Raw genomic sequence first — 114,567 nt, forward strand, 5'->3', positions numbered from 1 at the left:
GCACCTGCTGGTTCGCGAGGTTGCCGACGCGCACCGGACGCGAACCCGCGTAGCCCGGCAGCGTGTCGATCACGGCCTCGGCGCCGAGCTGCGTGCCGTGCAACGTGTACAGCGGGTGCAGGCGCTCCGGGCCGGGGATGGTCTCCAGCACGCCGTGCAGCCACGCCAGGAAGCCGTCGGCCTCCGCGAAGGAGCCCACCGACACCAGTGCCGCCGCGGTCATCGCGCCGTCACGCAGCCAGCAGTAGCGGTAGTCCCAGTTGCGGACACCGCCCAGCTCCTCCGGCAGCGACGTGGTGGCCGCCGCCATGATCGAACCGGACTCCTTGTGCACCAGGCCGCGCAGCGTCAGCGCCGAGCGCAGCACCAGGTCCGTCTGCACGGGCGGGAGCTTGAGCCCTGCCGCCCAGTCCGACCAGTAGCCGGCCGCACGGTCACGCCGGACGGCTTCCGGCAACGCGTGCTCGGAGAGGTCGTCGGTGCCGCAACGCAGTTCCAGCAACACCGGCGCACCCTCGCGCGGCCGCACGACCGCACGTGCGGTCTCCTGCACGCCGTCGGAGGTGATCTCCCAGTCGACGCCCGGCGAACGCAGCACCATCGGGTCCGAGGTGCCGACCACGCGCAGACCGTCGCGTTCGCGCAGGAACCGCACCGGCACCTGGCCGAACTCGGGCCGCGGCGCGAACGTGATCACCGCGTTGGTCGAGCCGGAGATCCGGCGGATCAGGTCGGTGCGGTGCGAGGCGAGGTCGTGCTCCAGGTAGTCCGTCACCAGGAGTCGCGACCAGCGGGTCTCCACGATCATCGTGCCCGGCAGGTAGCGCTGGCCCAGTGGCAGCGACCCGTGCTCCGGCTTGATCGAGAAGTGGCCGGCCGCCGGTCCGCCCAGCAGGTCCGCGAAGATCGCGGCCGAGTCGGGCTCCGGGTGGCACAGCCAGTTGACCTTCGCGTCCGGCGTGACCAGCGCGACCGAACGCTCGTTGGCGAGCATGGTCAGCCGCTCGATTGGCACGGCCTGGTCGCCGTGCAGCCACGCCCGGCGCTCCTCCAGCAGGAACGCGAGCACCGTCGCGACGTCGGAGGGGTCGTTCACGTAATGCTGGGCGAGCGACTCACCGGCGCCGACCCGGATGCCCAGGTCGGGGCCGTGCAGGCGCGCGAAGGCCTTCTCGTCCGTCACGTCGTCGCCCAGGAAGATCGCCGCGGTGGCGCCGACCTGGTGACGAAGGATGTCGAGGGCGTGGCCCTTGTCGGTCTCGACGACCGCGAGCTCGATCACGGCCTTGCCCTCGGTGACCTGCACACCTTCCCAGGTGCACGGGCCGGAGCGGACGGCGTCCAGCACGGACTCGCCGACCGACGCTTCCGCGCGCCGCACGTGCACGGCGACGGAGGCGGGCTTGACCTCGAGGTGCACGCCCTCGTGGCCGTCGACGATCTCTTCGAGGTCGGCTTCGATGCGGCGCAGCAACGCCTTGGCGTTCGCGTCCAGCGCGTGGACGAAGCCGACGTCGAACTCGGAGCCGTGCGAGCCGACCAGGTGAACCTCTCCCGGCAGGCGGGAGAGTGTGGCGAGGTCGCGCAGCGCGCGACCGGAGATCACTGCTGAAGTGGTCTCGTGCAGGCTCGCGAGAGAACGCAGCGCGTTCACCGACTCCGGGAGCGGGCGGGCCTGCTCCGGGTCGCTCACGATCGGCGCGAGTGTTCCGTCGTAGTCGCTGGCGACCAGCAGTCGCGGGGTGCGGGCGAGCTGACAGATCGCTCGCCGCAGGTCGGCGGGGAGGGCCTCGGCGGTCAACGCCCCTCCTGGAGCACTCGATGGGTCATGGGATCTGAAAGGATTCAGACCGAGGTCTGCGTGCCCAACGCCTCCAGGAACGACCTTGCCCAGCGGTCAACGTCGTGGGTGAGGACTTGGCGGCGCAGCGCGCGCATCCTACGGCGGCCTTCAGCGGGATCGATGTCGAGGGCGGCCTGCAGTGCGTTCTTGACACCGTCCAGATCATGGGGGTTCACCAGGAACGCACTGGTCAGTTCTGCGGCAGCGCCGGCGAACTCGCTGAGCACCAGAGCTCCACCAAGATCATATCGGCAGGCCACGTACTCCTTGCACACGAGGTTCATACCGTCACGAACCGGCGTGACGACCATGACGTCCGCCGCGCTCATGAACGCGACGAGCTCCTCGCGGTTGACCGACTGGTGGAGGTAGTGCACGACGGGTTTGCCGACCCGTCCGAACTCGCCGTTGATCCGGCCGACCGACTGCTCGATGTCCTGGCGCATCGTCTTGTAGTGGTCGACCCGTTCCCTGCTCGGCGTCGCGAGCTGGACCATCGTGACGTCCTCCGGGTCCACGCGTCCGTCCGCGATCAGCTCGTACAGAGCGCGGATCCGGACGTCGATGCCCTTCGTGTAGTCGAGACGGTCCACACCGAGCAGGATGCGCTTGGGGTTGCCGAGATCCTCTCGAATCTGCCTCGCGCGGGCCTGCGTCTCCTTGCGCCGCGCCACCGCGTCGAGACCAGCGCTGTCGATCGAGATCGGGAACGCGCCGACGCGCACCGTGCGGTCGCCGACCTGCACGACACCTGGCCGGGTCCTGACACCGACGGTGCCGCGGCTGGGCTCCAGGCCGACGAGGCGGCGGGCCAGCCAGAGGAAGTTCTGCGCGCCGCCGGGCCGGTGGAAGCCCACGAGGTCGGCGCCGAGCAGGCCGCGGATGATCTCCGTGCGCCACGGGAGCTGCATGAACAGCTCGACCGGCGGGAACGGGATGTGCAGGAAGAAACCGATCTTCAGGTCGGGTCGCTGCTCGCGCAGCATCGCCGGGACGAGCTGCAGCTGGTAGTCCTGCACCCACACGGTCGCGCCCTGCGCGGCGATCTTCGCGGTCGCGTCGGCGAACCGCTGGTTGACCTGCCGGTAGGCGTTCCACCAGTGCCGGTGGAACGCGGGCTGCGCGACGACGTCGTGGTAGAGCGGCCAGAGCGTGCCGTTGGAGAAACCCTCGTAGTAGTCCTCGACGTCCTTCGCGGACAGCTGGACGGGGTGCAGCAGCAGGCCGTCGTCCTCGAACGGCGCCACGTCCGCGTCGGCCACACCGGGCCAGCCGACCCAGGCGCCGCTGTGTGAGCGGAGAAATGGTTCAAGCGCACTCACCAACCCGCCAGGGCTGTGCTTCCACCGTTCTGTCCCGTCGGGCAAGCGCTCCAGGTCAACCGGGAGCCGGTTGGCCACGACTACGAATTCCGCCCCGTTCTCGCCAATGTCCATGCTCACATTTCTGAGGCTAGTGCGGACACGTGTCCGAGGCGTGTCGTGTAACCCCCGTCACAGCCACGTTCACTCCAACCGACGCTTGGTGGGTTTGAGAGGCCCGGACATGCGCGGACCAGCGAACTTGCGCTCCAAACGGCCGAGTCCGGTGCGCACCGGTTGAGCCAGGTACTCGCCGAACACCACCCCTCCGGCCAGGGCGAGAGCAATACCACTCGCGAACACCAGCGTGCTCAGACCGGCCGGATCACCCTCCGCGGTGAGCTGGAACAACCCCCGGTAGGTGGTCCAGCCGGGCAGCAGCGGAACGACTCCCGCCTGCACGACGACGAGCGTCGGGATGCGGAGCCGGCGGGTCATCGTCGCGCCGCCGAACCCGGTGATCGCAGCGGCCACCGCGGACCCGAGCAGCACGTCGAGGCCGAAGCTCGTGACGAGGCCGTAGGAGGCGGTGCCGATCGCGCCGGAGATGGCGGCGGCGACGAGCGCGCGGGGCCGGGCGTAGCAGGCGAGTGCGAAGAACGCACTTGTCGCCGCGCCGGCCGCGAACTGCATCGGCACCGCGGAGATCAGCGGCGGCAACGGGTCGGTGAGCCGGATTTCCAGTCCGAAGTGGACGGCCGTGCGGATCGCGATCGCGACGCCCGCGATGAGGCCGGCGCTGAGCAGCACGGTCTCGACCGTGCGGCCGGCGGCGGTGACGTTGTAGCCGGAGATCGCGTCCTGGACGGTGCTCACCAGTGCGAGCCCGGACAGCAGGACGACGATCCCGACGGCGACGAGCAGGCTGGGCCGGACGTCGGGCAGCAGCTTCGTCGCGAAGACGGTCAGCGCAGCACCCGTGGCGAGTGCACCGCCGACGAGTTGCTGGAAGAAGAACGGCAGCGCACGGCGGTTGAGGATCCGGCCGACCCGGTCGATCAGGGCGGTGACGATCGCGGCGGTGAGCGCGAGCTGCAGCCCGCCGCCGACGAGGAACGCGACGGCCGCGGCCATGCCGGCCCAGGCGGCGGTGGCGACCCAGCGCGGGTACGGGTGCTTGGCGTTGGTGATGTCCTCGAGCTGCGCGTGCGCGTCCTCGATCGGCCCGAGATTGCGCACGAGGTGCTCGACGGCGGCCAGTCGCGTGTAGTCGAGACTGCGTTGCCGGACGACCCGTACCGCAGTGATCGGTGGAGCGTCAGTTCCGCGATGACAAGACACGCTGATTGAGGTGTAGATCACGTCGACTTCGGTGTGCGGAAGTCCATAGCTCTCGGTGACCGAGAGAATCGTCGCAGTTACGTCTGCCGCACCCGCTCCACTGGCCATTTGCACCTCGCCGATCTTCAGGGCGAGATCGAGTACCAGGTGAACAGTGGTGTCGTCGGGAAGCGAGGGGCCGTGCAGGTTGTTCGTGGAAATCTCGTGCACCTCCGTCGTGTGATCGTGCGGAGTCCTTCGACTGTTGCTGTGGCGTCTGCCACCTCCGATCGGGCGACCCGAAAAGGAGGACATGATCACTGTCCGTTGGTTACCCTCCTGACCTGGTCAAGGCGGCCCCTCCGGCGCTTTGATCCACTCAGTTGGTTGGCCTGACTCCGACCGGAGCAATCCGATCACACTGAGAGCAGACCGTTCGCCGCAGGTAGCAACCGCAACGGACGCTTACCATGTTCGCGAACACGAGCCAGGCCGGCGTAGCTCAATTGGCAGAGCACTCGCCTTGTAAGCGAAAGGTTAGGGGTTCGATTCCCCTCGCCGGCTCTTGTCCAACGAGGGTTCGCCCAGGTGGGCGGGCCCTCGTCTCATTCAGACGTGACAGTTCGTCAGCTTTTGCGGACGAGTCCGGTAAAGCCCGCGACACTCAGCGTGGCGAACGACCACCCCAGGATCTGCACCACCCACCCTGCTCCGGTCGCCCACTGCCCGGCTGGTCCGTTCGCCAGTTCGCACCTCGGTGAGCCGCCGAACTTGACGAGCGGGATCGCGAGATCCGCCGCAAGACTGATTCTGTTCACCGGTGAACAGGCGTCAGCTGGGCGATCTTTGGCCGGTGACAAGCCGTTGTGGGCGCCCGCTGTCCACACGAGACAGAGCGCGAGCAGGAACGTGGCGAGCAGTCCGGCGACCGCTCTGGAGGGTTTGTAGCCGTAGCCGAGCGTGACGCCGAGGAACCAGTGCCAGAGCTTGTTGCCGGGGTCGCCGCGGTGCCGCAGGTCCTTCTGTTGCGCGATCAGGACCTTGCGGGCGGTGTGTTCGTGTCCGGCGGCGCGGTGGACGGCGGCGAGCTGCTGGTACGGCTGGGCTTCGTACTGAAGCGTGTGCTCGCGCAGCATCGTGAGCCACACGTCGGTGTCCACCGGTGGGTTCGGATAGGTCAGCCCGTCCAGCGTCACGGTGAAGATCTCGGCCTTCATGAGCTTCGACTCGTAGATGAGGAGCGTGTTGGCCACCTTCGTGCCGGAGAGCTCGAGCTCGTCGCCGGTGCCGTGGTTGGTCAGCTTCTTGGGGCGGAAGAAGAACTCGCCGTGCACCACCGCGTCGGTGAGATCCACGGCGGCGCGCTGGTTGGTCGTCTCAATCTCGGCGTCGGTGATCGTGATGCTCGCACCGACCGCGGTCCGGTGCAGCACCAGGGCCTTGCCGTGGTCGGCGCGGGCCGAACCGCTGAGGATGAGCCCGGCACCGATGCGCGTGTCGACCATGCGAACCGCATCGCCGTCACCTCTCGCCCGAGCGTCGAAGCCGTCTTTGAGCTGCACCTCCTGCGTGAAGTGCGCGCCGTCGAGGCAGAGGGCCGAGCTCGTGGCGCTACGCAGCACCGCTCCGTTCATCTGCAGGCCGCGACCGGTGGCGTCGGTCAGCACCACCGCCCCGCCGTCGGCCTTGACGACGGCTCTGTTGAGCAGGAGGTCGCCACCGACCTTCGCGTTGGTGGCGATGAAGGCCATGCCCGACTCGGCCACGACGGCCGCCTCGGTCAGGTCCACGTGGCCGCCGACGTCGCACCCGTCGAGCCAGACGCGGCTGGCGAACAACCGGTCGGCCTCGACGTTGCCCCTCACGTGCAGACCGGAACCGAACAGCGGCATCGCGGTGGCGCCGGCTAGCAGCAGCGAGCCGTCGATGCGGGCGTTCTCCAGATCGAGGATCCCGGTGCAGCGGGCGTCTTCCAGCATGAGGTAGCGGGTGCGGAGGTTCTCGGCGTTCAGCTCCGGAAACGTGGACCCGTGGAGTGACAGGGCGGGAAGTTCGGTGTCGTGCATGGAGAGTGGTTCATCGAACACGCAATCGGCCAGTTGCAAGGGCGTCGAGGTGCTGATGAAGTTGAGGTTGAACGAGCCGGTGACGCGTGCGCCGACCACCAGGAGCCCGCGCGGATCGACGGTGCCCGAGCGCAACAGGTCACGGATCGACTTCGCGCTCAGCGTGTTGTCACCGCGCCGCGAGAGGTCGAAGACTTCGCCCGCCTCGGCGGCCCGTTTCATGTCCTGCTCTGTCTCACTAGGACGTGACATTGTGGGCACCATGTCCTACCTCGCGGATAGCGCGCGCTACGACCAGATGACGTACCGGCGGACGGGCCGCAGCGGTCTCAAGCTGCCTGCCATCTCGCTCGGTCTGTGGCACAACTTCGGCGGTGACCGGCCGTACGAGCTGGGCCGCGGCATCGCGCGGCGGGCGTTCGACCTCGGTGTCACGCACTTCGACCTCGCCAACAACTACGGCCCGCCGTACGGTTCGGCGGAGATCACGTTCGGGCAGATCCTGAAGGATGATCTCAGGCCGTACCGCGACGAGCTCGTCATTTCGACCAAGGCCGGCTACGACATGTGGCCGGGGCCGTACGGGGAGTGGGGCAGCCGCAAGTACCTGCTGAGCTCGCTCGACCAGTCGCTGACCCGGATGGGCCTCGACTACGTGGACATCTTCTACTCGCACCGGTTCGACCCGGAGACGCCGCTCGAGGAGACGATGGGTGCGCTCGTGTCCGCGGTGCAGCAGGGCAAGGCGCTCTACGTGGGCATCTCGTCCTACTCGCCGACCAAGACGCGTGAGGCGGCCGAGCTGCTGCGGAGCGCCGGTGTGCCGTTGCTGATCCACCAGCCGTCGTACTCGATGCTCAACCGCTGGATCGAGCCGGAGCTGCTGGACGCGCTGGAGGAGGTCGGCGCGGGCTGCATCGCGTTCTCGCCGCTCGCGCAGGGCATGCTGACGGACCGCTACCTCGACGGCGTGCCGGCGGGCTCCCGTGCGGCGCAGGGCAAGTCGCTGTCGACGAGCCTGCTGACCGAGGAGAACCTCAGCCGCATCCGTGCGCTGAACGACATCGCGAAGTCGCGTGGCCAGTCGCTGGCCCAGCTCGCGCTGACGTGGACGATCCGCGACCCGCGCGTCACGTCGGCGTTGATCGGCGCCTCGTCGGTCGGGCAGCTGGAGCAGAACCTCGCGGCACTGCAGGCGCCGCCGCTGACCGACGACGAGCTCGCCGAGATCGACAAGTACGCCGTCGAGTCCGGGATCGACCTCTGGGCGACGAGCTCGCAGGCGGAGTGACTACAGCCGCCGGGGGAGACGGATCGTGAACACCGTCGACCCCGGCCTGCTGGTCAGCTCGATCGTGCCTCCGTGGGCCTGCACCAGCGACTGCACCACGGCGAGACCGAGGCCGCTGCCACCGCGCTGGCGGGTTCGCGAGTCGTCCACGCGGTAGAACCTGTCGAAGATCCGCTCCTGGTCGGCGTCCGCGATGCCGGGCCCGGTGTCGCTCACCTTCACCACCGCCCAGCCGTCCGATGCCGTGACCTGCAACGACACCGACGTCCCGGCAGGCGTGTGCACCGCGGCGTTGGTCAGCAGGTTGTCGAGGACCTGCCGCAGCCGGGTTGCGTCCGCGCGCATGGTCACCGTGTCGGCGTCGACCTCCAACGAGTGCGATGGACGGGCCGCGCGGAACGCGTCTGCCGCGGCCTCGGCGATCACCGCCAGGTCCAGCTCCTCCGGACGCAGCGGCGGTTCGGACTCCGCGGAGTCCAGGCGTGCCAGCAACAGCAGGTCGTCGAGCAGCACGCTCATCCGCGCCGCCTCCGAGCGCAGCTTCTCCAGGTGCTTCTCGCGTTCGCCCGGCTCGTTGGCCGCCGCGTACCGGAAGAGGTCCGCGTAGCCGCGCAACGACGTCAACGGCGTGCGCAGCTCGTGCGACGCGTCGGCGATGAACCGCCGCAGCCGTTGCTCTGCCACCGTGCGTGCGGCCAGAGAGGTGTCGATGTGCGCGAGCATCTTGTTGAACGCCTCTCGCAGCTCGTCGACCTCGACGCCGCCGCCGTTGCTGTCCGCGCGCACCGCCAGGCGGGAAGAGTCGGTCAGGTCGTGCGAGGCGATGTCGTGCGCGGTGTTCGCCATGTCCGACAACGGGCGCAGGCCCTTGCGCAGCAGTGCCTTGCCGCCGACGACGAGGCCGACCAACGCGAGCACGAATGCGATCACGCAGACCGTGACGAGCTGCCGGAACGTGTTGTCGAGGTCCTGCATCGGGGCGGCGCTGACCAGCACGATCTCGTTGTTGACGATCGGGCACGCGCGCAGCCTGAACTTCCCCTCGTCGCGCAGGTAGTCGGTGCTCATCACCTCGGTGGTGAGCGCCTTCTTGGCCAGGTCGTCCATCTCCTCGCGGTCCTTCGGCGCTTCACCGCCCTTCGGCCGGAGCTCGCCGTTCTCGACCTTGTAGACGACCGAGTACCAGCCTTGCGGGATCTTGGTGACGTCCTCGTGGTACCGCACCTCGTCGGCGGCGTTCGTCTGGCTGATCTGCATCTGCTTGTCGAGCTGGGTGTCCAGGAACGACTGCATCGAGACGACCAGGATCGTGCCGACGACGAGGAACACCGCGAGGGCCAGTGCACCGAGACCGAGGGCGAGACGCGTACCCAGGCGCCATTGGCTGAGGGGCTTCATTCGGCTGCTCGGCGGAGCACGTACCCCACACCGCGCACGGTGTGGATCAACGGCTCGCGGCCGTCGTCGAGCTTGCGGCGCAGGTGGGAGATCACGAGCTCGACCACGTTCGAGCGGCCGCCGAAGTCGTACTCCCACACGTGGTCGAGGATCTGGGCCTTGGTCAGCACGGCCGGTGAGCGGCGCATCAGGTACCTGAGCAGCTCGTACTCCGTCGGCGTCAGCGTCACGAGCTTGCCGCCACGACGGACCTCTCGCGTGTCCTCGTCCATCACGAGGTCGGACACCTTCAACACGGAACGCTTCCACGACGGACCCGTCGAGCGGCGCAGCACGGCACGGAGCCGGGCCATCAGCTCCTCGACCGAGAACGGCTTCACGAGGTAGTCGTCGCCGCCGCGAGTGAGACCCGCCACACGGTCCGCGGTGCCGTCACGAGCCGTCAAAAACACCACCGGGACCATCGCGCCGGCCGCCCGCATCCGATCGAGAACGGTGAATCCGTCCAGGTCAGGCAGCATGAGGTCGAGCACGACGATGTCCGGCTGGAACTCGGCTGCCTCTCTGAGCGCGTCCTCGCCGTTGAGCGCTGTCGCGGCCTGCCAGCCCTCGTACCGGGCGACCGTCGCGACCAGGTCAGCGATGTGCGGCTCATCGTCCACGACGAGCAATCGAACCGAGTTCCCCTTGTCCACGTGCTCATGGTGCGTCACCTGATGGCCCCCTCGCTCGATCGACAGGAAGTCGACAGCCCGTGCAAAGCGGGTGCACAGCTCGGGAGCCAAGGATCGAGAACGACCGACCCGACCGCCTGACCGAGGAGCTCGCCGTGACGACCACCCTGCAGCAACCCGTGCGACCGGCCGCGGCCGGTCGTGCGACGCCGCACAAGGTGCTGGCCAAAGCCGGCCTCTACGTGTTCCTCCTGGCCAACGCGGCGTTCGTGACCTACCTGTTCAACGCTGCGGGTGTCGGGTCGAACAAGCTGGTCAACTTCGGCAGGCTGACCGGTCTCTACGGCGCGCTCGCGATGGCGTTCCAGCTGCTGCTCGTCGCGAGGCTGCCCTGGCTCGACCGCCGGCTGGGCATGGACAAGCTCACCTCGTGGCACCGCTGGGTCGGCTTCACGATCTTCTGGATGCTCGTCGGCCACCTGACCTTCATCGCGTTCGGCAACGCCGGCGCCGACGGGCCGGTCGCCGAGATCGTCCGCCAGGCCACCGAGCTGGAGGGCATCCTCCGCGCGCTGGTGGCGTGGGCGATCATCATGGTCGTCGGCGTGGTCTCCGCCCGGTTCGCGCGGCGCAAGCTGGCCTACGAGACCTGGCACTTCATCCACCTGTACACCTACATCGCGATCTTCCTCGCGTTCACGCACCAGATCGCGGTCGGCAGCACGTTCCGCAAGTCCGCGCTCGCCACCGGCTACTGGTGGGGTCTCTGGGCGTTCGCCATCGGGGCAGTCGTGATCGGACGGCTGGTGCTCCCGTTCTGGCGCAACTGGCGCCACCAGTTCCGGGTCGCCGCGGTCGTGCCGGAGGCGCACAACGTGGTCTCGGTCTACATCGAGGGCAGGGACCTCGACCGGCTGGGTGCCAAGGCCGGGCAGTTCTTCCTGTGGCGCTTCCTCACCAAGGACCGCTGGTGGCAGGCCAACCCGTTCTCGCTGTCCGCGGCACCGAACGGCAAGTACCTGCGGCTCACCGCGAAGGCTCTGGGCGAAGGCAGCGCGGACATCCGCAACATCGCGGTCGGCACCCGCGTGTTCGCCGAGGGTCCGTACGGCGCCTTCACGACCATGCACCAGATTAAGCCCAACGCGCTCCTCGTCGCGGGCGGTGTCGGCATCACGCCGATCCGCGCGCTGCTGGAGGAGATCAAGGGCCACGTCGTGGTGCTGTACCGGGTGACCGACCCGCGTGAAGCCGTGCTGCTGCACGAGATCGAAGGCCTCGCCAGGGCCAAGGGCGCGGTGCTGCGCCTGGTCACCGGCTCCTCGAAGACCATCACGGCGAACGGCCCGTTGCTCGGTCCGGACAACATCGTCGCGCTGGTGCCGGACGTGGAGGAGCGCGACGTCTTCATCTGCGGCCCGAACGGCATGACCAACGCCGTGGTGCAGAGCCTTTCCGAACTGGGAGTGCCCAGCAACCAGGTCCACGCCGAGCGCTTCGCGCTGGCCAACTGAGAGGGTTCGACGACGTGAAGAGGGCAATTCCCGTTCTGGCGCTGAGCGTGGCCGGCCTGGTGCCGGTGTGGCTGTACTCGCCGGGTGCCGCGCACGAGGGCGAGCTCACCGAGGTCGCCGCGCCGGAAACCCCGCAGCAGACCCAGGCCGCGCCCAAGACCACCGGTTCCGCGCCGAAGACGACAGGTTCCGCCCCCAAGGCGACCGGATCCGCGCCGGCCACCCAGCCGCAGCAACAGCAGCAGGTCCAGGCCAGGACCGTGTCCGGTCCGGCGGTGAACACCTCAGAAGGCACCGTGCAGGTCCAGGTCACGTTCCAGGGCACCAAGATCACCGACGTCAAGGCGTTGCGGGCACCGAACAGCAACCCGACCAGGATGGCGCTGCCGTTGCTGCGCGAGTCGGCGCTCAAGGCGCAGAGCGCGGACATCGACACGGTGTCCGGCGCGACCGCGACCTCCGAGGGCTACAAGCAGTCGCTGCAGGCCGCCATCGACGGGGCTCAGTAGATGTCCGCGCGGCGCGTCGAGCACGTCATGGGCCTGCCGATCTCGGTGGACCTGCGTGACGGGGACGCCGCACTGGCCGAGCGGGCGTTCGCGTGGTTGAGGGAGGCGGACGCCCAGTTCTCACCGTTCAAGCCGGACAGTGAAGTGTCCAGACTGGACCGGGGTGAGCTCACCAGGGATGAGCTCACCCCGGACCTGGTCGAGGTGCTCTCGCTGTGCGACTGGTACGAGGAGTCGACGGGCGGCGCGTTCACGGCCAACGTGCCGGGACGCGGCCTCGACCCGTGCGCGGTGGTGAAGGGCTGGGCCGTGCAGCGCGCCGCCGACATCCTGCGCGAGGGCGGCGCGTCGACGTACTGCGTGAACGCGGGCGGCGACGTCGTCACGGCCGGTGAGCCGGAACCGGGAAAGCCTTGGCGTGTGGGCGTTCGCCATCCCGACATCGCCGACCAGCTCTGCGTCGTGCTCGGTGTGCGGGACGGAGCCGTTGCCACGTCAGCGTTGTACGAACGCGGTCAGCACATCCTGGACGGCCGTACCGGTCAGCCCGTCACCGGAATTCTGTCGGTCACGGTTTTCGCCGAGGATCTCGCGATCGCCGATACCACTGCCACAGCAGCGTTTGCGCTGGGCAGGGACGGGATCGAGTGGGCGGCCGCACAGGAGGACTGCGAGGTCTTCATCGTCGATGAAGATCGTCGAGTGTTCTCCAGTCCTGGACTTCCGGTACACATCTGTTAACATGCCCGCCCAACGGAGCCTTGACTCCGGGGCACGGATTTCGTTGATCAAGAGCTGGATCGGAGCTCGCGCTCGGGGCAAGACCCGGCTTGCTGTCGACCAACTACTCGTGCGGAACAGCCCGCGGACGAGCGAATTCGGGAGCGCTCCCCGTGGGCTGTTCCTGTTCTCCCGCAACGGTGATCAGCGGCAGCGTGCTCATACGTACTTGCTCTCGTCGAACTCGAGGTTGACCGCGGACCGGCCGAGGTCGCGGCCCATCTCGTCGAGGACGTCCACCAGCTCGAGGCCGCTCAGCCAGTCGCGGGGCAGCGCTTCCGTGCCGTGCAGCGCGCCGAGCACGTTGCCCGTCAACGCCGCCGTCGCGTCGCTGCCACCGGAGTGGTTGGCAGCAGCCCGCATCGCGTCCACGAACTGCACCGGCTTCGGATGCGTCAGCACGGTGTAGACCGCTATCGCCAGCGCCTCCGGACCGGTCCAGCCGCTGCCGAGCCGATCGACGCGCACGGACGACTGGCCGTCGTGCTCCTCCGCCAGCACCACGGCGCGAGTGAGCACCGTGGCCGTGTACGTGTCGTCGCGCAGCACCCGGCCGATGACCTGGTCGATCGCCTCGCGCAACGGCCTGCCCTTCACCGCGAGCAGGTGGATCAGCAACGCCAGCGCACCGCCGGACACCCAGCCACCGGTGCCGCCGTGGGTGATCGCCGCGAACCGGCAGCCCAGGTCGTACGCGATCGCTGCGGACGGCGCGAAGCCGGCGGGCGCGGTGCGGGTGACACCGTTGCAGCCGGACGACTCGTTGTGCGGGTTCTGCGGTGTCGACATGGTTTCCGAGGCGAGTGCGCGCAGGCACGTCAAACCCGGCGAACGGCTCTCGTACAGCCGTTCGTCTGCGAGCAGTCCCACCGCGCCCCGCTCGGGGGCCGGTTGCTGCTGGGTGATCAACCAGCGCCGGTAGCTGTGCCACACCATCTCCGACGGCTCCCACTGGCCGGTGTGCTTCCCGCGCACCCAGGCGCGCAGGTAGCCGTCGGCGGTGAAGAGCGTCAGCTGGGTGTCGTCGGTGAAGAGCGCGGGCTTCGGTGGTGCGAGCACACCTTCGGCGCCGTGTTCGCGCTGGATGTCGGCCCAGCCGAGGTACTGCACCGGCGCGCCGAGCGCATCACCGAGAGCGCCGCCGAGGAGGCACCCGGCGCCGCGGTCAACCACGGAGTCACGATCTCGCGGCACGGATGAACAGTAGCGTCCCGCGAACTTGAACCGCACTTGTATCTGAGACCCCGGCTCGCACACCTGTTGAAGTGACGAGGTCAGCGGGCGTGAGGGAGGGGCATGCGGAGCAAAACCGGACTCGAGTTCGGCGTGCTCGGTCCACTCCAGGTGCTCGCGGACGGCCGGCTGATCCAGCTGGGCCGCCGCGGCATGCGCGGACTGCTGGCCATGCTGGTCGTCGAGGCGAACCGACCCGTCTCGATCGACCAGATCGTCGACGCGCTGTGGACGGACTCGCCGCCGGCCACAGCGCGAACGATCGTGCACGGTTACGTCTCGCGGTTGCGCAAGCTGCTGGAAGAGGCCGACCCGACGGGTTCGGCCGTCATCCGCACCACGCCGACCGGGTACCAGCTGACCGTGGACCCGTGGCGTCTCGACCTGCACCGCGCCCGGCAGCTCGTGGCGTCCTCCCGCGGCAAGCCCGCCGCCATCCGTGCGGGTCTGCTGCGCGAGGCGTTGGGTCTGTGGCGCGGGCCGGTGCTCGCTGACGTACCGGGTGACCCGATGACCTCAGATCTCGAAGAGCTGCGGCTGTCGGCGTTGGAGGAACGCATCGACGCCGAGCTCGAACTGGGCCGCCACCTGGAGCTCGTGGGGGAGCTGCGAGGGCTGTGCACCGAGTACCCGTACCGGGAACGCCTGGTCGCGCACAGCATGCGCGCGCTGTACCGGTCCGGGCAGCGTGCCGATGCTCTGGAGGTGTACCAACGGTTCCAGCGTCGTGCGAGCGAGGAGCTCGGCATCGACCCCGGCCCGCAGCTGAGGTTGCTGCAGGAGCAGGTGCTGCGCGACGACCCGGCGCTGAGCCTGATCGGAGCGGTCGAGTCACGTCCCGTCGCACCCCGTGCGGGGATCGTGGCGCCGGCACTTCTGCCCGCCGCAGCTTCGCGGTTGTTCGGCCGTGACGACGACAAGGCGTGGCTGGACAACGTCTGCGCGTCCAGGAACCTGCTGGGCACGACCGTGGCCGTGCTGACCGGCGCCCCCGGTGTCGGCAAGAGCGCGCTCGCGATCACGTGGGGTCACGAGAACTCCGAGCTGTTCCAGCACGGCGTGCTGTTCGCGTCGCTCGGCGACACCGAACCCGGCGAGGTGCTGACCAGGTTCCTGGTGGCGCTGGGCGTACCGGCGGACGGCGTGCCGGTCGCGGTGGAGGACCGCGTCGGGCTCTACCGGTCGCTGCTGAACCGCCGCCGCGTGCTGGTGGTGCTGGACGACGCGACGGGCTTCGAGCAGGTGCAGCCGTTGCTGCCGCCGGGGTCGGGCTCGGTGGTGCTGGTGACGTCGCGCCGCAAGATGGAACGGCTGGTCGTCACGAACAGCGCCCGCGTCCGCAAGCTCGGCCCGCTGGACGACGAGGCCGCGCGCGAGCTGGTGGACGACGTGCTGGGCAAGCCGTTGTCGTCGGAGGACCCGGCGGCGTCCCGCAAGCTCGCGGAGCTGTGCGGAGGGCTGCCGCTGGCGTTGCGGGTGGCCGCGGCCAAGCTCGTGATCAGTCCGGAGTGGACGATCGACGAGCTGGTGGGGGAGCTGGCCGACGACGGGCACCGGTTGCGTGGGTTGGACCTACCTGAGGCAGGCGTGGGGGTGTCGCGGGCGCTCGACCTGTCGACCCGCGTCCTGCCGTCCGAGCTCGGCGAGGTGTTCAAGTCCGTCGGCATGGCGCCCGGCCGCTGGATGTCCTCGCACGCCGTGGCCGCGCTGACCAGGACGCACGTCGACTCGGCCCGCGACCGGCTGACCCAGCTGGTCGGGGTGAACCTGCTGGCCGAGCCGTGGCCGGACGGCTTCACGATGCACGAGCTGGTGCGCCTGTACGTGCAGGAAGGGAGCCGCCCGGACCTGGACTCGTTGCGGCGCCTGGTGAACTACTACCTCGTCGCGTGCGACCACGTCCGCCGCGCCATCCGGCCTGCCAGGGACGGCCTGGACTTCGCGTTGGGGGACAACGGTTCCACCGCGCTGCCGGCGTTCGGCGACCCGATCGACTGGTTCGACCAGGAGTGGCCCAACATCGTGGCGGTCGTGCACGCGGCCGCCGAATCGGGCCTGCACGACCAGGTGTGGCAGCTGGTGAGGCTGTTGCACCACTACGCGACCGCGCGCGCACTCACGGGGGAGTGGGCCGCCCTGGTCGGGTTCGGCCTGGCCGCGGCCGAGGTGACGGGGAGCCGCCTCGGCCAGATCCTGATGCTGGACACGACCTACACGACGAACGCGAGACTGGGACGCCCTGTCCTGCTGCCCGACGCCCGCCGCGCGCACCGGCTCGCGACCGAGCTCGGTGAGCGCCAGTACCTGGTGCTGACACTCGCCCAGCTCGCGGACATCCTGTTCCGGCTCCAGCACCACGACGAGGCGTTGCTGCACTTCTGGGAGTCGGTGCAGCTCGCGCAGCAGTCCGGTGACGTCGTCGGCGAGGGCCACGGCCTGAACAACGTGGCGCAGGTCGAACAGGCCCGCGGACGTCTCGACGTGGCGCTGCAGCACCAGGCTCACGCCGTCGAGGTCTACCGGCGCTCCGGCGACCAGGTCGCGTTGATCCGCGGCCTGGCGAACCTGGCCGAGCTGCACCTGGAAGCCGGTTCACTGGACGAGGCGGAGTCGTTGGCACGCCAGGTCGTCGACCAGGCCGCCGTCGCCGAAGTGACCTACCTGGAGGGTTTCGGCCGGCAGGTGCTCGGCGGCGTGCTGCTCCGGCGGGCGGAATGGGTTGCTGCGGCAGCGGAATTGACCGAGGCACTGCGGCTGTACTCGCAGGTCAACTCGGCCCGCGCGGTCGAGGTGCGGGCCGCTTTGGACTCGCTGTCGTCCGAGGTTTAGCGGGTGTTTAGTCGTCTGGTCCCAAAACATGGGATGTTGGATGTGCAGGCCGCCGAGTGGGGGATTACCGAGGGGGTAAGGCGCCTGCGGTGAGAGGGCCCGACCGGCATTCGGGGGAGAGTGCCGGTCGGGCCGCTCTTGTCATTGGTAGTTCTCTTCGGTGCACCGCGCCAGCGGCAACAGCTCCGGCCGCTTCGGCGCCAGTCCGTCGCCCATCGACTCGCCCCGCAGCTGCCTGCCGATCCACGGCACCACGTGCTCGCGCGCCCATTTGAGGTCCGCCTTGCGCTGGGTGACCCAGTCCGCCTGCTCCAGCGTTGGCCACGGCTCGTTCCACGCGTCGTCGTCCGCCAGCCCGAGCACCTCGGCGGCCTTGAGCGCGACCCGCTGGTGGCCTTCCGGCGAGAGGTGCAGCCTGTCCTCGCTCCATGCGCGACGGTCGTGCAGCACGTGCATCGACCAGAGGTCGACCATGCGGCAGTGGTAGCGCTCGGCGATCGACCACAGGTGCGTGTTGTAGATGGCGACCTTGCCCCTGAGGCTCCTGAGGAGCGGCGTGGCCCGGGTGTCGAAGCCGGTGAAGATCACGACGTCGCAGCCCGCCGCCCTGAGATCGGCCACGGCCACCTCGTAGACCTCGGCCAGTGCGTCCGGGTCGCTGTTCGGGACCAGGATGTCGTTGCCGCCCCCGCAGAACGTCACCAGGTCCGGTTCGAGCGAGATCGCGAGCGGCACCTGCTCGTCGACGATCTCCTGCAGCATCTTGCCTCTGATCGCGAAGTTGGCGTACCTGAACTCCGGTGCCGTCTCGGCCATCATCGCGGCCAGGCGGTCTGCCCAGCCGACGTAGGTGTCTCCTGGGCCTGGATCGTCCATGCCCTCGGTGAAGCTGTCCCCCAGGGACACGAGACTGTTCCATCGCAGCAGCACAACATCCCCTCACCTAACGCGACTTCCCCTGCTTTGTCTGGCTCTGGCTCGGCCTGCCGGGGCCCTGCGCTGGTCTTGCCTGACTGGCTTCCGCTGCCTGCCTGGCTCGGCCTGGCGTCGGCCCCTGTGCTGGCCCGTGCCTGCCCTGCGTCGGCCCCTGTGCCGCCCTGCCTTGCCCTGGTTGCTTGCTTCGTCTGCGACTCCCGTTCGCAGGCGACTGGTTAGCATGCACAACCAACCGCTGGTTACGCCACCGCCGGTTACGGCATCGTAGGATTTGTTTGCTCTCGGTGACGATGCTTTTACCACTCGTTAGAGGGAAGCTTGAGGGCTATCGAGTGGCGCTGCAGGCGGATTCAGGGGATTCGTCTTGTTTGGTCGCTACCTTCTGGCGGGTGCGTTCTGGTTTGCCGCTTCCCTCCGTTTCGGTGGGTGTCGCGTTTGTCACAGTTGGGGTTCTTGCTGGGCTGGCGATGTCCACCGGGGTTGTGACGGTTCCTGGGCCGTCTGATGCTGCTCCGGTTGAGCCTGAGCTGGCTCAGATCGGTGGGGATCAGCCGCCCATGGAGTTCACCCCTGTGCCTTCCGCCGTTCGGGTGGCGCCGTCGGGGCGGCCGTCTGGGCGGCCTGTGGTTACTTCGCCGCCGCATTCGAATCCTGTTGTCACGCCGGAGGTTGAGCGGGAGGAACCTCGGGTGAGTGTGGTGGGGACGACTGTGGTGCCTTCGGTTTCGTTGCCTTCGTTGTCGTCTTCGGCTGTGTCTGGTTCGCCTTCGTCGTCTGTTGTGGTTGAGCCCTGATCTTGGGGGCCGCCGTTCCGGCGTTTGCGCGCCGGTTGGGTGGGTCGTCCCCCGGTTGCGTTGTCGGTTCCGGACCCCGCCAATCTGACCGCGCCCAACGCAACAGGCGTGCCATGCTCGGCTTCGCCTTCGCTTGAGCTCGCCTTCGGCCTCGCGGTCGGCTCGCCTTCGCGAGATGTGGCGCGTGCCGCGCGAGGACTTGTGTACCCCAAAGGAAAACCCCCGCAGCGACGTCGGCGCGTGACGTCGCTGCGGGGGCCGTGGGACCTTTCCGAAGGGGAGCGCCGCCGCCGATCAGCTCCCCCTCGGAAAGGGGTTGGGCCACTGCTCGGGACGCCGCCGCCTGTCTGCCCCGAGCAGTGGGGTTGGGACCGTCTCAGGGGGCGCCGCCGCCGATCTACCCCCTGAGACGGGGTCTGTCACCCGCTGGCCGCCACGTCCAGGGTGGACGTTGTGGCCGGCAGGTGGTCGTCGTAGGCCGAGCGCAGCCTCAGCTCTGCGCCCGGCGAGGCACCGATGGTGTCCAGGCCCAGCAGTGCGGCGCCTACCACTGGGGGGAGGTCGACCACCCGGACCTGGGCCAGAGGGGCCACGTCCAGGATTTGCCTGCGGACCGGGGCCAGGACTGTTTCGCCCGTGCCGGTCATCACGCCGCCGCCCAGTACGACGTCCACGGCCTCGTCCACCAGGTCGAGCTTGCGCAGTGACACCGTTGACAGGAGAACGATTTCCTCGATCAGGCGGTCGACGATGGACTGGGCCACCGGGTCGCCGTGGCCGGCGACCTTGAAGAGGATCGGGCAGAGGGCGTGCGGGTCGAACTTCACTTCTTCGAAGTGGAGTTTTTCGACCACGTCGGCGATTGAGGTCTCGCCGTAGTGTTCCAGGAGGGCTGGGAGGAGCTCGGTTGGCTTGCCTCGGCCGTCTTCGGCTCGGACTGCCAGCCAGAGGGCTTGTTCGCCCAGGTGGCCGCCGCCGCCCCAGTCGCCGGAGATCGGGCCCAGGGCCGGGAAGCGGTGGGTGCGGCCGTCTGCTGCCACGCCGACTGCGTTGATGCCCGCGCCGCACACCACGGCCACGCCTACACCGGAGGCTGTGCCGGAGCGGAGGAGGGCGAAGGTGTCGTTGCCGACCACTACGGAAGGGGACCAGCCTCGTTCGGAGATCGCTCGCGTCAGGTCCTCCTCCTCGCGGGGCAGGTCGGCCCCGGCCAGGTAGGCGGCTGTGTGCGTGGCGATCGGCTCGTCGGGGGACAGGCCCGCTTGTGCTGCGGCTTCGCGTGCCAGGCTTTCGAACACGTCCAGTCCGCGCTTCATGCCCACGGTCTGCGGCGGGGCGCCGGGGCCGCGCACCTGCGCCAGCACCCTGCCGTCCGCGTCGACCAGCAGCACAGCGGTTTTGCTGTTCCCGCCGTCGATGGCTAGCACCCGGTCGGTCATCGGTTTCAGGCTCCCTTCACCCACGGAAGCAGATCGCGGTTCTGCGCGATCAGCTCGTCGGCCAGCTGGTCCGCGATGGCGTGCTGGCCGATCAGCGGGTGGGCGAGCAGCGCGTTCGCCACTCGGTCGCGGCCGCCGTGGAGTGCCGCCTCCAGTGCCAGGTACTCGTACGCGGTCACGTGCGAGATCAGGCCGGAGATGGACGGTTCCACGGGGCGGACCGGTAGCGGTGCGCCACCAGAAGAATCCACAGTGGACGAAACTTCGATCACGGCGTCGTCGGGCAGGAACGGGAGGGTGCCGTTGTTCTGCACGTTCACCACATGCTTTTCGGCGCCGGCGCCGCCTGTCAGCGCGTGCACCAGTTGTACGGCCGCCTCGGAGTAGTAGGCGCCGCCGCGCTGGCCGAGCTGTTCCGGCTTCGTCACGACCGACGGGTCGCCGTAGATGTCCAGCAGCTCCTTTTCGACCGCTGCCACGACTTCGGCGCGCGGTGGTTCGGTCTGCTGCTTCTTCACGACGGCGTCGTGGTTGTAGAAGTAGTTCAGGTAGTACGAGGGCACCATGTTCAGGCGTCGCATCAGCGCGCCGTCGATGCCGATGTGCTCGGCCAGTCCCTCGACGTGGTCGGAGAGGAGTTCGGGCAGGCGGTCGACGCCGTCGACGTAGACGCCGCGCTCCCACGTGAGGTGGTTCAGGCCGACGTGCTCCAGCTCCACTGTGGACGGATCGACGCCCAGCAGGGCGGAGGTCCAGCGCTGGAACGTGATCGCCACGTTGCACAGGCCGATCGCCTTGTGGCCGTGTTGCAGCAGCGCCCGCGTCACGATGCCGACCGGGTTCGTGAAGTTCACGATCCACGTGTCCTCGCCGGCCAGCCGGCGCACCTTGTCCGCGATGTCCAGGACCACCGGCACGGTGCGCAGGGCCTTGGCGAGGCCTCCGGCACCGGTGGTCTCCTGGCCGACGCAACCGCAGGTCAGCGGGAACGTCTCGTCCGAAGCGCGGGCCTTCTGGCCGCCCACGCGCAGCTGCAGCAGCACCGCGGACGCGCCCTCGACGCCATCCTCGAGCGACGTGGTGGTGCGCACCTTCGCCGGGTGACCCGCGTGCTCCAGCAGGCGCTGGCTGAACGGGCCGACGACGGAGAGGCGGTGCTCGTCCGGGTCGACCAGGACGATCTCGTCCACCGCCAGGCTGGTGCGGCGGCCGGCGATGCCGTCGATCAGCTCAGGTGTGTAGGTGGACCCGCCACCGACGACGGTGAGTTTCATCCCTTGACTCCCGTGAACGTGATTCCCTTGACGAACGACTTCTGGGCGAAGACGAAGAGGACGACGGCCGGGATCATCGTCAGGAACGTCACCGCCATCGACGAGTTCCACTGGACGATGTGCATGCCCTTGAACGTCGCCAGTGCCAGCGACAACGTCCACTGGTCCTTCACTTCGCCGGTGTAGAGCAACGGGCCGAAGTAGTCGTTCCAGGTGAAGAGGAAGCAGAACAGCGCGGTGGCAGCGATGCCGGGCTTCGCCATCGGCACGATGACCCGGACCAACGCCTGGAACTCCGAGCAGCCGTCCACCCTCGCCGCGTCCACATAGGACTGCGGGATGGTGAGCATGAACTGGCGCAGCAGGAAGATGCTGAACGCGTCGAACAAGAAGTAAGGAACGATCAACGGCCACAGCGTGCCCGTCAGGCCGAGTGAGGACCACGTGTCGTACAGGGGCACCGCCACGACCTGCGGCGGCAGCATCATCGCGCCGATGACCAGCAGGAAGGCCAGGTTCCGGCCGCGCCACTGGAGTTTCGCGAGCGCGTAGGCCGCGGGGATCGACGAGATCAGCATGCCGGCGGTCGCGAGCAGCGAGTACGTGAGGCTGTTGATCAGGTACTGGAACAGCGGGGCCTTGTCGAAGACCTCGACGAAGTTCTCCCAGTGCCACTCGCGCGGCCACAGGTCCGCAGTGAACGCCTGGTCGTCGGACATCACCGCGGTGAGGAAGACGAACACGACGGGGGTGGCGAACATCAGGCCGAGCGCGAGGCCGATCGCGTGCGTGGCGACCCAGTTCAGGAAGCCGCCGACGTCGCGCTTCCTGCGCGGCTGCTCCGGATCCGCGGGGACGTCGACCGGTGGTTTGGTCAGCGTGGCGGTCATGCTCCCGGACCCCCTTCCTCGGCGGTGGAGTTCTTGCGCATCCGCTGAACCAGCACGATGGTCACGGCGAACGAGATGATGAACAGGAGCGTGGCCATCGCGGCCGCGTAGCCCATGTCGAAGTAGCGGAAGCCCTGCGTGTACAGGTAAACCGGGAACGTCAGCGTCGAGTTGTCCGGGAAACCGAGATATTTGGTCGATCCCGTCGCGTCCGCGGCTCCCGAGCCGGCCGACCCCGCGACGACCGCCTGTGTGAAGAGCTGCAACGCGAGGATCACCGAGTTCACGATGCCGAAGAGCAGCACCGGCGAGATCGTCGGCAGCGTGACGTGCCACCAGCGCCGGATCGGGCCGGCGCCGTCGAGCTCCGCCGCCTCGTACTGCTCCTGCGGCACGTCGAGGATCGCCGCCAGGATGATGATCATCAGGTCGCCGGAGATCCACAGCATGATCGCGGTGATGCCGGGCTTGGCCCACGCCGGGTCGGAGAACCACAGCGGCGAGTCGATCCCGAAGACACCGAGCAGGTTGTCGACCGGACCACCGTTGGGGCGCAACACCATGAAGAACACGAGTGTCGCGGCCACCGGCGGTGCCAGCGAGGGCAGGTAGCAGAGCGTGCGGATCAACCCGACGCCCGACTTGAGACGAGCGATGACCGACGCCACACCCAGCGCGAACACCGTCCGCGCGATCGTGAGCACCAGGACGAACCACAGCGTGTTCGTGATCGCCTTGATCAGCAGGGGATCCTTGAACATGAACGTGTAGTTGTCGAGGCCGTTGAACTCCGGCGCGTTGATCAGGTCGTACTTCGTGAACGAGAAGACGACCGTGGCGACCAGCGGATAGCCGAAGAACAGGACGAAGCCGATGATTGCCGGGGCCATGAACCCGAGCACGGCGAGACGGTGGCGGGCACGTGCCCGCCCCCTGCCGGGGGCGGGCCGAGCGCCGAGCGTGGCGGTCATCGTGCGAATCCCTTACTTGCCGCTCTTGGCGATCTGGTCGTCGATGTTCTTGTCGACTTCCTTCAGACCGGCTGCGAGGTCCGGCACCTTGCCGGAGGTGTAGGACACCGCGAAGTCCGTGACGGCCTTGATGTGCGCGTCACCGATCGGGGTGACCGGGTTGCCCTTGAGCTTGTCGCTCCTGGCCAGGTCGATGAACGTCTTGAACTGCTCGTCCACCTGGAGCTTCGGGCTCTCCATCGCGGCCTTGGTGCTCGGCACGTTCTTGATGGCGTTGGAGAGGTCGACGATCGTGTCGGTGTCGAACGACAGGTGCTTGATCAGCTCCCACGCGGCGCCGGGGTTCTTGGCGCCCTTGGGAATGCCCATGATCGTGCCGGTGGTGAAGGCGGTGCCGTAGTCGGCGGGCTTCCAGGTCGGGAACGGAGCCGTGCCGAACTTGATCTGCGGCGCCTGGGCCTTGAGGAAGGCGGTGCGGTACTCGCCGTCCATCATGATCGCGATCTTGCCCTGGTGGAACGCGTGGTCGGCCGAGTACTCCTGGCCGAGACCCGCGCGGAAGCGCTCCAGCGCGTCGAAGCCGTAGAAGTCAACGAGCTTCTTCTGGAACGTCATCATCTCGGCGAAACCGGGCGAGGAGGCGAGCGCCGACTTGCCGTCCTTCTCCCACTCGGCACCGAACGACGGAGCCATGATGGTCGGGCGGTTGGCGTAGAAGCCCATCGTGGGCAGGTAACCCGCGACCAGGATGTCGCCGTTCGGCGCCTTCGTGGTCAGCTTCTTCGCCGCTTCGAACAGCTCGTCCAGCGTCTTCGGCGGGGCCGCGACACCGGCCTCCGCCATCATGCCGGTGTTGTAGTACATGGCGTAGACGTCGGTGAGCATGGGCATCGCGCAGCGGTTGCCCTTGTACTCGGTGTACTCGCGGACCGCGGGCGAGATCTGGTTCAGATCGACCTTGTCGCGCTCGATGTAGGACTTCAGCGGCTGGAACGCGCCGGAGGAGCAGAACTGGCCGATGTTGTCCGTGGTGAACGACATCGCGACGTCAGGCGTGTTGCCGGACCGGATGCCCGCGGTGATCTTGTCGTCGTCCTGCGAGCCCTCGTGCTTGATCTCGATGTTCGGGAACTTCTTGTTGAACGTCTTGAGGGCCTTGGTGACCTCTTCGTACTCGCGGTCGGAGTAGTTGCTCCAGACCGTGAGGGTGAGCTTGTCGTCCTTGCCAGGAGCAGCGGCGGCGTCGGAACTGGCGCCGCCACCCTTGCCCGCCGCACATGCGGTGAGGGTCAGCGCTGCGGCGACACAGAGCAAGGCAGCACGGGTGTGCTTGCGCATGTGCACTCCTTCTCGATCAACGTGGGGACCCGGCGACCACAGGGCCGCGGAATGGAGCCGTGGTGGCTGCCGGCAGGCCGAAGACCTGCTCGCGCGCGACGGCCAGTGCCGAGTGCAGTGCGCCGCTGCGCACCGGCTTCCCGGTCACCAGGGCCAGCTGGACCGGAGTCCTCGGCACCACCAGTTGCCGCAGTTCCGCGGCAACGAGATCGTTCAGCGTGGCTCCCCCTGCCTGGGCGATGTCGCCGGACAGGAGGATGAGTTCCGGGTCGAGCACCGCGACGACGCTGGCCACACCCGTGGCGATGCGCCTGGCGAGATCGACCATGAACTCCCTGCCCGCCGGCCCCGCGGCCAACGCCTTGCGCACGGCACCGTGGCCGTTGCGCGCGGCGAGCCCGTGAGCCCTGGCGAGCTTGCAGATCGATGCGTTGCTGAGCAGCTCACCGAACGTGCCGCCGGAGCGGTCGGTGTCGGTGTCGGCCGATGCGCGGTCGGGGATCATCAGCCCGTCGATCTCGCCCGCGCCACCGGAAGCGCCGCGCAGCAGCACCCCGTTGATCACGACAGCGGCACCGACGAGGTCCGCGGGCCAGATGACGACGAAGTCGCGCACCTTCGTGGCCCGTCCGGCGACCATCTCCTCCAGCGCGACGAGGTTGACGTCGTTCTCGACGCTCACCGATGTCGCGAGCTGCTCCCGCAACCGGCCGGGCATGTCGAAACCGCTCCAGCCGGGCAGATGTGGCGCGTAGGCGAGCTCGCCGTTCGCGGGGTTCACCGCGCCAGGGCAGCCCACCACGACGTGCAGCAACTGGTCGGGCGCGAGACCTGCCTGCCCGCACGCCTTGCCGACCGCGCTCACGAACGCCTCGAGCACACCGTGCTTCACGGGCATCGGCGCCTTGTGCTCGGTGAGCACGGCACCGGAGATGTCCGCGATCGCGATGTCGACCGTCTCGGGGGTGAGGTCGATTGCCGCGATGTGCGCGAGGGCCCCGTTGACCGACCACAGCTGGGCACGCGGCCCGCGTCCACCACCGCGCAGTCCGTTGCGGACCACGGTGTCGGCGGTTTCCAGCCGGGTGAGCAGCTGTGCGGTCGCCGGCTTGGAGAGGCCGATCAGGCCCTCCAACTCCGACCTGGTCAGCGGCCCGTTGCGCAGCAGAGCCTCGATGGCTGCGCGGTCGTTGATCTCCCGCAGCAGTCGTGGGCTTCCGGCACGCATTAGGTCCGCTCCTGTCTGTTAACTTTCCAGACGATTTCCGCAGACGGTAGTGACCTGGTTCACCGGGGTCAATCCCCGATATGGGTCCGTTACCTGACTTAGGTTCACCTAAGGCAGTCTGGAACCATGACCGACGTGCGCCAGGAGTCGCTCGCATCACTGCTCGGAGGCCGAGGCGGCGCCCTCGACGCCTCCCTGCCGCCTCTGGCGTTCGTCGCGGGCTGGCTGATCTGGGGCCACTCGATCGGCGCGGGCGCGGTGACGGCCGTGCTGTGCGGCGTCGTGATCGGCATCGTGCGCTTCGCACGCGGCGAGAAGCCCCGAGCGGTGATCCTCTCGGTGCTGCTGGTCGTGGCTGCCGCGCTGATCGCCCTCTACACGGGGCGCGTCGAGGACTTCTTCCTCATCCAGCTGCTGTCCAACGTGGCCTCGGCCCTCGCGTGGGCGGGTTCGATCGCGGTGCGCTGGCCGTTGCTGGGCGTCGTCGTCGGGACGCTGCTGGGACAGAAGGCGCGGTGGCGGCGGGATCCTGCCCTTTTGCGCGCTTACTCGGTCGCCTCATGGGCTTGGGTCGGGCAGTACGTCCTGCGGGTCGCGGTGTTCACGCCGTTGTGGCTCGACGCTCAGGTGTTCTGGCTGGCGACCTTGCGTGCGGCGTTGTCGTGGCCGTTGCAGATCGTGTGCATCTTGGCGTCGGGGTGGCTGCTTCGACGCGCGTTGCCCGCCGGGCATCCCGGGTTCCGGCACCCGCAGGTGCCGGAGCAGGCTTAGCCCTTCAGCTTTCCGACGACGAGCCCGGCGAGCTTCTCGCTGATGTCGCCTGCGATCAGGTACTCGGGGTTGCCGGAGAACACGCTGCCCATGCTCACCACAACGGCGTCCTGGCTCGTGACGCCGACCGTGGTGGTGCAGGTTCCTTCGCCATCCCCGAAATCGCTGGTGACGGCGGGACGTCTTGAGACGCTTCGTCTCCCAGATGCAGGTCGGTTCGTCGTACGGTTCCGGGGCTTTGAAGACGTCCTGAGTGTTGAGCTGGTGGGGTTCACAGGTCCCGTGGACGAGGGCGGCAGGGCAGCGGTTCCGTTGTCAGGCGAAACAGCTCAGCGGCCGGTCGTGAGCCTCAGAAAGGCCGACCACGCGTCCGCCGACACGGGGATGTGGGTGGCCGGCGCCTTGCTGTCCCTGATGCCGACGCTCCGGCCCACCTCCACGCAGTTGTCGCCGCTGCCGCTGTAGCTGCTCTTGCGCCAGGTGGTCATGAGAGGCCCTCCAGGATGTTGTCGATAACCTCCCGGGATTCTGCCTCGGTCAACGCGACGGCCGCGAGGGCCGTCAGGATGTCCTCGTGGACCTTGATGGTCTCCGCGTCGTCGAAGAACAAGCAGTAGTTGACGCTCTCGACGTAGACGACCGGCGGGTACTTCGGGAACTTCATCATCCGGAAGTCGCCGGACGTGCCCGAGTGCATGCCTGCTGAGCGAGGAACGATCCGGAAGCTGATGTACTTCCGCACCGACATCCTGAGCAGGTGGGCCAGCTGTTCCCGCCAGACCTCGACACCGCCAACCGGGAGCTCAAGCGCCTGTTCGTGCACGAGGAAGACGAACTTCCGGCCGGGCTGGAGGATGTTCGCCCTCGCAGCCCTCGTAGCGGCAACCGCAGGGACCTTCTCGGCCTCGATCACCTTTGAGTGCTCGGTGACGACGTAGCAGTATTCGGGTGTCTGCAACAGGCCAGGCACGAGGATCATCGACCAGCAGATGATCTCTTCGGCGTCCTGCTCGTGGTCGATCAACGTGCGCACCTGGTCAGGCACGCCGTCCTCGGGAATCTGGAGCCAGGCCTTGCCCGACTCCCGGAACAGCGCCAGCAGATGCTCACGTTCCTCGACCGTTGCCTGGCAGTAGGCGAGCAGCAGCAGAACGTCCGACTCGGTCACGCCGCCCTTGCCGAGCGTCAGGTCGGAGATCTTGGCTTCCTGCCAGCCGAGCAGTTCGGCGAGGCGGCGGTGGGTCAACCCGGTCCTGGCGATGATGGCGCGAACGCCGTTGCCGAACTCCCGTCCGACCACACTGGACGATCTTTTGGGCATGACGGGAAACGTAGGCCTGGTCCGGCTTCCCGCTCCATCGTTTCCGGTCAAATCTGCCTGAAGGTGGGAGCCATGGAGCAGCTCCATGTTTCACGATCTTGCTTCGAACCTATGGTTTCACATTCGCCACCACTGACGCCGCGACCATCTCGGCGACGTCGCAGTAGTCCGTGTTCTCAGCGGCCTTGGTGAACTCGCCGATGACGTTCACGACTATCGCGTCCTTGTGCGAAGAGTCCACAACGGTGTTGCACATGCCCTTGCCGTCGCCCGCGTCGTAGCTGAACGCCGGATATCCGGAGACCACCGTCTCGCGGTACTTCGTGGCGTCCTTGAACTTCTCCCTCAGTGACTCCATGGTCTGTCCTTTGGTCGCCAACGTGACGCTGTAGGCGGGCTTGGTGACTTTCTGCGGATCCCACCGGCATTGCGGCCCGAGTGGCGCCTGCCTGGGTTCCGGGGTCTTGAGGGTGCCGAGCCCGGCGACCTGGGCGGGCGTGAGCAGGGCGCACGGCTCGTTGGTGAACTTGCTGAGGTCGAGGTCTGGCAACGCTGTCGCAGTGCCCCGCACTTCGGTCGAGCATCCTGCGGCAACGGTTGTGAGGGCCACGGCAACCAGCAGGATCTGTGCGGCGGACGTCAACGGCGCTTTGTGGATCACCACCGCACCTTGACACATCCGAGCGGCTGCCGGTGGCAGAACGTCACAACTCGTGTGCCTTCCGCTGTGATGTGCCGATCGGTGCTTCTTCCGCTTCTCGCCGGAGCCAGGCACCGTGCCGACCCTCCATGAACTCGGCGAAGGGCAGCACAGGGATCCGGTTACCGAGCAATCCAGTTGACGTCAGCGAGATTTCGCCTTGAACGCGGCGGTGCGGGCCGCTTTCGCGATCTTCTTGTCCGGGTGTTCGTCGCCGATCATCGTGAGCACCTCACCAGCCTCGGGGTGCGGCAGCCGCCACATCGCGTCGAAGATCTCCTGCACCCTGTCGTGCGATGCCCCTGGCGGGAACGCTTCCTCGATGTCGCCCGTCGCCGCCACCACGTCCGTGAGGATCCACGCCAGGTCATTGACGTCCGGTTCCTCACCCATGACTTCTGTCTTCGCGTAGGGCCGCACTTCGGGCAGTTCAATGCCGACCGCCACAGCGCCTCGGTGCCCAGTTCGTTCGACCTGATCAGCTGGATGGCGAACATCCGCCCGGTGGCGTCACCGTCCGCCGCGGCGGACAGCAGTTCCTCGCCTGCTTGTTCGGTACCGCGCAACGCAAGCCAGGCCACGGACTCGGCGGCGAGTTCTTCCTCGCCGAGGCCGGGTGCGGCGGCGATCAACTGTGCCGCGGTCATCTGTTCGACGGGTGGCAGCACGGGAATGCTGACGCCCAGCACGGCATACCGTTCGCGCATGCCCCACAGCGCGAGCGGGGTCAGTGCGACGATGTCGTCCTCGATCTTCAGCGCGCCCAGCTCGTGCAGGCGCTTCAGCAGTGCCGGCGAGGGGTCGTCGATGTCCTGGCAGGGGTCGTCGTCGGACTCCTCGGTGAGCCCGGCCCGGACCATCTCACCCAGCTCGTCGGCCGGCAGGCCGTGTCCGCCCGCCAGGAAGAGAGCGAACATCATGGCGGGACCCGCCGGTCCGAGATCGGGATCGGTCTCGGGATCGCCGTCGTACCACACGGACTCGGTCAGCACGAACTCGAATGCGACGTCCCACAGTTCGACCGCGGCCTCGTCGGACCCGTCCGGCCAGTCACCGAGCCCTTCACCCGGCCGGGCGTCGTCGTCGGACAACTCGACGAACTCGACGTTCTCGGCGAGTTCCCACAGCAGCTCGAACTCGCTCTCCGAGCAACCGAGCGCGTCCGTCGCCGCGGCGACATCGGCGCTGAGCTCGTAGTCGTCGACCGCCACCTCGCGGCCATCGAGCCAGGTCGCCACCTCGCGTGCCCTGGTGAGGAGTGCGCTGGTGCGGGCCTGTTCCGCCAACGTCGAGAGGGCGGGCAGCCGGACTGGAGGCAGCTCGTCCGGCAGTCCGAGCTCGGCGGGATCCGGTCCGATCAGGAACTCGTCGTCCACCCTCCGCAACCTACCCGGGAGTGGCTGTTACGTTCGTCCGCATGCCTGCGACCAGTGTCCAGCTCGATGTGGGGGACGTCGAGGACGCCCTTGGCATGACGACCTTCGACCGAGGTGCCGCCTACGCGCGGCAGGGCCGTGTGAAGCGGATCGAGTGGGACGGTGAAGAGCCCGCACTGCACGCGAGCGTGATCGGGCGCGGAGACGTGTACGAGACGTCGGTGTACTTCGACTTCGTTGGCGGCAACGTCATTCAGTTCGCGCAGGGCGAGTGCAGCTGTCCGATGGGTTTCAACTGCAAGCACGTCGCAGCGGTGGTGGTCGCGGCCACGCAGACCGAGCAACCGCGCAAGAAGACCCCGAAGGTGACGTGGGACCAGTCGCTGGAGGCGTTGCTCGACGGCGGGCACGCGGTCGACGCGGACGTGCCGCTGGCGCTCGAGCTGACGTTGAATCAGGCGAACTCCCGTACGGGGCCGGGCTGTTCGCTGTCGGCGCGCATCGTGCGGCAGGGCAAGAACGGCGGCTGGGTCGGCAGCAACCTCAACTGGAACCAGCTGGGCTACTACACCCGTGACTACCGGCACGAGCATGTGCGGCTGTTGCGCGAGATGTACGCGATCTACCAGTCGAACAGCACCGGCTACGGGTACTACGCCGAGAAGACGATCAACCTGCAGTCGTACGAGTCGGACAAGCTGTGGGCGTTGCTCGACGAGGCACGGGAGATCGGCCTCGGTCTGGTCCACGCTCGCAAAGGTCTGGGTGACGTGGCTCGACCGGGTGTCGCGCGGGTGTGCCTGGACGTCACCAGCGCCGGAACGAAGCAGGTGGTCAGCCCGGTGATCACCGTCGACGGTGTCGCGGAGGAGATCGAACCGCTCGGTTTCATCGGCTCGCACGGGCACGGGCTGGTGTACGTCGATCGGGCTCAGGTTCAGGCGGACAGCGACTGCCGCCTCTGGCAGTTCCGGCTGGCGAGGTTCGCCAAACCGGTGCCGCCCCAGCTGCAACGGCTGATGCTGGAGAAGAAGCGGCTCGAGATTCCCAGGGCCGGGCGGACGCGGTTCCGCGAGGAGTTCTACCCGCGGCTACGCCATCTCGCACCGGTGATCTCGTCGGACGGCGCCTTCACACCGCCGGAGATCTCCGGTCCCACTCTGGTTCTGCGCGCGGCACACCGTGCCGAGCACAGGATGGACGTGGACTGGGAATGGACGTATCAGGTCGGCGGCTCCACGGTACGAGTGCCGCTGGACGGCCCGGATCACGACGGCTACCGCGATCCCGACGCCGAACGCGCCGTGCTGGCGTCGGTCGCGCAGTACGTGTCGAGGCCCGAACGCACGAACCTCACCGGCACCGACACGATGCGGTTCGTCACCGAGGTGCTGCCGCTGCTGGCCGGGCTCGACCAGGTGGAGGTCGAGAGCAGTGGCGAGCAGGTCGCCTACCGCGAGGTCAGCGACACGGTGTCGATCGGTGTGTCCACCGGTGAACTGACGGGGGAGACCGACTGGTTCGACCTCGGGATCACCATCAGCGCGGACGGCAGGACGGTCCCCTTCACCGACGTGTTCCTCGCCCTGAACAGAGGCGAGACGCACCTGCTGCTCGCCGACGGCGCGTACTTCTCGCTGGAGAAAGCGGAACTGCGGTCGTTGGCCGCGCTGATCGAGGAAGCGCGGGCACTGCAGGAGAGCTCTTCCGGCGACTCGATGCGGATCAGCCGCTTCCAGGCAGGGTTGTGGGAGGAACTCGCCTCGCTCGGTGTCGTGCAGAGCCAGGCGGAGGCCTGGCAGCGGCAGGTCGAGGGACTGCTGTCGGTCGAAGGCATCCGTGACGCCGAGGTGCCCGCGACGCTCGACGCCCGGCTCCGTCCGTACCAAATGGACGGTTTCGGCTGGCTTTCCTTCCTGTGGGAGGCTCAGCTCGGCGGCATCCTCGCCGACGACATGGGACTGGGCAAGACGGTGCAGTCGCTGGCGCTGATCTGTCACGCGAAGCAGACCGCGCCTGATTCCGCGCCGTTTCTCATCGTCGCGCCTACCAGCGTCGTGTCGAACTGGGCGACCGAGTCCCAGCGGTTCGCCCCAGGTCTGACCGTGAGGGCGATCTCGGAGACCTCGCGGAAGCTCGGCCTGACCCTGGACGAGGCCGTCGAGGGCGCGGACGTGGTCGTCACCTCGTACGCGTTGTTCCGCATCGACTTCGACGCCTACTCGGCGCTGCCGTGGTCAGGTCTCCTGCTGGACGAGGCCCAGTTCGCCAAGAACCACCAGTCGAAGATCCACCAGTGCGCGCGTCTGCTGCCGGCTCCCTTCAAGCTGGCGATCACCGGCACTCCGATGGAGAACAACCTCATGGAGCTGTGGTCGCTGCTGTCGATCACCGCACCGGGGTTGTTCCCGAGCCCGACCAGGTTCCGCGAGTTCTACGCGTTGCCGATCGAGAAGCACGGCGACACCGACCGGCTCGCCGCGCTGCGGAGGCGGATCAAGCCGCTGGTCAAGCGGCGCACCAAGGAGCAGGTCGTCGCCGACCTGCCCGCGAAGCAGGAGCAGGTGCTGGAGGTCGAGCTGCACCCGAAGCACCGCAAGCTCTATCAGACCCAGTTGCAGCGGGAACGGCAGAAGGTGCTGGGACTCGTCGACGACCTGAGCAAGAACAGGTTCACGATCCTGCGTTCGCTGACGCTGCTCCGTCAGCTCAGCCTGCACGCGGGTCTCGTCGACGACAAGCATCATGACCTGCCGTGCAGCAAGGTTGACGCGCTGCTGGAACAGCTGGGTGACGTGATCGAAGGCGGGCACCGCGCGCTGGTCTTCAGCCAGTTCACCGGGTTCCTGGACAGGGTACGGGCGGCGCTGGACGCGGCCGGGGTCGAGTACTGCTACCTCGACGGCAAGACTCGTGGCCGGGCGGCGGTGCTGAAGCGTTTCAAGGAAGGCAAGGCACCGGTCTTCCTCATCAGCCTGAAGGCAGGAGGCTTCGGGCTCAATCTGACCGAAGCCGACTACTGCTTCCTGCTCGACCCCTGGTGGAACCCGGCGACCGAGGAACAGGCGGTCGACCGGACGCACCGCATCGGGCAGACGCGCAGCGTCATGGTGTACCGCCTCGTCGCCAAGGACACCATCGAGGAGAAGGTGATGGCGCTCAAGGCGAAGAAGGCGGAGCTGTTCACGAACGTCATCGACGAGGGAAACGTGTTCGGAGCGAGCCTCGACGCCGATGACATCCGCGATCTGTTCACCTGATCGGTCGCCCTCACGGCCTGCTTGACAGGGTCGGCGGGGTTGGCGCGGGTCCGGCCAGAGTCACGCGAGGAAACTTGTGAAGCTCGGCGACCGGAGAAGGCATGTACGTCTCGCAGGTGAAGCTGGGGAACATCAAAGGGTTCCACGGCGCCCGTGAGGTGGACCTGAGACTCACCCGGCCGGACGGTTCACCTGCCGGATGGACTGTCATCGCAGGCAGAAACGGTTCGGGAAAGTCGACTCTGTTGCAGGCGATCGCCCTCACGCTCGGCGGCCCGCGCGGTTTTCGCAGTTGTGCAGGACTTTGACAACTGGATGACGCACGCGATCTGTAGCGCCTGGCGGTTCAGCTAAGCCGGCCGTGGCGCCGTCGGCCCCAGCACGTCAACGGCTGCCAGCCAGGCCGCGCCCGCCGCTCCCTCCGTCGCCATGATCACCTGGGCGTCGCTGCGCGTGAGCAGTTCCTGTTTCAGATGAGTGCCGACCGGCGTCTTGATCAGGCTGCCCACGAGCACGATCGGGGAGGTGTCGGACGGCTCGCGGACGGCGGAGGCCGTGTCGGCGAGCAACCGTGCCGCGGACGCGACGATCGTCAGGGCCTCTGGATCGCCGTGGTGGTAGGCGGCGCTGACGAGCGGGGCGAACTGCGCCATCGCGATGGGTGGCTGGGCGTTGACGGCGTTGATCAGCTGGCCGCGGCCGCGCGCGCCGGCCGCCGTCAGCACCGCGGTGGCGAGGCCTTCCAGAGGTGCGCCGAGGTCCAGCAGCCTCAACGTCGCGCGGACGGCTTCGCGGCCCAGCCAGAACGCCGAGCCGTCGTCGCCGATCAGCCAGCCGTAGCCGCCGGACTGGGCGACCATGCGGTGGTCCACCACGCGTCCTGCGATGGAACCCGTGCCCGCCACCAGGACCGTGCCGTCGGGGGACGACGTGCCGGTGGCGAAGGCGGCCTCGCAGTCGGTGATCACGCGCATCGGGCACTGCAGGCCCGCGCGTTCCCAGGCTTCCTGGAACAGCGCGGAGATGGCCGGGTCGGACAGTTTCGAGGCACCGGCCATGCCCAGGACGCCGGAGCGGACCTTGCGGGAGTCGAGGCCGTCCAGGGCTTCTGCCAGGGCCTCGCCTATGTGGGCGGCGGCCACCGATGGCGGGTGCGAGTTCGGGTTCGCGCCGCCCGCCACGCCCTGACCCAGGCGGGCGCCGTCGAGATCGAGCACCAGCGCCCTCGTTGACGTGCCACCCGCGTCGAGTCCGACCACCAGATCCATATCGACCGAGTATGCCGAGAGACGCGCGGCGAGGGCACGCCCAACCGGGTGTCACCTGGTCAGCGCGCGGTTACCGGTTGCGTTGTGGTGGAAGAACACCAGCGACCCGGCCGGAACCCGATCACCCGGATGGACCACAGTGGACAGTGACGGGACGACCACCTCGTAGGAGAACACGGCAGAAGGAGCAACGTCGATCAGCTCGTCGGAGTCCGCCGGCGCGATGTAGGGGCTGTCGACGCCGACGGTGTAGGTCACCGGGCCCGGCGGCAGCACCGAGCGCGACACCGGTAGTACGACGACGTCGCTGTCGAACACGTTCGTGTCGGAGGAGCCGTCCAGACCGTTCAGCGGCTGCTCGTCCACGACCTCCTCGGTGCCCGCGACGACGGTGCGCGCCAGCCAGATGTCGGCCGTCACCTCGTCATCGGCGTTGGTCGGCTTCACGGCCGTGGTCACGAAGTCCTTGCCGCCCACGGAGAACCGCACCTCCGGCTGGGTGTTGCTGCCGAGGTTGGTCCACGTGTCCCAGGTCGCGACGCCGAACGCCAGCAGCTCCGGAGTCGCCGTCGCGCCCACGTAACGCAGGTCGCCGCCACGGGCCGTGCGGTTGACGGCACAGTTGTCCTGGACGTCCTGGCCGCAGTCGGGTAGCCGGTCGGAGTGGGCACCGAGCCGCAGGACGGTCATGCGGGCGCGGTAGTCCTGCTGATCAAGACCCTTGCCGACGACCCGCCCGGCGATCACGGTCAGCCGCGACACCGGCTTCGGCGCCGCGTAGACCGGCACCCGCAGCGAACGGTCGCCCGAGAACGTCACCAAGCCGGACGCCTCCGCCAGGAACTGCCGTCCGTCGTCCAGTGCGACGGTGGGGTCTGGTGTCTTGCTCAACGCCGCCGGGTTCAAGATCCACAGCTGCACGCTGACCCGCGCCGACCCGCCCGGCGGCAGCGCCACGTGCGGCGGGATGACCTGGAACGACACGCCGGGAACCGACGTGATCGGCTCATACTGCGCACGCAGGCGGACAGGAGTCGTCCCCTTGTTCAGCAGTCGGATCGTTCGGTGGTTCAGCAGCGGGCCGCCCACCTCGACCGTGCCGAACGACGCATCGCCCACCGCCAGCACGTCGGCTGACAGAGCCGCGAGTCCGTCGACACGGCCGGCGCCGACTCGCATCGGTGCCTCGCGCACGCCGTCGGCAGACCGGACGACACCGGAAGCGGTGTTCATCAACGCTGCCTTGATCTCCGCGACGGTCCACTGCGGATGGGCCTCGCGCAGCAGCGCCGCGATCCCGGCGACGTGCGGTGAAGCCATCGACGTCCCGCCCAGCGAAACACCGCCGGAGGCAGTCCCCGCGGCGGCGGAGAAGACCGTGTCACCGGGCGCGGCCAGCGAGATCGACGAACGAGACCGCGAAGAAGACGGAGTGATCGTGTCCGCGATCGAGGGCTCCAACGACGGCACCGCGAGCTTCAACGCGGACGTCAGGTGCACCGTCAGCGTCCCGGCCTCCAACGCGGGACGCAAAGCGGTAGCGGCCGCCGCCGTCAGCTGAAACGCCGGAATGTGTGCATTACCGGCGATCGCGGCCGCGAACACCGGCAAGGAGGTCGGCAGCAGCACCCCGGCCGCCCCGGCTTTCCAGGCGTTGTCCGTCCGGACCGCGGTACCGCAGGCACGAGTGGCGTCGTTGTCGTCCCACTCCAGCCAGACGATCTTTCCTGCCAGCGGCTCTGCGATCGGCTTGCAGCCATCCACATCGGACGAAAGCCGCACCACCGGCAGCGTGAGGTCGAAGGCCTGCTTGAAACCGAGGCTGTACTGCCCCGGCCACCGCTTGCCGGCCACCTCCAGCCCGTCCAGCATCGAGAACGCGTCCCGGCTGTTCGCCACCGAGATCGCCTCGGGCGAGTTGCCCGGCGACCCTGCCACGTCGTAGGAGTCGCCACCGTTCCCGGCCGCCGCGACGACGACCACCCCGTGCTGCACCAGCTTGCGCACGAACAACGAGTCCGGGTCGTCGGAAGCACCGAAATCGCTGCCCAGCGACAGGTTCACCACGTCGAGCCGGTCGGAGAAGTCCCCGTCACCATTGGGATCGAGCGCCCAGTCCAGCGCCTGTGCGGTCAGGTTCGTCCCGCCCTTGCAGCCGAACACCTTCAGCGCGTAGAGCAACGCGAGAGGCGCCGTCCCCGGTCCGATCTTCAACGAGTCGAGGTCGACGGAGGAGTACGACCCGCGATAGGTGGAGCCGTCGCTGTTCACCCCGAACCCCGCCGCGGTCCCGGCGACGTGTGTGCCGTGCCCATCGCAGTCCATCGGATCCGCGTCCGGCTCCGGCAGCGACCCGGACGTCCCGGTGTACTCGTCACCCGCGAAGTCGTGCCCGCCGACCACCTTCGCGTTCGGGTACGAGCCGCCACCGAAGTCCGCGTGCCGGTAGTCGATCCCGGTGTCGATCACGCCGATGCGGACACCGTCGCCGAACCGCCCGAACGACTTCCACGCGTCGGCGGTCCGTGTGAGACGGACGGCGTGCGCGTTGGCGAGCTTCTTCGGCACCATCCGGTGGACGGCCCGCACCTCGGGCATGCGCGACAAAGCCGACAGGCGGGACTTTTCCGTCGCGAGAACCAGGCCGGGGACGGCGTTGGACGTTCGTGCAACCTCCTGGCCACCTGACCGGGAAACCACTCGAGAAGCCTGGGCCGACGTCCGCTCGCGGGCTGAACGCGCCTGTGTAACGGTCGCCGTGTCGACGGCGGCGACCGAGGTCAGCTCCACGAAAACGGTTACGCGCTCGGCTGGGCCGGATGGTGTGAGCAGTGCGCCCGCCAGGAGTGATGCGGCCACCAACTTCATGATCAACCCCTCCTATTCATCGGACGACTTCACGTCGAGACCTAGACGAACGTGCCCTCGCGGGGCTATACATCCGATGTATTTCGGCGGTGTGAGTAGAGGAGGAACGGCCGTGCAGCTTTTGCGCCTGGGGCCGGTCGGCGATGAACGTCCTGCGGTGAGGACTGACGACGGGGCCACATACGACCTCCTGCCGATCACGCCCGACATCGACGGCGCGTTCCTCGCGAACGACGGCGTCGCCCGCGTCCGAGCGGCCCTCGAAGCCGGTGAGCTGGAGGTGCTCGACGCCGAGGGGCTCCGCACCGGACCGCCGCTCGCGCATCCCGGCAAGGTCATCTGCATCGGCCTCAACTACCGCGACCACGCGGAGGAGACCGGCGCGGAGATCCCCGGCGAGCCGGTGATGTTCCTGAAGACGCCCGACACGATCGTGGGCCCGTACGACGAAGTGCTCGTCCCGCGCCGGTCGGTGAAGACCGACTGGGAGGTCGAGCTCGGCGTCGTCATCGGGCGCACCGCTCGCTACCTCGAGTCCGAAGAGGACGCTCTGGCCTGCGTCGGCGCGTACGTGCTCTCGCACGACGTCTCCGAGCGGGAGTTCCAGATCGAGCGCGGCGGGACGTGGGACAAGGGCAAGAACTGCGAGACGTTCAACCCGCTCGGTCCCTTCCTCGTGCCCGCCGACGAGATCTCCGATCCGCAGAGCCTGGAGATGCGGCTCTGGGTGAACGGCGAGATCAAGCAGAACTCGTCCACCAAGAACATGATCTTCCCGGTCGCGGAGATCGTGCGCTACCTGAGCCAGTTCCTCGTCCTTCGACCGGGTGACGTGATCAACACAGGTACACCCGCTGGAGTGGCGCTGGGCCAGCCGGAGCCCAAGCCGTACCTGCGCGCCGGTGACGTCGTCGAGCTGGAGATCGAGGGTCTCGGCAGGCAGAAGCAGACCCTCGGGCAGGCCTGACCCATGCCCAAGATCACCGCATTGGACGTCCTGGACATCAGGTTTCCCACGTCGCGCGAGCTCGACGGCTCCGACGCGATGAACCCGGACCCGGACTACAGCGCCGCGTACGTGGTGCTGCGGACCGACGACGGACCGGAGGGCCACGGGCTCGCGTTCACCATCGGCCGCGGCAACGACGTGCAGGCTGCCGCCATCAAGGCGCTCGCCCCGCACGTCGTCGGCAAGGACGTGCCGGAGAACGCGAAAGCGCTGGGAGAGCTGTACTTCGAGCTGATCGGCGACTCGCAGATCCGCTGGCTCGGCCCCGAGAAGGGCGTCGCGCACATGGCGATCGGCGCCGTCGTCAACGCCGCGTGGGACCTCGCCGCCCGCCGCGCCGGGTTACCGGTCTGGCGGTTCCTCGCCCAGATGACGCCGGAGGAGATCGTCAGCCTCGTCGACTTCCGCTACCTGAGCGACGCGCTGACGCCGGACGAAGCGCTGCAGATCCTGCGCAAGGTCGAGCGCGGCAAGGCCGAGCGCGCGGAAACGGTCGCCCGCGACGGATATCCGGCGTACACGACGTCACCCGGCTGGCTCGGCTACTCCGACGAGAAGCTCGCCGGCCTCGCCCGCCAGGCGCTCGCCGACGGCTTCGACATGATCAAGCTCAAGGTCGGCGGCAGCCTCGACGACGACGTGCGCCGGATGAAGCTCGCCCGTGAGGTCGTCGGCGACGAGGTGCGCGTGGCGGTCGACGCGAACCAGCGCTGGGACGTCGACACGGCGGTGCGCTGGATGCGTGAGCTGGCGCCGTACAACCCGTACTGGATCGAGGAGCCCACCTCGCCGGACGACGTGCTGGCACACCGCGCGATCGCCGACGCGCTGGCCCCGATCAGGGTCGCGACCGGTGAGCACGTGCAGAACCGCGTGGTGTTCAAGCAGTTCCTCCAGGCCGGGGCGATCGACGTGCTGCAGCTCGACGCGTGCCGGGTCGCGGGCGTGAACGAGAACATCGCGATCCTGTTGCTGGCCAAGAAGTTCGAGGTGCCGGTGTGCCCGCACGCGGGCGGCGTCGGCCTCTGCGAGCTGGTCAGGCACCTGTCGTTCTTCGACTACGTCGCGATCTCCGGCGAGATCGGCGAACGCGTGATCGAGTGGGTCGACCACCTGCACGAGCACTTCCTGGACCCGGCCGTCGTCGAGAACGGCCGCTACCTGGCACCCGCCGAGCCGGGATTCTCCGCTCAGCTCAAGGACGAGACGCTGTCCGACTACCTCTACCCAGAGGGTCCGGTGTGGACGGCACTGGAGGGCGAGAGTGACTGAGTTCGAAGGCCTTGTCGCCGTCGTCACCGGCGGCGCGTCCGGCATCGGCCTCGCCACGGCGAACCTGCTGTCGAGCAGGGGAGCGACGGTCGTGGCGCTGGACCTCAACCCGGACGTGAAGGACCCGCTCGTCGGCATCCGCGCGGACGTGTCCGACGACGACAGCGTGAAAGCCGCGATCGACGAGGTCGTGCAGCGGTTCGGCCGTCTCGACGTCGTCGTCAACAACGCGGGCATCGGCGCGCAGGGTGACGTCACGGCCAACACCGACGCTGAGTGGTCGAAAGTGCTGGACGTCAACGTGCTCGGCATGGTCCGCGTCTCGCGGGCCGCGTTGCCGCACCTGCGGAAGTCGCCGTCGGCGGCGATCGTCAACACCTGTTCCATCGCTGCCTGGGCCGGGCTCCCGCAGCGTGCTCTCTACTCGGCCAGCAAGGGTGCGGTGTACTCGCTGACGCTCGCGATGGCCGCCGACCACGTGCGCGAAGGCATTCGCGTCAACGCGGTCGCTCCCGGCACGGCGGACACCCCGTGGGTGGGCCGTCTGCTCGACTCGGCACCGGATCCGGCAGCCGAACGAGCCGCGTTGGAGGCACGCCAGCCGCACGGCCGTCTGGTCTCCGCCGATGAGGTCGCGGGCGCGATCGCCTACCTGGCGAGCCCGCTGTCCGGTTCCACCGCAGGCACGATCCTCGCCGTCGACGGTGGCATGTATGGCTTGCGCTTGCGTCCCAAGCAGTCATGAAAGGCAACACGACAATGAAGCGTCGCAACCTCACCGCCGCGGTATGCCTCGCGCTCGCCGGTGCACTGACACTGACCGCCTGTGGCGGTGGAGCCGCCGGAACAGGCGCTGGTGGCGTCGGCCCGATCGGTGCCGACCACCCGCGGGCCGACTCCGACTTCTGGAACTCGTACATCAAGTACTTCCCGGACAAGGCCAAGGAACTCGGCATCAACCTGCTGAACCCCACCAACTCGCAGAACAAGGTGGAGAACCTGGTCGCCAACGCGCAGTCGCTGCAGTCGCAGGGCGCCAAGGCGATCGTGATGGCCCCGCAGGACACCGGCGCGATCGCGTCCACCCTTGATCGGCTCGACAAGGCGAAGATCCCCGTGATCACCGTCGACACCCGCCCGGACAAGGGCAAGACGTACATGGTCGTGCGCGCGGACAACAAGGCGTACGGCGAGAAGGCCTGCAAGTTCCTCGGCGACAAGCTCGGTGGCAAGGGCAAGGTCATCGAGTTCCAGGGCGCGCTGTCGTCGGTCAACGGCCGTGACCGCTCCGAGGCGTTCGCCGCCTGCATGAAGCAGAACTACCCCGGCATCACGGTGTTCGAGGAGCCGACCGACTGGGAGGGCCCGAAGGCGTCCGCCGCCCTGCAGACCAGGCTCAACCAGCACCCGGACATCAACGGCATCTACATGCAGGCCGGTGGCGTGTTCCTCGCGCCGACGCTGCAGGTGCTGCGGCAGAAGAACCTGCTGGTCCCGCCGAGCGACCCCAAGCACATCTTCATCGTCTCCAACGACGGCATCCCGTCGGAGCTGGAGGCCATCCGCAAGGGTGAGATCGACGCGACCGTCTCGCAGCCGGCCGACCTCTACGCGCAGTGGGCGCTCTTCTACGCCAAGGCCGCGGTCGAGGGCAAGACGTTCCAGCCCGGCAAGACCGACCACGACTCCACCATCGTCGACGTCGGCGGCGGCCGCCTGGAGGACCAGCTCCCGGCACCGCTGATCACCAAGGAGAACGTCGACGACAAGGCCTTCTGGGGCAACCAGATCGCGAAATGAGTGAATTCGCAGCCACCGCGCGTGGCGTGACGAAGCGGTTCGGGCGGACGCTCGCGTTGGACGACGTGGGCATCGAGATCCGGGCCGGTGAGTCGCACGCGCTCGTCGGTCGCAACGGCGCGGGCAAGTCGACGCTGGTCTCGATCCTGACCGGCATGCAGGTGCCGGACGCGGGTGAGGTCAGCTTCTTCGGCGAACCCGCGCCGCCCGTCGCCGACCGCGCGGCGTGGCGCCGTCACGTCGCGTGCGTGTACCAGAAGTCGACGGTGGTGCCGGAGCTGTCGGTCGCCGAGAACCTGTTCATCAACCGGCAGGACCTCGGCGGCGGCCTGATCAGCTGGAAGAAGCTGCGGTACCAGGCTTCCGAGCTGCTGGAGACCTACGACGTCGCGGTCAACCCGGACGAGCTGGTGTCCGCGCTGACCGTCGAGCAGCGGCAGCTCGTCGAGATCGCGCGGGCGCTGTCGATCGGCTCCCGGTTCGTGATCCTCGACGAGCCGACCGCGCAGCTCGACGGCCCGGCGATCGAGCGGCTGTTCGACCGGATGAGGTCGTTGCAGGACAAGGGAGTGACGTTCCTCTTCATCTCCCACCACCTGCAGGAGGTCTACGAGGTCTGCCAGACGGTGACGGTCTACCGCGACGCGCGGCACATCGTCACCGCGCCGGTCGCCGAGATGTCCAAGCCGGACCTGATCGAGGCGATGACCGGTGAGGCGGGCGGGCTCAACGTGCCCAGCGGCGACGACCGGCCTTCTTCCTCCGATGAGGTGCTGAAGGTCTCGGCGTTGAGCGGGGAGTCCTTTTCGGACATCTCGCTGTCGGCGACGCGGGGCGAGGTCATCGGGCTCGCGGGCAGCGCGTCGTCCGGCAAGCACGAGTTCGCCGAGACCGTCTACGGGCTGCGCAAGCCGTCGTCCGGCTCGATCTCGGTGGACGGCTCCGCGGTGCGCGGCGGTGACGTCCCGGCTGCCTTGAAGGCAGGGATCGGTTGTGTGCCACGGGATCGCCACCACCAGGGGCTCGTGCTCGACCTGTCGATCGCGGAGAACGCGACGATGAGCACGGTGGGCTCCTTCGTGTGGCCGTCGGCGCAACGTTCCGCCGGCAGCACCGCGATCGCCTCGTACGACGTCAAGGCCGCCGGGCCGGACCAGCCCGTGTCCGACCTGTCCGGAGGCAACCAGCAGAAGGTCGTGATGGCGCGGGCACTCGCCAACGACCCGTCCGTGCTGGTGCTGATCAACCCGACCGCCGGTGTGGACGTGAAGTCCAAGGAGTCGCTGCTCGGGGTCGTCGACGCGCAGGCGCGCAGGGGCAAGGCGGCGATCGTCGTGTCCGACGAGCTCGACGACCTGCGCGTTTGCGACCGTGTTCTGGTGATGTTCCACGGCCAGGTGGTGCGCGAGTTCGCACGCGGCTGGCGCGACCAGGAACTCATCGCCGCCATTGAAGGAATGAGCTCGGAATGACGAAGGCCATGACACCACCGGTCTCGGCGCCTGCGCCGCCTCCCAGGCAGAAGTTCCAGTTCGCGCGCTACCAGGACCTGGCGCTCGTTCCTGTGATCATCATTCTGCTGATCATCGGGGCGGTCCTCTCGCCGATCTTCCTGACACCGGGCAACCTGATCGCGGTGCTGACCCAGCAGAGCGAGCTCTCGTTGCTGGTGCTGGGCCAGGCGATGATCCTGATCGTCGGCAAGATGGACCTGTCGCTCGAGTCCACGGTCGGTCTCGCGCCCGCGCTGGCGGTCGCGTTGATCATCCCGGCGTCGTCCGGCGGGCTGGACGTCGGGCTCGCCGCGTGGATGGCGCTGCCGTTGTGCCTGCTCATCGGTGTCGCGATCGGTGGCCTGAACGGGTTCTTGATCCTGAAGGTCGGGCTGTCCGGGTTCATGGTGACCCTGGGCATGCTGACCGCGCTGCGCGGCCTGCAGCTCGCGATCACCGAGGGCAAGTCGCTGATCGACGTGCCGGAGTCGTTCCTGTACCTGGGTTCCACGACCTGGCTCGGGCTGCCGGCGGCGGTGTGGATCTGCATCATCTGCTACGCCGCGGGCATCTTCGTGCTGAAGTACCTGCGCGCCGGCCGTTCGTTGTACGCGATCGGCGGCAACTCGGAGGCCGCGCGTGCCGCGGGCATCCGGGTGGACCGCGTGGTGTGGATCGTGCTGATCATCGGCTCGGTGCTGGCGGTGATCGCGGGCATCCTGATGACCGGGCGGCTCGGTTCGGTCGCCGCGACGCAGGGCGAGGGCATGATCTTCCAGGTCTTCGCGGCCGCGGTGATCGGCGGCATCTCGCTGCAGGGCGGCAAGGGCACGCTGTTCGGGGCGCTGTCCGGTGTGCTGATGCTCGGCCTGGTCGAGCAGATCCTGCGGCTGCAGGGCGTGTCCGGGTTCTACATCAAGGCCTCGTACGGCGCGGTGATCATCCTCGCGCTGATCGTGACCCGGTTCGCGACCGGCCAGAAGCAGGAGTGAGCCGTGGAGACCGTCGCACTGCACACCCGGCTTCGTGAGGGGCGGGAGGCCGACTACGACCGGATCCACGCGCGGATCCCTGCCGAGCTGGACGTCGCGCTGCGCGAGGCCGGGGTGCATTCGTGGCGGATCTGGCGGTCCGGCCGTGAGTTGTTCCATCTCGTCGAAGTGGACGACTACAAGGCCATGCGCGCCCATTTGGCCACCCACCCGGCCAACATTCCGTGGCAGGCTGAGATGGCTGAACTGCTGGAGGTCGAAGACGACTACTCCGGCGCCGAACCCGATGTGCGACTCGTGTGGGAGCTGCCGTGAAGGTTGCTGTTTCTCGTCTGGGCTTCGGCGCTGCGCCGATCGGCAATCTCTACCGGGAGGTCCCCGACGAGGTGGCCTTCGGTGCGGTCGAGGCGGCGTGGCAGACCGGCGTCCGATACTTCGACACCGCGCCGCACTACGGGCTCGGGCTGTCGGAGCGGCGGCTGGGCGTGGCGCTGGCCGGGCGGCCGCGCGACGAGTACGTGATCTCCACGAAGGTCGGCCGGCTGCTGGAGCCGTTCGACGGCGATGGCCTGGACGACGAGGGTTTCGCGGTGCCGCGGCACTTCCGCCGGGTGCGGGACTACTCGGCGGACAGGGTCCGCAGGTCGATCGAGTCCTCCTTGGAGCGTCTCGACACCGACCGGGTGGAGATCGTCTACATCCACGATCCCGACGACTACTGGGATGTGGCGTTCGGCGAGGCCTATCCGGCGCTGGAGGATCTGCGGTCGCAGGGCGTGGTCGGCGCCATCGGCGTGGGCATGAACCAGTGGGAGATGCCGGAGCGGTTCGTCCGCCAGACCGACATCGACGTGGTGATGCTGGCCGGGCGGTACACGTTGCTGGAGCAGCCGTCGCTGGTCTCGTTCCTGCCGCTGTGCGCGGAACGCGGTGTTTCGGTGGTGGCGTGCGGCGTGTTCAACTCCGGGTTGTTGTCGAAGCCCGAGGTGCCCTCCGACGCGAGGTACAACTACGAGACCGCGCCGCCCGAGCTGGTCACGCGGGCCCGGTCGATCGCCGAGGTGTGCGAGCGGCACGGTGTGACGCTGCCGCAGGCCGCGATCCAGTTTCCGCTGGGTCATCCCGCGGTGGTGTCGGTGGTGATCGGGTCGCGGACGGCGGAGCAGATGACGGCCAACGCGGCGAACTTCTCCGCTTCGATCCCCGCGGACCTGTGGAACGAGCTGAAGGCGTTGGACCTGCTCGACCCGGAGGTGCCGACGCCGTGATCGTCGACGCCCACCACCACCTGTGGGACCTGTCCGTCCGCGACCAGGACTGGATCACCGACCCGCCGATGGGCGTGATCCGGCGGTCGTTCCTGGAGCCGGACTTCGTCGCCGCGGCACCTGAGGTCTCGGCTTCGGTGCTGGTGCAGACGGTGTGCGTGCCGGAGGAGACGCCGGAGTTCCTGGCGGTGGCGGCGTCTTCGGACATCGTGGCCGCGGTGGTGGGCTGGACCGATCTGACTTCGCCTGCCGTGGGCGATGAGCTGGCGGCGTTGACGGACGGCTCGAACGGGGCGTGGCTGCGCGGGATCCGGCACCAGGTGCAGGGCGAGCCGGATCCGGAGTGGTTGTGCCGCAAGGACGTCTGGCGCGGGCTCGCGGCTGTCGGCTCGTACGGGCTGATCTACGAGCTGCTGACGTTGCCGCACCAGCTGCCGGCGGCGCGCAAGACCGTGGCGGCGTTGCCGAACGTGTCCTTCGTGCTGGACCACTGCTCGAAGCCCGCGATCGGGTCCGATGCGGGTGAGTGGGCCGAGCTGGTGCGGTCGCTGGCGGAGCACGAGAACGTGACGTGCAAGCTGTCGGGCCTGGTCACCGAGGCCGACTGGAAGTCGTGGGACGTGGCTGCTCTGCGGCCGTACTTCGAGGTTGTGCTCGACGCTTTCGGCGCCGACCGCCTGATGTTCGGCTCCGACTGGCCCGTCTGCCTGCTGGCAGCCACTTATGAGGAGTGGTTGGACGCGGCTCGGGAACTCGTGTCGGAGCTGTCACCCGACGAGCAGGCCGCGATCTTCTCTGGCACTGCTCGCCGGGTCTACGCGCTCTAGACGAACAGGGCCTTGAGCTCGTTGATCAGCTTCGGCGTGGCACCGGTCAGCGGCTCGCGGACCGGACCCGCCGGGAGACCGAGCAGGTTGAGCGCGGCCTTGACCGCCACCGCGCCGGGCTCGCGGGTCATGATCGCCGTGAACACCGGCAGCATGGCCTGGTGGCGGCGCAGTGCTTCCTTGTTGTCGCCCTCGTCGAAGGCGTCGAGCATCGCCTTGATCTCGTTGCCGACGACGTGGCCGACGGTGCTGACCGTGCCGACGCCACCGATCGAGTACAGCGGCAGGATCAGCTCGTCGTTGCCGGAGTAGTAGTCGAGCCCGGTCTCCGCGATCACGCGCGCGGTCGCCAGCAGGTCGACCTTGCAGTCCTTCACGCCGACGATCCGCGGGTGCTCGGCGAGCCGGAGCAGCGTCTCCGTCTCGATCGCCGTCGCCGTGCGGGCGGGGATGTCGTAGAGCAGGGCGGGCAGGCCGGACGCGTCGGCCACCTGCCTGAAGTGGTTCTCGACGCCCTCCTGCGTGGGCTTGCTGTAGTACGGCGTCACGACGAGCAGGCCGTGCGCGCCGTTCTCCTCTGCCTGGCGGGCGAGCTCGATGGTGTGGCGGGTGGAGTTGGTGCCGACGCCCGCGAGCACCTTGGCCCGGTCACCGACGGCCTCGGCGACAGCCTTGATGACCTGCGCCTTCTCCGCGTCGGTCGTGGTCGGCGCCTCGCCGGTCGTGCCGTTGACGACCAGCCCGTCCACGCGTTGTTTGTCCACGAGATGCGCCGCCAGCTCCTGCGCACCCTTGAGGTCCAGGTCACCGTCGGGGGTGAACGGGGTGACCATCGCTACCAGCACTCGTCCGAACATGACTCCAGGGTGACTTGAACGTATGCGAAGTTCCAGTTAGAAGTTCTGCCCGGAATGTTAAGCTGAGCTTTGTGTTGGACGTTCGGCGGTTGAGGTTGCTCCACGCTCTCTCGGTCCACGGCACGGTCACCGCCGCAGCCGAGGCCCTGCACGTCACGTCTCCCGCGGTCTCCCAGCAGCTGGCCGCCCTGGAACGCGAGGCAGGCGTCGCGCTGGTCGAACGCGAGGGCCGGCGGTTGACGCTGACCCGCGCCGGACACGTGCTGGCGGCGCACACGCAGCTGGTGCTGGATCAGCTCGCCGCCGCCGAGGCGGACCTGGCCTCGCTGCGGACCTCGGTCTCCGGCGTGGTGCGGATCGGCGCGTTCGTGTCGGTCGCGGCCTTGCTGCCGCGCGTGATCCAGGTGCTGCGCTCGGCGCACGGGTCCGATGTGGACCTTTTCGTGCACGAGATGGAACCGGAAGCCTCACTGCCGGCGTTGCGGCGTGGGGACATCGACATCGCGGTCATCCACTCGTACAACATCATGCCGCGCTCGCTGCCCGAGTCGTGCGAGTCGCACGAGCTGTTCGTGGAGCCGGTGAACGTGGCGCTGCCGTTGAGCGACCCATTGGTGCAGCAGGATTCTGTGGACCTGTCTTTGCTCGCGGACCGGCCGTGGATCATGCCGCGTACCGACGCGTCGTGCCACGAGCTGACGCAGCGGGCGTGTGGGGCCGCGGGGTTCGTGCCGCGGGCGCAGGCCTACTGCGACGACTTCGGTGTCATGTGCGGGCTCGTCGAGGCCGGGCTCGGGGTGGCGCTGGTGCCGTCCGTCGCGCGGCGGCCCGGGGTGGCGTTGCGGCCGTTGAAGCAGCAGGTGTTCCGGACGGTGTCTGCTGTTGTGCGGCATCGGGCGGACGGGCAACCCGCCGTGCGTGCGGTGCTGGAGCAGCTACGCCAGGTCTGAAAGCCACTGCTCGACGCCGGCCACGTGCACCGTCGACCAGCTCCGGGCGAGCTCCGGCTGATGAGCGGCCAGCGCGTCGACGATGGCGCGGTGCTCGGCCACCGTGCGATCCACTGCGTTCGACTGCGTGATGCCGCGCCAGATCCGCACCCGGACCGTCGGCCCGGCCAGCGTGTCGAGCAGCTGGGCCAGGTAGGCGTTGCCGGAGCACTGGGCGATGGCGCGGTGGAAGTCCAGGTCGTGCTCGACGAGCTCCTCGACGGACTTCGCGGACTCGGCGGCGTCGCACAGGGCGCGGAGCTTGATGACCTCGTCCGGGTCGATGCGCTGGGCGGCCATCGCGGCGGCAGCGGGTTCGAGGATGCGGCGGACCTGCAGAACTTCGAGGACCGAGTCCTCGCCGCGGTGCAGGTCGAGGACGAACGAGAGCGCGCCGAGCAGGTCGTCCGCGCGCAGTGACGAGACGTACGTGCCGTCGCCCTGGCGGACGTCGAGCACTCGGACGAGTGACAGTGCCTTCACGGCCTCGCGCAGGGAGTTGCGCGAGAGGCCGAGGCGTTCGGCCAGGTCAGCCTCACGCGGGAGGCGGTCGCCGGGCTTGAGCTCGCCCGAAACGATCATCTCCTTGACGCGCAGGATCGCATCGTCAGTGACTGCCACGGCACCCTCAACTCGTCGTAGACCTCGGATGTCTGAGGACCAGTATGCGCCACAGTTGGTCATCTTCGGCGCATCCCCGCACGAATGGCCGTGATTCACGGGTTGGGATGTGGGATGGTTATCTACTAACGATACGTGACGCGAACCCCCGTTGTCGCCATAATGGTCTGGACCATTCAAGGAGGGATCTTGGACGCCGTTGTCGCAGCACCGCGCGCTTTGCTCGGTCGCACGATCGTCGGTCCTGCCTCGGTGCGGATCAGGGACGGCCGCATCGTCGAGGTGACCACCGGTGAAGCACCACCCGGCGCGGAGGTTCTGTCCGACGGACTGCTCACACCCGGCCTCGTCGACGTCCAGGTGAACGGCGCCGTGGGCGTCGACTTCGCCGAGGTGGACGCCGCCGGGATGCGGTCGGTGGCCGAGGCTCTGCCTTCGACCGGTGTGACCCGGTTCTTGCCGACGTTGATCACCGCGCCCGTCGACGTGGTGCTGCGCCAGGCCCGTGCGGTGCTGGCCGCCTCGGCCGCGCTGCCGGACGGAGTGGGAGCGCGTCCCCTCGGCGTGCACCTCGAGGGCCCGTTTCTGTCGCCGAAACGGGCTGGTGTGCACGACCCGTCGTTCATGGTCGAGCCGGGACCGGACCAGATTTCGGCTCTGCTCAACGACGACACGCTCCGCCGCGCCCTGCGGATGGTGACGATGGCGCCGGAGCAGCCCGGCGGCCTGGAGGCCGTCCGGCGGCTCGTCGAGGCCGGGGTTCTGGTCGCTGTGGGCCACTCCGACGCCACTGGTGAGCAGACGCGTGCGGCGGCCGACGCCGGCGCGCGCATGGTCACGCACCTGTTCAACGCTCAGCGCCCGCTCGGCCACCGCGAACCCGGCGTGCCCGGTGTGGCGTTGGTGGACGAGCGTTTCACGCTCGGGTTGATCGCCGACCTCGCGCACGTGGGGCCGGACGTGTGCCGGTTGGTGTTCAACGCGGCCGGGGCGCGGGTCGCTCTGGTCACCGATGCCGTTGCGGCGGCCGGGATGCCGCCCGGTCGCTACCACCTCGGCGGCACCGACGTGCTGCTGACCGAGGACGGTGTGCCGCGTTCGCCGGAGGGGACGATCGCCGGGTCCGCCCTCACGCTCGACCGCGCGGTGCGGAACATCGTGTCCGTGGGTGTGCCGATGGCGGACGCGCTCGCTTCGGCCACGATCGTTCCGGCCGAGGTCATCGGGGAGTCCGGTCTCGGCCGTCTCGCGCCCGGTGCTGTCGCCGACCTGGTGTGGTGGGACGACGACCTGCGCCCGAAGAAGGTGTGGGTCGACGGCGAGGTCGTGTTCGACGCCGAGGTGCCCGTTCAGCCCGTCTCTGCCGGGTACGCGACCGCGGGTCAGTAGCGTTTCGTACGAACTCATTGCAACGAAGCTGAGTCGTGATCGTTGCATTGAAAACAGAGCCGTTGCAACAATATGGCGGCTCTGAACTGAATAGATGCTGATCGTTGGCCCCGTGCTCGTTGCCTTTGTCTGTGAACGCAACGTAGCGTTTTCGACATCGGAAACAATGAGCACTGGGGCTGATCACAATGCAGAACACCATCCAGGAGATCGTCGAGACCGGCTTCACCGGCCTGCAGGTCCGCGTGCACGACGAGCGCGGTGAGTGGGTCGGCTCCGCCGGGCTGAGCGAGCTCGGGAAGAGCGCGGCGCCGCCGCTCGACGGCAGGGTCCGGATCGGCAGCAACACCAAGACCTTCGTCGCGACCGCGGTGCTGCAACTGGTGGCCGAGGGCAGGATCGAGCTGGACGGCCCGGTGGACGACCACCTGCCCGAGTTCGGGATCGACCGGCGGATCACCGTGCGAATGCTGTTGCAGCACACCAGCGGGATCTTCAACTTCACCGGTGAGGTCCACGAAGACGGCACGGTCGTGCCCGGAATCCCTTGGCAGGGCGAGGAATGGGTGAACAACCGGTTCAGGACCCACCTGCCGGAGGAACTGGTGCGGCTGGCACTCGCCAAGCCCGCGCGGTTCGTGCCGGGCGCGGACTGGAGCTACTCCAACACCAGCTACGTGATCGCCAGGCTGCTGATCGAGAAGGTCACCGGCCGCTCACTCGCCGAGGAGATGCGGCGACTGATCTTCGAGCCGCTCGGGCTGGTGGACACCGTGGTGCCGACCACCGAGACGGAGATCGGCGAGCCGCACGCCCACGCCTACTACCGGTACGAGGTCGCCGGTGAGGAGAAGGCGATCGACGTCACCCGTCACAACCCGTCGTGGATCTCCAGCGGTGGCGACATGATCTCGACGACCGCCGACCTGCACACCTTCGTCATCGCGCTCGTGAGCGGCAAGCTCGTGCCGGCCCGCTGCTGACCGAGATGTTCGAGCCGCACACCAAGGTGCCCTGCGGCCTCGGCGTGTTCGTGCAGGAAACGGGCAGCGGCAAGGTCATCACCCACAACGGCGGCATCATGGGCCACGCGGCGTTGATGTACTGCACGGTCGACGGCAGCAAATCCCTGACCGCCGCGCTCAACTACGTGGACGACGCCGGCCTGTCCCTGGCCGTGCCGTTCCAGCAGGCGACGGCACGGCTCGTCGAGGAGATCTTCGGCTGAGCAGAGCGAAAGGGCCGCCCGGAGCAGATCCGGGCGGCCCTTTCGGCGTTTCACAGCGTCCGGGTGACCTTGTTCAGGCCCCGCGGGCTGTCCGGGTCGCCACCGCGCGCCAGAGCCAGGCCGTGCGCGAGGCGTTGCACCGGAAGGATTTCCAGCACCGGCGCCACTTCCTCTGCCGTCTCCGGGATGCCGATCGACAACGCGGAAGGCACCTTCTCGGAAGCGGAACCGACGGCCACGACGTCCGCGCCGCGCTGGTTCACCACCTCCAGCGCGTCCAGCAGCGAGTCGCCGCCCTTGCCCAGCGACGTGATCGCCAGCACGGCGGTTTCGCCGTCGACAGCAGCCACGGGACCGTGCAGCAGGTCCGCGCCGCTGTACGCCCGCGCCGCGAGGTACGACGTCTCGGCGAGCTTCAGCGACGCTTCCAGTGCCGTCGCGTATGAGTAGCCACGCCCGGTCGTCAGCACCCGGTCCACGAACCGGTAGCGCCGCACCGCTTCCTCGACCGTCGGAGCCGACGCGTCCAGCGTCACCTGGGCCAGGTCGCCCAGCGAGGCCGCCGCCGCGCCGTCGCCACCGCGCACGGCGTCGATCAGCAGGTACAGCGCCAGCAAGGTCGCGGAGTACGTCTTCGTGGCGGCGACCGCGTGCTCGACCCCCGCGGCGACGTCCACCGAGAGCTCGGCGGCGGCGTTGAGCGGGGACTCCGGCGTGTTCGTCACGGCCACGGTCAGGGCACCGCGGCGGCGGGCCGAGGCGGTGACCTCCAGCAGGTCGGGAGAGCCACCGGACTGCGAGACGGTGATCAGCAGGACGTCGCGCAGGTCGGGCTCGGCGCCGTAGAGGGTGGTCGTCGAGGCGGAGACCAGTCCGGCCGGGAGCTGCAGCAGGATCTCGGTCAGGTACTTCGCGTAGATAGCGGCGTGGTCGCTCGACCCGCGCGCGGCGAACAGCACGAAGCGCGGCGCCCGCTCGCGGATCACGGCGGCGACCTCGGCGATCGACGAACGTGACGCGTAGAGCGAGGAGAAGATCGACGGCTGCGCGGCGATCTCCGCTGCCATGTGCCGGCCTGGCTGGGGCGTGGTCATGTCGTGCCTTTCAGGATCAGCTCGGCCGCGGCTCGGAGGCTCACCCGAGAACCGCCGTGGGTGTCGATGCGGGCGACGCTGCCCAGGTCAGGACCCGGCACGCCGGTTTCGACGTGCACCACGTCCAGGCCCAGATTAGTTAAGTTTGTTACCAGTTGTCGAGCGCTGGTGTGGCGATGTGCGTCTCGCGTCACCACCACAATCGTCCGGTCGCCGGCGGCCCGCGCAACTTCTTCGGCGGAGACGTCGCGTGACGCGATCACCTCGGTGCCGGGAAGCACCTCGCGCAGATACGGCCCGAGCCCCCACGGGACGTCGCCCACCGCGATGGACGGGTCCACCACCAGGTCGACGACCACCGGAGACGTACCGGCATCAACCCGGCCGCGCACCTCGACAGCACGTCGAGCGGCCGTGAGACCTATCTCGGCGTCGTGGGCGTCGACGGTCGACGGCGGAAGCCCGAGGGCCAGTGACCGCGCGGCCGCCTGAGCCAGGCGTTCCTGGGAGAGCTCGCCGGACTTCACGGCGGCCACGATCGACTCGATCAGCCACTGGAGGTCGTCGTCGTCCAGCGCGATGCCGCCGAGGCACAGCGCGTCGACACCCGCGGCCAGCGCGCGCACGGCGCCGACGGCCAAGTCGCCACCAACGGCCTTCATGTCCAGGCCGTCGGTGATCACCGCGCCGGTGAAGCCCAGCTCGGAGCGCAGCAGGTTGATCGCGTGCTTGTTCAACGTCACCGGCGCGCTGCCCCACTCTGGCACGACGAGGTGGCCGGTCATGATCGACCGCACACCCGCGTGCACGGCGGCCTGGAACGGCACCAGCTCCACCGCGCGGAGTTGTTCCTCGGTGCGCGGCAGGACCGGAAGCTGCTCGTGGGAGTCCTCGGTGGACGCTCCGTGGCCGGGGAAGTGCTTGGCACACGCGGCAACGCCGACGGCCTGCAGTCCCTCGACCCACGCGGCGACGTGCCGCGCGGCCAGCACGGGGTCCGAACCGAACGAGCGGACGCCGATGATCGGGTCGTCCAGGGTGAGGACGAGGTCGGCGGACGGCGCGAGGTTCAGCGAGATGCCGCAATGCGCCAGCCGCGCGCCGATCGACGCGGCGACCGAGCGGGTGAGGTCCAGATCGTCCGCCGCGCCCAGGGCGTGGTTTCCCGGCACCTCGGAGCCGTGGCCCGCGTCGAGACGAGTGACGTCGCCGCCCTCCTCGTCGATGCCGATCACCACGTCCGGGCGCACCGAACGCAGTTCACCGCACAGCGCGGTCACCTGGGCGTCGTCGACGACGTTGCGGCCGAAGAGCACCACGCCGCCGAGACCGTCAGCGACCCGCCGCAGCAACCAGTCGGGGGCGGTCGTTCCGTGAAACCCAGGCAGCAGAACGGCAGCGGCCAACTGATCCACGTGTCATCCCTTCACTGCACCGGCGGTGACACCGGCGACCATCTTGCGCTGCACGATCAGGAAGAAAACGAGTGCCGGCACCGTGAAGAGCGCGGAGGCGGCCATCGCGCCACCCCAGTCGGTGCCGAACGCGGTCTGGAAGCCGGACAGCCACACCGGCAGGGTTTCCAGGTCCTGGCTGCGGATCAGCACCTTGGCGAACAGGAACTCGTTCCACGCGGTGATGAACGCGAACACCGACGTGGCGACCAGACCCGGTCCCAGCAACGGCAGCGTCACCTTCTGGAACGCGCCCCAGCGGCCGCACCCGTCGACCATCGCGGCCTCTTCGAGCTCCACCGGGATGCCGTTCACGAAGCCGCGCAACGTCCACGCGCAGAACGGCAGCGTCACCGCGAAGTAGACGAGCACCAGCGACGAAAGGTGTTCGTAGAGCTGAAGATCCCGCATCATCAGGAACATCGGAATCAGCAACGCCTCGAACGGCGCCATCTGCGCGACCAGCATCAGCAGCACGAAGCTCTTGCGGCCGCGGAACGCGAAGCGCGACATGGCCACGGCAGCGGTGATGCCGACGATGATCGCGGCGAGCACCGCGGTCAGCGTCACCATCAGGCTGTTGCCCAGTGCGGACAGGAAGCCCGGCTTGGTCCACGCGGTGATGAAGTTGGTGAACGTCACCGAGAACGGGATCAGGTCGTAGTCCGAGGTGATCGTCGAGCCCTTGGGCTTCAACGCGGACGTGATCATCCAGTACGTCGGGAACAGGAAGAACAACGCGAGCAGGAGGCCCGCGGCGTTCGCGGCAGACTTCTTGAGCATCAGATCTTGCCCTCCTCGGTCTGCAGCAGCCTGCGCAGGTACTGGAAGGTGATCAGGCCGAGGATGATCATCATCAGGACGCTGATCGCGGCGGCGACACCGAAGTGGCTCTTCGCGATGCCTTCCAGGTACTGCAGCACGGCGAGCGTCGTGCTCTCACCGCTCGGTCCGCCCTCGCGGAACACCCAGATCTGGGCGAAGACCTTGAAGTCCCACAGCGTCGACAGGAACGTCACCATCATCAGCAGCGACCGGATCTCCGGCCACGTGACCGCGCGGAACGTCTGCCAGCCCGTCGCGCCGTCGATGCCAGCGGCCTCGTAGAGGTCGCGGGGGATGCCGACGAGCCCCGCGTAGAGGGAGAAGGCGAGGAACGGGATCGCCTGCCACACGATCAGCAGACCGACGACCGACAACGTCGACGTGCCGGAGGAGAACCACGAGTAACCGGCGAAGGAGTCGAACCCGAGCTGCACCAGCGTCTTGTTCAAGATGCCGTAGTTCTGGTCGAACATCCACTGGTAGACGGTGGTGGACGCCAGGATCGGCATGGCCCACGCGCAGAGCATCGCGACCTGCAGTGCGATCCGCACCCATGGGGTGAGCACGCGCATCAGCAGTGCGATCAGCAGACCCGCGCCCACCGAGGCGCCGACGACGGCGATGGTGAACGTGACGGTGCGCAGGGTCACGGTCCAGAAGCGCTCGTCCTGGAGAACCGTCACGTAGTTGTCGATGCCGGTCCACACGATCTCGCCGCGGACCAGCTCGCCGAGGTTGAGCTGGCGGAAGCTCGTCACGAAGACCGAGACGACCGGGAACCCGATCAGCCAGAGGATCGCGATGAGCGCCGGAGCCAGCAGCAGGTAGGGCAGCGCCCGGTCGAAGGCGCCGCCCCGGTGGCGGCGCTTGGGCGCCCCACCCGTCACGGCAGGCGGCAGCGCCGGCGGGGTGATGTCCCCGGCCGGCGCTGCCGTTTCGGTCGTCTTGACGGCCGTCATCTCAGCTGGGCTAGCCCATGGCCTTGGTGACGGCTTCGCTCGCGTCCTTCGTCGCCTGGTCCAGCGACTTGGCGCCGGACAGGTACGCGGTCAGCGCGTCCTTCAGCGGATTCTGACCGGCCTCGACCGCCGCCCACTTCGGCGTGGTCGGGGTGACCTTGCCGTTCGGGGAGGAGTCGGCCAGCGCCTTGCCGACCGGGTTGGTGGCGAGCTTCGAGGTGTCCTTCGAGGTGCCCGGCACGGCGCCACCCTCGGCGAGCATGTCCTGGTACTTCTTGGACGACAGCAGCGCCAGGTACTTCTTCGCGGCAGCGGCGTTCTTGCTGGCCGCCGGGATCGCGAGGTTCGAGCCGCCGAGGAACACCGGCGCGGTCGAGCCGGCCTTCTTGGACGGGATCGGGAACGCCGCGGTCTTGTCCTTCAGCTCCGGCTTGTCCTTGGTCGCGCTGCCGAGCTCCCAGGGCAGGCCGATCATCATGCCGACGTTGCCGGTCTGGAACACCTCGTACTGCTGCGGCTTGGCCTCGTCCGTGTCAGCCGGTGCCTTCTTGGTGGCCGACGCGTCGTAGAGCTCCTTGTAGGCCTGGAAGCCCGCCTTGGCCTGCGGCGTGTCGAGCTTGCCGGTCCACTTGCCGCCGTCCTGCGTGGCGACGTCGCCACCCTCGTCCCACAGCAGCGAGAGCAGGAAGTACCAGGACTGACCAGGCAGGTAGAGAGCCTGGAAGTCAGGGTTGGACGCGTTCGCGGCCTTGAGCTTGTTGATCACGTCGATCCACTCGGCACGCGACGTCGGCGGCTTCGTGATGCCGGCCGCCTGGAACAGGTCGGTGCGGTAGATGACGGTGCGGTTCGCGGCGTAGAACGGCATGCCGAACTGCTTGCCGTTCAGCGTCAGCGAGTCCTTCAGACCGCCGAGCCACTCGCCGCTGTTGAACTGGCCAGCGTCCGCGGTGAGGTCCATCAGCGTGCCCTGGTCAGCGAAGCTCGCCGTCTGGGTGTTGCCGAGCTCGATGACGTCGGGCGGGGTGCTGCTGGCCAGCGCGGTGGTCAGCTTCTCCTGGATACCGGTCCACTTCTGGACCTCGTACTTGACCTTGATGCCGTTCGCGCTCTCGAACTCCTTGTTCAGAGCGTCGGTCAGGGTCGGCGCCGCGGAACCGTCCATGAGCCACACGGTGATCTCTTTGGTCTCCGTGCCGCTACCGCTGTTCGTGCTCGTGCCACATCCCGACACGGCCACTGCCAGTGCGGCGGCACCAGCAGCGAGTCCTCTCCAGCCCTTCACAGTCGCGCCCTTTCAGCAAGCCCGGCCCCACGGCCGGAACGCCCAAGTGGTGTAGACCAATGCGGAACAGCGTGTGCCGCGTCACTGCTCCTGTCAAGCGCGTTGCCAAAGCGTTGCGGAGTCATCGGACCAATTTCGTGTCGATTGACGGGGGTTCGAACGCACGAAACGACACGGACAAGGCATCCTTGTGATGCCTGACATGGAGTGCGAGGAGGAGGCCATGCTGGAGACGACGCCTGTATCAGGCGTGGACGCCAGGACGCGTGCGCAGCGCGAGCCGAAGTACTGGGGTCTCAAGCGGCACCTGCTCGACCTGTTGAGGGCGCTGCCGCCGGGTTCCCCGATCCCCACGGAACGCTCGCTCGCCGCCGAGTTCGACGTCTCCAGGACGACGGTCCGGCAAGCGCTTGCCGAGCTGACGGTCGAAGGCCGGCTGCTCCGTGTGCAGGGCAAGGGCACCTTCGCGGCCGAACCCAAGGTCGCCCAGAGGTTGCAGCTGTCTTCGTACACAGAGGACATGCGAGCCCAGGGCCGCGTGCCGTCGTCCAAGCTGATCGAGGCCTCCGAGATGCCCGCGGAAGCCGAGCTCGCCCGGCTCCTGGGCGTGCGGCCCGGCGCCAAGGTGCTGCGTCTGCACCGCCTGCGCCTCGCCGACAACGAGCCGATGGCGATCGAGACCACGCACCTGGCCCTCGGCCGGTTCCGCGGGCTTCGCCGCTACCTGGCTCCCGGCGCCTCGCTCTACCAGGTGCTGTCGGAGCGGTTCGGCGTCGAGATGGGACACGCGGAGGAGACCATCGAGACCGCGCTGGCCTCGCCTGAAGAGGCAGAGCTGCTCGGTGCCGACATCGGCCTGCCGATGCTGCTGCTGTCGCGGCACTCGTTCGACACCGAGGGCAACCCGATCGAATGGGTGCGCTCGGTGTACCGAGGTGACCGGTACAAGTTCGTGGCCACGCTGAACCGGCCGTCCTGATCGGCGGCGCATGATCACCTGGGGTACGCCGCGTGCCCGCGCGGTGCTGGCCACGACGATCCTCGGTTCGGGCATGGCGATGCTCGACGGGACGATCGTCAACGTGGCGCTGCCCCGGATCGGCGCGGAGCTGACCGCGTCGGTCACGGACCTGCAGTGGATCCTGAACGGGTACCTGCTCGCGCTCGCCTCGCTGATCCTGATCGCGGGGTCGCTGGGGGATCGGTTCGGGCGGCGCCGGGTCTACGTGATCGGGGTGATCTGGTTCGGCGTCGCCTCGCTGTTGTGCGGTGCGGCGTGGAGCGTGCCGGTGCTGGTGGCTGCTCGGGTGCTGCAGGGTGTGGGCGCGGCGCTGCTGACGCCAGGTGCGTTGGCGATCTTGCAGGCGTCGTTCAACCGGGAGGACCGGTCGCGGGCCATCGGCGCGTGGTCGGGGCTTTCCGGTGTCGCCACGGCCGTTGGGCCGCTCGTCGGCGGACTGCTGGTGCAGGCGTGGTCGTGGCGGCTCGCGTTCCTGGTGAACCTGCCGGTGGCCGCCTTGTGCGTGTGGATGGCGCTGCGGTTCGTGCCGGAGTCCCGTGACGACTCCGCCGGCCACCCCAACTACCTGTCGGCGCTGGTGGGCGCCGTGGGCCTCGCCTTGTTGACAGGTGGGATCGTTGAACAATCCTACATTGTGACAATCCTCGGCCTGGTCGCGCTGGTGGCGTTCGGCGTGCTGCAGAAGCGGTCGGCCGACCCGCTGGTCCCCCTAGAATTGTTCAACAATAGAACGTTCCTACTTTCCAACATCCTGACGTTCCTCGTCTACGCGGCCCTCGGCGGCGTCATGGTCCTGCTGGTCCTGCAGCTGCAGATCTCCCTCGGCTACTCGCCGACGGCGTCGGGCCTGGCCAGCGTGCCGATCACGATCATCATGCTGCTGGCGTCCTCGACGTCCGGCAAGATCGCCCAGCGCCACGGTCCGCGCCTGCAGCTGATCGTCGGCCCCCTCCTGGTGGGCCTCGGCATGCTGTTGCTGCGAGGAGCCGAGCCGGGCGCCTCTTACTTGTCCGGCGTACTGCCGGGCGTCCTGGTGTTCGGCATCGGCCTGGCAGTGGTGGTCGCCCCGGTGACGGCAACCGTGCTCGCCTCGGCCCCCGACCACCACGCGGGCGTCGCGTCCGGCGTGAACAACGCCGTGGCCCGCACCGGCAGCCTCCTCGCGATGGCCGTGCTGCCCGCGGCCGTCGGCCTGACGGGCGACGACTACGCCAACCCGGCGGTCATGACCGCCGGCTGGCAGATGGCCCTGGTGCTGTGCGCCGTCGCGTCGATCATCGGCGGACTGCTGGCCATCGGCATCGACAACCGAGTGCTGTCCGCGGCGCCGGAACAGCAGGACTGCCCGCACCCCGGCGAGTGCCTGCACTGCGGCGTGGAGGGCCCGCCGACGCACATCAGGTCAGGCGGCGAGCAGGTGCACCGCTGACCGGTTTCGCAGCGGGTGAGGACCGGTGGCGGGCCCGGCTGGGCACGCTCGGTCAGACCCGCGCTGTGAGAGCCGCGCTGTGAGAGCCGCCGCCAGCAGCTCGGGGTCGACGTTGCCGCCGGACACGACCGCAACCCCGCTACCGAACTTCGCCTGAGCCGCCACCGCGACCGCGCCACTGGGCTCGGCAACGAGCCGGGCACGGCGAGCCAGATCGGCCACCGAGGCCAGGATCTCGTCCTCGGACACGGTGATCACGTCGTCCACGAGCTCAGAGATGTGCTCCCACGTCAGCGCGGACGGCTCGTCCCGCAACGCGTCCGCCACCGTGCGCGCGCGGTCAACCGGGTCCCAGCGCACCAGCGAGCCCGCGCGCAGCGAGTCCGCGATGTCGGCGGCCAGCGCTGGCTCTGCGCCGATCACCCGGACGTCGGGGCTCAGGGTCTTGATCGCCGTGGCCACACCGGAGATCAGCCCGCCACCGGACATCGGCACCACGACGGCGTCGACGTCCGGCACGTCCGCCAGGATCTCCAGGCCGATGGTGCCCTGCCCGGCGATCACGTCGGGGTGGTCGAACGGCGGGATAAGTGCCGCGCCGCGTTCGGCGACCAGAGCCTCGGCGCGCTCGACGCGTTCGGTGATGCCGACGATGAAGACCTCGGCTCCCAGCGCCCGCGTGGCCTCGACCTTCACCGCCGGGGTGTTGGACGGCATCACGATCGCCGCGGGCGCGCCGTGCAGGCGGGCCGCGTAGGCGACGGCCTGGGCGTGGTTGCCGCTGGAGTAGGCGACCACGCCGCGCGAGCGGTTTTCCAGGCGCGCCAGGGCGTTCAGCGCGCCGCGGAGTTTGAACGCGCCGATCGGTTGCAGTGACTCCGGCTTGAGCCAGCGCCCGGCACCGAACGGCAGCAGCGGCGTGCGCACCACGTGGGGCGCGATCACCGTTGCCGCCGCGCGGATGTCGTCCAGCGAGATCACGGGTTGACCAGGGACGCGAACAGCGCGGGTTCGATGTTGCCGCCCGACACGACCGCCACGGCCGGGCCGGCGGGCAGCGAGCGGTTCAGGTACGCCGCAACGGGAACCGCGCCGCTCGTCTCGGACACGACGCGGGTGCGGCGGGCGATTTCCTTCACCGCGGCGCGGACTTCGTCCTCGGTCACGGTCACGATGTCGTCGACGTACTCGCGGATGTGCGCGAAGGTCAGCTCGGACGGTTCGGCGCGCAGGCCGTCGGCGATGGTGCGGGCACGGTCGTGGGCGTCCCAGCGGACCAGCGAACCCGCGGCGAACGAGGCGGCGGCGTCGGCGGCCAGTTCGGGTTCGACGCCGATCACACGGACGTTGGGGCGCAAGGACTTCACGGCCGTTGCCACGCCGGCGATCAGGCCACCGCCGCTCACCGGCACGAGGATCGTGGCCACGTCGGGGAGATCCGCGCAGATCTCCAGGCCGATGGTGCCCTGGCCGGCGATCACGTCGGGGTGGTCGAACGGCGGGATCAGCGTGGCGCCGCGTTCCTCGACCAGTTCGGCGGCGCGCGACTCGCGTTCGGTGATGCCCACGACGAACACCTCGGCGCCCCAGGCGCGCGTGGCGTCGATCTTCAGCTGTGGCGTGTTCGACGGGACGACGATCGCCGCGGGCATGCCCAGAAGTGAAGCGGCGTAAGCGACTGCTTGCGCGTGGTTACCGCTCGAGTACGCCACGACACCACGGGCGCGGTCCTCGGAAGGTATGCGGGACAACGCGTTCACCGCGCCGCGCTGCTTGAAGGCGCCGACCGGTTGCAGGCACTCGGGCTTGATCCACAGTCCGGAGTCGAACGACAGCAGCGGGGTGTGAACGACGTGCGGGGCAATCGTGGCGGCGGCCGCGTGGACGTCTTCGAGAGTCACCAAGCGCATGTGTCGATGATGCACGTCACCGGCGCACAACCGGTGAACTGTGCCCGACGTCCCACAAGTGTCATGGCTGAGAAGGAGAAGATCACCCCCGTCAAGCTCGTCGCGAGTGTGCTCGCCGCCGTCACCGCGGCTGTGCTGAGCCTTCGCCTCAACGTCGTCGGCACCATCATCGGCGCGGCTCTCGCGAGTGTGGTGACCACAGTGGGCGCCGTGCTCTATCAACGGTCGATGGAGCGCGAAAAGCGTTGGCAGGTAATCGCGGTCGGCGGCCTGCTCGCCTTCGTGGTGACCGTCCTCACCGTCACGAGCGTTCAGCTCGTCACCGGCAAACCGACGTCGGCGGACCCCGCGACACCAACGACGAGCACGAGCATCCACACCGAGACGCACACCGAGACGACGAAGACCGAAACGATCACCGTGACGGCCCCGCCGACCACGTCCGGTCAGTCGCCCACCGAAAGCACCACGACGACCGGACCGCCGACCTCGTCGACAGGATCCCGACAGCCGACCGACAGCTCGATGCCGCCGTCAACTGTCGACCCCATTCGGTGATCACGTCACTACTTTGAGCGATAGTTAACTGTCAATTGCTACGCACCGCAGTTGATCTGTCGTGAGCTGTGACACACTTCGTCCACGGTCGAGGTTGGGCGTAATAGATAACAGGCCCATAACGTCACTCGATCGGGCGAAGGATCGGTCCGAAAGAGACCGGGAGGAGGGGCGCGATGAGGCTCGTGGCCGGACCACTTGAGCGCGGCGCCCCTGTCAGAACCAGGAGACAACCAAGGGTGGGAGGGGTGGGGCGACCCCTGCCGCCGCCCCACCACCCGTCCCCCTAGAGCCCCCGAGAGAGGTCCCTGCAACCGATCTCTCGGGTTCCCCTGCACCCGAAAGTGAGGGAGACGTCTGATGAACCGCACGAGTGCGGCCCGTATTACCGGTGCCGTTCTGCTCGCCACCGGAGTCGTGACTGCTCTCAGCGTACCGGCGTTTGGCGCCCCTGCCGCACCGGTCGCCCCAACCGGTTCCGACACGGAGAGCTACCCGGCCGAATTGCTCCAAGCGGTGGAACGTGATTTGGGCCTGAACGCTGACCAGGCACGCGTCCGGTTGGCCACTGACCAGAAGTCGAGCGAAATCGTCGAGCAAGCGAAGGCGTCGTTGGGCGACGCGTTCGGCGGAGCGTGGATCGACCAGGCGAGCGGCAAGCTGACCGTCGCGGTGACCAAGTCGGGACTCTCCGTGAGCGGCGCCGACGTCAAGGTCGTCAAGAACTCGCTCACCCAGCTCAACGGCACCAAGTCGGTGCTCGACCTCATGAGCGCTCCCCAGTCGGTCACCAGCTGGCGCGTGGACGAGAAGTCCAACGCCGTCGTGATCGAGGTCAACCGCAACACCCGTGACGCCGCGGCCGAGCAGTTCATCGCTACCGCGAAGTCCATCAACTCGGCCGTCACGGTCGAAGAGGTGACCGAGAACCCGACGCCGCTGTACGACCTGCGCGGCGGCGACGCCATCTACATGGGCGGCGGCCGCTGCTCACTGGGCTTCTCGGTGTCCGGCGGTTACGTGACCGCGGGCCACTGCGGCAGGGCCGGCACCGCTGTCTCCGGCTACAACCGGGTCGCGCAGGGCACGTTCGCGGGCTCGGTCTTCCCCGGCAGCGACATGGCGCACGTCCGCACCAACGCCAACTGGACCCCGCGGCCGTGGGTCAACCGCTACGGCGGCGCGAACATCATCGTCCGCGGTTCCACCGAAGCCGCTGTCGGCGCGCAGATCTGCCGCTCCGGCTCGACCACCGGCTGGCGCTGCGGCACCGTCCAGGCCAAGAACCAGACCGTGAACTACCCGCAGGGCACCGTCCGCGGCCTCACCCGCACCAACGCGTGCGCGGAGCCCGGTGACTCCGGTGGCTCGTGGGTGGCGGGCTCCGGCTTCGGCCAGGCCCAGGGCGTGACGTCCGGTGGATCGGGCAACTGCTCGTCCGGCGGCACCACGTTCTTCCAGCCGGTCAACCCGATCCTGTCGCGCTACGGCCTGACCCTCACGCGCGGCTAACTGAACTGCACCGACCGTTTCGAGAGCCCGTACCAGAAGCCTTCAACGCTGGTACGGGCTTTCTCGTCGCTCGCAGCGCCCAGTGCCACGAACAACGGCGCGAAGTGCTCAGTCCTCGGATGTGCGATTCCGGCGGCCGGAGCCTTCTGCTGGAAGTCCAGCAACGCGTCCACGTCGCCGGTGGAGAGCATCTGGTTGGCCCAGTCGTCGAACTCGGCAGACCACGACGGCGGCTCGTAGTCCGGTCCGGCGGGGAAGTTCACGCAGCTCAGGTTGTGCGTCATGAACCCGCTGCCGACGATCAGAACGTTCTTGTCCCGCAACGGCGCGAGCTTGCGGCCGATCTCGTGCAGCCGCCGCGGGTCGAGCGTGGGCAGCGACATCTGCAGCACCGGCACGTCGGCCGCGGGGAACATCTCCTTGAGCGGCACGTAGGCGCCGTGGTCGAGACCGCGTTCGGCGTCCTGCTCGACGTGCCCGCCGAGGAGCTTGCGGACGTCGTCGGCGAGCCCGGGCGCGCCCGGCGCCTCGTACGTGACCTCGTAGTACCGCTGCGGGAAACCCCAGAAGTCGTAGACCAGCGGCACGGTCTCGGTCGCACCGATGGTCGCCGGCGCCTCCTCCCAGTGCGCGGAGACCATGAGCACGGCCTCCGGGCGCGGGAGGGTGGCGGACCAGTCCTTGAGCTCTCTGGTCCACGTCTCGTCGTCAGCCAGCGGGGGTGCCCCGTGGCTCAGGTACAGCACAGGTGCGCTCACGTCATCGAGCGTACGCCTGTTTGTTCAAATTTCAACTACTAAGTTCAACTTTGAACGACTCGGCGGCGGCCTTGGGGTCCTCGGCGTCGGTGATGGCCCGCACGACGACCACGCGTGTGGCTCCCGCGGCCTTGACCTCGTGGAGGTTCTGCAGGTCGATGCCGCCGATCGCGAACCACGGCCGCCGCACGCCCTTCGTGGCACGGACGAGGTCGAGCCCCGGTGCGGGACGTCCCGGCTTGGTCGGCGTCGGCCAGCACGGACCCGTGCAGAAGTAGTCCACGCCGTGCTGCGTCGCCGCCGCCTGCATCTGGTCCACGTCGTGCGTGGAGCGCCCGATGACGACCTCCTCGCCGACGACGTGACGCGCGCACGAGACCGGCAGGTCGTCCTGGCCGAGGTGCAGCACGTCCGCCCTGACCGCGTACGCGATGTCCGCTCGGTCGTTCACGGCGAGGAGCTTGCCGTGCGCGGCACAGGCTTCCGCGAGCACCTCGAGGGCGGCGATTTCCTGCTTCGCCTCGAGTGACTTGTCCCGCAACTGGATGATGTCGACCCCGCCGGCGAGCGCCGCATCGGCGAACTCGGCCAGATCAGGCCGGTTCGGCGTACAGAGGTAGAGCGTCGCGTCGGCGAGTCGTTGCCTGATCAGGTTTCCGTCGAGTCCTGGCACGCTCGCACCGTAACCGTTATGTTGGTGTCGGTCCGCACGGGAGCCTGGAGAAGACCGGGCTGAGAGGGAGCGTGGTTCGCTCCGACCGTCGAACCTGATCCGGGTCATGCCGGCGCAGGGAGCGTGAATGCCTTGACTGTGGAAGTGTCCGTGCGGGGTGGCGGTGTCATCGGCCTGTCCGTCGCGTTGGCCGCGGCACGGGCCGGCTACTCGGTTTCCGTTTCCGACGAGGGCTCGCCGCACGCGGGCTCACGGGTCGCGGGCGGCATGCTCGCCCCGCTCACGGAGGCGTGGCCCGGCGAGGAAGCCGTGGTGGCGCAGGGTGTCGAGGCACTGGCGATGTGGCCTGCCTTCGCGTCGTCGATCGGTGTCGAACTGTTCACCGCGGGCACTCTCGCGGTCGGCACCCAGCCCGGTGATCTCGCCGACCTGCGGCACGCGGGGGAGTTGCTGACCTCACGGGAGATCCGCGCATTGGAACCGTCGCTGGGGCCTGCGGTCCGTGGCGGTGTGTACGCGTCGGGTGACCTCGCGGTCGACAACCGCGCGTTGCTTTCCGCTTTGTGGAAGGCATGCGTGGAAGCAGGTGTGCGGTCCGATGTGGACGGAAAGGTGCAGGTGATCGCCGCCGGCGCGTGGAGCGGCCGGCTGCACCCCGCGTTGCGCGACGTCATCCGCCCGGTGAAGGGCGAGATCCTCAGGCTCACGCATCGGCCAGGTGCCCTGCCGCCGCCGAAGCACACGATCCGCGCGCTGGTCTCCGGCCGGCCGGTGTACCTGGTTCCGCGCGACGACGGCCTGGTGGTCGGCGCCACCCAGTACGAGGCGGGCTTCGACACCGACGTGACGGTCGCCGGCGTGCGGGACCTGTTGCGGGACGCGGAAACCGTGCTGCCGGGCATCGCCGAATACGCGCTGACCGAGACCGCCGTCGGGTTCCGCGCGGGCAGCCCCGACAACGTCCCGGTCGTGCGCTGGCTCGAACCCGGCGTGATCGCCGCGACCGGCCACCACCGCAACGGTCTCCTGCTCGCCCCGCACACCGCTCGTCTCGTGGTCGAGCTGCTCAAGGGAGGAAGCTCGTGAAAGCACAGGTCAACGGCACTTCTCGGGACTTGGCCGACGGCACGTCGGTCGCCGCCGTGGTGTCGCTGGTGGGGGCACCCGAGAAGGGGGTTGCCGTCGCACTGGACGGCGCCGTGGTGCCGAGGGCGTTGTGGGACAAGACGATCGTGCCGGACGGCGGCGTGGTCGAGGTGCTGACCGCGGTCCAGGGAGGCTGACGTGGACGATCCGCTGATCATCGCGGGCCGGGAGTTCCGGTCCAGGCTCATCACCGGCACCGGCGGTGCCGCGAACCTCTCCGTGCTGGAGCGGGCTCTGGTGGCCTCGGGCACCGAGCTGACCACCGTGGCCATGCGCCGGGTCGACTCGGCGGGTCAGACCGGCGTGCTGGAGTTGTTGCGGCGACTGGGGATCGAGGTCCTGCCGAACACCGCGGGCTGCCGCACGTCCGCCGAGGCCGTGCTGACCGCGCAGCTCGCCCGTGAGGCGCTGGAGACGAACTGGGTGAAGCTGGAGGTCGTCCACGACGAGGAGACCCTGCTGCCGGACCCGGTCGAGCTCCTCGACGCGGCCGAGCGGCTCGTCGACGACGGCTTCGTGGTCCTGCCCTACACCAACGACGACCCGGTGCTCGCGCGCAAGCTCGAGGACATCGGCTGTGCGACGGTGATGCCGCTCGGCTCGCCGATCGGGACGGGCCTGGGCATCCGCAACCCGCACAACATCGAGCTGATCACGTCCCGCGCCTCGGTGCCGGTGGTGCTCGACGCCGGGATCGGAACGGCGTCCGACGCCGCGCTGGCGATGGAGCTGGGCTGCTCGGCGGTGTTGCTCGCGACCGCCGTGACCAGGGCCGATGATCCGGAACGGATGGCGGCGGCCATGCGGTGCGCGGTCGAGGGCGGGCGGCTCGCGCGGCTGGCAGGCCGGATTCCGCAACGGTTCTGGGCCCAGGCGTCCTCGCCCAGCCGGTAGGCGGAAAGAAGTCCGCGTTCTGCGGAATTCCGGTCAGCACCCGTCCGGGGTGGCCGGCTACGGCGACGAGGTGCATCGGGTTTCCTCCTTTGTGAGTGGGAAATTCACCATGGAGGCGCTGGATCCGTTCTGGCTCTTCGCCAGAACTCGACGACGAGGAGCCGCTACCTTGGGTACACACGTGCTGGGGGATGATTGACCATTACCTGAAATCCGCCGAGGAGGACGACTAGCCGTGACGGCCCCCATTGACGCCGAGGTCGAGGACGCGACCGCGCGTCTGTACCTGGCGATCGGCCGGCTGGCCCGGTTGCTGCGACGCACCGGTTCCCCCGGACTCGGCCCCGGCGCGGTCTCCGCGCTCGCCACGCTCGCGAGGTGCGGTCCCATGCGCCTCGGCGACCTGGCGAACAAGGAAGGCGTGGCGCCCCCGACGTTGTCCCGCATCGTCGCCGCACTGGTCGAGGCCGGGTACGTGAAGCGGGAACCCGACCCGCAGGACGGCCGCGCGTGGCTCGCGACGCCCACGCCGGAGGGCGAGACGATGGTCTCCGGTGTGCGGTCCGCGCGGGTGCGTGAGCTGCAACGGCGGATCGAGCAGCTCACGCCCGAGCACGTGGCGGCGCTCGTGAACGCGTTGGACGCGCTGGAGACCCTGGTCGGAGAAGAGTCGAAGTAGCCGAACCGGCCACCTGCCTCAGAGCAGTGGGGCGGCTTATTCGGCTGTTCGACCGAAGTCGGCGAGTGCGGCTCGGGCCACGCGGCGTACATCGACCGGAAGGCCGGTGGTGTCCTTCGCGATGATGGCCCGTTCCAGCTCCTTCAGGCCACTGCGCGTGGGTGGGACCTTCAGGTACCACGCGAATCCGCGCGGTCGTGGCGGAATGCCGGCCTCGGCAAGATAGTCGTTGACGGACTCTTCGATGACGTCCTGGTCTTCCTCGGTTCGCGGAACTGTTCGCTGTTCCGCGATGACGCGCGAATTCCCGGCACGTGTCCGTTCCACGACGTGGTAGGCGGACACGTCGTCGGCGATCCTGCCCGCGAGCTCAGGACCCGCCTCCCACGCGATCGTCGCTCCCCATCCGTTGTCCGGCAACAGGGCGTAATGCAGGGAGCCGACGTGGATCTCCTTCTTCGCGGGCTCGGTCCGGGCGGTGACGGGCTCAGTCGGGAGAACGGGGAAGTCGTCCCATGAGTGCATGTCACGCTCCTGAGGGATGCCGGGAGCCGGTGGCCCCCGACACCCTACGTCTCAACTCGTCGGCCTGTCGGAGAAGAGCCGAAGCAGCGCCTGGTTGAAGGCGTCGAACTCCGCGACGAGCACGTCACGGGTCTGCGCCAGCACGCCGGCGGCCATCGTGCCGGTGAACGACTCCGCGTTCACCAGGTGCGTGCCGCCGTCGACCTCCGTGAGCTCCCAGCGGTGGCGGCCGAAGAACGTCCCCTGCTCGCCACCCTGGGACGCCAGCGAGTAAGGATCCATCGAGGTGATCTCGCCCTCGAAGTCGCGTTCGAACGGCGTGCCCTTGGCCGCCTTCACCTTCGTCTTCATCCCGTCCACCTGCGTGTACTCCATGACGGGGTTCCAGTCGGCGTAGCCGGCGAAGTCCACCAGCACCCGCCACACGTCATCCACCGGCGCGGGGATGACCAGCTCTGTCCTGACCTCATTTTCCTGCATGGTTGTTCAGCTTAATGGTGGCGGCTACTCTTTTTCCCATCGTCGGGATCAAGGGACAGGTGCAGCAGCGCGGCGTCGAGCGACGTCGCGAGATCGTCGACGCCGCGATCGAGCTGTTCGGCGTCAACGGGTACGCGGGCACGGGCGTCGCGGCCATCGCGAAGAAGGCGGGCGTCACGCCGTCCGCGGTGATCCACCACTTCGGGTCGAAGGAGAACCTGCTCAAGGCGGTTCTGGACGAGTTCGACGCACGGGCCGCAGCGCGCGTCTCCTCGAAAGATCTCGTGACGGCGTTGCTCGAGGACGCCGAACACACCATGGCGCACAAGGGTTTGGCGACGCTGCACACAGTCCTGCAGGCCGAGCACCTGGCGCGCGACGACGAGATCACGCGGCGCTTCCGGGAACGCAACCGGCTCCTGCGCCGGCACTTCGCCGAAGTGCTCTCGGACGCAGGAGCCGTGGAGCTGATCGCGTTCCTGGAAGGTGCCCTGACGGTCTGGCTGCTCGATCCCGAGACGACCGACCTCAAGGCGATGTACGCCCGCTACCTGTCGAGCCTCCAGAGCGGCGACACCGGGCCCACACCGGCGCCCAGCGGGTAGGCGGCGGCGACCGACCGGACGATGAAGTCCTTGCCGAACCGCACGGCTTCCGGCACCGTCGCACCCTTCGCGAGCGCCGAGCTGATCGACGACGCGAGAGTGTCGCCGCTGCCGTGCGTGTGCTTGACGTCGTAGCGCGGGCCAGGCAGCTCGATGAACTCCCTGCCGTCGTACAGCAGGTCGAGGCACTCCGGGTCGTCCCACATGTGGCCGCCCTTCACGAGCACCCACTCCGGACCCATGGCGTGCAAGGCGACCGCGGCCTCACGCTGGTCCGCGCGGTCCTTCACCGCGAGACCGGTGATCAGCCGCACCTCGTCGAGGTTCGGCGTGACCAGCGTTGCGCGCGGGAAGAGCAGGCCCCGCAACGCGTCCAGCGCCGAGTCCGCCAGCAGCTGGTCGCCGTGCATCGACGCCGACACCGGGTCGACGACGAACGGGGTCTTCGCGCCCCGCCCGATCCCGACCCTGTCCAGCGCGGGCGTGATCGCCTCGATGATGGCAGCGGTTGCCAGCATGCCGGTCTTCGCGGCCTGCAGCCCGATGTCCTCGGCCACCGAAACGATCTGCGCCGCAACGGTTTCCGCCGGAATCTCGGCGACGCCCGTGACGCCGAGCGAGTTCTGGACCGTCACGGCGGTCAGTGCGACGCAGCCGTGCACTCCGCACGCGAAGAGCGTGCGGAGGTCGGCCTGGATGCCCGCACCACCGCCGGAATCGCTTCCGGCGATGGTGAGGACCCGAGGAGGTGTTGCTGTCACGTCGTTTCCACCACTGGCAGGTAGACCTTGTTCCCGGTGTCGGCGAACTCGTCGGACTTCTCCGCCATGCCCGCCTCGATCGCCTCCACAGTGGACAGTCCGCGTTCCTCGGCGTAGCGCCGCACGTCCTGCGTGATCTTCATGGAGCAGAACTTCGGCCCGCACATCGAGCAGAAGTGCGCCGTCTTCGCCGGTTCCGCGGGAAGCGTCTCGTCGTGGAACGAGCGCGCGGTGTCCGGGTCGAGCGACAGGTTGAACTGGTCCTCCCAGCGGAACTCGAAGCGCGCCTTGGACAGCGCGTCGTCCCAGTCCTGGACGCCGGGGTGACCCTTGGCGAGGTCGGCGGAGTGCGCCGCGATCTTGTACGTGATCACGCCGGTCTTCACGTCGTCCCGGTCCGGCAGGCCGAGGTGCTCCTTCGGCGTGACGTAGCAGAGCATCGCGGTGCCCAGCCAGCCGATCTGCGCCGCGCCGATCGCGGACGTGATGTGGTCGTACGCCGGCGCGATGTCCGTGGCCAGCGGGCCGAGGGTGTAGAACGGCGCCTCGCCGCACCACTCCTCTTCCAGCCGCACGTTCTCGGCGATCTTGTGCATCGGCACGTGGCCGGGGCCCTCGATCATGACCTGGACGTCCTTGGCGCGCGCGATGTGCGTGAGCTCGCCCAGGGTCCTCAGCTCGGCGAACTGCGCCTCGTCGTTGGCGTCCGCGATGGAACCCGGCCGCAGCCCGTCACCCAGCGAGAACGTCACGTCGTACTCGCGCAGGATGTCGCAAAGCTCCTCGAAGTGGGTGTAGAGGAAGCTCTCCTTGTGGTGCGCGAGGCACCACGCGGCCATGATCGAACCGCCGCGCGAGACGATGCCGGTGACGCGCTTGGCCGTGAGCGGCACGTACCGCAGCAGCACGCCCGCGTGCACCGTCATGTAGTCGACGCCCTGCTCGCACTGCTCGATCACCGTGTCGCGGTAGACCTCCCACGACAGCTTCGCCGGATCGCCGTTCACCTTCTCCAGCGCCTGGTAGATCGGCACGGTGCCCACGGGCACGGGGGAGTTGCGCAGGATCCACTCGCGCGTCTCGTGGATGCGCTTGCCGGTGGACAGGTCCATGATCGTGTCGGCACCCCAGCGGGTCGCCCACACCATCTTCTCGACCTCGTCCTCGATCGACGACGACACGGCGGAGTTGCCGATGTTGGCGTTGATCTTCACGAGGAACTTCTTGCCGATGATCATCGGCTCGGCCTCGGGGTGCTTGCGGTTCAACGGAATGACCGCACGCCCGATGGCCACCTCGTTGCGCACGAACTCCGCGTCGAGGTTCTCGCGCGCCGCGATGTAGCGCATCTCCGGGGTGATGATCCCGGCCTTCGCGTACGCGAGCTGGCTGACAGCTCCGTTGATCGGTTCCCGTGCGGCGATCCACTCCGCCCGTCCAGCTGGCAGTCCACTGTGGACGTCGATCACCGCGTTGTCGTCGGTATACGGACCGGAAGTGTCGTACAGATCGACATGTTCGCCGTTGGTCAGTTCCACCCTGCGGAAAGGCACCCGGATGTCAGGAGCGACTTCGCGGTACACCTTGCGGGAGCCCGAGATCGGGCCGGTGGTCACACTGGGTTTGACCGAACGGTCGTCAAGTGCCGTCACGACATTCCTCCCTACGCCGGCATTACCCGGTCAGGTTCAGGCGGTCGGTGACACCGGCACTACAGCCAGTCACCCTCTCAGCCCGCTCAGGCGCGAGCTCCCGCGTTGTGTTGAGTTGTCGAGACCCGACCATAGTCAGCGCGCGCCACAGCTGCCAAGGGCGCCCTTTGCCCCTAATCTCTTCCAGGTGGCGGATCATCAGCCGTTCCCGCCCGGCGCGCGTCGCGGTCAACGTCCCGCCGTGGTCTCCGCATGCCCTTCGTGCGGAGAACTCGCAGGTCGTGGCTATCCCGACTGCGGTTTCTGCGCCGAGCTGCTCGACCAGTTCTGGCTCGCGGACTGGGAGGCCCTGCGGATGTCGTCGCAGCTCGCCGACCGGGAACTGGCCGAGCTGGTGGTCTCCTCCGACGTCGGCGAGTACCCGTGGACGTGCGTGGACTGGGCGATGACGCTGCTGGCGTGTTCGAGGTGCGGTGCCGAGCTCGGCACCGGACCGGTCGAGTGCGTGCGGTGCGCCGTCACGGAGGAGCGCCGGTGGAGCTGGGACCACGCGGCGCATCCGAACACCATGAGCGCGAACGAGCACCTTTTACGGGTCGCCCGCGCGGCCATGCGCGCACCTCACCGGCGCCGGCCCGCGGTGGTCCAGGCCTGGCGGCTGGTGCTGCCGTTCCTCATCGCCGGCGAGGTGATCGAGTTCGGCCGTCTGGACCGGGTTCGCGCGCACGTGCTGGCCGGTGGCTACGCGTCGATGGCCGCGTGCCACACCATGGCTGAGCTGGCCGGACTGCCCGAGCTGTTCTGGCGCCGGGGCAACCCGATCTCAACGCGGGTCGAGTACCAGCCGGATTCCGAGCGCCAGCAGCACGCCGCCCGACAGCTTCTCGAGCGCGGGACGGACCCGCGGGCGGGCGAGCCAGCCGCGGATGGTGTGCAGGATCGACACGATGATCAGGTACCAGAAGGTGTCAATGACGACCCAGAACGCGGCGAGGAAGAGCAGAACCCCCTGGCCGGCCTGCCCAGCAGGCACGAACTGCGGTAGGAACGAGATCGCGAACACGCCGAGCTTCGGGTTGGCCAGGTTCACGACCAGTCCACTGCGGAAGGCGTGACTGGCGGGCGGAGGTTCCGCGGACGGCAGGCTCTTGCTGATCAGCGCCTTGACACCCAGGTAGATCAGGAACACCGCGCCGGCGATCCGAAGCCCGTGGTAGGCGATCTCGGACGCCGTGAGCAGCACCGAGATGCCCAGCGCCGCGGCGATCGCCCAGCACGCGACGCCGACCTCCATGCCGAACACCGTCGCCAGCGCGGCTTTTCGTCCGTGCACCGACTGTCGCAGGACCATGGCCGTACCGGGTCCTGGCGACAGTGCGATGAGGAACGAGGCCGCGATGAAGGCGACGAGGTTGTCCAGTGGCATGCCTTGATGGTCGCCGATGAGAGCAATTTTATTTTCCTGGAAGTGGGCTTGACCTGGAGCGCGCTCCAGGATGTTCGGTAGGACCCATGACAGAGCTGGACAACGTGAAGCTGGGTTTCGGAACGTGGGCCATGGGAGGGCCGTTCCTGGGGCCGGACGGATCGCAGGTCGGCTGGGGACCGGCCGACGACGCCGAGTCGGTGAAGGCGCTGCAGCGATCGTTCGAGCTGGGCGTGCGACTGTTCGACACGGCCGACGTCTACGGCTGCGGGCACTCGGAGACGCTGGTGGGGCAAGCGTTTGCGTCCGTGCGTGACGACGTGCTGATCGCGACCAAGTGGGGTTGCGGGTTCGACGCCGCCACCCGCCGGATGACCGGGAACGAAGGATCGGTCGAGTACCTGCGCCGCGCCGTCGAGGGGTCGTTGCGGCGACTGGGCACCGACCGGATCGACCTGTACCAGCTGCACATCGGGGACCTGCCGCTGGAGGACGCCGCGCTGCTGAGGGACGAGTGCGAGGCGCTGGTCGCCGCAGGCAAGATCCGCGCGTACGGCTGGAGCACCGACGACGTCGAGCGGGCGCGTTTCTTCGCGGCCGGAGAGCACGGGGTGGCCGCTCAGGCCGACATCAACGTGCTGTTCGACAACCCGGAGATGTACGCGGGGGAGTACGCCGTGCTGTGCCGTCGTCCGCTCGCGATGGGTCTGCTCGCGCGGGAGACGTTCTCGGCGTTGCCGGCCGACGACGTGCGCGTCACGAACCCGTCGTGGCTGCGCTTCTTCGTCGACGGGAAGCCTTCGCCGGAGTACTTCCAGGCGCGGGAGGCCGTGCGGGACGTGCTGACGTCAGGCGGCCGGACGCTGGTCCAGGGCGCGCTGGCGTGGTTCTGGGCGCGTTCCCCTCGCCTGATCCCGATTCCGGGCGTCCGGACGGTGGCTCAGGTCGAGGAGAACGCGGCTGCGCTGGAGTTCGGGCCGTTGACGGCCGAGGAGCTGGCCCAGGTGGAGTCGGTGCTCCGCCCCTAGTCCTCGTCGTCCACGAAGTTCGAGGGGTCGGCCGGGTCCCAGGAAAGGCCCGGCTGGCCCCACTCGTTGTCGCGCAGCATCCGCTTCGACTCCTTCTTGTACCGGCCGACGAGGCGGTCGATGTAGAGGTAGCCGTTGAGGTGGTCGGTCTCGTGCTGCAGGCAGCGCGCGAAGAACCCGGTGCCCTCGACCTCGAACGGCTGCCCGTCGACGTCCTGCCCGGTCACCTTCGCCCAATGGGCGCGTCCGGTCGGGTACGCCTCACCCGGCACCGACAGGCAGCCCTCGAAGTCGTCGTCCGGATCCGGCATGGTCTCCGGGATCTCGGAGGTCTCCAGCACGGGGTTGCAGATCACGCCGCGGTGCTGGTTGCCCTCGTCATCAGGGCAGTCGTAGACGAACACCCGCAGGTCGACACCGATCTGGTTGGCCGCGAGGCCGACTCCCTGAGCAGCTGCCATCGTCTCGAACATGTCGTCGACGAGCGTCTTCAGCTCGGTGTCGAACTCCGTGACCTCGCGCGTCGGGTTGTGGAGCACGGGGTCGCCAACGATGCAGATGCGGTGCACGGCCATGGTCAGACTTTAAGCCGTCCAAAACTGTCGGTGTCGCGCGGTAGGTTGGAACGATCACGTGATTGAATTGCCCACACCTGAGATGGTGTGGCGACCGTGGGGAGCCAGATGGATCACGCCGAGGCGCTTGCTACCGCTGATGGGCTGACCAGCCGCGAACGCACGATGCTCGCGTTCGAGCGTCAGTGGTGGAAGTACTCGGGGTCCAAGGAACAGGCCATCAGGGAACTGTTCGACATGTCGGCCACCCGCTACTACCAGCTGCTGAACGGCCTCATCGAGAAGGAAGCCGCACTGGCTGCCGACCCGATGCTGGTCAAGCGGCTGCGCGGCGTGCGGACAGGCCGCGCCAGGGTTCGTGCACGCGCCAGGAGCACCGAGGACTGATGACCTCCCCCGAGTCCGCAAGCCCGTCCCGTCCGGCAAAGGCCGCCGGCTTCGCTCTGCTGGGTGTAGCCGCGGTGGCTTTGATCATCGGTGTCGTCAGCCTCTTCGGTGGAGGGTCTGACACACCGCCCTCCGCTGAGGGGAGCTCCACCGCGCCTCCGGCTCAGACCGGGTCTGAGCCGCCTTCCACACCGTCGTCGGCGCCCGCGGGGACGACCACCACGGTTCCGCCGACCACCACTGTGCCGCCCACGTCTTCTGCCGCGGTGCCGCCGCCTCCCGTTACGCAGCCTGGGGCTGCGAAGGTGCCGGTTCGGGTTTACAACAACTCGACCATCACCGGTTTGGCGGTCAAGGCTGCGGACGATGTCCGGGCCAACGGGTGGAATGTCGAGGGGACCGGGAACTACTCGCAGGGCACGATTCCCACTACGACCGTGTACTTCCGGCCTGGGACTGAGGAAGAGGCTTCTGCGAAGGAGCTGGCTTCGGTGTTGCGGGCTCGGGTTGAGCCTCGGTTTGACGGGATTCAGTCGTCCGCGCCCGGGATCATTTTGATCGTCACCAATGACTATCAGGGCGCTTCTAAGAACAAGTAGACGTTGATGAGGGGAGCTTTCCTCAACCCGAGGTTGAGGAAAGCTCCCCTCATCAACGTCAGCGGGCCGCTGCATAGGCCGCAAGCGAGGCCAGCTGTACCGGGTCCAGCGACGGGCGGACCACCTCGCGGGCCTTCGCCAGGTGGGCCTGGGTTACCTCGGCTGCCTCCAGCGACTCCCGCATTGCCGTCAGCGCTGCTTCTCGCACCAAAGCCGCGCAGTCTGCGGCCGAGTACCCCTCCAGCTCGCCGGCCAGGGCGGCCAGGTCCACGTCGTCTGTGAGTGGCGTGTTGCGCGATGCGGCCTTGAGGATCTCGGTGCGTGCGTCGGTGTCTGGCGGTGGCACGTAGACGAGGCGCTCCAAGCGGCCAGGACGCAGCAGCGCCGGGTCCAGCAGGTCGGGGCGGTTCGTTGCGCCGATCACCACCACGTCGCGGAGTGGTTCCACGCCGTCGAGTTCGGTCAGCAGGGCTGCCACTACTCGGTCTGCTACACCGGCGTCGGACGACTGGCCTCGGCGTGGGGCCAGGGCGTCCACCTCGTCCAGGAACACCAGGGCGGGGGCGGCGTCGGCGGCGCGGCGGAACAGTTCGCGGACTGCTCGTTCTGACTCGCCCACGAACTTGTCCATCAGTTCGGCGCCCTTGACGGTCAGGACGTTGAGCTGGCCTGAGCCTGCCAGGGCGCGCACCAGGAAGGTCTTGCCGCAGCCGGGAGGGCCGTAGAGCAGGACACCGCGCGGGGGAGCCACGCCCAGGCGGGCGAAGGAGTCCGGGTAGCGGAGAGGCCAGAGGGCTGCTTCGGTCAGGGCCTGCTTCACCTCGGTCATGTCGCCCACGTCGTCGAGGGTCAGTCCGCCGGTCTGGACGGTGTCGGACGCGGACATCGAGATGGGGCGGACGGTGTTCAGGGCGCCCAGCAGATCTTCTTGGCTCACGCGAGGTTCTGCCACTTCGCGCTGGCGCAGGGCTGCCCGGACCGCTGCCTCGCGGCGCAGGGCGCAGAGGTCGGCGGCCACGAAGCCCGGGGCGCGTTCGGCCACCGCACCGAAGTCCACATCGGACTCCAGTGGGACGTCGCGGAGCAGGACGCGCAACAGTTCGGTGCGGGTGGCGCCGTCCGGGAGCGGGAGGGTCAGTTCGCGGTCGACCAGATCGGGGGCTCGCAGGCGGGAGTCGACCGACTCGGCTCGGGCCGAGGTGACCACCAGGGCCAGGTTCGGGCGGGACACGGCCGTGCGGAGGATGTCCAGGACCACAGTGGCCACCGGAGGGGGTGACGCCGGTAGCAGGGCGTCGATGTCGGTGATCAGCAGGACCGTCGGTTGTTCCGGGACGCCGGCGATGGCGTCGCCCAGTTGCTTGGCCATCGCGCCCGGTTCCAGCACGGAGATGCTCGGCGCGGCCAGCTCCACGATCGACGCGTCCACGGAGCGGGCCACGGCTCGGACGAGGGTTGCCTTGCCGACGCCTTCCGGGCCGCTGACCATGGCCGCCAGGCGGGCCGAGGCGCCCAGGCGGGTCAGCAGTTCGGGTTGGCGGAACATCAGTTCCAGCCATTCGGTCAGGCGGCGGGCCTGGTCCTTCTGACCCACCAGGTCCGTCACCGGGAGCGCCTCGTGCTTTTCCTGCACCACAACGGGAGTCACCTCGGCGGCCGGGGCTGAGGCGGAGCGCCAGCCCACCACGCTCGACGGTTGCACTGCCACCGGGCCCGCTGGATCGGTCGAGGTGATGGTGATCAGCTCGTTTGTCCACGTCATGCCGATGGCGTTGGAGAGCTTGCGACGCGTTTCGGAGACGTTGGCGCCGGGCGGCGGCGCGAGGTCCTGGGGGAGCAGCGAGACGTTGTCGCCCACCGTCAACACCTTGCCGGTCAACGCCAATCGAACGTGATCGGGAGTCAGGGCGGTGGTGGCCAGGCGGGAGCCGGCGACGGTGATCGAGCGCGCACCCGCCACCTGGACCGGCGCCACGACGACTTCGGAGCCTTCGACCACGCCCAGGTTGGTCAGGGTGACGTCGTCGACGAGGACCACACCAGGCGGTTGTTCACCGGCGGCGGCCAGGGCGGCACTCACGCGGGCGCCGGTCAGTTTCACGGCGTCCCAGGCGCGCAGGCCCAAGGCGTCGAGCACCTCCGGGTGGAGGCGGACAACGCCGCGACGGGTGTCCAGTGCGGACGGGGACAGGCGAGCCGTCAGCGTGATCACGCCACGACTCTAGTTCCTCACGATGATCGTGCCGGGTGGTTGAGCCACCGCGGGCCGATCTGGACCACTCACGGCAAGTCCGGTGTGATCTGCCGCACCAATGCTACTCACTGTAAGACCACGGTGGCGCTTCGTTACACCAGTCGGTCGATTGTTCCCGAGAGAGTGATGATCGAAGCTGGCTGTCGCTAAGGGGGATGTGTCCGATACGGGGGGACTTTTGAAGTGCCATAGATCGGCGCGCGTCATTGGCGTGCGCGCATTCACACTCGTGCTGGCTGTTTCGGCGGGTTTGATCACTCCTGTGGCGAACGCCGCGGTGGCGCCGGACGAGTTGCCAGACGAGGTGTCCGCGCTGGCAGCGGCGCGGAAGTTCGACAAGCCGGTGAAGGTTTCCGGTCTCACGACCGAAGCCTCGGAGGCCGTCGCAAACCCGAACGGCAAGATGACGTTCACCCAGTCACTCAAGCCGGAACGGGCAAAGCGCGGAAACAGGTGGGTGCCTGTAGACACCAAGCTGCGCAAGCACTCGGACGGACTGATCCGTCCTGAGGCGGCTGTGGTGGACCTCCAGTTCGCCGGAGCCGGCCAGGGCAAGCCGCTCGCACTGGTGGCCAAGGATGGCGCCGAGGTGGGCCTGACCTGGCTGGAGACGTTGCCGGAGCCGAAGGTCGATGGCTCGAAGACGACGTACCGAGACGTGTGGCCGGGGATCGACCTGACGGTCGAAGCGACCGCGACCGGGTTCAGCCAGCTGCTGGTGGTGAAGACCCCAGAGGCGGCGAAGTCGGAGAAGCTGCGCAAGATCACCTACGGCTCGCACGTCAAGGGTGGCAAGCTGAGTCAGCGCGACGGCTTGCTGGAGGTCAAGGACGACAAGGGGGTCGTGCGGTTCACCGGTGTCGCCTCACAGATGTGGGACGCAACCGGCCGCCCGGCCAAGATGGGCGTCGAGCTGACCGACAGCACCATCTCCGTGCTGCCCGACCAGGCGTTCCTGGCCTCGCCGGAGACGAAGTTCCCGGTGTCGATCGATCCGAAGTACTCCTGGCCCGGGTACAAGAACCATCACGTGGTCCTGCAGGAGAAGTTCAAGGACGCTCGCAACTACGACCGCACCGACGGCCAGCTGAGCGACCTCAAGGCGGGCTGGCACAGCAGCACCGACTTCTCGGTCTCCTTCATCGAGATGAACGTGGCTCCGCTCGCCGGCAAGAAGATCCACTCCGCGAAGTTCGCGATGAAGGTGATCCACTCCGCGCACTGCGATCTGGTCGAACAAACCGCCTTGTGGCACGCCGGAGGGATCGGCCCCGACACCACCTGGAACAGCGCGCCCACCTGGTACAGCAAGCAGTCGACGACCAACAAGAAGAACAACGCCGACTACTGCCCGACCGACGGACAAACCGAGTTCGACCTTCGCGGCCTCGTCGAGACCCACGCCCAAATGTCGTACCCGGCAATGACCCTGGGACTCATGGGTGAACCCGGAACGAGGAACGACAAGGCGTGGCGCCGGTTCGACCTCAACCCGGTACTGAGGGTCGAGTACAACTCGTATCCGAGGATGGCTGCCGACCTGAGCCTGGAGCGTGGTCTGCTGCCCTGCCGCGAGGGCGGCACCGAGAACAGGGTCTACGTGCCGACCAGGACGCCTCGCATGCGCGGCAAGCTGGAAGACCCAGATGGAGGCGTGCTCACCGCGCACTTCGCGTTGCACAAGGGGCCGTTGGGTGGCAGCCACTCCATCGCGGACTATTTCGTCGGGGACACGTCGTCGGGTTCGTATGCCGAGGTACAGGTCGCGCCAGACGTGATCAAGGAAGACGGTGTCTACAACTGGTCGGTGAACTCGGGTGACGGGGAGCTGACCTCTGGTTGGAAGGGCAACTGCGAGTTCGTCGTCGACACGGTCAAACCCGTTGTACCGCAGGCGAATTCTCGTGAGTATCTCCCATCGCAACCCGGCGGTGGCGTCGGTGTGACCGGCACGTTCGAGCTGGACTCGGTGCGATCGGCGAATACCGACGTGGTGAAGTTCATCTACTCGTTCACGTCGGATGGTGGTGAGTCTCTCAACAAGGAGATGCCCGCCGACGCGGAGGGCAAGGCGACGGTCCGGTGGACGCCGGGCACCGCAGGAACGCAGACGCTGTTCGTCAAGTCGGTGGACCGCGCCGGGAATCTCTCCGATGTCCAACGGTACGAGTTCATCGTGCTGGCCGGTGGGCATCCGGTGGCGTACTGGCCGCTGGACGGCACGTTGACCGACACCAACGGACGCAACGCTTTGACGGCGTCAGGCAATCCGAACCTCGCTGCGGCGGGCTATGCGGGCAAGGGCGCTTGGCTGACCGGGGTACAGGACCACCTCAGCGGTGGCCCAGTGATCGACACGTCGAAGAACTTCACGCTGTCGGCATGGGCGAAGCTGGACAGCGCCGCCTCCAGCGGGTCGGTTCTCTCCACGACGGACGCCGCCGTGCTCAGCTCCAGCCTGTACTACGACCAGGCACAGAGGCGCTGGACGTTCGGCATGACGCCCGCGACCAACAAGGCTGATCTCAAGACGGTGCACGCGCGGGACGAGACGCAGGCCGGTGTCTGGACCCACCTGACCGGTACCTACGAATCCACCACCAAGACCCTCTCCCTTCACGTCGATGGCATGAAGCAAGGCGCGGCCACTGGACTGGAAGGTTGGCAGGCCTCGCAACTGCTGGTCGGCCGGCACCGGTGGAACGGCCATGACCTCAGCGGTTTCGCCGGCTCGGTCGACGAGATCAAGGTGTACGACCGCACGCTGAACGAGGCGGAGATCAAGGCGCTGGCGAAGCAGGCCGGAATCCGCGCCCACTACAAGATCGGCGAGGGCACCGGCACCTCCACCAAGGACGAGGTGACAGGTCGGAACGCAACCCTTGGTGGGAAGATCGACTGGAAGACGGATGGCGACTTCACTTCGCTGCTCCTCAACGGACCTGACGCGGAGGGCAATCCCCAGGACGCCGAGGCATATGTCTCGGCGCCGGCGCCGGGCATCCGCACGGACCGCTCCTACACGGTCTCCGCGTGGGCGAAGCTGGATCTGAACACCCGTCAGGAGACTGCCCGCACGATCGTGAGTCTGGTGCACAACGGCACCTCGCAGCTCGACCTTCGCTACGGGGGCGCCTCGGGGAAGTGGGAGTTCGTGATGGGCGGCACCACCGTGGCAACCGCTTACCGCGCGGATCTGCAGAAGTGGGTGTACCTGACGGCCGTCCACGACACGACCAACTCCGAGATGCGGCTGTATCTCAACGGCGTTTACATCACCAGGACGCCGTTCAACGGCGGGTCGGCGCAGACCGAGTCCACTTTGGAGTTCGGCAGGCTTATGCCGGGCACCGTCACAGGTGCCTTCTGGAAGGGCGGCATCGACAACGTTCGGGTCTACGCCGGTGCGTTGTCTGACGAAGAGATCTTGGCTCAGCGAGTTCGCAGCTGATTCAGCACTCCACTCCTAACAGAGGAAGATCATGCGTGCCCACAGCAGGTGGTCGCGCGCTCTAGCCCTGTCGCTGGGCTGGGTCATGATCGCCGGCGTCGTCACCCCGACGCCGGCGCTTGCCCAGCCCACGGGCAGAGACGTGCGCAGACCCGACACCCAAACCGAAAAGAGCGTCCCCGGCGAGCCCGCGAAACTGCGGCAGGTCACCCAGATCGCGGCGAACAACCAGCCGGCCGAGAAGGTCACCTGGCCAGTGGCGAGCAAGTCGGAGGTCACCGCAGCCGGTGACTTCCGGCAGGCTGGTATCTCCCCGATCAAGGTCAGCAAGGCGGACGCGACCCCGCTGCGGGTCGAGACGTTCGGCCAGGACACGTCCGCGAAGGTCGGCGTGGCGGGTGTCGTGCTGAAGGTGTCCGACAAGGCCGGCAAGTCACCGGGCAAGACGTCGGTCCAGGTCGACTACGCGGGCTTCGACCGTGCTTACGGTGGTGACTACGGCTCGCGGCTGCGGCTCGTGCAGCTGCCGGAGTGCGTTCTGTCCACGCCGGACAAGACGGAGTGCAGGACGAGGACGCCGCTGCAGTCACGTAACGACGTCAAGACGAAGAAGCTGACCGCGACCGACGTCGCTGCCGCGGCGGGCGCGATGGTGCTCGCGGCCGAGCCTGCGGCGGGCGGCGCCGGCGGTTCGTTCCAGGCAACCACGTTGTCTCCCGCGGGCAGCTGGTCCGCGGGCGGCTCGAGCGGCGACTTCACCTACAACTACCCGATCAAGCTGCCGGGTTCGGTCGGCGGGAACGCGCCCCAGGTGACGCTGGGCTACTCGTCCAGCGGTGTCGACGGACGCACCAGTGCGACGAACAACCAGGCGTCGTCGGTCGGTGACGGCTGGGACCTCAGTGCGGGCGGGTTCATCGAGCGTCGCTACAAGAGCTGCGGCGAGCACGTCAACAGCTCGATCGGGCAGAAGAAGACGGCTGACCTGTGCTGGGCGACTGACAACGCCACCATCCAGCTCGCAGGCATCTCGTCGGAACTGGTGAACATCCCGAACACGAACCAGTGGCGGGCCAAGAACGACGACGGTTCCAAGATCGAGCGTCTCAACCGCACGCCGGTGCCGGGTGGTGACGAGAACGGTGAGTACTGGAAGGTCACGACGCCGAACGGCACCCAGTACTTCCTGGGCTCGCGCGAGGCCGAGTCGACGTGGACCGTGCCGGTGCTCGGCAATCACCCCGGTGAACCGTGCTGGGACGACAGAAAGCCGCTCAAGGAGCGGTTCTGCCGTCAGGCGTGGCGGTGGAGCGTCGACTACGTGGTGGATCCGAAGGGCAACGTCACCCGGTTCTATTACCAGACTGAAAAGAACCGGTACGGGCGCTATCTCGAGGCTTCTGCCGGAGTGGACTACGAGCGCGCTGGCCGGTTGCACCGGATCGACTACGGCCTGCACAGTTCGGACGACAACGCCTCGGCCCCGGCTCGGATCGAGTTTCACTACTCGGAGCGGTGCGTTCCCTCAAGTGGTTTCGACTGTGCTCCTGGCAAGTTGAACAAGGACAACGCGAGGCAGTGGCCGGACGTGCCGTTCGACCAGATCTGCGCACCCGGTGCGCAGTGCGAGAACCAGTACTCGCCGACGTTCTTCTCACAGTTGCGACTGACGAAGATCCTCACCCAGGTGCGCAAGGAGAACGTGGCCGCCGAGTGGCGTGACGTCGACCAGTGGGAACTCGGCCAGAGTTTCCCGCCCTCCAACGACGGCCTCGACCCCGCGCTGTGGCTCGACAGCATCAAGCACACCGGTCTGGTGGGCGAGGCGAAATCGTTGCCGTCGACGAAGTTCGAGCGCATCACGCTGGCGAACCGCGTGGACGGTGACAGCGATGTGTACCCCCGCTGCTGCGCGGGCGGATCAAGCGTGTTCAGCACGAAGCCGGTGGTATCACCGAGGTCGAGTACACCGACAAGGACTGCGTTCCGGGTCAACGCATGCCCAGCATCGCCACCGCCCATCTGAACACGCTGAGGTGCTTCCCGTCGTACTGGACGCCGGAAGGTGCCCTGGAACCGCAGTTGCACTGGTTCCACAAGTACGTGGTGCGCGCGGTGATCGCGGACGACCGCGTTCGTGAGCTGAGTGAGCAGACCAAGATCTACTACGAGTACGAGAGCATCGCGAACGCCCCGCTGTGGCACTACGACGAGAACGACTTCGGTGACCCGAAGTACCGGACGTGGTCGCAGTGGCGTGGTTACAACAAAGTCCGCACCATCTCCGGCGACACCAACGAGCCGGACCGCCCGGTCACAGAGAAGATCTACCTGCGAGGCATGGACGGCGACACCGTGCCGGGCGGGAAGCGCGATGCCTGGGTGGAGTACGACGGCGAGCGGATCGAGGACGCCGAGCGGCTCAAGGGCGTCGAGTGGAAGACGTTCGTCAAGAACGGCGACGCGGTGCACTCGAAGACCACGAGTGAACCGTGGATGTCACCACCCACCGCGGTGAACGGTGACGACAAGGCGCTGCTGCTCAACACCAAGACTGTGACCACGACGACCTATCTCGGTGGTGAACGCTGGTGGACCAAACGGGCGAGCACGACCTTCGACGACGCTCACGGACGTGCCCTCAACGTCCAGGACGAGGGTGACATCGGCGTCACCGGGGACGAACGGTGCACGACCACCACCTACGCGCCCAACGAGGCCGCGTGGATGTGGAACTACGCCAGCCGAATCCTCACCTACGCCGCGAAGTGCGATGTCGCGGCAACAGACGACAACACCATCAGCGACACGATCTCTGCGTACGACGGCAAGGCGTACGGCGACGCACCGACCACGGGCAACGTGACCACCGCGTCGCGGTGGAACGGTGAGCGCACGAGCCCGCGCGAGTACCAGGTGGTCACAACCACTGAGTACGACATCTACGGCCGCGTCAAGAAGACGACTGACGCCGCGCTCGGCCAGACGACGACGTCGCACGAGCCGGCGTTCGGGTTTCCGGTGCGCAAGGTGACCACCGCCAATGCCAAGGGCCACACGTCGACCGTCGAGTACGACCCGGCGCGAGGCCTGCCGGTCGCGCAGATAGGCGCGAACGGCGAGCGGGTCGACGCGAAGTACGACGCGCTCGGCCGGCTGACTCACACCTGGCTCCCACACAGGGAACGGGATCTGAGCGCGAGCGCAATGTACGAGTACATCTACGACGAGTCGACCGCGACCGTCATCGAGGTGTCCAAGAGCCTGCGTGAGCGTGACGAGGGCTACAACGTCTCGTACAAGATCTTCGATGGTCTGCTCCGCCCTCGTCAGACGCAGACGCCTGACGGTGAGCAGAAGGCAGGGGAGCTCGGACGGGTCATCACCGACACCTTCTACGACTCGCGCGGCCTGGTGACCAAGACCAACAACGCGTTCTTCAACAAGCAAGCGCCGGACGGCAAGTTGCTCGTGGTGCTGGACGCCCAGGTGCCTAATCAGGAGTTCACCAAGTACGACAAGCTGTCACGTCCGATCAGCGTTTCCTACCACAAGTTCGGCACGCCCCAGTGGAACACGACCACCGTTTACGCGGGCGACCGTGTGCACGTGACGCCACCGCCGGGACAGACCCCGACGACCGTCGTCACCGACGCACACGGCCGTGAGATCGAACGCATCCAGCGTGACGGCGACCAGACCGACACCACGAAGTCGACGTACAACTTCAAGGGCCAGCTGGAGCAGGTCACCGACCCCGCAGGCAACAAGTGGTCGTACGTGTACGACCTGCTGGGCCGCAAGTGGAAGGAAACCGACCCGGACCGGGGCACGACCACTGTCGAGTACAACGCCCTCGACCAGGTGGTGAAGACGACCGATAGCGAAAACCGGTCGTTGACGTTCAAGTACGACCAACTCGGCCGCAAGACAGAAATGCTCTCCGGCACCACACCGCTCGCAAAGTGGGAGTACGACGGCAAGAAGAAGGGCCTGCTCGACTCGTCCACCCGGTACTCCGGTGGCCACGCGTACGTCCAGCGGATCACGGAGTACGACGCCTACAGCCGCGTCCTCGAGACCCAGGTAGAGATCCCCACGGTGGAAGGGACGCTGGGCCGGACCTACATGTTCGCCCGCGACTACACGCCGGTCACCGGCGCGCTCCTCTTCACCGAGTCGCCGGCCGCTGGTGGCCTGGCCGCGGAAAGCGTGTCCACCGCCTACAACGACCAGGGCGCGCCGATCAAGACCGGTGGCCTGAACACCTACGTCAACGAGCACATCTACTCGAAGTTCGGAGAGACGCTGCGACTGACCCTCGGCGCCGACATGAGCCCCGACCAGCTGTGGCTGACGAACTACTTCGAGGAGGGCACCCGCCGGCTCGAGCAGTCCATCGTGGACCGTTCACGGGACACCGACTACCGGATCTCCAACCGCAAGTACTCGTACGACACCGGTGGCAACGTCGCGAGGATCGCGGATCAACCGAGTGACGCGACGGCATGGGACACCCAATGCTTCCGTTACGACAAACTGCGCAGGCTGACCAAGGCATTCACACCGCGGTCAGGTGACTGTGCGGGAGAGCCGACCGCTGCGTCTCTCGGCGGTGTGGCGTCGTACTTGTACGACTACGGCTACGACAAGATCGGCAACCGGACGCTGGAGCGCACGACCACGTCGTCCGGTGTGGTCAACCGCAAGTACAACTACGACCCGGCGAACCAGCCGCACGTGGTCCGCTCGATCGACGAGTCTGGTCCGTCCGGTATGGCGCATGACGAGTTCAGCTACGACCGGGCGGGAAACACCACCACTCGCAAGGTCGCGGGCAACACCCAGACCATCTCCTACGACGTCGAGGGCCGTACGTCCAAGGTCGTCGAGGCTTCCGGCAAGGAGTCGTCGTACCTCTACGACGCCGATGGCGGCCGACTGATCAAGCGTGAACCGGGCCGTACGACGTTGTATCTGCCCGAAGGAATGGAGTTGGTGAAGGATGACGCCACCAAGCAGGTCTCGGGCAAGCGGTACTACTCGCACGGCGGCACTGTGGTGGCGGTGCGTCACTCGAGTGGCCGGTTGTCTTATGAGGTAAGCGACCATCAGGGCACGCCGGTTGTCTCGGTCAAGGCCGGCGAACTGACGTATCAGCGTCAGTACTTCGATCCGTTCGGCAAGGCGCGTGGTCCGAACGGCGGCTCATGGCCAGACGACAAGGGCTTCGTGGGTGGCACGCGTGATGCTTCCGGCCTGACGCATTTGGGTGCTCGGGAATACGACCCGGCCATCGGTCGGTTCCTGTCGGACGACCCGATCATGAACACGGCGAATCCGCAGCAGGTCAACGGGTATTCGTACAGCAACAACAATCCGGTGACGTTCAGCGACCCGTCAGGTATGTACCTGGAAGGCGGCACCGGTTCCGACGGGCACAACTACGGCATCGACAAAGAACGCAACATCATCGTTGGTAACTGGCCGGGTGGTGACGAGGCGTCCGCGGCGGCGTACCCGGCGGCGACGAACAAGCGGCGTACGGCTCATGCCGCGTACAACAAGGCGCAGCAGGCTCGGTATGACGCCGCGGGTGGTAAGGACAAGTACGAGGAGTACTTGCGCGAGGCCAACAACTCGCAGTCGTGGTGGGACGTTGTTGTTGCGGAGTTGCCTGACCTGTTGATGGATCTCACGGGTATCAACGACATCAAGGACTGCTTCACCAGCTTCGACATTCTCGCGTGCGCAAGCCTGGTGCCGGCGGCGAAGGTCATCAAGCTCGTGCAGGCGGCTGAGCGGATCGTCAAAGCGATCATGAAGGCGAACCGGATCATCGACAAGATCGCGGATGCCGCCGCGAGGTTGCGCCGGGTCGAGGAGAAGGCCGAGGAAGTCGCCGAGGCGGCGACCAAGTGCCTGGTTAACAGTTTTGTGCCGGGCACGAGGGTGTTGATGGCCGACGGATCGTCGAAGCCGATCGAGCAGATCAAACTCGGCGAGCGAGTCCTCGCTACAGATCCGGAGACTGGTCAGAGCCAGGCTGAGGGCGTCGTGCGGACCATCGTCGGTGATGGCTCAAAGAACCTCGTGGAGCTGACGGTTGACGGTCAGTCGGAGAAGATCGTCGCCACTGATGGGCATCGGTTCTGGCTGCCGGAGCTCAAGGAATGGGTACGGGCGGACAAGCTCGTTGCCGGTGTCTGGTTGCAGACGTCTTCCGGGACCTGGGTGCAGGTCGTCCAGGTGCGGAGGTGGAGCGCTGAACAGCGCGTTCACAACCTGACAGTCAGCGGAGCCCACACCTACTATGTGCTTGCAGGCGCCACACCTGTGCTCGTTCACAATTGTGGGACGACTTCGATCTATCGGACCTCGCCAATCGAACGAGGAAGTTCGGAGCTCGATGGAGGACTGAATGCCGAACACTTCCCTCGCACCGATGATGGTTCCTTCGATGGTGCTGCTCACTTTGGAAATGAGAAGACTGCGACCGAGTGGGCGCGTGGATCCGTCGATACTCACGGTGTGGGATTCAGGATCGAAGTTCCCACGCCGTGGCTTCGGGATCACATCAACGCGGGTCGGATTGAGGAGTGGGAGGGAATGACTGATGAGTATATGGAGTATGTAATCCCGAGAGAGCTCTTCGGCGAGTTGAACTCATTCTCCAGGTTCCCTTGGAGTGGCAGATGACAACTGAGTTTCCCCGTTTGGAGAAGTGGCAGATAGTCTCAGCAGTGGTAGTCGAGCGGATGCCATATGGCCTCAGGGTTCGCGTGCCATCTGGAGAGGTAGGCGTCGTTGATCGCGCACTGATAAATGATCTTCCGCTGAGATTATCCGAGTGGCCTGAGCAAGGGGATGAACTGGAAGTGGTCTCAGGCGGGTACACGACCGGGGGGCAGTTGCGGTTGAGCGCCCGCAGGTCTGACCTGGACATTGCAAGAGTTCGCAGAAGTTGAGAGTTCTCTCTGAGGGTGGTGTGAGAATTACGAGCGCCACCAGATGCGAAATGCGATAGCCCAGAAGCCCTGTCAGATTCAGTTCTGGCGGGGCTTCAGGGCGTATGAGGGCAACGTCAGCGGATAGCCGCTGCGGCGGGTTTCGCCCTGGATCTACGAAGGGCTTGGGTCGGAGTGGAGCTCTCGCAGAACCGGGGGTGGTTCCGTGCCATCGAGCGACGGATAGCTTTTCATGATGTCGCACTAAGGGTGTCTGCTCATCGAGCGGAAAACTGCGGGCCGTGCACATTGTGGTGTCCGGCCCGCAGTCTGATCAGCGATCGATCACTGCTTGTGGTGGCGGCGAAGGCCCAGCTGACGCCAGGAACGGCGCCGTCCACCAGCGGCAGGCATCGTGCCGTCGGCCGCGGCAGCGGTCGAAGCGTCACGCCGAGGCCGACGCACCGCCCGCATGGCCGCACCGGCAACGCGACCGTGCAACGGCTGACGCAGCCCAAGACGACGAGCAGCCACGCCGTGGGCGCGCTTGATGGCGCGACGATCAGCCCCGGTGACGGTCCACGCCTCGGGGTGCTTCGACAGCCACATGTACCGGCGCACCGAGTACGGCAGGTGCGCGAGGTACGCGACCATCGCGATGATCAGCGCCACCAGTGGGAACGTGATGATCGCGGCGGCCAGCAGGCCGATCAGGACCAGCAGGGGGGCCACCGCGCGCGGTGGCACCTTCACCGTCTTCACGGACAGCGTCGGGATGCGTGACACCAGCAGCATCGCGACGATGACGGTCCACACGCCGACGACGACCGGGGAGTTCCACCAGCCGTCGCGGCGCACCTGCTCCTCGATGATCAGGGGGAGGAGCAGCAGCAGGCCGCCTGCCGGGGCCGGGACGCCCACGAAGAACTCCTTCGCGAACGGCGGCTGTTCCTTCTCCAGCAACGTGTTGAAGCGGGCCAGGCGGACCACCATGCAGACCGCGAAGATCAGCGCGATTACCCAGCCCGCGCGGCTGCCCTCGAACTTCCAGAGGTAGATCGCGAGGGCCGGGGCCACGCCGAAGGAGATCGCGTCGGCCAGTGAGTCGAGCTCCGCGCCCATCTTCGACGTGGCGTCCAGCAGGCGGGCGATGCGGCCGTCCAGGCCGTCGAAGACTGCGGCGGCGGCGATGGAGGCAATTGCGGCGCCCCACATGCCGACGTTCGCGAAGTGCACGGCGGACAGGCCCGCGCACATCGCCAGGACCGTGATCGCGTTCGGCAGGAGGCGAACGCCGGGCCCGCTGGGTGCCATCAGGGTCAGGCCTCCGGCAGTTCGGCGAGAACGGTCTCCCCGCCGATCGTGCGCTGGCCGGCCTCGACCAGGACGCGGCTGCCGCGCGGGACGTAGAGGTCCACGCGCGAGCCGAAGCGGATCAGGCCGTAGGTCTGGCCGGCGGCGACCTTCTCGCCCTCGGCGACCTCGCAGACGATGCGGCGCGCGACCAGGCCGGCGATCTGCACGACGACGAGGTCGTGGCCGTTGACGGTGCGCAGCCAGACGGTGTTGCGCTCGTTCTCCTCGGAGGCCTTGTCGAGGTCGGCCGAGAGGAACTTGCCGGGGTGGTACGAGACCTGGACGATCTCGCCGTCCGCGGGCACGCGCTGCACGTGCACGTCGAAGACGGACAGGAACACGCTGACGCGCGTCATCGGCTCGGAACCGAGGCCGAGCTCGGCGGGCGGGACGGCGTCGACCACGTGGGAGACGGTGCCGTCGGCCGGTGCGACCGCGATGTTCGGGCGGGTCGGCGTCACGCGCTTCGGCTCGCGGAAGAACCACGCGACCCACGCCGTGACCAGGCCGAGGACGACGCCGAGTCGCTTGAAGCGCAGGCGGACGAGGAGGGTCGCGATCGCCGCACCGGCGACGAACGGGCGTCCGGCCGGGTGCATCGGCGGCACCATGCCGCGCGCGAGTTCGAGGAAGTGGGAGACGGGCTTCTCGCTGCTCATCGTGTCTGTGGGTCCGTAGCTTCCGTGAGTTGTCGGGCGGCATCACGCTACGCCAACACACCAAACCGCCCAGCAGTACTGTCGAGAACGCAAGTGGCCGGTCGGCTCGTGCATCCCCCGACGAATGCACGCGCCGACCGGCACCTCCGTTCAGTGTAATCCCCGTCACATGGCGTGAACAACGCCGGTCGGTGAGCGTTCCGTCACAGTCCGTCGACGCCGATCGCCTGCAGACGAAGCCGCACTTCAGCGACGCGGGAAGCATCACGGACGGCGGGAGCAACGAGATCGTCCGGATAGACCGCAGCTCCGTCCGGCAGTCGCAGCGCGAACAGCCCGCCCCAGTTGATTTCCAGCACGGCGCGTCCCGCGGTCACGAGCTGGTCGGCGACCGCGCAGGCGAGGAGTTCCGTCACGGTGTCGACGGCAGCCTCGTGCACCTGCTCCGGCGTCAGTGAGGCGTCGACCGGCCTGCCGGTCAACCGGTGCAGTTCGCCGCGTTCGAGGCACGCCAGGACGGCGGCGAGGGTGTCGCCGACCTTGCTCACCCGGCCGGCGTGCCGCAACGCTTCCGCGTAGCGGCGGACCAGCACGTGACCGGTCAGCGGGGCGAGCTCCTCCCACGTGATCGGCAGGCCCTCGACCTCGATCAGCGCCGCCACGGCCTCGGGTGGCGTGCCGTCCAGCAACGTCCACGCCGGTCGTTCGTCGAGGCTCACGGCGGAGACGGAGGGCAGCAGCGCCATCGCGGCCACCCGCTCACGCACCGGCGGATGGCTGTCGAAGATCGACGTCGGCTCCTGCTCGGCCAGCACCGGCTCCAGCTCGCGCAGCTGGTGCACGCGCCGCGGGTGGTCCAGGTAGTGGCGGAAGCCCTCGACCAGCGGCGGGGTGCGGCCCGCGAGGACCGCGAGCGAGACGTACCAGCGCAGGTAGTCGCTCCACGCCTCGCCGACCGGACCGATCCGCAGCAACGCCCGCCGTGCCGCCTCCTGACCCGCCGCGGCCACTGCGACCTCGTCGGCGAACCGCTCGTGCTCCCGGCTCTCCGATGCTGCGACCAGCGCGTACAGCTTTGCCCACCCGTACAGCAGCCGCATGAAGTCGCCCTGGTTGACCGCGAGCTCCAGGGCGACCTTCGCGCGGAACGTCACCGCGGACACCTGCGTGTGCCCGCCGCCGTAGTGGCCGAGCTCGTGCGCGAGAACGGACCGCAGCTCGCCGATCGACAACCCGGCCACCAGCGGCAGGCCGAGCTGCAGGTAGCGGGTGCCACGGCGTTCCCAGACGCCCGCGTTCGCTTCCGGGATCAGCCGGACGTCGTCGGGGCTGCGGGTACCCGCGAGCGCCGCCAGCTCGTCGACGTGCCGCCACAGCTCGGGATGCGCCGCGCGGGTCATCGGGACCCCGGTCGGCGCCGGCCTGGCGAAGATCGCGCGCAGCACCGCCCACAGCATCGGCACGGCGACGCTCGCGGCGAAGAACGCCATCCAGCCGCCGCCCTGGAAGTCGCCGATCCGGAACCGCCAGACCGAGACCACGACCAGAAAGGCCGTGAGTGCGGCACCGAGCACGAAGAACCCGGCGAGCATCACCAGCGCGAGTACGGCTCGCATCCCCCAGCCGCCCTTCTACTGCAGGTATCTGACGGTGACCTCGGCTCCCGCCGCCAGCTCCGTCACGTCCTGCGGCACCTCGATCAGGCAGTTCGACAGCGCGAGCGCCGACAGCAGGTGCGACCCCGGGCCGCCGACCGGCGTCACGACCTGACCGGACGACGGGTCGTACAGGCCGCGCCGGAACTGCGTCTTACCAGCAGGAGACGTCAGCGTGGTCGTCACGGTTGCCCGCGCGGACGGCCGTTCGACCTGAGCGTGCCCCATCGACCTGAGCAGCGCGGGACGCACGAAGACCTCGAACGACACCTGCGCGCTCACCGGGTTGCCCGGCAGGGTCAGCACCGGCACGCCCTCGTAGGTGCCCGCACCCTGCGGCCCTCCTGGCTGCATGGCGACCTTCGTGAACCGCACGTCGTGGCTGACGAGGGCGTCCTTGACCACCTCGTACGCGCCCGCGCTGACCCCGCCGGACGTCACGATCACGTCCACGGAGCCGAGGTACGGCGCCAGTGCGCGGTGGAAGGCGTCCACGTCGTCGGGCACGAACCGCAGTTGCACGGCGATGCCTCCCGCTTCCCGCACGGAAGAGGCGAGCATCATGCCGTTCGACTCGTAGATCTGACCGGGCTGCAGCGGCCGGCCGGGTTCGACCAGCTCGGAGCCCGTGGACAGGATCAGCACCCGCGGACGGCGGCGCACCGGCAGCTCCGCGAGCCCGAGCGCCGACGCGAGACCGAGCTGGGCCGGGCGCAGCACGGTGCCGGCGACCAGCACCGGGTCACCCTTCTGCACGTCGTCGCCCGCGGTCCGGATGTTCGTGCCCTCCGCGACGGACGCGTTGATCGTCACCGTCTCGGTGCCGCCGTCGGTCAGCTCGACCTGGATCACCGCGTCCGCACCCGGCGGGACCGGGGCGCCGGTCATGATCCGCTGGACGGTGCCGGGCTCGAGCGGGTTGAGCTGCGTCCGGCCCGCGGGGATGTCGTCGGCCACGGGGAGGCGGACCGGGATCGTCCCCGCGAGGTCGGCGGCGCGGACGGCGTACCCGTCCATCGCGGAGTTGTCGAACGGCGGCAGGGAAACGGGCGCGATGACGTCGGCGGCGAGCACGAGCCCGAGGCACTCGTCGAGCGTGAGCTGCAGCACGGGCATCAGCCCGACGAGCTCCGCGACGCGCTGGCGGTGTTCGGCGACTGTGGTGGGGGACACGACTGCATACTGCCAAGACGAGGTGATCGTGACGATCGCCTGGACCAGTTCGTCCCCGGAGGTGTTGCTCGTGCAGGTCCGGACCCGGCACACACCGACGTTCGGCGTGGCGAGGCTCGTGCTCGCGCCCGGAGAGATGGTGCTGGTCGACCCGGTCACCGTGGTGGCCACGAGCTACGGCCTCTCGGTCGACGTGAAGGGCGCCGGTGCCAAGGCGGTCGCGCTGTGCACGGCGGGCGCGGAGGGCGGCTGGGTGGACACGGCGCCCGTGCTGCCCGGCGACCTGCACCTCGTCGAGCTCGACGGCACGCACGGCTGGTGCGTCTCCCGGCTCGGCTGGGTCGCGTCGAGCAGCACGGTGGCGATGAATCCAGAGGCGCCGCCGTTGCAGGCGCTCTTCGGCGGCCTCGAAGGTTTCCTGAACTACGCGCACGGCAAGGGCGGTGTGGTGCTCTCCTGTTACGGCGCGCTCGATCTCGTGACGCTGGAGGCGGGCGAGGCCGTGACGATCAGCAGCGACCACGTGATGGCGTTCGCGGACACCGTGCAATGCCGTCTTCGCCCGTCCGTACCCGATGCGGCGCAATCCATTCACACCGGTGAGGGCCTGGTGTTCGACTTCGCAGGTCCCGGTGCCGTGCTGACCCAGACGCGCGGACCCCGCCGGCTCACCACCTGGTTGCGCGCCAACGGAGTCAGCTTTCGTTCATGACTCCGTAAGGAGGTATCCGAGTGACTTTTCTTCTTTTAGCGTTGCGTTCTGCTCTTTGCGTGATCTGAAGGAGGACGCCTTGGCTCTCGGTACCGTCAAGTGGTTCAACTCCGAAAAGGGATACGGCTTCATCGCAACCGATGGCGGGCCCGACGTGTTCGTGCACTACTCGGCGATCCAGATGGAAGGCTTCCGGACCCTCAGCGAGGGCGACCGGGTGGAGTTCGAGGTGCAGGCCGGACGGGACGGACGCAGCCAGGCGTCGGACGTGCGAAAGGCGTGAGCATCACTCTTTGACCAACCCTCAGCACGGTGATCTGCGCGGGCGTTAGGCTGCCTCGCGTGTCAGAGGACCTGAGCGGACGGCGGATCGCGCACTACCGGATCGACGGCGTGCTCGGTCGCGGTGGCATGAGCGTGACCTACAAGGCCACTGACGTGAGACTTGGCAGGAAAGTCGCGCTCAAGGTCATCGGTGAGCACCTCGCACCCGACGCGGAGTTCCGCGAGCGGTTCGTCGACGAGGCGCGCAACACCTCCGCCATCGACCACGCGAACATCGTGCCGCTGTACGACTTCGACGAGGTCGACGGCCTGCTCTACATCGCGATGCGGCTGGTCGACGGCCAGGACCTCTCCGGGCACATCAAGGAGGGGCCGCTCACCCCTGCCCGCACGCTGACCCTGCTCGCCCAGGTCGCCGAAGCGCTCGACATGTTGCACGGCAAGGGCCTCGTGCACCTCGACGTGAAGCCGGCCAACGTCCTCGTGACGACCAAGGAAGGCGTGCGCGAGCACGTCTACGTCGCCGACTTCGGCCTCACCCGCCGCGGCGCCACCGGCCACCGCACTCGAACGGGTGATTTCCTCGGTTCGCCGACCTACGCGGCGCCGGAGCACCTGCGCGGCGAGCCCGTCGACGGCCGCACCGACCAGTACGCGCTGGCCTGCATGCTCTTCGCGTGCCTCTCCGGCCGTCCGCCGTTCCAGGGCGGCGTGCAGAAGGTCATCCAGGGCCACCTCGGCCAGACCGTTCCGCCGTTGTCCCAGCTCGTGGCGTTGCCGCCGGTCATCGACGACGTGATCCGCAAGGGCACCTCGAAGGACCCGTCGCAGCGGTACGCGAACTGCGCGGAGCTCATCGCCGCTGCGCGTGTGGCTCTCGCCGGGGTCGCGCAAAGCTCGGCTCCCACTCAACTCGGCCCCGCGTCCGGCTCGATTCCCGTGCAGTCGCCGGTGTCCGGGCCGACGCCCGTGCAACAGGGTCCGTACCAGGGCGCCTTCGGTCAGCAGCCGCTCGCCGACCCCGTCCGGTTGCGTCCGCCGAACCAGGTGGGCGTGAGCGCCTTCACGGCGTCGAAGAAGGAACGGCCGGTGTGGTTCGCGCCGGTCATCGCCGCTGCGGCGGCGATCGTGGTGATCGTCATCGTGGTGATCATCCTGTCGCCCGGTGACGAGCCCGCGCGCCAGCCCAAGACGAACTCCTCGCCGACGCTGCAGCTCGACGACGAGTCGACGTCGAAGAAGCCGCTGCCGACCTCTGTGCCGGTGCGCACGTCACGCTGACGTTCGCCGGGGTTCGCTTGCACTCGCCGTGCCCGAGTGCTAAACACGACTTAGCACTCGGCTCACCCGAGTGCCAAAGCAGTGAGGCTGGGACGGTGAGGCACCCTCGTGATCAACGGGGGAGTCGTCCGTCGCGGGCACCGAGCCTGGCCACTCGCACCGTGTTCCGCTGTGGGCGTGCGCCCGCAGTGGCCCAGAATCCACAAAGGCGGAGGAACACACCGCAATGGCCAAGATGATTGCGTTCGACGAGGAAGCCCGTCGCGGTCTCGAGCGCGGGATGAACATCCTCGCTGACGCCGTCAAGGTGACGCTCGGCCCCAAGGGCCGCAACGTCGTGCTCGAGAAGAAGTGGGGCGCGCCGACCATCACCAACGATGGTGTCTCCATCGCGAAGGAGATCGAGCTCGAGGACCCGTGGGAGAAGATCGGGGCCGAGCTCGTCAAGGAGGTCGCGAAGAAGACCGACGACGTCGCGGGTGACGGCACCACCACCGCGACGGTGCTGGCACAGGCTCTGGTCCGCGAGGGCCTGCGCAACGTGGCCGCGGGTGCGAACCCGCTCGGCCTCAAGCGCGGCATCGAGCAGGCCGTCGAGGCTGTCGCCGAGCAGCTCCTGAAGGCCGCCAAGGAGATCGAGACGAAGGAGCAGATCGCTGCTACCGCGTCCATCTCCGCCGCTGACCCCACGATCGGCGAGCTCATCGCCGAGGCGATGGACAAGGTCGGCAAGGAAGGCGTCATCACCGTCGAGGAGAGCAACACCCTCGGGCTCGAGCTGGAGCTCACCGAAGGTATGCGCTTCGACAAGGGTTACATCTCCGGTTACTTCGTGACCGACCCCGAGCGTCAGGAAGCGACCCTCGAGGACCCGTACATCCTGCTGTTCGGCTCCAAGATCTCCACGGTCAAGGACCTGCTCCCGCTGCTCGAGAAGGTCATGCAGTCCGGCAAGCCGCTGCTGATCATCTCCGAGGACGTCGAGGGCGAGGCCCTGGCCACGCTGGTCGTCAACAAGATCCGCGGCACGTTCAAGTCCGTCGCCGTCAAGGCGCCCGGATTCGGTGACCGCCGCAAGGCCATCCTCCAGGACATCGCCACCCTCACCGGTGGCCAGGTCATCACCGAGGACGTCGGCCTGAAGCTGGAGAACGCCGACATCTCGCTGCTGGGCAAGGCCCGCAAGGTCGTCGTCACCAAGGACGAGACGACCATCGTCGAGGGTGCCGGTGACGCCGACCAGATCCAGGGTCGCGTCAACCAGATCCGCGCCGAGATCGAGAAGTCGGACTCCGACTACGACCGCGAGAAGCTCCAGGAGCGCCTCGCCAAGCTCGCCGGCGGCGTCGCCGTCATCAAGGCGGGCGCGGCCACCGAGGTCGAGCTCAAGGAGCGCAAGCACCGCATCGAAGACGCGGTCCGCAACGCCAAGGCTGCGGTTGAAGAGGGCATCGTCGCCGGTGGTGGCGTTGCGCTGCTGCAGGCCGCCGAGGCTGCCTTCGCGGGCCTGCGCCTGACCGGCGACGAGGCCACCGGTGCCAACATCGTCAAGGTCGCCGTCGAGGCGCCGCTGAAGCAGATCGCCATCAACGCCGGCCTCGAAGGCGGCGTCGTGGTCGAGCGCGTCAAGTCCCTGCCTGCGGGCGAGGGCCTGGACGCCGCGACCGGCGAGTACAAGGACCTGGTCGCCGCGGGCATCATCGACCCGGCCAAGGTGACCCGTTCCGCGCTGCAGAACGCGGCCTCCATCGCGGCCCTGTTCCTGACGACCGAGGCTGTCGTCGCGGACAAGCCGGAGAAGAACGCTGCTCCGGCCGCGCCGGACGCCGGTGGCATGGACTTCTGAGTCCAGGCTTCAGGTCGACTGATTGGCCCGGTTCGCCTTTGGTGGGCCGGGCCTTTCGGTGTCCTCAGGGTTCTGTTCCAGCGTGGTTGCATGGGCCGTTTCGAGCCGGGTCACATTTCATCGCCGCTTCGCGACAATTGCGATTGGGGCTTGACTCCGGGGCCCTTGCGAGGCGCTCATCGGCCTATAAAGCCGGGCATAGGAGCGTCCGGCCGATCCGAAGACGGTAGAGCCTCGCATCCAAAGTCAAGCCCCAATCGCCAGCGTGCGTGGTTGCGTTTGTTGGGTCGGGTGCGGGAATTACCGGTTGGGCGGCGGTACATTGCCCTTTACGGCTCGCTTCGCTTCGCCACTAGGGTGGTATGCCGTGACCTGTTATTTTCTTGTGATCTTGCGGTAGATTAGAAAACGTGAGCGACACCGGACCCCTCTCCACCGACGAGCTGCTACGCGGCATCGTCGACGAGGTGACGGAAATCCGGATTCGCGAACATTCGGTCATGCAGAAGATCGCAGAGTTGGATCGGCGCGGGGCCCCGGCCGAACTCGGCTACAAGGATTTGCCGCACGTGTTGTGGCGCGCGGTCCGCTGGGACCGGAAAACCGCAAGGAAATGGTCATCCACGCCGCGCTGCTGAGTCGCGAGATCACGCCGACCCGAAAATCCCGCGCGCGGCAAAGGCAAAGGCGACGCCGAGGACAGGAAGCAGCCGCAAAGGTGAAGCTGGGCCCAGGAACCAACCGCAAGGCGAAGCCGTGGCGCCCCTCGAAAACAACCGCGATGGCGAAGCCGAGCCGGACAGGGCAATTCCACGCCGTGCAAGCGGTAATTACCGCACCCGACCGCCCTACGCGCCCACGTACGCTGGCGATTGAGGCTTGACTTTGGGTGCGAGGTGCTACCGTGTTCGGATCGGCCGGGCGCTTTACATGCCCGGCTTTTATAGGCCGATGAGCGCCTCGCAAGGGCCCCGAAGTCAAGCCCCAATCGCAATCGTCGCGAAGCGGCGATGAAATGACCCGGCTCGTCAATGCCCACGCAAGCACGCAGGAAGGCGCCGAACCTGCAGCAAGCCAACCCCCGCACGGTGCCGACCACGCCTACAAGCCCTACCGCCGCAAACCCCAGAAACCCCAGTCAACACCGCCACAAACTCACAGCATGATCGTCGGCGTGACCACGGTCCGCCCAGGCTCCCCGTGCGAATCCACCAGGTGCACCAGGATCTGGGTGGTTCCGGCCGGCACGTCGGGCAGCACGAACCGCCCGCCGTCGTCCGCACGAGTGCACGAGGACTTGTGATCGGCGACTCGGACCTCGACCGTGTGCTCCCCGGCGGGAACCAGCCATCCGTCGATCCGGTGGCGGGACCCGGTGGAGGTGAAGTTCACCATCAACGTCAGGTTGTCCACGGTGAACGTGATGGTGCCGGTCTGGCCGCCCCGCACCCCGGCGAACGACCCGGCACGCTCCCACCGGGCGACTTCCACGTCCAGGGATTCCAAAGCGATCGCGAACTTCACGCGGTCCACCAGGTCGGCCGGTGGCGGGTCCAGTTCGTCGACGAGCCTGTTCAACTCGGAGAGGACTGCGGTGTCCTCAAGGCCCCTGCGGTCGTCGCGCGGGTCGATCTCGTTCACCGCGATCCTCCTTCCGTCTCCAGGTAGTTGCGCAGCAGTGTCAGGCACCGTCCCCTGGTCGGACCGATGCTGCCGTGGGGCATGGCGAGGGCCTCGGCGACTGCCCGGTACTCGGCGCGCCCCGCGAGCACGGTGAGCCGGAGCAGTTCCTGGCACCTGGTGGTCAGCCGGCCGAACGCGAGCCACAGCCTGCGGTCGCGGTCGTCCATCAGCGTCACGTCCTCGGGCAGGCCGGTGTCGGACTCGAGCTGTTCGGCGTATTCGTCGGACAGGTGCGTCTCACGCTTGTTGGGTGTCCAGGTTCGGCGTGCTTCACGCCTCGTTGTGACCACCAGGTAGCCGACCAGGGCTTTGGGCTCGTTGATGTTCTCGATGTTCTTCAAGAACGCGAGCCACACGGTCTGCACGACGTCTTCCGCGGCGGCCCTGTCCAGGCCCTGGCCGCGGGCTACGTGCCACAGCAGTGGGGTCAGCTCGGTCACCAGGACGTCCAGTGCGTCGCGGTTGCCTTCGCGCGCGGCTGCCACACACACCGCGTGCCGTTCGGTGCCCTCAAGTCCGTCCCACGGCGGACGGTCATCCGCCGTGTGCAGCTCGTCCACGCCAGCACCTCCGATCGGCCGCCCTGTCAGCGCCGTCCGCCAACTCATGAAGGGCTAACTGAGCGGTAGATACAAAATTCACTCGATTGGACCAGTATCACCGCCGCAGCCGACCTCATCTTTCCCTGGGCACGCCAGCGGCCCGTGATTCCCCCTCCGCATCACGGGCCGCCATGGTGGGAGCCGCGCCAGCCGGCACCCCTCGAACCGGCTGACGCGAACTCCACGCCTGAACAAAGCGCTCACACAGAAAGAGCGGAACTCAGGCGACCAGATACAGCTTCTGACGCACGAACCGGCGGCGCGGCTCCGAATTCGCGAAAGCACATTCAGCAGCCGCGTTTCAGCGGCCGTTATGGTCTAGACCATGCCGATTCTCGAAGTGATCGCACTGAACGCGACGGACGCCGAGGCTGCCCAAGAGGGTGGCGCGCACCGGCTGGAGCTGGTCTCGGACATGGCCTCCGACGGCCTCACCCCGTCGATCGCCACCTTCAAAGAGGTGCGGAACAGCACCGACCTTCCCATTCGCGTGATGCTCAGGGACGCCAAGGGGTTCGCGCCCGGCAACCTCAAGCAGCTGCGCAGGCAGGCCTGGGAGCTGCGTGAAGCCGGCGCCACGGAGTTCGTCCTCGGCTTCCTCGACGCCGGGGGTGAGATCGACGAGGGCGTCACGCTGAACCTCGTCGCCGAGCTGGAGGGCTGCGCGTGGACGTTCCACCGCGCGCTCGACAACTCCAACGACGTCTTCCGTTCGTGGGGGATCGTGAAGACGCTCGGCTGCGACACGGTCCTCGCCGCCGGCAGTCCGAAGGGCGTCGAGGACGGTCTCGGGAACCTGAAGGAACTCGTCGCCCAGGCGCCTCCCGCACTGCTCGTCGGTGGTGGTCTCCAGCAGCACCACGTGCCGGAACTGCTGGCAGCGGGCGTGACGGGCTTCCACGTCGGCAGCGCTGTCCGCCCGGCGGGCTGGGAGTCGCCGGTCGAGATGGCATCGGTTCGGGAATGGGTCAACCGTCTGGTCTAGACCCTTGACCCAGACCGTTCTACAGTCACGTTGCTTCCTGTGAAATGGCCGTTGCAACATGTGCAATGCGGAGGGCGCGATGAGGCTGAAGACACTCGTGGCCGTGCTGGGCGTGGGCGCGGTGGTCGCCTGCGCACCGGTGCAGTCCGGACCGACGAACACCAGCACCGACGAGAAGACCGGGCAACTGCGGGTCTGGCTGTTCGACGAGGTCAACCGCGGTCCCAAGGAAGCCGTGGTCAAGGAGGCGATCTCCGAGTTCCAGGGCAAGCACAACGGCGTCACCGTCGACGTGCAGTACATCCAGGTGTCGAGCAGGGCGGAACGCTTCAAGGCCGCCTTCAGCGACCCGAAGAGCGCGCCGGACGTCGCCGAGTTCGGCAACACCGACCTCGCGGGCTACGTCTCCGCCGGCGGCTTCTCCGAGCTCGACCTCAACGGTTGGAGCGAGTCCAAGGACCTGGTCCCGACGATCCTCGACACGGCCAAGGTCGACGGCAAGACCTACGGTGTGCCGTGGTTCGTGGGCGTCCGCGCGCTCTACTACCGCACTGACGTCTTCGCCGAGCTCGGCCTCAAGCCGCCGGCGACGCTGGACGAGATCGCGCCGTTGGCCCGCCAGATCAGGCAGCGCAAGCCCGAGCTCATCGGCATCTCCGCCGGCGGCAAGTACCTGTTCGCCGCGCTGCCGTTCATCTGGGCCAACGGCGGCGAGATCGCCAAACAGGACGGCGGCAAGTTCACCGCCACCATCGACAGCGCCGAGGCCAAGGCCGGTGTCGCCAAGTACGCCGAGCTGATCAAGGACGACATCTGCCCGCCCGCCACCTGCGCGGGCAACGGCGGTGACGCGAGCGTCGAGGCGTTCCGCGCCGGCAAGGCCGCGATGACCATCGGCGGCGACTTCAACCGGAAGTCCGTGGACGCGTCGAGTGCGGCCGGCAAGTACGCGGTGGTGCCGCTGCCCGGCAAGACCGCGGGTTCGATCGCGCCCGCGTTCGCCGGCGGCAACCTGCTGGGCGTCATGAAGGGCACGCAGCGCAAGACGCTCGCGAACGAGTTCGTGCAGCTGCTCGCGTCGAAGAAGTACCAGCAGAAGATGTACACGGCGATGGGCAACCTGCCGACGTTCAGCGACGTGCAGAAGCAGGTCAGCGACTCCGACAAGTTCCTGGAGCCGTTCACGAAGACCCTGCAGTCCGGCACGAAGTTCGTTCCCGTCACCCCGGCGTGGGCGAAGATCGAGGCGCAGACCGTGCTGCCGACGATGATCCAGGAGGTCGTCACCGGCGCGAAGAACGTCGACGCGGCCGCCGCGAGCGCCGCCCAGACGATGAACGCGGCCTTCGCATCGTGAGCATGACGGCCAGAGGTCAGGGGCGGACCGCCTTCGCCTACCTGACCCCAGCGCTGCTGGTGCTGGCGGGCCTGCTGGCCTACCCGATCTACCAGTTGGTGCTCATCTCGCTCTACGACTACGGCCAGGAGCAGGTGAGCGGTGGCGCGCCGCTCACCTTCCTGGGCCTCGGCAACTACCAGAACCTGCTGGGGAACCAGCAGTTCTGGACGGTGCTCGGGCAGACCGTCGCCTTCGCGGCGGTCTGCGTGGTCGGCACGCTGATCGTGGGCGCTTTCCTCGCGATCCTGGCCACGAGGGTCAGGACGTGGGTGCGGATGACGTTGTTCCTGGCGGCGCTCGGCGCGTGGTCCACACCCGCCGTCGCCGGGTCGACGATCTGGCTCTTCCTGTTCGACGCGAACTTCGGGTTCGTCAACGAGGTCCTCGGCATCCAGGGCTTCTCCTGGACGTTCGACAAGTGGACCGCGTTCGGACTCGTTGCGGCACAGGTGATCTGGTGCTCGTTCCCGTTCGTCATGGTGACGCTCTACGCGGGCATCAAGGCGATCCCCGGCGAGGTGCTGGAGGCCGCGGCACTGGACGGCGCGTCGGCGTTCCGCACGGCGTGGAGCGTCACCCTGCCGTTGCTGCGGCCGATCATCCTCGTGGTGACGATCCAGTCGATCATCTGGGACTTCAAGGTGTTCACGCAGATCTACGTGATGACCAACGGCGGCGGCATCGCCGGGCGCAACCTCGTGCTCAACGTCTACGCCTACCAGCAGGCGTTCGCGGCGTCGGAGTACGGGCTGGGCGCGGCGATCGGTGTCGTGATGACCGTGCTGCTGCTGGTGATCACGCTGTTCTACCTCCGCGCGCTGCGGCGGTCGGGGGAGGCTCTGTGAAGCGCTGGCTGACCGAGGGGTTCGTCCTCGTCATCGCGGGAGTCGTGGCGTTTCCGCTGTTCTGGATGGTGCTGAGCGCGTTCAAGCCGGAGGACGAGATCATCTCGGCCGATCCGGTGCCGTGGACGACCCGGCCCACGCTGGACAGCTTCACGCGGGCGCTGACCGTCGCGAACTTCGGGCGCTACTTCCTGAACAGCGTGGTCGTCGCGTTGATCGTGGTGGCGCTGAGCATCCTGATCTCGTTCCTCGCCGCGACCGCGCTGACCCGCTTCCGGTTCCGCAGCCGCACCACGCTGCTGATCATGCTGCTGGTCGTGCAGATGGTGCCGGTCGAGGCGTTGACGGTGCCGCTGTTCTTCCTGATGCGGTCGGTCGGCGACTCCGTGCCGGCGTTCGGCCTCAACCACCTCGGCTCACTCGTGCTGGTGCACCTGGCGTTCAGCCTGCCGTTCGCGATCTGGATGCTGCGCGGGTTCGTCGCCGCGGTGCCGGTGGAGCTGGAGGAGGCCGCGACCCTGGACGGCGCCTCGCGGTTCCGGTTCCTCTGGCAGGTGCTGTTCCCGCTGGTGGCGCCGGGCCTGGTCGCGACGTCCGTGCTGTCGTTCATCCACGCCTGGAACGACTTCCTGTTCGCCAAGACGTTCATCATCTCGGCCGTGGAGAACCAGACCCTGCCGCTGGCTCTTCAGGTGTTCGTCAAACCCGACCAGAACGATTGGGGTGCGATCATGGCGGGCTCCACGCTGATGACGATCCCGGTGCTGATCTTCTTCATGCTGGTGCAGCGCCGCCTGGTGTCCGGACTGGCAGGGGCGGTGAAGGGATGAACCTCCTCCCGCGCCCGGTGTCCTATGTGGACGGCGGCAGGCTGTGCGAGTACCGGGGCTGGGAAACGGTTCTCGTCGACGGGCCACCCGGCGGCTATCGCCTGCTGTCGTCCGACGACGGCGTGCTGATCGAGGCGCACGACGCGGCCGGCGAGATGAACGCGCTGCAGACCCTGCGGCAGCTGCTGGGCGCGCAGGCGTTCCGGGCGGCGGGCGAGCGACCGTCCGTCATCCCGGCGTGCGAGATCGTCGACCACCCGCGGTTCGCCTGGCGTGGCGTGATGCTGGACGTGGCGCGGCACTTCCTGCCCAAACGGGAGGTGCTGCGGTACGTCGAGCTGCTGTCCGTGCACAAGCTCAACGTCCTGCACCTGCACCTCACCGACGACCAGGGCTGGCGCTTCGAGGTGAAGCGCTACCCGAAGCTCACGGAGGTCGGGGCGTGGCGGGAGGACTCGCGGTTCGGCGACCGGCGCTCCGGCGGGATGGCGGGCCGCCCGCACGGCGGTTTCTACACGCAGGACGACCTGCGGGAGATCGTCGAGTACGCACGGGCGCGGCACGTCGTCGTGATTCCCGAGATCGACATCCCCGGCCACTCGCAGGCGGCCATCGCGGCGTATCCCGAGCTGGGCCTGCACGGCGGCGGCGTGTGGACGGACTGGGGCATCAACGAACGCGTGCTGAACACCGAAGAGTCCACCGTGGACTTCTTTCGGACCGTGTTCGACGAGCTGATGGACGTGTTCCCCGGCGAGATCATCGGGCTCGGCGGCGACGAGGCTCCCGGCCACGACGGCGAGCTGGTGCGGGCGATCGCGCGGCACATCGTGCGCAGCGGGCGGCGGCCGTACGGGTGGGACGAGATCCTGGAGTCGGGTCCGCTGCCGGTCGGCACGATCGTCGCCTCGTGGCGCGGTGTCGAGGGCGGCGTCACGGCGATGCGCGAGGGCCACGACGTGGTGATGTGTCCGGAGCAGCACGTCTATCTGGACTACCGGCAGTCCGACTCACCGGACGAGCCGATTCCGGTGGGGACCGTGACCACGCTGGAGGACGTCTACGCGTGGGATCCGGTGCCTGCCGGGCTCACGGGTGAAGAACCCGGACGGTTGCTGGGGGCGCAGGCGAACATCTGGACCGAGCACCTGGACTCCGCCCGGCGGGTGGACTACGCGGCGTTCCCGAGGCTGGCCGCGTTCGCCGAGGTCATGTGGTCACCGGCGGAGAAGGATCCGGACTTCGTGGCACGGCTGGCGGAGCACCATCTGCCCAGGCTCGATGCCCTCGGGGTGGAGTACCGGCCCCTCAGCGGACCCCACCCCTGGCAACGACTCCCTGGTGTTCCCGGTTTTCCACGGTGATCACATCGCAGCGTCTTCCTCGGGCATGAGGATCCAGGCGGCGACGTAGAGGATCGCTCCGGTGCCGAACCCGAGCAGCGTCGCCGCCACCAGGATGATCCGCAGGATCGCGGCGTCCACCCCGATCATCTTGGCCACGCCACCGCAGACACCGGCGATCATCTTGTCGCTCCGGCTGCGGCGGAGCTTCTTGACCTGACTCGTCGCTTCGTTGAGCACGTTGTTCGTCATGGCTCAAGATTCGTCGAGACGAACGTCCCGCACATCGGTGACCACCCGGAACCCGACCCTGATTCCGGGCTCGGCTCTCAGGGCCCCGAAAGATGTGTCAGTCGAGACAGAACTCGTTGCCCTCGACGTCCTGCATGTTGAGGCACGACTCGTTCTCGCCATCGGCGAGCAGCAGCTGCCCACGCACCGCTCCGAGCGGGACCAGCCGTGCGCACTCGGCCTCGAGCGCGGCGAGACGCTCCTCGCCCACCAGCCCGGTGCCGACCCGCACGTCGAGGTGCACCCGGTTCTTGACGATCTTGCCCTCGGGCACGCGCTGGAAGTACAGCCGCGGACCCACCCCGGAGGGATCACTGGCCGCGTACCACGAGTCGTCGTGCTCATCCGGCCCGACGTACCCCAGCACCTCGCACCAGAACTTGCCGACGCGCACGGGTTCCGCGCAGTCGAACGTGACCTGTACCTGCCTCACCGACCCCATGAGCCCACCTTAAAGGGCCTAATCTGAGTGGCATGGAGTCCCCTGAGGAACTGGCGTCAGGGCTCGACCGCGCGGGGTACCTGCCGGACGGCGGAATCGCCACGGCGGCGTTCCTCGCGGTCCGGATGGGGCGGCCGCTGTTCCTCGAAGGCGAACCCGGCACCGGCAAGACCTCGCTCGCGCTGGCACTGGCCAAGGCCATGGACATCCCGCTCATCCGGCTGCAGTGTCACGAGGGCATCGACGCCACCCAGGCGCTGTACGACTGGGACTACCCGCGCCAGCTCATGCACCTGCGCGTCCTCGAAACCCGCGGCGAGGTGGACGAGGCTTCCCTCTACACGCGACGGTTCCTGCTGGCCCGGCCGTTGCTCCAGGCGCTGGAGAACGCGCCGTGCGTGCTGCTCGTCGACGAGATCGACCGGGCGGACGACGAGTTCGAGGCGTTCCTCCTCGAAGTCCTCTCCGAGCACGCGGTCAGCATCCCGGAGTTCGGCGAGATCAGGGCCTCGACGCCGCCGCTGACCGTGCTGACCTCGAACCGGACCCGCGAGGTGCACGACGCGTTGAAGCGCCGCTGCCTCTACCACTGGCTGGAGCACCCGAGCGTCGAGCGCGAGGTCGCGATCCTGCGCCGCACCCTGCCCGGCCTCGACGAACGGCTCGCGCGGCAGGTCGCCGAGGCCGTCGGGCAGATGCGCGGGCTCGACCTGCTGAAGCCGCCCGGTGTCGCGGAGTCGCTGGACTGGGCACGGGCGCTGCAGGCGCTCGGGCGCACCGAACCGGATGTGACGACCCTCGGTGCCGTGCTGAAGTACCGGGAGGACGCGGAGCGGGTCATCGGGAGCACAATCGTGGGGTGACGGAAGCCTGCGTGGGGTTCACGCGCGTCCTGCGGGGCGCCGGGCTGCAGTGCGGGCCGGACCGCGTCCAGGCCTATCTGCGGGCCACCGCGCACGTCGACCTCTACTGGGCCGGTCGCCTCACCCTGTGCGCGGACCCGGACGACCTGCCGCGCTACGACGCCGCCTACCGCGCGTACTTCGGCGGCACCCCACCCCGGCCGCGCGGCACGATCGAACTCGACTCCGTCTCCGTCGGTGTCGCGGCCTCCGAGGTGGAAGTGCTGCGCCACAAGGACATCTCCGAGTTCAACGCGGCACCGTTGATCGCTCGCCTGAAGCCGCTCCCGCCACGCAGGCGGTCGCGGCGCCTCCGGAAAGCCCGCCGCGGCCCAATCGACCTGGCCAGAACCGTGCGCGCGATGATCGAGATCGGCGGCGAGATCGCGTTGCCACGGCACCGGCGCCGGGGTGTGAAGGCGCGCAGGCTCGTGCTGTTGATCGACGTCTCCGGCTCGATGGCCGCCTATTCCGACGCGTTGCTGCGGTTCGCGCACGTCGTCGCGCACGCCATGCCGGTCGAGGTCCGCACGATCGGCACCAGGCTCACCCGCGTGACCCGCCAGCTGAGGGAACGCGACCCCGAACGGGCGTTGAAAGCCGCCGGCCGGACCATCCAGGACTACGAGGGCGGCACGCGGCTCGGTGAGGCGCTGCGGCGGTTCAACCAGCAGTGGCGGCAACGAGGCGCGGTGGTCGTGCTGTTCAGCGACGGCTGGGAACGTGGTGACCCGACCCTGCTGGCGAACGAGATGGCGAGGATGAGACGGGTGAGTCACAAGGTCATCTGGGCCAACCCGCACGCGGGCAAGCCCGGCTACCGGCCGGTGCAGAGCGGCGTGGTGGCAGCGCTTCCGCACGTCGACACGATGATTGCCGGCCACAGCGTGCACGCGCTGGAAGAGCTGCTGAAGGAAGTGCGCCATGCGTGATGTCCTGTTCGACCTCGCGGACCGGGTGGGCAAGGGCGAGACGGTCGGCGTCGGCACGGTGGTCGCGACCTTCAGCTCGGCGCCACGACCGGCAGGTGCCGCGATGCTGGTGACGCAGGACGGGGAGGCGATCGGCAGCGTGTCCGGCGGCTGCGTCGAGGGCGCCGTCTACGACCTCGCGCAGTCCACCGGCACTCCGGTTCTGCAGCGCTACGGGGTGAGCGACGACGACGCGTTCTCGGTAGGGCTGACCTGCGGCGGGATCATCGACATCTTCGTAGAGAAGATCAATGCCGAGACGTTTCCACAGCTCGGCGAGGTGGTGGAGACGGTCAGGGCCGAGCAGCCGGTAGCGGTCGCGACCGTCATCGAACACCCGGACGGCATCGGCCGCCGCATGGTCGTCTGGCCGGACCGGCGCGCCGGATCCCTCGGCTCCAGCAGGGCGGACGACGCGGTCACCGACGACGCGCGCGGCATGCTCGCGAGCGGCCGCAGTGGAGTGCTGCGGTACGGCCCGGACGGCCAGCGGCGTGGCGAGGGCATGAGCGTGTTCGTGAACTCCTTCGAGCCACCCGCGCGCATGCTCGTGTTCGGCGCGATCGACTTCGCGGCCTCGATGGCGAGGCTCGGCGCGTTCCTCGGCTACCGCGTGACGGTCTGCGATGCGCGACCGGTGTTCGCCACGCGCAGCCGTTTCCCGGAGGCCGACGAGGTCGTAGTGGACTGGCCGCACCGGTATCTCGAACGAGAAGCGTCCACATTGGACGAACGCACGGTGATCGCGGTGCTGACCCATGATCCCAAGTTCGACGTGCCGCTGCTGGAGGTCGCGTTGCGGCTCAAGGTCGGCTACGTCGGCGCGATGGGATCCCGCCGGACGCACGAAGATCGGCTGCAACGGTTGCGGGAGGCGGGTTTGACCGAGAGCGAGCTGAAGGCTCTGGCCTCGCCGATCGGCCTGGATCTGGGTGCCAGGACGCCGGAGGAGACTGCGGTGTCGATCGCCGCCGAGATCATTTCCTTGCGGTGGAAGGGAACTGGCAAGCGGCTGGTTGACCTTGGTGAACCGATCCACCACTGATCGGGTTGTTGAACCCCCGAACAGGGAGGAGGCTGAAGTGACCCTCGTCACCAATGGCCCACCACCCCCTGGGAGGGTTCATGAAGATCTCGGTCAACGTCGACGGAGTGACTTACGCCGACGAGGTCGAACCCCGGCTGCTCCTCGTCCACTACCTGCGTGAGCGGCTGGGCAAGACCGGCACGGTCGTCGGCTGCGACACCGGCAACTGCGGGGCCTGCACGGTGCACCTCGACGGTCACAGCATCAAGTCGTGCCAGATGTTCGCCGTGCAGGCGAACGGGCACGAGATCACCACGATCGAAGGCCTCGCCCGCGACGGCAGGCTGCACCCGGTGCAGGAGGCGTTCCGCAACAACCACGCGCTCCAGTGCGGCTTCTGCACGCCCGGCATGATCATGCAGGCGATCGACCTGCTCGCCGACGAGTCGGATCCCGACGACGAGACCGTGCGGAAAGGACTGGAGGGCAACCTCTGCCGCTGCACGGGCTACCAGAACATCGTCCGCGCGGTCCAGGACGCCGCACACCGGATGCGTCCTGGCGCCGGTCCGAAGATGGAACAGCACAGCGATGAGCACGTGACCTCCAAACAACCGGTAGGTGGCGAATGACCGCCACCGCAGAACCGGAAGTCGGCAAGCCCCGGCTCCGCAAGGAAGACGCCCGCCTCATCACCGGTCAGACCAGGTGGACCGACAACATCCAGCTGACCGGCATGCTCCACATGGCAGTGCTGCGCAGCCCCGTCGCGCACGCCCGCATCCGCAACATCGACTGCAGCCGCGCCACCGCGATGCCCGGTGTGGCACTGGTGCTCACCGGTGAGGACTTCGCCGCCGAACAGGGCTCGCTGCCCTGCGCGTGGCCGATCACCGCGGACATGAAGTCGCCGCCGGCGCCCGCGATGGCCGTGGACCAGGTCAACTTCGCCGGCGAGGCCGTCGCGCTGGTGATCGCCGACAACGCGTATCGCGCCGCCGACGCGCTGGCCGCGATCGACGTCGACTACGACGAGCTGCCGGTCGTGCTCGACCTGGCGGAGGCCGTCGAGGACCACGACCTGGTGCACCCGGATCTCGGCACGAACAAGTGCGCCACCTGGGTTTACGACTCCGCGGAAGCGGGGAGCGGCACCAACGTCGAGGACGAGATCGCCAACGCCGAGGTCGTGCTGGAGCGGACGTTCCGGCAGCAGCGGCTGATCCCGTCGTTCATGGAACCGCGATCCGTCGTCGTGGACCCCAGCGCCGACATGTTCACCATCTGGTCCGCCACGCAGATCCCGCACATCCTGCGCTGGATGCTCTCGGCCGTCACGGACATCGCCGAGCACAAGATCCGCGTGATCGCCCCGGACGTCGGCGGCGGGTTCGGCGGCAAGCTCCAGGTCACCCCGGAAGAGGTGCTCTGCCTGCTGGCTGCGCGCAGGATGGGCCGTCCGGTGAAGTGGACCGAGACGCGCACCGAGTCGATGATGTCCGCGCACCACGGCCGCGACCAGATCCAGAAGATCACGCTGTCCGCCCGCCGCGATGGCACGGTCACCGGCCTGAAGGTCGAGCTGCTCGCCGACATGGGCGCGTACCTGCGGCTGGTCACGCCGGGCATCCCGATCCTCGGTGCGTTCATGTTCAACGCGATCTACAAGTTCGCGGCCTACCGGTTCGTGTGCACCAACGTGTTCACGAACAAGGTGCCCACGGACGCCTATCGCGGCGCGGGACGGCCGGAGGCCACGTTCGCGATCGAGCGGATGATGGACGAGCTCGCGGTCGAGCTGGGCATGGACCCGATGAAGATCCGCGAGATGAACTGGATCAAGCACGAGGAGTTCCCGTTCACCACGGTCGCCGGCATGACCTACGACTCCGGCAACTACGAGGCCGCGACCGCTCGTGCGATGGAGCTGTTCGGGTACGAGGAGCTGCGCGAGGAGCAGGAACGGCGGCGCGCTGACGGTTCCGCGGTGCAGCTCGGCATCGGAATCTCCACCTACACCGAGATGTGCGGCCTCGCGCCGTCCAGGGTGCTGGGCGCTTTGCGTTATGCCGCGGGCGGTTGGGAGACCGCGTCGATCCGCATGCTGCCCACCGGCAAGGTCGAGGTGATCACCGGAACCTCGCCGCACGGGCAGGGACACGAGACGGTGTGGTCGCAGATCGTCGCCGACCGGCTCGGTGTCCCGTTCGAGGACGTCGAGGTGCTGCACGGCGACACGGCCTCGTCGCACAAGGGCATGGACAGCTACGGCTCGCGCTCGTTGTCCGTCGGTGGCACGGCTTTGGTGCACGCGGCGGACAAGGTGCTCGCCAAGGCGCGCAAGCTGGCCGCGCACATGATGGAGTGCGACGAGGCGGACGTGGAGTTCGCTTCCGGGTCCTTCTCCGTACGTGGCACGTCGACCGCGCGCACGTTGGGCGATGTCGTGCTGGCCGCGCACGTGGCGCACGACCTGCCCGAGGGCATGGAACCCGGCATGGACGCCGATGCCACGTTCGACCCGGACAACTTCTCGTTCCCGCACGGAACCCACTTGTGCGCAACGGAAGTCGACACCGAGACCGGCATGGTCAAGATCCGGTCCTACGTGGCGGTCGACGACGTCGGCACCGTGGTGAACCCGTTGATCGTCGATGGTCAGGTGCACGGCGGACTGGCCCAAGGCATCGCGCAGGCGTTGTTCGAGGAGGCCATTCACGACGAGACGGGCACGCTGACGACGGCCACATTCGCGGATTACCTGGTGCCATCGGCGGCCGATCTGCCGTCGTTCATCACGACCCGCACTTCGACGCCGGCGACGACGAACCCGTTGGGCGTCAAGGGAGTCGGCGAGGCGGGCACGATCGCCTCGACACCCGCGGTGGTGAACAGCGTCCTGGACGCCGTGCGGCACCTGGGCGTGCGCGACATCGAGATGCCGCTGTCGCCGGAACGCGTCTGGACGGCGCTGCAGGGCGGGTCCGCGGACGCGTCCACGCCGGCCGCCGGCGGGCTCGGCTCCATCGATGCGCGAGGAGGGCAGCAATGATCCCGGCGGAGTTCAAGTACCTCTGTCCGTCCACTGTGGATGAAGCGGTGCGGATGCTTGCCGAGGAGGGTGAGGACGCCAAGATCATCGCGGGCGGGCAGTCGCTCGTGCCGGTGCTGCGCATGCGGCTGGCGGCGCCCACGGCGTTGATCGACATCAGCGGGCTGACCGAGCTGACGGGCGTGCACGACGACGGCGACTCGTTGCTCATCGGTGCCATGACCACGCACTACGAGGTGCAGCGCGACCACCTGATCCACGACCACGCGTTGCTCCTGAAGCTGGCCACGGACACGGTCGCCGATCCGCAGGTCCGTCACCGCGGCACGTTCGGCGGCTCGCTGTGCCACGCGGACCCGGCGGGTGACCTGCTCGCACCTGCCCTTGCCCTGGACGCGGTGATGATCATCGCCGGTCCGGACGGCCGTCGTGAGGTGCCCGCCTCCGAGTTCTTCGCAGGCTACTTCGAGACGGCGGTGGCTCCCGGCGAGATCCTGACCGACGTCCGGGTGCCGAAGTACACGGGCTGGGGCGCGCACTACGAGAAGCTCAACCGGGTGGCGCAGGCGTGGTCGATCGTCGCTGTCGCGGCGGCGGTGCAGGTGCGCGGCGGCACGATTGCCGCTGCTCGGGTCGGCCTGACGAACGTCGGTGCCGGACCGGTGCGTGCTGTCGACGTGGAATCCGCCCTGGTCGGCCAGCCGGCCACCGCCGAGGCGATCTCGGAGGCGGCTCTGCGGGCGTCGGCGGGCGACGGTTACAAGGACAACCTGGCTCGGGTGCTGACCGGGCGTGCGCTGACGGCGGCGGTAGCGGGATGAAGCTGACGCACTCGTTCGTGTCGCCTGCCCCGGCCGAGGAGGTCTGGGAGGCGTTGATCGACCCGGAACGCGTGGCCCCGTGCTTGCCGGGTGCCTCGCTGACCTCGGTCGACGGCAAGACGTTCAGCGGGGAGGTGAAGGTCAGGCTCGGCCCGGTGCAGCTGCTGTACCGGGGCAGCGGCGAGTTCGTGGAGATCGACCCGGTGCTGCGCCGCGCCGTTCTGAAAGCCGCGGGCAAGGACACCCGCGGCAACGGCACCGCCTCCGCCGTGGTGACGTTCCAGGTCGGCGAATCGGTCGAGATCGAAACCGAGCTGGCCGTCACCGGCCGTCCCGCCCAACTCGGTCGCGGCCTGATTTCCGAGGTCAGCGGCAAGCTCGTCGACCAGTTCGCGGAATGCCTGGCGAGCACGCTGGGTTCAGTGGATCCTGACGAGGTGGCGCAACAGCAGCATCTCCGAGTGGTCCCCGACGAGCCGATCGACCTGATCGACACCGCAGGCGTACCGGTACTGAAGCGCGTGCTGCCCGTCGCGGCCGCCGTGCTGGCGGTCGTGCTGTTCGTGGTCCTGCGACGCAGGCGGCAGCGCTGAGGCGTGTGGTCCGGTGGCCGGCCTTGGCGCTGGCCACCGGTTTTGCGCTGTCCGCGTGCACGGGCTCGCCGGTGGTCATCACCTCCGCACCGCTCACGCCCTCCTCGCCGACCTCGTCCGGCCCGCCACCGCCGCGGTCGTTCACGCTGACCGCGGGCGGCGACATCCTGATCCACCCCGCGCTGACCGACCAGGCAGTGGCCGACGGCGGTGCGGCAGGACGCGACTTCCTGCCGTTGTTCTCGGGCATCAAGGACACGTTGAAGGCCGACCTGTCGCTGTGCCACCTCGAGGTGCCGCTGGGGAAGAAGGAGGGGCCGTTCTTCGGCTATCCCTCGTTCCTCGCGCCGCCCGAGGTGGCGAAAGGCCTGGTCGACGTGGGTTACGACTCGTGCTCCACCGCCTCGAACCACACGCTCGACCGCGGTGTCTCGGCGATCCAGACGACGCTGGACGCGATGGACGCCGTCGGCCTGAAGCACACCGGCTCGTTCCGCACGCCTGAGGAAGCCGCCGCGCCGCTGATCCTCGACGCGGGCGGGGTGAAGGTGGCCCAGCTGTCGTTCACCTACGGCTTCAACGGCATCCCGCTGCCCCAGCCGTGGCGCGCGAACCAGATCAACGCTCAGAAGATCCTGGCCGACGCCCGCAAGGCGCGTGAGGCGGGCGCCGAGGTCGTCGTCCTGTCGGTGCAGTGGGGCAACGAGTACCAGCACGCGGCGACCGAGGAGCAGAAGGCGCTCGCTCGCCAGCTGCTCGCTGATCCGGCGCTGGACCTGATCATCGGCACGCACGTCCACGTGGTGCAGCCGTTCGAGAAGATCGGCAAGAAGTGGGTCGCGTACGGGCTCGGGAACGAGGTGGCCCGGCACGCCGAGCCGCGTGGCGTCACCGAGGAGGGGGTGATCGCGCGGTTCAAGTTCGAGCAGGGGCCTGAGGGGTGGAACGTGGTCGAGGCGTCCTACACACCGACGCTGGTCGAGCTGGGGCCGCCGATCCGGCTGGTGGATCTGACGCGGGTGCCTGCCACCGAGCGCCGGACTCAGGCGATCACCAGGACCGAGGGCATCGTGTTCAGCCTGGGAGCGAACGGCCAGGGCTTGACGAGGGGGAAGCCGTGAGCTTGGCCAGCACCCGCTCGTAACGCTCGGTCCAGGCCTGGTCGGCGCTCTCGAACTCCGCGACCCGGTCGGGCACGGGGGCCTTCGTGAGCACCGGTAGATACCCGTCGACCGGCACGAGCGAGTCACTCGTGACGTCGCCCTCGAACAACGACAGCGTCGCGAGGCCGCACGCGTGGTCGAGCTCCGGGAGTGCCGCGGCCAACGCGATCCCGGCCGCCATCCCGACCGACGTCTCCAGAGCCGACGACACCACGCACGGCAGCCCGCACGCCTCAGCGACCTCGAGTGCCTTCCGGACGCCGCCGAGTGGCGCCACCTTGATCACCGCGATGTCCGCGGCACCGGACACGGCCACCCTGAGCGGGTCCTCGGCCTTGCGGATGGACTCGTCCGCGGCGATCGGCACACCCACCTTCCGGCGGACCGCAGCCAGTTCCCCCAGCGTGTGACACGGCTGTTCCACGTACTGGAGCCCGCCCGCGGCCCTGTCCATGGCTTTGATCGCGGCGACGGCCGTGTCGACGTCCCACATCATGTTGGCGTCGACCCGCACGAACCCACCCGGCCCGAGCGCATCCCGCACCGCCTCAAGCCGTGCGCAGTCGTCCGCGAGCGTGGACTCGGCGACCTTGACCTTGGCGGTCGAGCAACCCGACCTGCTGACGATCTCGTGCGCCTTCCCGGGGCTGACGACCGGCACCGTGCAGTTGACCGGGACGTGGTCGCGAACAGGCGCCGGCCAGCCCTCGTTCGCGGCTTCGAGAGCGCAGGCCAGCCACGGCATGGACTCGTCGTCGTCGTACTCCTCGAACGGGCAGAACTCGCCCCACCCGGCCGGTCCCTCGAACAGCAGACCCGTGCGCTGC

Annotated in this window: 102 protein-coding genes, 1 tRNA gene and 2 riboswitches (1 of these 105 only partly in view); of the genes, 55 read left to right on the plus strand and 48 right to left on the minus strand. The window is 68.0% G+C overall.

The annotated features are described in order from the left end of the window. The 3 genes from otsB to ABFX45_RS20590 all read right to left on the minus strand — a co-directional run. Positions 1 to 1,801: trehalose-phosphatase (gene otsB, locus ABFX45_RS20580; RefSeq protein ID WP_346131704.1), on the minus strand; the 1,801-nt coding region annotated here is incomplete at its 3' end. Between the two features lie 44 nt (positions 1,802 to 1,845). Beyond that, positions 1,846 to 3,279 (minus strand): alpha,alpha-trehalose-phosphate synthase (UDP-forming), encoded by a 1,434-nt coding sequence (locus tag ABFX45_RS20585; RefSeq protein WP_109631344.1) that lies wholly within the window; start codon positions 3,277 to 3,279, stop codon positions 1,846 to 1,848. A gap of 69 nt (positions 3,280 to 3,348) precedes the next feature. Further along, a complete protein-coding gene (locus ABFX45_RS20590; RefSeq protein ID WP_233439169.1) occupies positions 3,349 to 4,695 on the minus strand; it encodes a threonine/serine exporter family protein in 1,347 nt (448 codons plus the stop codon). Positions 4,696 to 4,955: 260 nt separating this feature from the next. On the opposite strand from ABFX45_RS20590, the gene ABFX45_RS20595 reads away from it, so the two are divergent. Beyond that, a tRNA-Thr gene (locus tag ABFX45_RS20595) sits at positions 4,956 to 5,028 on the plus strand. 62 nt (positions 5,029 to 5,090) lie between these two features. On the opposite strand, the gene ABFX45_RS20600 is transcribed toward ABFX45_RS20595, so the two are convergent. Next, positions 5,091 to 6,782, minus strand: a complete 1,692-nt coding sequence (locus tag ABFX45_RS20600) for a hypothetical protein (RefSeq protein WP_346131705.1) — start codon at positions 6,780 to 6,782, stop codon at positions 5,091 to 5,093. Between the two features lie 10 nt (positions 6,783 to 6,792). Here ABFX45_RS20600 and mgrA point away from each other — a divergent pair, with 10 nt between their 5' ends. Next, a complete protein-coding gene (mgrA, locus tag ABFX45_RS20605) occupies positions 6,793 to 7,821 on the plus strand; it encodes an L-glyceraldehyde 3-phosphate reductase (RefSeq protein WP_346131706.1) in 1,029 nt (342 codons plus the stop codon). On the opposite strand, the gene ABFX45_RS20610 is transcribed toward mgrA, so the two are convergent. Continuing rightward, entirely contained in the window at positions 7,822 to 9,219 is a 1,398-nt protein-coding gene (locus ABFX45_RS20610) for a sensor histidine kinase (RefSeq protein WP_346131707.1), read from the minus strand. Then, on the minus strand, positions 9,216 to 9,914 hold the full coding sequence (locus ABFX45_RS20615; RefSeq protein ID WP_198680521.1) for a response regulator transcription factor: 699 nt from the start codon (positions 9,912 to 9,914) through the stop codon (positions 9,216 to 9,218). Before ABFX45_RS20615 ends, ABFX45_RS20610 begins: the two co-directional genes overlap by 4 nt. 134 nt (positions 9,915 to 10,048) lie before the next feature. On the opposite strand from ABFX45_RS20615, the gene ABFX45_RS20620 reads away from it, so the two are divergent. From ABFX45_RS20620 to ABFX45_RS20630, 3 genes are read left to right on the plus strand one after another with little or no spacing between them, the layout of a single operon-like run. Continuing rightward, positions 10,049 to 11,407 (plus strand): ferredoxin reductase family protein, encoded by a 1,359-nt coding sequence (locus ABFX45_RS20620; RefSeq protein ID WP_428834175.1) that lies wholly within the window; start codon positions 10,049 to 10,051, stop codon positions 11,405 to 11,407. A 14-nt stretch (positions 11,408 to 11,421) separates the two neighbouring features. Next, the gene (locus tag ABFX45_RS20625) at positions 11,422 to 11,916 is read left to right on the plus strand and encodes an FMN-binding protein (protein WP_346131708.1); all 495 of its coding nucleotides are present in this window, start codon (positions 11,422 to 11,424) and stop codon (positions 11,914 to 11,916) included. Beyond that, positions 11,917 to 12,657, plus strand: a complete 741-nt coding sequence (locus ABFX45_RS20630) for an FAD:protein FMN transferase (RefSeq protein ID WP_346131709.1) — start codon at positions 11,917 to 11,919, stop codon at positions 12,655 to 12,657. It begins immediately after the preceding gene. A gap of 198 nt (positions 12,658 to 12,855) precedes the next feature. On the opposite strand, the gene ABFX45_RS20635 is transcribed toward ABFX45_RS20630, so the two are convergent. Then, positions 12,856 to 13,869 carry an ADP-ribosylglycohydrolase family protein gene (locus ABFX45_RS20635; RefSeq protein WP_233439170.1) on the minus strand — a complete coding sequence of 338 codons (1,014 nt, stop codon included), beginning with the start codon at positions 13,867 to 13,869 and terminating at the stop codon, positions 12,856 to 12,858. A 123-nt stretch (positions 13,870 to 13,992) separates the two neighbouring features. Here ABFX45_RS20635 and ABFX45_RS20640 point away from each other — a divergent pair, with 123 nt between their 5' ends. Then, on the plus strand, positions 13,993 to 16,758 hold the full coding sequence (locus ABFX45_RS20640) for an AfsR/SARP family transcriptional regulator (RefSeq protein ID WP_346131710.1): 2,766 nt from the start codon (positions 13,993 to 13,995) through the stop codon (positions 16,756 to 16,758). 141 nt (positions 16,759 to 16,899) lie between these two features. Here the strand turns inward: ABFX45_RS20640 and ABFX45_RS20645 are convergent, their stop codons facing one another. The 7 genes from ABFX45_RS20645 to ABFX45_RS20675 form a co-directional block, all read right to left on the minus strand. After that, positions 16,900 to 17,664, minus strand: a complete 765-nt coding sequence (locus tag ABFX45_RS20645) for an SGNH/GDSL hydrolase family protein (protein WP_346131711.1) — start codon at positions 17,662 to 17,664, stop codon at positions 16,900 to 16,902. 1,243 nt (positions 17,665 to 18,907) lie between these two features. Next, positions 18,908 to 19,927 carry an N-acetylglucosamine kinase gene (locus ABFX45_RS20650; protein ID WP_109633091.1) on the minus strand — a complete coding sequence of 340 codons (1,020 nt, stop codon included), beginning with the start codon at positions 19,925 to 19,927 and terminating at the stop codon, positions 18,908 to 18,910. A 5-nt stretch (positions 19,928 to 19,932) separates the two neighbouring features. Then, positions 19,933 to 21,201, minus strand: coding sequence for a 6-phospho-beta-glucosidase (locus ABFX45_RS20655; protein WP_109631370.1), 1,269 nt, complete (start codon positions 21,199 to 21,201; stop codon positions 19,933 to 19,935). Beyond that, positions 21,198 to 22,091 carry a carbohydrate ABC transporter permease gene (locus ABFX45_RS20660; protein ID WP_109631373.1) on the minus strand — a complete coding sequence of 298 codons (894 nt, stop codon included), beginning with the start codon at positions 22,089 to 22,091 and terminating at the stop codon, positions 21,198 to 21,200. Before ABFX45_RS20660 ends, ABFX45_RS20655 begins: the two co-directional genes overlap by 4 nt. Next, complete coding sequence (locus ABFX45_RS20665) at positions 22,088 to 23,062, minus strand: carbohydrate ABC transporter permease (RefSeq protein WP_109631376.1); 975 nt, start codon at positions 23,060 to 23,062, stop codon at positions 22,088 to 22,090. Before ABFX45_RS20665 ends, ABFX45_RS20660 begins: the two co-directional genes overlap by 4 nt. A 12-nt stretch (positions 23,063 to 23,074) precedes the next feature. Further along, positions 23,075 to 24,400: an ABC transporter substrate-binding protein gene (locus tag ABFX45_RS20670; RefSeq protein WP_346131712.1), complete on the minus strand. Its 1,326-nt coding sequence runs from the start codon at positions 24,398 to 24,400 to the stop codon at positions 23,075 to 23,077. Between the two features lie 16 nt (positions 24,401 to 24,416). Next, positions 24,417 to 25,628, minus strand: a complete 1,212-nt coding sequence (locus ABFX45_RS20675) for an ROK family transcriptional regulator (protein ID WP_109631385.1) — start codon at positions 25,626 to 25,628, stop codon at positions 24,417 to 24,419. Between the two features lie 126 nt (positions 25,629 to 25,754). On the opposite strand from ABFX45_RS20675, the gene ABFX45_RS20680 reads away from it, so the two are divergent. Then, entirely contained in the window at positions 25,755 to 26,399 is a 645-nt protein-coding gene (locus tag ABFX45_RS20680) for a DUF3159 domain-containing protein (protein ID WP_112231037.1), read from the plus strand. 329 nt (positions 26,400 to 26,728) lie between these two features. On the opposite strand, the gene ABFX45_RS20685 is transcribed toward ABFX45_RS20680, so the two are convergent. The 4 genes from ABFX45_RS20685 to ABFX45_RS20700 form a co-directional block, all read right to left on the minus strand. Then, entirely contained in the window at positions 26,729 to 26,887 is a 159-nt protein-coding gene (locus ABFX45_RS20685) for a DUF397 domain-containing protein (RefSeq protein ID WP_346131713.1), read from the minus strand. Continuing rightward, positions 26,884 to 27,720 (minus strand): helix-turn-helix domain-containing protein, encoded by an 837-nt coding sequence (locus ABFX45_RS20690; protein WP_346131714.1) that lies wholly within the window; start codon positions 27,718 to 27,720, stop codon positions 26,884 to 26,886. Before ABFX45_RS20690 ends, ABFX45_RS20685 begins: the two co-directional genes overlap by 4 nt. Before the next feature lie 109 nt (positions 27,721 to 27,829). After that, positions 27,830 to 28,381, minus strand: coding sequence for a DUF3558 domain-containing protein (locus ABFX45_RS20695; RefSeq protein ID WP_346131715.1), 552 nt, complete (start codon positions 28,379 to 28,381; stop codon positions 27,830 to 27,832). 257 nt (positions 28,382 to 28,638) lie between these two features. After that, complete coding sequence (locus ABFX45_RS20700; protein WP_346131716.1) at positions 28,639 to 29,796, minus strand: hypothetical protein; 1,158 nt, start codon at positions 29,794 to 29,796, stop codon at positions 28,639 to 28,641. Between the two features lie 41 nt (positions 29,797 to 29,837). Between ABFX45_RS20700 and ABFX45_RS20705 the strand changes: the two genes are divergently transcribed. Then, positions 29,838 to 33,056, plus strand: coding sequence for a DEAD/DEAH box helicase (locus tag ABFX45_RS20705; RefSeq protein ID WP_346131717.1), 3,219 nt, complete (start codon positions 29,838 to 29,840; stop codon positions 33,054 to 33,056). Positions 33,057 to 33,157: 101 nt separating this feature from the next. Beyond that, complete coding sequence (locus ABFX45_RS20710) at positions 33,158 to 33,364, plus strand: AAA family ATPase (protein ID WP_346131718.1); 207 nt, start codon at positions 33,158 to 33,160, stop codon at positions 33,362 to 33,364. Positions 33,365 to 33,406: 42 nt separating this feature from the next. Here ABFX45_RS20710 and ABFX45_RS20715 read toward each other — a convergent pair whose 3' ends face one another. Together ABFX45_RS20715 and ABFX45_RS20720 are read right to left on the minus strand one after the other, a co-directional pair. Next, positions 33,407 to 34,324 (minus strand): N-acetylglucosamine kinase, encoded by a 918-nt coding sequence (locus ABFX45_RS20715; RefSeq protein WP_112231033.1) that lies wholly within the window; start codon positions 34,322 to 34,324, stop codon positions 33,407 to 33,409. A gap of 51 nt (positions 34,325 to 34,375) precedes the next feature. After that, a complete protein-coding gene (locus ABFX45_RS20720; protein WP_428834176.1) occupies positions 34,376 to 37,192 on the minus strand; it encodes a S8 family peptidase in 2,817 nt (938 codons plus the stop codon). Between the two features lie 112 nt (positions 37,193 to 37,304). Here ABFX45_RS20720 and ABFX45_RS20725 point away from each other — a divergent pair, with 112 nt between their 5' ends. From ABFX45_RS20725 to ABFX45_RS20765, 9 genes are read left to right on the plus strand one after another with little or no spacing between them, the layout of a single operon-like run. After that, positions 37,305 to 38,159, plus strand: coding sequence for a fumarylacetoacetate hydrolase family protein (locus ABFX45_RS20725; protein WP_109631401.1), 855 nt, complete (start codon positions 37,305 to 37,307; stop codon positions 38,157 to 38,159). A 3-nt stretch (positions 38,160 to 38,162) separates the two neighbouring features. Beyond that, positions 38,163 to 39,473, plus strand: coding sequence for an enolase C-terminal domain-like protein (locus ABFX45_RS20730; RefSeq protein WP_346131720.1), 1,311 nt, complete (start codon positions 38,163 to 38,165; stop codon positions 39,471 to 39,473). Further along, entirely contained in the window at positions 39,466 to 40,218 is a 753-nt protein-coding gene (locus ABFX45_RS20735) for an SDR family NAD(P)-dependent oxidoreductase (protein WP_109631407.1), read from the plus strand. Before ABFX45_RS20730 ends, ABFX45_RS20735 begins: the two co-directional genes overlap by 8 nt. Positions 40,219 to 40,232: 14 nt before the next feature. Beyond that, positions 40,233 to 41,273 carry a sugar ABC transporter substrate-binding protein gene (locus ABFX45_RS20740; protein ID WP_109631410.1) on the plus strand — a complete coding sequence of 347 codons (1,041 nt, stop codon included), beginning with the start codon at positions 40,233 to 40,235 and terminating at the stop codon, positions 41,271 to 41,273. Then, positions 41,270 to 42,745, plus strand: a complete 1,476-nt coding sequence (locus ABFX45_RS20745; protein WP_346131721.1) for a sugar ABC transporter ATP-binding protein — start codon at positions 41,270 to 41,272, stop codon at positions 42,743 to 42,745. Before ABFX45_RS20740 ends, ABFX45_RS20745 begins: the two co-directional genes overlap by 4 nt. Further along, a complete protein-coding gene (locus ABFX45_RS20750; protein ID WP_112231020.1) occupies positions 42,742 to 43,758 on the plus strand; it encodes an ABC transporter permease in 1,017 nt (338 codons plus the stop codon). The genes ABFX45_RS20745 and ABFX45_RS20750 overlap by 4 nt, the downstream gene beginning before the upstream one ends. Positions 43,759 to 43,761: 3 nt before the next feature. Next, positions 43,762 to 44,073, plus strand: a complete 312-nt coding sequence (locus ABFX45_RS20755) for an L-rhamnose mutarotase (protein WP_109631421.1) — start codon at positions 43,762 to 43,764, stop codon at positions 44,071 to 44,073. Further along, positions 44,070 to 45,026, plus strand: coding sequence for an aldo/keto reductase (locus ABFX45_RS20760; protein WP_346131722.1), 957 nt, complete (start codon positions 44,070 to 44,072; stop codon positions 45,024 to 45,026). The genes ABFX45_RS20755 and ABFX45_RS20760 overlap by 4 nt, the downstream gene beginning before the upstream one ends. Next, complete coding sequence (locus tag ABFX45_RS20765) at positions 45,023 to 45,853, plus strand: amidohydrolase family protein (RefSeq protein ID WP_109631427.1); 831 nt, start codon at positions 45,023 to 45,025, stop codon at positions 45,851 to 45,853. The genes ABFX45_RS20760 and ABFX45_RS20765 overlap by 4 nt, the downstream gene beginning before the upstream one ends. Here the strand turns inward: ABFX45_RS20765 and dapA are convergent. Continuing rightward, positions 45,850 to 46,710, minus strand: coding sequence for a 4-hydroxy-tetrahydrodipicolinate synthase (dapA, locus tag ABFX45_RS20770; protein ID WP_109631430.1), 861 nt, complete (start codon positions 46,708 to 46,710; stop codon positions 45,850 to 45,852). The genes ABFX45_RS20765 and dapA overlap by 4 nt on opposite strands. Before the next feature lie 89 nt (positions 46,711 to 46,799). On the opposite strand from dapA, the gene ABFX45_RS20775 reads away from it, so the two are divergent. Beyond that, positions 46,800 to 47,660 (plus strand): LysR family transcriptional regulator, encoded by an 861-nt coding sequence (locus ABFX45_RS20775; RefSeq protein WP_211337138.1) that lies wholly within the window; start codon positions 46,800 to 46,802, stop codon positions 47,658 to 47,660. On the opposite strand, the gene ABFX45_RS20780 is transcribed toward ABFX45_RS20775, so the two are convergent. Continuing rightward, positions 47,646 to 48,320 (minus strand): FadR/GntR family transcriptional regulator, encoded by a 675-nt coding sequence (locus ABFX45_RS20780; protein WP_109631436.1) that lies wholly within the window; start codon positions 48,318 to 48,320, stop codon positions 47,646 to 47,648. The two genes, ABFX45_RS20775 and ABFX45_RS20780, sit on opposite strands and share 15 nt — an antisense overlap. 189 nt (positions 48,321 to 48,509) lie before the next feature. Between ABFX45_RS20780 and nagA the strand changes: the two genes are divergently transcribed. The 3 genes from nagA (at position 48,510) to ABFX45_RS20795 (ending at position 50,937) form a co-directional block, all read left to right on the plus strand. Beyond that, complete coding sequence (nagA, locus tag ABFX45_RS20785; RefSeq protein ID WP_346131723.1) at positions 48,510 to 49,709, plus strand: N-acetylglucosamine-6-phosphate deacetylase; 1,200 nt, start codon at positions 48,510 to 48,512, stop codon at positions 49,707 to 49,709. A 188-nt stretch (positions 49,710 to 49,897) separates the two neighbouring features. After that, a complete protein-coding gene (locus tag ABFX45_RS20790) occupies positions 49,898 to 50,692 on the plus strand; it encodes a serine hydrolase domain-containing protein (protein ID WP_346131724.1) in 795 nt (264 codons plus the stop codon). 5 nt (positions 50,693 to 50,697) lie between these two features. After that, positions 50,698 to 50,937: a hypothetical protein gene (locus ABFX45_RS20795; protein ID WP_346131725.1), complete on the plus strand. Its 240-nt coding sequence runs from the start codon at positions 50,698 to 50,700 to the stop codon at positions 50,935 to 50,937. A gap of 50 nt (positions 50,938 to 50,987) precedes the next feature. Here the strand turns inward: ABFX45_RS20795 and ABFX45_RS20800 are convergent, their stop codons facing one another. The 5 genes from ABFX45_RS20800 to ABFX45_RS20820 are packed head-to-tail and all read right to left on the minus strand — an operon-like array spanning position 50,988 to position 56,554. Then, entirely contained in the window at positions 50,988 to 52,031 is a 1,044-nt protein-coding gene (locus ABFX45_RS20800; RefSeq protein ID WP_346131726.1) for an SIS domain-containing protein, read from the minus strand. Next, positions 52,028 to 53,446 (minus strand): glycoside hydrolase family 3 protein, encoded by a 1,419-nt coding sequence (locus ABFX45_RS20805; RefSeq protein ID WP_109631446.1) that lies wholly within the window; start codon positions 53,444 to 53,446, stop codon positions 52,028 to 52,030. The genes ABFX45_RS20800 and ABFX45_RS20805 overlap by 4 nt, the downstream gene beginning before the upstream one ends. A gap of 3 nt (positions 53,447 to 53,449) precedes the next feature. Beyond that, positions 53,450 to 54,268 (minus strand): carbohydrate ABC transporter permease, encoded by an 819-nt coding sequence (locus tag ABFX45_RS20810; protein WP_109631449.1) that lies wholly within the window; start codon positions 54,266 to 54,268, stop codon positions 53,450 to 53,452. Next, positions 54,268 to 55,269 carry a carbohydrate ABC transporter permease gene (locus ABFX45_RS20815; RefSeq protein ID WP_109631453.1) on the minus strand — a complete coding sequence of 334 codons (1,002 nt, stop codon included), beginning with the start codon at positions 55,267 to 55,269 and terminating at the stop codon, positions 54,268 to 54,270. The genes ABFX45_RS20810 and ABFX45_RS20815 overlap by 1 nt, the downstream gene beginning before the upstream one ends. Before the next feature lie 10 nt (positions 55,270 to 55,279). Beyond that, the gene (locus ABFX45_RS20820) at positions 55,280 to 56,554 is read right to left on the minus strand and encodes an extracellular solute-binding protein (RefSeq protein WP_346131727.1); all 1,275 of its coding nucleotides are present in this window, start codon (positions 56,552 to 56,554) and stop codon (positions 55,280 to 55,282) included. Between the two features lie 223 nt (positions 56,555 to 56,777). Between ABFX45_RS20820 and ABFX45_RS20825 the strand changes: the two genes are divergently transcribed. After that, a complete protein-coding gene (locus ABFX45_RS20825) occupies positions 56,778 to 57,533 on the plus strand; it encodes a GntR family transcriptional regulator (RefSeq protein WP_109633095.1) in 756 nt (251 codons plus the stop codon). A 10-nt stretch (positions 57,534 to 57,543) separates the two neighbouring features. Next, entirely contained in the window at positions 57,544 to 59,004 is a 1,461-nt protein-coding gene (locus ABFX45_RS20830; RefSeq protein ID WP_346131728.1) for an MFS transporter, read from the plus strand. Here the strand turns inward: ABFX45_RS20830 and ABFX45_RS20835 are convergent. Together ABFX45_RS20835 and ABFX45_RS20840 are read right to left on the minus strand one after the other, a co-directional pair. Next, positions 58,978 to 59,982: a threonine ammonia-lyase gene (locus ABFX45_RS20835; protein WP_346131810.1), complete on the minus strand. Its 1,005-nt coding sequence runs from the start codon at positions 59,980 to 59,982 to the stop codon at positions 58,978 to 58,980. The genes ABFX45_RS20830 and ABFX45_RS20835 overlap by 27 nt on opposite strands. After that, the gene (locus tag ABFX45_RS20840; RefSeq protein ID WP_346131729.1) at positions 59,982 to 60,914 is read right to left on the minus strand and encodes a threonine ammonia-lyase; all 933 of its coding nucleotides are present in this window, start codon (positions 60,912 to 60,914) and stop codon (positions 59,982 to 59,984) included. The genes ABFX45_RS20835 and ABFX45_RS20840 overlap by 1 nt, the downstream gene beginning before the upstream one ends. A 63-nt stretch (positions 60,915 to 60,977) precedes the next feature. Here ABFX45_RS20840 and ABFX45_RS20845 point away from each other — a divergent pair, with 63 nt between their 5' ends. Both ABFX45_RS20845 and ABFX45_RS20850 read left to right on the plus strand, forming a co-directional pair. Next, complete coding sequence (locus ABFX45_RS20845; protein WP_346131730.1) at positions 60,978 to 61,472, plus strand: hypothetical protein; 495 nt, start codon at positions 60,978 to 60,980, stop codon at positions 61,470 to 61,472. A gap of 516 nt (positions 61,473 to 61,988) precedes the next feature. Then, positions 61,989 to 62,984, plus strand: a complete 996-nt coding sequence (locus ABFX45_RS20850; protein ID WP_325049753.1) for a S1 family peptidase — start codon at positions 61,989 to 61,991, stop codon at positions 62,982 to 62,984. On the opposite strand, the gene ABFX45_RS20855 is transcribed toward ABFX45_RS20850, so the two are convergent. Then, on the minus strand, positions 62,981 to 63,742 hold the full coding sequence (locus ABFX45_RS20855) for a dioxygenase family protein (protein WP_346131731.1): 762 nt from the start codon (positions 63,740 to 63,742) through the stop codon (positions 62,981 to 62,983). The two genes, ABFX45_RS20850 and ABFX45_RS20855, sit on opposite strands and share 4 nt — an antisense overlap. Positions 63,743 to 63,773: 31 nt before the next feature. Next, a complete protein-coding gene (gene thiE / locus ABFX45_RS20860; RefSeq protein WP_109631475.1) occupies positions 63,774 to 64,415 on the minus strand; it encodes a thiamine phosphate synthase in 642 nt (213 codons plus the stop codon). A 26-nt stretch (positions 64,416 to 64,441) separates the two neighbouring features. After that, positions 64,442 to 64,553, plus strand: a riboswitch (TPP riboswitch). On the opposite strand from thiE, the gene ABFX45_RS20865 reads away from it, so the two are divergent. The 4 genes from ABFX45_RS20865 (at position 64,548) to ABFX45_RS20880 (ending at position 67,134) form a co-directional block, all read left to right on the plus strand. Beyond that, positions 64,548 to 65,501 (plus strand): FAD-dependent oxidoreductase, encoded by a 954-nt coding sequence (locus ABFX45_RS20865; protein ID WP_109633099.1) that lies wholly within the window; start codon positions 64,548 to 64,550, stop codon positions 65,499 to 65,501. It overlaps the preceding riboswitch by 6 nt. After that, positions 65,498 to 65,698 carry a sulfur carrier protein ThiS gene (gene thiS / locus ABFX45_RS20870; protein WP_109631478.1) on the plus strand — a complete coding sequence of 67 codons (201 nt, stop codon included), beginning with the start codon at positions 65,498 to 65,500 and terminating at the stop codon, positions 65,696 to 65,698. The genes ABFX45_RS20865 and thiS overlap by 4 nt, the downstream gene beginning before the upstream one ends. A 1-nt stretch (position 65,699) precedes the next feature. Beyond that, entirely contained in the window at positions 65,700 to 66,455 is a 756-nt protein-coding gene (thiG, locus tag ABFX45_RS20875) for a thiazole synthase (protein WP_109631480.1), read from the plus strand. 235 nt (positions 66,456 to 66,690) lie between these two features. Continuing rightward, entirely contained in the window at positions 66,691 to 67,134 is a 444-nt protein-coding gene (locus tag ABFX45_RS20880; protein WP_233439171.1) for a MarR family winged helix-turn-helix transcriptional regulator, read from the plus strand. Between the two features lie 36 nt (positions 67,135 to 67,170). Here the strand turns inward: ABFX45_RS20880 and ABFX45_RS20885 are convergent, their stop codons facing one another. Further along, positions 67,171 to 67,659, minus strand: coding sequence for a DUF5956 family protein (locus tag ABFX45_RS20885; protein WP_346131732.1), 489 nt, complete (start codon positions 67,657 to 67,659; stop codon positions 67,171 to 67,173). Between the two features lie 51 nt (positions 67,660 to 67,710). Beyond that, positions 67,711 to 68,139 (minus strand): SRPBCC domain-containing protein, encoded by a 429-nt coding sequence (locus ABFX45_RS20890; RefSeq protein ID WP_109631488.1) that lies wholly within the window; start codon positions 68,137 to 68,139, stop codon positions 67,711 to 67,713. 59 nt (positions 68,140 to 68,198) lie between these two features. Between ABFX45_RS20890 and ABFX45_RS20895 the strand changes: the two genes are divergently transcribed. Beyond that, complete coding sequence (locus ABFX45_RS20895) at positions 68,199 to 68,744, plus strand: TetR/AcrR family transcriptional regulator (RefSeq protein WP_346131733.1); 546 nt, start codon at positions 68,199 to 68,201, stop codon at positions 68,742 to 68,744. On the opposite strand, the gene thiD is transcribed toward ABFX45_RS20895, so the two are convergent. The 4 genes from thiD to ABFX45_RS20915 form a co-directional block, all read right to left on the minus strand. Continuing rightward, positions 68,687 to 69,505, minus strand: a complete 819-nt coding sequence (thiD, locus tag ABFX45_RS20900) for a bifunctional hydroxymethylpyrimidine kinase/phosphomethylpyrimidine kinase (protein WP_109631491.1) — start codon at positions 69,503 to 69,505, stop codon at positions 68,687 to 68,689. The genes ABFX45_RS20895 and thiD overlap by 58 nt on opposite strands. Then, entirely contained in the window at positions 69,502 to 71,157 is a 1,656-nt protein-coding gene (gene thiC, locus ABFX45_RS20905; protein ID WP_346131734.1) for a phosphomethylpyrimidine synthase ThiC, read from the minus strand. The genes thiD and thiC overlap by 4 nt, the downstream gene beginning before the upstream one ends. Then, positions 71,147 to 71,271: riboswitch (TPP riboswitch) on the minus strand. Its footprint overlaps the gene before it by 11 nt. A gap of 171 nt (positions 71,272 to 71,442) precedes the next feature. Then, positions 71,443 to 71,769 (minus strand): hypothetical protein, encoded by a 327-nt coding sequence (locus tag ABFX45_RS20910; protein ID WP_170154729.1) that lies wholly within the window; start codon positions 71,767 to 71,769, stop codon positions 71,443 to 71,445. Between the two features lie 211 nt (positions 71,770 to 71,980). Next, on the minus strand, positions 71,981 to 72,583 hold the full coding sequence (locus ABFX45_RS20915) for a LysE family translocator (RefSeq protein WP_109631501.1): 603 nt from the start codon (positions 72,581 to 72,583) through the stop codon (positions 71,981 to 71,983). 86 nt (positions 72,584 to 72,669) lie between these two features. Between ABFX45_RS20915 and ABFX45_RS20920 the strand changes: the two genes are divergently transcribed. Further along, the gene (locus ABFX45_RS20920; RefSeq protein ID WP_346131735.1) at positions 72,670 to 73,611 is read left to right on the plus strand and encodes an aldo/keto reductase; all 942 of its coding nucleotides are present in this window, start codon (positions 72,670 to 72,672) and stop codon (positions 73,609 to 73,611) included. Here the strand turns inward: ABFX45_RS20920 and ABFX45_RS20925 are convergent. After that, a complete protein-coding gene (locus tag ABFX45_RS20925; protein WP_109631509.1) occupies positions 73,608 to 74,186 on the minus strand; it encodes a peptide deformylase in 579 nt (192 codons plus the stop codon). The genes ABFX45_RS20920 and ABFX45_RS20925 overlap by 4 nt on opposite strands. A gap of 108 nt (positions 74,187 to 74,294) precedes the next feature. On the opposite strand from ABFX45_RS20925, the gene ABFX45_RS20930 reads away from it, so the two are divergent. Next, positions 74,295 to 74,573: a DUF3263 domain-containing protein gene (locus ABFX45_RS20930; RefSeq protein ID WP_109633103.1), complete on the plus strand. Its 279-nt coding sequence runs from the start codon at positions 74,295 to 74,297 to the stop codon at positions 74,571 to 74,573. Positions 74,574 to 74,878: 305 nt separating this feature from the next. After that, complete coding sequence (locus ABFX45_RS20935) at positions 74,879 to 75,172, plus strand: LytR C-terminal domain-containing protein (RefSeq protein ID WP_325051021.1); 294 nt, start codon at positions 74,879 to 74,881, stop codon at positions 75,170 to 75,172. A 58-nt stretch (positions 75,173 to 75,230) separates the two neighbouring features. On the opposite strand, the gene ABFX45_RS20940 is transcribed toward ABFX45_RS20935, so the two are convergent. After that, a complete protein-coding gene (locus ABFX45_RS20940; RefSeq protein WP_109633105.1) occupies positions 75,231 to 77,384 on the minus strand; it encodes an AAA family ATPase in 2,154 nt (717 codons plus the stop codon). 253 nt (positions 77,385 to 77,637) lie between these two features. On the opposite strand from ABFX45_RS20940, the gene ABFX45_RS20945 reads away from it, so the two are divergent. Genes ABFX45_RS20945 through ABFX45_RS20955 form a run of 3 tightly spaced genes read left to right on the plus strand, consistent with a single transcriptional unit; the run spans position 77,638 to position 87,576 of the window. Then, the gene (locus ABFX45_RS20945; protein ID WP_346131736.1) at positions 77,638 to 80,877 is read left to right on the plus strand and encodes a LamG domain-containing protein; all 3,240 of its coding nucleotides are present in this window, start codon (positions 77,638 to 77,640) and stop codon (positions 80,875 to 80,877) included. Positions 80,878 to 80,908: 31 nt separating this feature from the next. Continuing rightward, on the plus strand, positions 80,909 to 82,903 hold the full coding sequence (locus ABFX45_RS20950) for a hypothetical protein (protein WP_346131737.1): 1,995 nt from the start codon (positions 80,909 to 80,911) through the stop codon (positions 82,901 to 82,903). Next, positions 82,876 to 87,576 (plus strand): RHS repeat-associated core domain-containing protein, encoded by a 4,701-nt coding sequence (locus ABFX45_RS20955; RefSeq protein ID WP_346131738.1) that lies wholly within the window; start codon positions 82,876 to 82,878, stop codon positions 87,574 to 87,576. Before ABFX45_RS20950 ends, ABFX45_RS20955 begins: the two co-directional genes overlap by 28 nt. 593 nt (positions 87,577 to 88,169) lie before the next feature. On the opposite strand, the gene pssA is transcribed toward ABFX45_RS20955, so the two are convergent. The 4 genes from pssA to moeA all read right to left on the minus strand — a co-directional run bounded on the left by pssA (position 88,170) and on the right by moeA (position 92,667). Further along, positions 88,170 to 89,138: a CDP-diacylglycerol--serine O-phosphatidyltransferase gene (gene pssA, locus ABFX45_RS20960; protein ID WP_346131739.1), complete on the minus strand. Its 969-nt coding sequence runs from the start codon at positions 89,136 to 89,138 to the stop codon at positions 88,170 to 88,172. 5 nt (positions 89,139 to 89,143) lie between these two features. Next, entirely contained in the window at positions 89,144 to 89,839 is a 696-nt protein-coding gene (locus ABFX45_RS20965; protein WP_109631538.1) for a phosphatidylserine decarboxylase, read from the minus strand. A 203-nt stretch (positions 89,840 to 90,042) separates the two neighbouring features. After that, positions 90,043 to 91,455: a M48 family metallopeptidase gene (locus ABFX45_RS20970; RefSeq protein WP_346131740.1), complete on the minus strand. Its 1,413-nt coding sequence runs from the start codon at positions 91,453 to 91,455 to the stop codon at positions 90,043 to 90,045. Positions 91,456 to 91,470: 15 nt separating this feature from the next. Then, a complete protein-coding gene (moeA, locus tag ABFX45_RS20975; protein ID WP_267900045.1) occupies positions 91,471 to 92,667 on the minus strand; it encodes a molybdopterin molybdotransferase MoeA in 1,197 nt (398 codons plus the stop codon). Between the two features lie 70 nt (positions 92,668 to 92,737). Here moeA and ABFX45_RS20980 point away from each other — a divergent pair, with 70 nt between their 5' ends. The 5 genes from ABFX45_RS20980 (at position 92,738) to ABFX45_RS21000 (ending at position 97,429) form a co-directional block, all read left to right on the plus strand. After that, positions 92,738 to 93,379: an AIM24 family protein gene (locus tag ABFX45_RS20980; protein ID WP_109633110.1), complete on the plus strand. Its 642-nt coding sequence runs from the start codon at positions 92,738 to 92,740 to the stop codon at positions 93,377 to 93,379. 79 nt (positions 93,380 to 93,458) lie between these two features. Then, positions 93,459 to 93,662 (plus strand): cold-shock protein, encoded by a 204-nt coding sequence (locus tag ABFX45_RS20985; protein WP_065915056.1) that lies wholly within the window; start codon positions 93,459 to 93,461, stop codon positions 93,660 to 93,662. A gap of 59 nt (positions 93,663 to 93,721) precedes the next feature. Next, positions 93,722 to 94,945, plus strand: coding sequence for a protein kinase domain-containing protein (locus ABFX45_RS20990; protein WP_346131741.1), 1,224 nt, complete (start codon positions 93,722 to 93,724; stop codon positions 94,943 to 94,945). Between the two features lie 226 nt (positions 94,946 to 95,171). Next, positions 95,172 to 96,791 carry a chaperonin GroEL gene (gene groL / locus ABFX45_RS20995; protein ID WP_109631545.1) on the plus strand — a complete coding sequence of 540 codons (1,620 nt, stop codon included), beginning with the start codon at positions 95,172 to 95,174 and terminating at the stop codon, positions 96,789 to 96,791. Between the two features lie 410 nt (positions 96,792 to 97,201). Continuing rightward, entirely contained in the window at positions 97,202 to 97,429 is a 228-nt protein-coding gene (locus ABFX45_RS21000) for a hypothetical protein (RefSeq protein ID WP_346131742.1), read from the plus strand. A gap of 517 nt (positions 97,430 to 97,946) precedes the next feature. On the opposite strand, the gene ABFX45_RS21005 is transcribed toward ABFX45_RS21000, so the two are convergent. Further along, positions 97,947 to 98,423: a carboxypeptidase regulatory-like domain-containing protein gene (locus tag ABFX45_RS21005; RefSeq protein WP_428834180.1), complete on the minus strand. Its 477-nt coding sequence runs from the start codon at positions 98,421 to 98,423 to the stop codon at positions 97,947 to 97,949. A 5-nt stretch (positions 98,424 to 98,428) separates the two neighbouring features. Beyond that, positions 98,429 to 99,034: an RNA polymerase sigma factor gene (locus ABFX45_RS21010; protein WP_109631551.1), complete on the minus strand. Its 606-nt coding sequence runs from the start codon at positions 99,032 to 99,034 to the stop codon at positions 98,429 to 98,431. A gap of 367 nt (positions 99,035 to 99,401) precedes the next feature. On the opposite strand from ABFX45_RS21010, the gene ABFX45_RS21015 reads away from it, so the two are divergent. The 5 genes from ABFX45_RS21015 to ABFX45_RS21035 all read left to right on the plus strand — a co-directional run bounded on the left by ABFX45_RS21015 (position 99,402) and on the right by ABFX45_RS21035 (position 104,499). Further along, complete coding sequence (locus ABFX45_RS21015; protein WP_109631556.1) at positions 99,402 to 100,061, plus strand: copper homeostasis protein CutC; 660 nt, start codon at positions 99,402 to 99,404, stop codon at positions 100,059 to 100,061. A gap of 79 nt (positions 100,062 to 100,140) precedes the next feature. Continuing rightward, the gene (locus ABFX45_RS21020; protein WP_109631559.1) at positions 100,141 to 101,418 is read left to right on the plus strand and encodes an extracellular solute-binding protein; all 1,278 of its coding nucleotides are present in this window, start codon (positions 100,141 to 100,143) and stop codon (positions 101,416 to 101,418) included. Between the two features lie 2 nt (positions 101,419 to 101,420). Next, positions 101,421 to 102,305: a carbohydrate ABC transporter permease gene (locus ABFX45_RS21025; protein WP_109631563.1), complete on the plus strand. Its 885-nt coding sequence runs from the start codon at positions 101,421 to 101,423 to the stop codon at positions 102,303 to 102,305. Beyond that, the gene (locus tag ABFX45_RS21030) at positions 102,302 to 103,135 is read left to right on the plus strand and encodes a carbohydrate ABC transporter permease (RefSeq protein WP_233439172.1); all 834 of its coding nucleotides are present in this window, start codon (positions 102,302 to 102,304) and stop codon (positions 103,133 to 103,135) included. Before ABFX45_RS21025 ends, ABFX45_RS21030 begins: the two co-directional genes overlap by 4 nt. After that, a complete protein-coding gene (locus ABFX45_RS21035; protein ID WP_109631566.1) occupies positions 103,132 to 104,499 on the plus strand; it encodes a beta-N-acetylhexosaminidase in 1,368 nt (455 codons plus the stop codon). The genes ABFX45_RS21030 and ABFX45_RS21035 overlap by 4 nt, the downstream gene beginning before the upstream one ends. On the opposite strand, the gene ABFX45_RS21040 is transcribed toward ABFX45_RS21035, so the two are convergent. Both ABFX45_RS21040 and ABFX45_RS21045 read right to left on the minus strand, forming a co-directional pair. Next, positions 104,500 to 104,730: a PspC domain-containing protein gene (locus ABFX45_RS21040; protein WP_109631571.1), complete on the minus strand. Its 231-nt coding sequence runs from the start codon at positions 104,728 to 104,730 to the stop codon at positions 104,500 to 104,502. A gap of 97 nt (positions 104,731 to 104,827) precedes the next feature. Next, positions 104,828 to 105,211: a VOC family protein gene (locus ABFX45_RS21045; RefSeq protein WP_109631575.1), complete on the minus strand. Its 384-nt coding sequence runs from the start codon at positions 105,209 to 105,211 to the stop codon at positions 104,828 to 104,830. Positions 105,212 to 105,243: 32 nt separating this feature from the next. Between ABFX45_RS21045 and ABFX45_RS21050 the strand changes: the two genes are divergently transcribed. The 8 genes from ABFX45_RS21050 to ABFX45_RS21085 all read left to right on the plus strand — a co-directional run bounded on the left by ABFX45_RS21050 (position 105,244) and on the right by ABFX45_RS21085 (position 113,698). Next, positions 105,244 to 106,074, plus strand: a complete 831-nt coding sequence (locus tag ABFX45_RS21050) for an AAA family ATPase (RefSeq protein ID WP_109631579.1) — start codon at positions 105,244 to 105,246, stop codon at positions 106,072 to 106,074. Continuing rightward, positions 106,071 to 107,045 (plus strand): vWA domain-containing protein, encoded by a 975-nt coding sequence (locus tag ABFX45_RS21055; RefSeq protein ID WP_109631582.1) that lies wholly within the window; start codon positions 106,071 to 106,073, stop codon positions 107,043 to 107,045. Before ABFX45_RS21050 ends, ABFX45_RS21055 begins: the two co-directional genes overlap by 4 nt. Next, positions 107,038 to 108,129 carry an XdhC family protein gene (locus ABFX45_RS21060; RefSeq protein ID WP_109631585.1) on the plus strand — a complete coding sequence of 364 codons (1,092 nt, stop codon included), beginning with the start codon at positions 107,038 to 107,040 and terminating at the stop codon, positions 108,127 to 108,129. The genes ABFX45_RS21055 and ABFX45_RS21060 overlap by 8 nt, the downstream gene beginning before the upstream one ends. A gap of 80 nt (positions 108,130 to 108,209) precedes the next feature. Then, complete coding sequence (locus ABFX45_RS21065; RefSeq protein ID WP_346131744.1) at positions 108,210 to 108,743, plus strand: (2Fe-2S)-binding protein; 534 nt, start codon at positions 108,210 to 108,212, stop codon at positions 108,741 to 108,743. Next, positions 108,740 to 111,163, plus strand: a complete 2,424-nt coding sequence (locus tag ABFX45_RS21070) for a xanthine dehydrogenase family protein molybdopterin-binding subunit (protein ID WP_346131745.1) — start codon at positions 108,740 to 108,742, stop codon at positions 111,161 to 111,163. The genes ABFX45_RS21065 and ABFX45_RS21070 overlap by 4 nt, the downstream gene beginning before the upstream one ends. After that, on the plus strand, positions 111,160 to 111,984 hold the full coding sequence (locus tag ABFX45_RS21075; protein ID WP_109631591.1) for an FAD binding domain-containing protein: 825 nt from the start codon (positions 111,160 to 111,162) through the stop codon (positions 111,982 to 111,984). Before ABFX45_RS21070 ends, ABFX45_RS21075 begins: the two co-directional genes overlap by 4 nt. Beyond that, the gene (locus tag ABFX45_RS21080) at positions 111,981 to 112,577 is read left to right on the plus strand and encodes an SRPBCC family protein (RefSeq protein ID WP_109631594.1); all 597 of its coding nucleotides are present in this window, start codon (positions 111,981 to 111,983) and stop codon (positions 112,575 to 112,577) included. The genes ABFX45_RS21075 and ABFX45_RS21080 overlap by 4 nt, the downstream gene beginning before the upstream one ends. Before the next feature lie 23 nt (positions 112,578 to 112,600). Then, entirely contained in the window at positions 112,601 to 113,698 is a 1,098-nt protein-coding gene (locus ABFX45_RS21085; RefSeq protein ID WP_109633117.1) for a CapA family protein, read from the plus strand. On the opposite strand, the gene ABFX45_RS21090 is transcribed toward ABFX45_RS21085, so the two are convergent. Continuing rightward, on the minus strand, positions 113,652 to 114,567 hold the 3' portion of the coding sequence (locus tag ABFX45_RS21090) for an o-succinylbenzoate synthase (RefSeq protein WP_346131746.1). 47 nt of this gene lie beyond the right edge of the window; only the last 916 of its 963 coding nucleotides appear in the window; its start codon lies off the right edge, out of view; the stop codon is at positions 113,652 to 113,654. The genes ABFX45_RS21085 and ABFX45_RS21090 overlap by 47 nt on opposite strands.

Origin of the sequence: Lentzea roselyniae, assembly GCF_039537795.1 — a bacterium.
Lineage (GTDB): Bacteria > Actinomycetota > Actinomycetes > Mycobacteriales > Pseudonocardiaceae > Lentzea > Lentzea atacamensis.

Excerpts from the sequence above, each read along its gene's own strand:
- ABFX45_RS20750 (WP_112231020.1), top strand. The coding sequence starts at position 42,742 with ATGACGAAGGCCATGACACCACCGGTCTCGGCGCCTGCGCCGCCTCCC.
- ABFX45_RS21035 (WP_109631566.1), top strand. The coding sequence starts at position 103,132 with ATGAACCTCCTCCCGCGCCCGGTGTCCTATGTGGACGGCGGCAGGCTG.
- ABFX45_RS20585 (WP_109631344.1), bottom strand. The coding sequence starts at position 3,279 with ATGGACATTGGCGAGAACGGGGCGGAATTCGTAGTCGTGGCCAACCGG.
- ABFX45_RS20800 (WP_346131726.1), bottom strand. The coding sequence starts at position 52,031 with ATGACCACGCCCCAGCCAGGCCGGCACATGGCAGCGGAGATCGCCGCG.
- ABFX45_RS20840 (WP_346131729.1), bottom strand. The coding sequence starts at position 60,914 with ATGCGCTTGGTGACTCTCGAAGACGTCCACGCGGCCGCCGCCACGATT.
- ABFX45_RS20640 (WP_346131710.1), top strand. The coding sequence starts at position 13,993 with ATGCGGAGCAAAACCGGACTCGAGTTCGGCGTGCTCGGTCCACTCCAG.
- ABFX45_RS20925 (WP_109631509.1), bottom strand. The coding sequence starts at position 74,186 with ATGGCCGTGCACCGCATCTGCATCGTTGGCGACCCCGTGCTCCACAAC.
- ABFX45_RS20970 (WP_346131740.1), bottom strand. The coding sequence starts at position 91,455 with ATGCGAGCCGTACTCGCGCTGGTGATGCTCGCCGGGTTCTTCGTGCTC.
- ABFX45_RS20680 (WP_112231037.1), top strand. The coding sequence starts at position 25,755 with ATGACCGACGTGCGCCAGGAGTCGCTCGCATCACTGCTCGGAGGCCGA.
- ABFX45_RS20600 (WP_346131705.1), bottom strand. The coding sequence starts at position 6,782 with ATGTCACGTCCTAGTGAGACAGAGCAGGACATGAAACGGGCCGCCGAG.
- ABFX45_RS20685 (WP_346131713.1), bottom strand. The coding sequence starts at position 26,887 with ATGACCACCTGGCGCAAGAGCAGCTACAGCGGCAGCGGCGACAACTGC.
- ABFX45_RS20675 (WP_109631385.1), bottom strand. The coding sequence starts at position 25,628 with ATGCGTGCCGGAAGCCCACGACTGCTGCGGGAGATCAACGACCGCGCA.
- ABFX45_RS20715 (WP_112231033.1), bottom strand. The coding sequence starts at position 34,324 with ATGGATCTGGTGGTCGGACTCGACGCGGGTGGCACGTCAACGAGGGCG.
- ABFX45_RS20790 (WP_346131724.1), top strand. The coding sequence starts at position 49,898 with ATGCAGAACACCATCCAGGAGATCGTCGAGACCGGCTTCACCGGCCTG.
- ABFX45_RS21015 (WP_109631556.1), top strand. The coding sequence starts at position 99,402 with ATGCCGATTCTCGAAGTGATCGCACTGAACGCGACGGACGCCGAGGCT.
- ABFX45_RS20650 (WP_109633091.1), bottom strand. The coding sequence starts at position 19,927 with ATGACCGACCGGGTGCTAGCCATCGACGGCGGGAACAGCAAAACCGCT.
- ABFX45_RS20825 (WP_109633095.1), top strand. The coding sequence starts at position 56,778 with ATGCTGGAGACGACGCCTGTATCAGGCGTGGACGCCAGGACGCGTGCG.
- ABFX45_RS21020 (WP_109631559.1), top strand. The coding sequence starts at position 100,141 with ATGAGGCTGAAGACACTCGTGGCCGTGCTGGGCGTGGGCGCGGTGGTC.
- ABFX45_RS20730 (WP_346131720.1), top strand. The coding sequence starts at position 38,163 with ATGCCCAAGATCACCGCATTGGACGTCCTGGACATCAGGTTTCCCACG.
- ABFX45_RS20930 (WP_109633103.1), top strand. The coding sequence starts at position 74,295 with ATGGATCACGCCGAGGCGCTTGCTACCGCTGATGGGCTGACCAGCCGC.
- ABFX45_RS20810 (WP_109631449.1), bottom strand. The coding sequence starts at position 54,268 with ATGCTCAAGAAGTCTGCCGCGAACGCCGCGGGCCTCCTGCTCGCGTTG.
- ABFX45_RS21045 (WP_109631575.1), bottom strand. The coding sequence starts at position 105,211 with ATGGGGTCGGTGAGGCAGGTACAGGTCACGTTCGACTGCGCGGAACCC.
- ABFX45_RS20830 (WP_346131728.1), top strand. The coding sequence starts at position 57,544 with ATGATCACCTGGGGTACGCCGCGTGCCCGCGCGGTGCTGGCCACGACG.
- ABFX45_RS20720 (WP_428834176.1), bottom strand. The coding sequence starts at position 37,192 with ATGAAGTTGGTGGCCGCATCACTCCTGGCGGGCGCACTGCTCACACCA.
- ABFX45_RS20950 (WP_346131737.1), top strand. The coding sequence starts at position 80,909 with ATGCGTGCCCACAGCAGGTGGTCGCGCGCTCTAGCCCTGTCGCTGGGC.
- ABFX45_RS20670 (WP_346131712.1), bottom strand. The coding sequence starts at position 24,400 with ATGCGCAAGCACACCCGTGCTGCCTTGCTCTGTGTCGCCGCAGCGCTG.
- ABFX45_RS20655 (WP_109631370.1), bottom strand. The coding sequence starts at position 21,201 with ATGAAACTCACCGTCGTCGGTGGCGGGTCCACCTACACACCTGAGCTG.
- ABFX45_RS20630 (WP_346131709.1), top strand. The coding sequence starts at position 11,917 with ATGTCCGCGCGGCGCGTCGAGCACGTCATGGGCCTGCCGATCTCGGTG.
- ABFX45_RS20745 (WP_346131721.1), top strand. The coding sequence starts at position 41,270 with ATGAGTGAATTCGCAGCCACCGCGCGTGGCGTGACGAAGCGGTTCGGG.
- ABFX45_RS20815 (WP_109631453.1), bottom strand. The coding sequence starts at position 55,269 with ATGACGGCCGTCAAGACGACCGAAACGGCAGCGCCGGCCGGGGACATC.
- ABFX45_RS20885 (WP_346131732.1), bottom strand. The coding sequence starts at position 67,659 with ATGCACTCATGGGACGACTTCCCCGTTCTCCCGACTGAGCCCGTCACC.
- ABFX45_RS21080 (WP_109631594.1), top strand. The coding sequence starts at position 111,981 with ATGAAGCTGACGCACTCGTTCGTGTCGCCTGCCCCGGCCGAGGAGGTC.
- ABFX45_RS20710 (WP_346131718.1), top strand. The coding sequence starts at position 33,158 with ATGTACGTCTCGCAGGTGAAGCTGGGGAACATCAAAGGGTTCCACGGC.
- groL (WP_109631545.1), top strand. The coding sequence starts at position 95,172 with ATGGCCAAGATGATTGCGTTCGACGAGGAAGCCCGTCGCGGTCTCGAG.
- ABFX45_RS20915 (WP_109631501.1), bottom strand. The coding sequence starts at position 72,583 with ATGCCACTGGACAACCTCGTCGCCTTCATCGCGGCCTCGTTCCTCATC.
- ABFX45_RS20665 (WP_109631376.1), bottom strand. The coding sequence starts at position 23,062 with ATGACCGCCACGCTCGGCGCTCGGCCCGCCCCCGGCAGGGGGCGGGCA.
- ABFX45_RS21060 (WP_109631585.1), top strand. The coding sequence starts at position 107,038 with ATGCGTGATGTCCTGTTCGACCTCGCGGACCGGGTGGGCAAGGGCGAG.
- ABFX45_RS21025 (WP_109631563.1), top strand. The coding sequence starts at position 101,421 with ATGACGGCCAGAGGTCAGGGGCGGACCGCCTTCGCCTACCTGACCCCA.
- ABFX45_RS20740 (WP_109631410.1), top strand. The coding sequence starts at position 40,233 with ATGAAGCGTCGCAACCTCACCGCCGCGGTATGCCTCGCGCTCGCCGGT.
- ABFX45_RS21075 (WP_109631591.1), top strand. The coding sequence starts at position 111,160 with ATGATCCCGGCGGAGTTCAAGTACCTCTGTCCGTCCACTGTGGATGAA.
- ABFX45_RS20890 (WP_109631488.1), bottom strand. The coding sequence starts at position 68,139 with ATGCAGGAAAATGAGGTCAGGACAGAGCTGGTCATCCCCGCGCCGGTG.
- ABFX45_RS20690 (WP_346131714.1), bottom strand. The coding sequence starts at position 27,720 with ATGCCCAAAAGATCGTCCAGTGTGGTCGGACGGGAGTTCGGCAACGGC.
- ABFX45_RS20955 (WP_346131738.1), top strand. The coding sequence starts at position 82,876 with ATGCCCAGCATCGCCACCGCCCATCTGAACACGCTGAGGTGCTTCCCG.
- ABFX45_RS21050 (WP_109631579.1), top strand. The coding sequence starts at position 105,244 with ATGGAGTCCCCTGAGGAACTGGCGTCAGGGCTCGACCGCGCGGGGTAC.
- ABFX45_RS21040 (WP_109631571.1), bottom strand. The coding sequence starts at position 104,730 with ATGACGAACAACGTGCTCAACGAAGCGACGAGTCAGGTCAAGAAGCTC.
- mgrA (WP_346131706.1), top strand. The coding sequence starts at position 6,793 with ATGTCCTACCTCGCGGATAGCGCGCGCTACGACCAGATGACGTACCGG.
- ABFX45_RS21070 (WP_346131745.1), top strand. The coding sequence starts at position 108,740 with ATGACCGCCACCGCAGAACCGGAAGTCGGCAAGCCCCGGCTCCGCAAG.
- ABFX45_RS20795 (WP_346131725.1), top strand. The coding sequence starts at position 50,698 with ATGTTCGAGCCGCACACCAAGGTGCCCTGCGGCCTCGGCGTGTTCGTG.
- ABFX45_RS20610 (WP_346131707.1), bottom strand. The coding sequence starts at position 9,219 with ATGAAGCCCCTCAGCCAATGGCGCCTGGGTACGCGTCTCGCCCTCGGT.
- ABFX45_RS21065 (WP_346131744.1), top strand. The coding sequence starts at position 108,210 with ATGAAGATCTCGGTCAACGTCGACGGAGTGACTTACGCCGACGAGGTC.
- ABFX45_RS20920 (WP_346131735.1), top strand. The coding sequence starts at position 72,670 with ATGACAGAGCTGGACAACGTGAAGCTGGGTTTCGGAACGTGGGCCATG.
- ABFX45_RS20965 (WP_109631538.1), bottom strand. The coding sequence starts at position 89,839 with ATGAGCAGCGAGAAGCCCGTCTCCCACTTCCTCGAACTCGCGCGCGGC.
- ABFX45_RS20910 (WP_170154729.1), bottom strand. The coding sequence starts at position 71,769 with ATGGCCGCGCGGGCGACCCGTAAAAGGTGCTCGTTCGCGCTCATGGTG.
- pssA (WP_346131739.1), bottom strand. The coding sequence starts at position 89,138 with ATGGCACCCAGCGGGCCCGGCGTTCGCCTCCTGCCGAACGCGATCACG.
- ABFX45_RS20845 (WP_346131730.1), top strand. The coding sequence starts at position 60,978 with ATGGCTGAGAAGGAGAAGATCACCCCCGTCAAGCTCGTCGCGAGTGTG.
- ABFX45_RS20705 (WP_346131717.1), top strand. The coding sequence starts at position 29,838 with ATGCCTGCGACCAGTGTCCAGCTCGATGTGGGGGACGTCGAGGACGCC.
- ABFX45_RS20660 (WP_109631373.1), bottom strand. The coding sequence starts at position 22,091 with ATGACCGCCACGCTGACCAAACCACCGGTCGACGTCCCCGCGGATCCG.
- dapA (WP_109631430.1), bottom strand. The coding sequence starts at position 46,710 with ATGTTCGGACGAGTGCTGGTAGCGATGGTCACCCCGTTCACCCCCGAC.